Origin of the sequence: Plantactinospora sp. WMMB334, from assembly GCF_049179095.1 — a bacterium.
In the GTDB taxonomy this organism is placed as follows: domain Bacteria; phylum Actinomycetota; class Actinomycetes; order Mycobacteriales; family Micromonosporaceae; genus Plantactinospora.
In genome coordinates, this window is sequence record NZ_JBMHME010000002.1 from 4,827,934 (window position 1) to 4,942,419 (window position 114,486).

Annotated in this window: 102 protein-coding genes, 1 other RNA gene and 1 pseudogene (2 of these 104 cut by a window edge); 55 read left to right on the forward strand and 49 right to left on the reverse strand. The window is 73.0% G+C overall.

The features are described from left to right. The 3 genes in view from ACN27G_RS20540 to ACN27G_RS20550 are tightly spaced (at most 14 nt apart) and all read left to right on the forward strand, a layout consistent with a single transcriptional unit that may run on beyond the window. Positions 1-1,419: the 3' portion of an AMP-dependent synthetase/ligase gene (locus ACN27G_RS20540; protein ID WP_421494397.1), read on the forward strand. 396 nt of this gene lie to the left of the window's left edge; 1,419 of the gene's 1,815 nt are visible here — the last part of the coding sequence; the start codon falls outside the window, past its left edge; it ends in the stop codon at positions 1,417-1,419. Positions 1,420-1,433: 14 nt separating this feature from the next. Beyond that, a complete protein-coding gene (locus ACN27G_RS20545; protein ID WP_421494398.1) occupies positions 1,434-3,128 on the forward strand; it encodes a GAF domain-containing sensor histidine kinase in 1,695 nt (564 codons plus the stop codon). Positions 3,129-3,135: 7 nt separating this feature from the next. Beyond that, positions 3,136-3,804, forward strand: coding sequence for a response regulator transcription factor (locus tag ACN27G_RS20550; protein ID WP_130460771.1), 669 nt, complete (start codon positions 3,136-3,138; stop codon positions 3,802-3,804). Positions 3,805-4,046: 242 nt separating this feature from the next. Here the strand turns inward: ACN27G_RS20550 and ACN27G_RS20555 are convergent, their stop codons facing one another. From ACN27G_RS20555 to ACN27G_RS20570, 4 genes are all read right to left on the reverse strand, one after another. Further along, positions 4,047-5,171, reverse strand: coding sequence for a glycosyltransferase family 4 protein (locus ACN27G_RS20555; protein ID WP_421494399.1), 1,125 nt, complete (start codon positions 5,169-5,171; stop codon positions 4,047-4,049). Continuing rightward, the gene (locus ACN27G_RS20560) at positions 5,168-6,427 is read right to left on the reverse strand and encodes a M48 family metallopeptidase (protein ID WP_421494400.1); all 1,260 of its coding nucleotides are present in this window, start codon (positions 6,425-6,427) and stop codon (positions 5,168-5,170) included. Before ACN27G_RS20560 ends, ACN27G_RS20555 begins: the two co-directional genes overlap by 4 nt. A 164-nt stretch (positions 6,428-6,591) precedes the next feature. Then, positions 6,592-6,819: a hypothetical protein gene (locus tag ACN27G_RS20565; protein WP_421494401.1), complete on the reverse strand. Its 228-nt coding sequence runs from the start codon at positions 6,817-6,819 to the stop codon at positions 6,592-6,594. Positions 6,820-7,033: 214 nt separating this feature from the next. Further along, entirely contained in the window at positions 7,034-8,587 is a 1,554-nt protein-coding gene (locus ACN27G_RS20570; RefSeq protein WP_421494402.1) for an NYN domain-containing protein, read from the reverse strand. Positions 8,588-8,714: 127 nt separating this feature from the next. On the opposite strand from ACN27G_RS20570, the gene ACN27G_RS20575 reads away from it, so the two are divergent. From ACN27G_RS20575 to ACN27G_RS20595, 5 genes are all read left to right on the forward strand, one after another. Then, positions 8,715-10,481, forward strand: a complete 1,767-nt coding sequence (locus tag ACN27G_RS20575) for a DEDD exonuclease domain-containing protein (RefSeq protein ID WP_421494403.1) — start codon at positions 8,715-8,717, stop codon at positions 10,479-10,481. Positions 10,482-10,626: 145 nt separating this feature from the next. Next, the gene (locus tag ACN27G_RS20580) at positions 10,627-12,411 is read left to right on the forward strand and encodes a RelA/SpoT family protein (RefSeq protein ID WP_421494404.1); all 1,785 of its coding nucleotides are present in this window, start codon (positions 10,627-10,629) and stop codon (positions 12,409-12,411) included. Positions 12,412-12,464: 53 nt separating this feature from the next. After that, on the forward strand, positions 12,465-13,001 hold the full coding sequence (locus ACN27G_RS20585; RefSeq protein ID WP_421494405.1) for an NUDIX hydrolase: 537 nt from the start codon (positions 12,465-12,467) through the stop codon (positions 12,999-13,001). Next, entirely contained in the window at positions 12,998-13,903 is a 906-nt protein-coding gene (locus ACN27G_RS20590) for a nucleotidyltransferase family protein (protein ID WP_421494406.1), read from the forward strand. Before ACN27G_RS20585 ends, ACN27G_RS20590 begins: the two co-directional genes overlap by 4 nt. 97 nt (positions 13,904-14,000) lie before the next feature. Continuing rightward, entirely contained in the window at positions 14,001-14,288 is a 288-nt protein-coding gene (locus ACN27G_RS20595; RefSeq protein WP_421494407.1) for an Lrp/AsnC family transcriptional regulator, read from the forward strand. 116 nt (positions 14,289-14,404) lie between these two features. Here the strand turns inward: ACN27G_RS20595 and ACN27G_RS20600 are convergent, their stop codons facing one another. The 4 genes from ACN27G_RS20600 to ACN27G_RS20615 form a co-directional block, all read right to left on the reverse strand. After that, positions 14,405-15,070 (reverse strand): DUF4142 domain-containing protein, encoded by a 666-nt coding sequence (locus ACN27G_RS20600; protein WP_421494408.1) that lies wholly within the window; start codon positions 15,068-15,070, stop codon positions 14,405-14,407. A 209-nt stretch (positions 15,071-15,279) separates the two neighbouring features. Continuing rightward, complete coding sequence (trpD, locus tag ACN27G_RS20605) at positions 15,280-16,341, reverse strand: anthranilate phosphoribosyltransferase (protein ID WP_421494409.1); 1,062 nt, start codon at positions 16,339-16,341, stop codon at positions 15,280-15,282. 96 nt (positions 16,342-16,437) lie between these two features. Beyond that, positions 16,438-16,848: a hypothetical protein gene (locus ACN27G_RS20610; protein ID WP_421494410.1), complete on the reverse strand. Its 411-nt coding sequence runs from the start codon at positions 16,846-16,848 to the stop codon at positions 16,438-16,440. 143 nt (positions 16,849-16,991) lie between these two features. Beyond that, positions 16,992-17,945 carry a cytochrome c oxidase assembly protein gene (locus tag ACN27G_RS20615; protein ID WP_421494411.1) on the reverse strand — a complete coding sequence of 318 codons (954 nt, stop codon included), beginning with the start codon at positions 17,943-17,945 and terminating at the stop codon, positions 16,992-16,994. 109 nt (positions 17,946-18,054) lie between these two features. On the opposite strand from ACN27G_RS20615, the gene ACN27G_RS20620 reads away from it, so the two are divergent. The 7 genes from ACN27G_RS20620 to ACN27G_RS20650 all read left to right on the forward strand — a co-directional run bounded on the left by ACN27G_RS20620 (position 18,055) and on the right by ACN27G_RS20650 (position 23,679). Continuing rightward, positions 18,055-18,654, forward strand: a complete 600-nt coding sequence (locus ACN27G_RS20620) for a cytochrome c oxidase subunit 3 (RefSeq protein WP_421494412.1) — start codon at positions 18,055-18,057, stop codon at positions 18,652-18,654. Between the two features lie 76 nt (positions 18,655-18,730). Continuing rightward, positions 18,731-19,579: a cytochrome c gene (locus ACN27G_RS20625; RefSeq protein ID WP_421494413.1), complete on the forward strand. Its 849-nt coding sequence runs from the start codon at positions 18,731-18,733 to the stop codon at positions 19,577-19,579. Then, the gene (locus ACN27G_RS20630; RefSeq protein WP_421494414.1) at positions 19,576-20,664 is read left to right on the forward strand and encodes a ubiquinol-cytochrome c reductase iron-sulfur subunit; all 1,089 of its coding nucleotides are present in this window, start codon (positions 19,576-19,578) and stop codon (positions 20,662-20,664) included. The genes ACN27G_RS20625 and ACN27G_RS20630 overlap by 4 nt, the downstream gene beginning before the upstream one ends. Further along, positions 20,661-22,277 (forward strand): cytochrome b, encoded by a 1,617-nt coding sequence (locus ACN27G_RS20635; RefSeq protein ID WP_421494415.1) that lies wholly within the window; start codon positions 20,661-20,663, stop codon positions 22,275-22,277. Before ACN27G_RS20630 ends, ACN27G_RS20635 begins: the two co-directional genes overlap by 4 nt. Before the next feature lie 298 nt (positions 22,278-22,575). Beyond that, complete coding sequence (locus ACN27G_RS20640; RefSeq protein ID WP_421494416.1) at positions 22,576-22,986, forward strand: RidA family protein; 411 nt, start codon at positions 22,576-22,578, stop codon at positions 22,984-22,986. 160 nt (positions 22,987-23,146) lie between these two features. Then, positions 23,147-23,374: a hypothetical protein gene (locus tag ACN27G_RS20645; RefSeq protein ID WP_421494417.1), complete on the forward strand. Its 228-nt coding sequence runs from the start codon at positions 23,147-23,149 to the stop codon at positions 23,372-23,374. Beyond that, positions 23,371-23,679 (forward strand): hypothetical protein, encoded by a 309-nt coding sequence (locus ACN27G_RS20650; protein WP_421494418.1) that lies wholly within the window; start codon positions 23,371-23,373, stop codon positions 23,677-23,679. Before ACN27G_RS20645 ends, ACN27G_RS20650 begins: the two co-directional genes overlap by 4 nt. Before the next feature lie 103 nt (positions 23,680-23,782). On the opposite strand, the gene ACN27G_RS20655 is transcribed toward ACN27G_RS20650, so the two are convergent. Continuing rightward, positions 23,783-24,301 (reverse strand): helix-turn-helix domain-containing protein, encoded by a 519-nt coding sequence (locus ACN27G_RS20655; protein ID WP_421494419.1) that lies wholly within the window; start codon positions 24,299-24,301, stop codon positions 23,783-23,785. 153 nt (positions 24,302-24,454) lie between these two features. On the opposite strand from ACN27G_RS20655, the gene ACN27G_RS20660 reads away from it, so the two are divergent. Next, the gene (locus ACN27G_RS20660) at positions 24,455-25,312 is read left to right on the forward strand and encodes an alpha/beta fold hydrolase (RefSeq protein ID WP_421497403.1); all 858 of its coding nucleotides are present in this window, start codon (positions 24,455-24,457) and stop codon (positions 25,310-25,312) included. A 313-nt stretch (positions 25,313-25,625) separates the two neighbouring features. Here the strand turns inward: ACN27G_RS20660 and ACN27G_RS20665 are convergent, their stop codons facing one another. Further along, complete coding sequence (locus ACN27G_RS20665; RefSeq protein ID WP_421494420.1) at positions 25,626-26,006, reverse strand: PPOX class F420-dependent oxidoreductase; 381 nt, start codon at positions 26,004-26,006, stop codon at positions 25,626-25,628. A gap of 66 nt (positions 26,007-26,072) precedes the next feature. Between ACN27G_RS20665 and ACN27G_RS20670 the strand changes: the two genes are divergently transcribed. Genes ACN27G_RS20670 through ACN27G_RS20680 form a run of 3 tightly spaced genes read left to right on the forward strand, consistent with a single transcriptional unit; the run spans position 26,073 to position 27,309 of the window. Next, positions 26,073-26,420 (forward strand): ArsR/SmtB family transcription factor, encoded by a 348-nt coding sequence (locus ACN27G_RS20670; protein WP_421494421.1) that lies wholly within the window; start codon positions 26,073-26,075, stop codon positions 26,418-26,420. Beyond that, the gene (locus ACN27G_RS20675; protein WP_421494422.1) at positions 26,417-26,857 is read left to right on the forward strand and encodes an SRPBCC family protein; all 441 of its coding nucleotides are present in this window, start codon (positions 26,417-26,419) and stop codon (positions 26,855-26,857) included. Before ACN27G_RS20670 ends, ACN27G_RS20675 begins: the two co-directional genes overlap by 4 nt. Beyond that, positions 26,854-27,309: a hypothetical protein gene (locus ACN27G_RS20680; protein ID WP_421494423.1), complete on the forward strand. Its 456-nt coding sequence runs from the start codon at positions 26,854-26,856 to the stop codon at positions 27,307-27,309. Before ACN27G_RS20675 ends, ACN27G_RS20680 begins: the two co-directional genes overlap by 4 nt. A 185-nt stretch (positions 27,310-27,494) precedes the next feature. Here ACN27G_RS20680 and ACN27G_RS20685 read toward each other — a convergent pair whose 3' ends face one another. Both ACN27G_RS20685 and coxB read right to left on the reverse strand, forming a co-directional pair. Next, on the reverse strand, positions 27,495-27,920 hold the full coding sequence (locus tag ACN27G_RS20685; protein ID WP_421494424.1) for a cytochrome c oxidase subunit 4: 426 nt from the start codon (positions 27,918-27,920) through the stop codon (positions 27,495-27,497). A gap of 12 nt (positions 27,921-27,932) precedes the next feature. Next, positions 27,933-28,895 carry a cytochrome c oxidase subunit II gene (gene coxB / locus ACN27G_RS20690; protein ID WP_421494425.1) on the reverse strand — a complete coding sequence of 321 codons (963 nt, stop codon included), beginning with the start codon at positions 28,893-28,895 and terminating at the stop codon, positions 27,933-27,935. Between the two features lie 173 nt (positions 28,896-29,068). Between coxB and ACN27G_RS20695 the strand changes: the two genes are divergently transcribed. Then, positions 29,069-30,220 (forward strand): cysteine desulfurase family protein, encoded by a 1,152-nt coding sequence (locus ACN27G_RS20695; protein WP_421494426.1) that lies wholly within the window; start codon positions 29,069-29,071, stop codon positions 30,218-30,220. A 254-nt stretch (positions 30,221-30,474) separates the two neighbouring features. Next, positions 30,475-30,708: a sulfurtransferase TusA family protein gene (locus tag ACN27G_RS20700; protein WP_421494427.1), complete on the forward strand. Its 234-nt coding sequence runs from the start codon at positions 30,475-30,477 to the stop codon at positions 30,706-30,708. 37 nt (positions 30,709-30,745) lie between these two features. Here ACN27G_RS20700 and ACN27G_RS20705 read toward each other — a convergent pair whose 3' ends face one another. The 3 genes from ACN27G_RS20705 to ACN27G_RS20715 form a co-directional block, all read right to left on the reverse strand. After that, the gene (locus tag ACN27G_RS20705; RefSeq protein ID WP_421494428.1) at positions 30,746-31,720 is read right to left on the reverse strand and encodes a carbohydrate kinase family protein; all 975 of its coding nucleotides are present in this window, start codon (positions 31,718-31,720) and stop codon (positions 30,746-30,748) included. 308 nt (positions 31,721-32,028) lie between these two features. Beyond that, a complete protein-coding gene (gene erpA, locus ACN27G_RS20710; protein ID WP_346257933.1) occupies positions 32,029-32,397 on the reverse strand; it encodes an iron-sulfur cluster insertion protein ErpA in 369 nt (122 codons plus the stop codon). A 179-nt stretch (positions 32,398-32,576) separates the two neighbouring features. After that, a complete protein-coding gene (locus ACN27G_RS20715; RefSeq protein WP_421494429.1) occupies positions 32,577-33,716 on the reverse strand; it encodes a glycerate kinase in 1,140 nt (379 codons plus the stop codon). Positions 33,717-33,785: 69 nt separating this feature from the next. On the opposite strand from ACN27G_RS20715, the gene nadA reads away from it, so the two are divergent. From nadA to ACN27G_RS20730, 3 genes are all read left to right on the forward strand, one after another. Further along, positions 33,786-34,955, forward strand: coding sequence for a quinolinate synthase NadA (gene nadA, locus ACN27G_RS20720; protein ID WP_421494430.1), 1,170 nt, complete (start codon positions 33,786-33,788; stop codon positions 34,953-34,955). 262 nt (positions 34,956-35,217) lie between these two features. Next, positions 35,218-36,573: a UDP-N-acetylglucosamine 1-carboxyvinyltransferase gene (gene murA, locus ACN27G_RS20725; protein ID WP_421494431.1), complete on the forward strand. Its 1,356-nt coding sequence runs from the start codon at positions 35,218-35,220 to the stop codon at positions 36,571-36,573. 77 nt (positions 36,574-36,650) lie between these two features. After that, positions 36,651-37,259, forward strand: coding sequence for a DUF3043 domain-containing protein (locus ACN27G_RS20730; protein ID WP_421494432.1), 609 nt, complete (start codon positions 36,651-36,653; stop codon positions 37,257-37,259). Positions 37,260-37,327: 68 nt separating this feature from the next. On the opposite strand, the gene ACN27G_RS20735 is transcribed toward ACN27G_RS20730, so the two are convergent. Genes ACN27G_RS20735 through ACN27G_RS20745 form a run of 3 tightly spaced genes read right to left on the reverse strand, consistent with a single transcriptional unit; the run spans position 37,328 to position 40,045 of the window. Then, entirely contained in the window at positions 37,328-38,332 is a 1,005-nt protein-coding gene (locus tag ACN27G_RS20735) for an ABC transporter ATP-binding protein (protein ID WP_421494433.1), read from the reverse strand. Beyond that, entirely contained in the window at positions 38,329-39,150 is an 822-nt protein-coding gene (locus tag ACN27G_RS20740) for an ABC transporter permease (RefSeq protein ID WP_421494434.1), read from the reverse strand. Before ACN27G_RS20740 ends, ACN27G_RS20735 begins: the two co-directional genes overlap by 4 nt. A gap of 40 nt (positions 39,151-39,190) precedes the next feature. Further along, the gene (locus ACN27G_RS20745) at positions 39,191-40,045 is read right to left on the reverse strand and encodes an ABC transporter permease (protein WP_421494435.1); all 855 of its coding nucleotides are present in this window, start codon (positions 40,043-40,045) and stop codon (positions 39,191-39,193) included. A 211-nt stretch (positions 40,046-40,256) separates the two neighbouring features. Between ACN27G_RS20745 and ACN27G_RS20750 the strand changes: the two genes are divergently transcribed. After that, on the forward strand, positions 40,257-44,576 hold the full coding sequence (locus ACN27G_RS20750; RefSeq protein WP_421494436.1) for a WG repeat-containing protein: 4,320 nt from the start codon (positions 40,257-40,259) through the stop codon (positions 44,574-44,576). A 115-nt stretch (positions 44,577-44,691) separates the two neighbouring features. Next, positions 44,692-45,690: an aldo/keto reductase family protein gene (locus ACN27G_RS20755; RefSeq protein ID WP_421494437.1), complete on the forward strand. Its 999-nt coding sequence runs from the start codon at positions 44,692-44,694 to the stop codon at positions 45,688-45,690. Positions 45,691-45,752: 62 nt separating this feature from the next. On the opposite strand, the gene ACN27G_RS20760 is transcribed toward ACN27G_RS20755, so the two are convergent. Both ACN27G_RS20760 and ACN27G_RS20765 read right to left on the reverse strand, forming a co-directional pair. Further along, complete coding sequence (locus ACN27G_RS20760) at positions 45,753-46,550, reverse strand: site-2 protease family protein (RefSeq protein WP_421494438.1); 798 nt, start codon at positions 46,548-46,550, stop codon at positions 45,753-45,755. A gap of 5 nt (positions 46,551-46,555) precedes the next feature. After that, positions 46,556-46,756: a hypothetical protein gene (locus ACN27G_RS20765; protein WP_421494439.1), complete on the reverse strand. Its 201-nt coding sequence runs from the start codon at positions 46,754-46,756 to the stop codon at positions 46,556-46,558. 167 nt (positions 46,757-46,923) lie between these two features. Here ACN27G_RS20765 and ACN27G_RS20770 point away from each other — a divergent pair, with 167 nt between their 5' ends. From ACN27G_RS20770 to ACN27G_RS20780, 3 genes are all read left to right on the forward strand, one after another. After that, positions 46,924-49,215 carry a bifunctional adenosylcobinamide kinase/adenosylcobinamide-phosphate guanylyltransferase gene (locus tag ACN27G_RS20770; RefSeq protein WP_421494440.1) on the forward strand — a complete coding sequence of 764 codons (2,292 nt, stop codon included), beginning with the start codon at positions 46,924-46,926 and terminating at the stop codon, positions 49,213-49,215. Further along, complete coding sequence (locus ACN27G_RS20775; RefSeq protein ID WP_421494441.1) at positions 49,208-49,978, forward strand: adenosylcobinamide-GDP ribazoletransferase; 771 nt, start codon at positions 49,208-49,210, stop codon at positions 49,976-49,978. The genes ACN27G_RS20770 and ACN27G_RS20775 overlap by 8 nt, the downstream gene beginning before the upstream one ends. Positions 49,979-50,188: 210 nt before the next feature. Then, positions 50,189-51,481 (forward strand): DUF2314 domain-containing protein, encoded by a 1,293-nt coding sequence (locus ACN27G_RS20780; protein ID WP_421494442.1) that lies wholly within the window; start codon positions 50,189-50,191, stop codon positions 51,479-51,481. Positions 51,482-51,520: 39 nt separating this feature from the next. On the opposite strand, the gene gcvT is transcribed toward ACN27G_RS20780, so the two are convergent. Then, complete coding sequence (gene gcvT, locus ACN27G_RS20785; protein ID WP_421494443.1) at positions 51,521-52,777, reverse strand: glycine cleavage system aminomethyltransferase GcvT; 1,257 nt, start codon at positions 52,775-52,777, stop codon at positions 51,521-51,523. A gap of 124 nt (positions 52,778-52,901) precedes the next feature. On the opposite strand from gcvT, the gene ACN27G_RS20790 reads away from it, so the two are divergent. Beyond that, on the forward strand, positions 52,902-54,491 hold the full coding sequence (locus tag ACN27G_RS20790) for a leucyl aminopeptidase (RefSeq protein WP_421494444.1): 1,590 nt from the start codon (positions 52,902-52,904) through the stop codon (positions 54,489-54,491). 134 nt (positions 54,492-54,625) lie between these two features. Here the strand turns inward: ACN27G_RS20790 and ACN27G_RS20795 are convergent, their stop codons facing one another. Then, on the reverse strand, positions 54,626-54,949 hold the full coding sequence (locus ACN27G_RS20795) for a hypothetical protein (protein ID WP_421497404.1): 324 nt from the start codon (positions 54,947-54,949) through the stop codon (positions 54,626-54,628). 267 nt (positions 54,950-55,216) lie between these two features. Here ACN27G_RS20795 and lpdA point away from each other — a divergent pair, with 267 nt between their 5' ends. The 3 genes from lpdA to ACN27G_RS20810 all read left to right on the forward strand — a co-directional run bounded on the left by lpdA (position 55,217) and on the right by ACN27G_RS20810 (position 59,621). Next, the gene (lpdA, locus tag ACN27G_RS20800) at positions 55,217-56,605 is read left to right on the forward strand and encodes a dihydrolipoyl dehydrogenase (protein ID WP_421494445.1); all 1,389 of its coding nucleotides are present in this window, start codon (positions 55,217-55,219) and stop codon (positions 56,603-56,605) included. A 72-nt stretch (positions 56,606-56,677) separates the two neighbouring features. Further along, complete coding sequence (gene sucB, locus ACN27G_RS20805) at positions 56,678-58,567, forward strand: 2-oxoglutarate dehydrogenase, E2 component, dihydrolipoamide succinyltransferase (protein ID WP_421494446.1); 1,890 nt, start codon at positions 56,678-56,680, stop codon at positions 58,565-58,567. Between the two features lie 151 nt (positions 58,568-58,718). Next, positions 58,719-59,621 carry a TIGR01777 family oxidoreductase gene (locus ACN27G_RS20810; protein ID WP_421494447.1) on the forward strand — a complete coding sequence of 301 codons (903 nt, stop codon included), beginning with the start codon at positions 58,719-58,721 and terminating at the stop codon, positions 59,619-59,621. Between the two features lie 139 nt (positions 59,622-59,760). Here ACN27G_RS20810 and ACN27G_RS20815 read toward each other — a convergent pair whose 3' ends face one another. Then, entirely contained in the window at positions 59,761-60,153 is a 393-nt protein-coding gene (locus ACN27G_RS20815) for an SCO5389 family protein (protein ID WP_421494448.1), read from the reverse strand. Positions 60,154-60,371: 218 nt separating this feature from the next. Here ACN27G_RS20815 and ACN27G_RS20820 point away from each other — a divergent pair, with 218 nt between their 5' ends. Both ACN27G_RS20820 and lipB read left to right on the forward strand, forming a co-directional pair. After that, positions 60,372-62,204: a DUF2079 domain-containing protein gene (locus tag ACN27G_RS20820; RefSeq protein ID WP_421494449.1), complete on the forward strand. Its 1,833-nt coding sequence runs from the start codon at positions 60,372-60,374 to the stop codon at positions 62,202-62,204. A gap of 215 nt (positions 62,205-62,419) precedes the next feature. Beyond that, positions 62,420-63,073, forward strand: a complete 654-nt coding sequence (gene lipB / locus ACN27G_RS20825) for a lipoyl(octanoyl) transferase LipB (RefSeq protein ID WP_421497405.1) — start codon at positions 62,420-62,422, stop codon at positions 63,071-63,073. Positions 63,074-63,095: 22 nt separating this feature from the next. Here lipB and aspS read toward each other — a convergent pair whose 3' ends face one another. Beyond that, positions 63,096-64,409 (reverse strand): aspartate--tRNA(Asn) ligase, encoded by a 1,314-nt coding sequence (gene aspS / locus ACN27G_RS20830; protein WP_421494450.1) that lies wholly within the window; start codon positions 64,407-64,409, stop codon positions 63,096-63,098. Between the two features lie 454 nt (positions 64,410-64,863). Here aspS and ACN27G_RS20835 point away from each other — a divergent pair, with 454 nt between their 5' ends. Together ACN27G_RS20835 and ACN27G_RS20840 are read left to right on the forward strand one after the other, a co-directional pair. Then, complete coding sequence (locus tag ACN27G_RS20835) at positions 64,864-66,030, forward strand: lipoyl synthase (RefSeq protein WP_421494451.1); 1,167 nt, start codon at positions 64,864-64,866, stop codon at positions 66,028-66,030. Positions 66,031-66,233: 203 nt separating this feature from the next. Next, entirely contained in the window at positions 66,234-67,709 is a 1,476-nt protein-coding gene (locus ACN27G_RS20840; RefSeq protein WP_421494452.1) for an NAD(P)/FAD-dependent oxidoreductase, read from the forward strand. Positions 67,710-67,731: 22 nt separating this feature from the next. Here the strand turns inward: ACN27G_RS20840 and ACN27G_RS20845 are convergent, their stop codons facing one another. Together ACN27G_RS20845 and ACN27G_RS20850 are read right to left on the reverse strand one after the other, a co-directional pair. Further along, positions 67,732-70,908: a helix-turn-helix transcriptional regulator gene (locus ACN27G_RS20845; RefSeq protein ID WP_421494453.1), complete on the reverse strand. Its 3,177-nt coding sequence runs from the start codon at positions 70,906-70,908 to the stop codon at positions 67,732-67,734. Next, the gene (locus ACN27G_RS20850; RefSeq protein ID WP_421494454.1) at positions 70,905-71,087 is read right to left on the reverse strand and encodes a hypothetical protein; all 183 of its coding nucleotides are present in this window, start codon (positions 71,085-71,087) and stop codon (positions 70,905-70,907) included. Before ACN27G_RS20850 ends, ACN27G_RS20845 begins: the two co-directional genes overlap by 4 nt. A gap of 277 nt (positions 71,088-71,364) precedes the next feature. Between ACN27G_RS20850 and ACN27G_RS20855 the strand changes: the two genes are divergently transcribed. Beyond that, the gene (locus ACN27G_RS20855) at positions 71,365-72,057 is read left to right on the forward strand and encodes a DUF4191 domain-containing protein (protein ID WP_421494455.1); all 693 of its coding nucleotides are present in this window, start codon (positions 71,365-71,367) and stop codon (positions 72,055-72,057) included. A gap of 124 nt (positions 72,058-72,181) precedes the next feature. On the opposite strand, the gene ACN27G_RS20860 is transcribed toward ACN27G_RS20855, so the two are convergent. From ACN27G_RS20860 to ACN27G_RS20870, 3 genes are all read right to left on the reverse strand, one after another. Continuing rightward, positions 72,182-72,400 (reverse strand): hypothetical protein, encoded by a 219-nt coding sequence (locus tag ACN27G_RS20860; RefSeq protein WP_421494456.1) that lies wholly within the window; start codon positions 72,398-72,400, stop codon positions 72,182-72,184. 2 nt (positions 72,401-72,402) lie between these two features. Next, complete coding sequence (locus ACN27G_RS20865) at positions 72,403-73,470, reverse strand: LacI family DNA-binding transcriptional regulator (protein WP_421494457.1); 1,068 nt, start codon at positions 73,468-73,470, stop codon at positions 72,403-72,405. 87 nt (positions 73,471-73,557) lie between these two features. Beyond that, entirely contained in the window at positions 73,558-73,989 is a 432-nt protein-coding gene (locus ACN27G_RS20870) for an RDD family protein (protein ID WP_421494458.1), read from the reverse strand. 259 nt (positions 73,990-74,248) lie between these two features. On the opposite strand from ACN27G_RS20870, the gene glnA (ACN27G_RS20875) reads away from it, so the two are divergent. Further along, complete coding sequence (gene glnA / locus ACN27G_RS20875; protein WP_421494459.1) at positions 74,249-75,673, forward strand: type I glutamate--ammonia ligase; 1,425 nt, start codon at positions 74,249-74,251, stop codon at positions 75,671-75,673. A gap of 459 nt (positions 75,674-76,132) precedes the next feature. Here the strand turns inward: glnA (ACN27G_RS20875) and ACN27G_RS20880 are convergent, their stop codons facing one another. From ACN27G_RS20880 to ACN27G_RS20900, 5 genes are all read right to left on the reverse strand, one after another. Then, positions 76,133-77,614, reverse strand: a complete 1,482-nt coding sequence (locus ACN27G_RS20880; protein ID WP_421494460.1) for a pyridoxal phosphate-dependent decarboxylase family protein — start codon at positions 77,612-77,614, stop codon at positions 76,133-76,135. 1 nt (position 77,615) lies between these two features. After that, complete coding sequence (gene mptB, locus ACN27G_RS20885; protein ID WP_421494461.1) at positions 77,616-79,004, reverse strand: polyprenol phosphomannose-dependent alpha 1,6 mannosyltransferase MptB; 1,389 nt, start codon at positions 79,002-79,004, stop codon at positions 77,616-77,618. A gap of 84 nt (positions 79,005-79,088) precedes the next feature. Further along, positions 79,089-80,732 (reverse strand): hypothetical protein, encoded by a 1,644-nt coding sequence (locus ACN27G_RS20890; RefSeq protein ID WP_421494462.1) that lies wholly within the window; start codon positions 80,730-80,732, stop codon positions 79,089-79,091. After that, positions 80,725-83,865, reverse strand: a complete 3,141-nt coding sequence (locus ACN27G_RS20895) for a bifunctional [glutamine synthetase] adenylyltransferase/[glutamine synthetase]-adenylyl-L-tyrosine phosphorylase (protein WP_421494463.1) — start codon at positions 83,863-83,865, stop codon at positions 80,725-80,727. The genes ACN27G_RS20890 and ACN27G_RS20895 overlap by 8 nt, the downstream gene beginning before the upstream one ends. Positions 83,866-83,969: 104 nt before the next feature. After that, on the reverse strand, positions 83,970-84,722 hold the full coding sequence (locus ACN27G_RS20900) for a type 1 glutamine amidotransferase (protein WP_421497406.1): 753 nt from the start codon (positions 84,720-84,722) through the stop codon (positions 83,970-83,972). A gap of 239 nt (positions 84,723-84,961) precedes the next feature. Here ACN27G_RS20900 and ACN27G_RS20905 point away from each other — a divergent pair, with 239 nt between their 5' ends. Further along, positions 84,962-85,891, forward strand: a complete 930-nt coding sequence (locus ACN27G_RS20905; RefSeq protein ID WP_421497407.1) for a S66 peptidase family protein — start codon at positions 84,962-84,964, stop codon at positions 85,889-85,891. Between the two features lie 259 nt (positions 85,892-86,150). Here ACN27G_RS20905 and ACN27G_RS20910 read toward each other — a convergent pair. Next, a pseudogene (locus tag ACN27G_RS20910) lies at positions 86,151-87,053 on the reverse strand (N,N-dimethylformamidase beta subunit family domain-containing protein); the annotation flags it as partial. Between the two features lie 819 nt (positions 87,054-87,872). Here ACN27G_RS20910 and ACN27G_RS20915 point away from each other — a divergent pair. Continuing rightward, positions 87,873-88,379, forward strand: a complete 507-nt coding sequence (locus ACN27G_RS20915; protein ID WP_421494464.1) for a hypothetical protein — start codon at positions 87,873-87,875, stop codon at positions 88,377-88,379. A gap of 62 nt (positions 88,380-88,441) precedes the next feature. Here ACN27G_RS20915 and glnA (ACN27G_RS20920) read toward each other — a convergent pair whose 3' ends face one another. Next, positions 88,442-89,794 carry a type I glutamate--ammonia ligase gene (glnA, locus tag ACN27G_RS20920; RefSeq protein WP_421494465.1) on the reverse strand — a complete coding sequence of 451 codons (1,353 nt, stop codon included), beginning with the start codon at positions 89,792-89,794 and terminating at the stop codon, positions 88,442-88,444. A gap of 237 nt (positions 89,795-90,031) precedes the next feature. Here glnA (ACN27G_RS20920) and ACN27G_RS20925 point away from each other — a divergent pair, with 237 nt between their 5' ends. Both ACN27G_RS20925 and panB read left to right on the forward strand, forming a co-directional pair. After that, complete coding sequence (locus ACN27G_RS20925) at positions 90,032-91,816, forward strand: NAD+ synthase (protein WP_421494466.1); 1,785 nt, start codon at positions 90,032-90,034, stop codon at positions 91,814-91,816. A 152-nt stretch (positions 91,817-91,968) separates the two neighbouring features. Then, entirely contained in the window at positions 91,969-92,811 is an 843-nt protein-coding gene (gene panB, locus ACN27G_RS20930; protein WP_421497408.1) for a 3-methyl-2-oxobutanoate hydroxymethyltransferase, read from the forward strand. Positions 92,812-92,868: 57 nt separating this feature from the next. Here the strand turns inward: panB and npdG are convergent, their stop codons facing one another. The 3 genes from npdG to ACN27G_RS20945 all read right to left on the reverse strand — a co-directional run bounded on the left by npdG (position 92,869) and on the right by ACN27G_RS20945 (position 94,689). After that, positions 92,869-93,567 (reverse strand): NADPH-dependent F420 reductase, encoded by a 699-nt coding sequence (gene npdG / locus ACN27G_RS20935; protein ID WP_421494467.1) that lies wholly within the window; start codon positions 93,565-93,567, stop codon positions 92,869-92,871. A 152-nt stretch (positions 93,568-93,719) separates the two neighbouring features. Then, entirely contained in the window at positions 93,720-94,400 is a 681-nt protein-coding gene (locus ACN27G_RS20940; RefSeq protein ID WP_421494468.1) for a histone H1, read from the reverse strand. A gap of 85 nt (positions 94,401-94,485) precedes the next feature. Beyond that, a complete protein-coding gene (locus ACN27G_RS20945) occupies positions 94,486-94,689 on the reverse strand; it encodes a hypothetical protein (RefSeq protein ID WP_421494469.1) in 204 nt (67 codons plus the stop codon). Positions 94,690-94,998: 309 nt separating this feature from the next. On the opposite strand from ACN27G_RS20945, the gene ACN27G_RS20950 reads away from it, so the two are divergent. The 8 genes from ACN27G_RS20950 to ACN27G_RS20985 all read left to right on the forward strand — a co-directional run bounded on the left by ACN27G_RS20950 (position 94,999) and on the right by ACN27G_RS20985 (position 101,548). Further along, the gene (locus ACN27G_RS20950) at positions 94,999-95,547 is read left to right on the forward strand and encodes a hypothetical protein (RefSeq protein WP_421494470.1); all 549 of its coding nucleotides are present in this window, start codon (positions 94,999-95,001) and stop codon (positions 95,545-95,547) included. 91 nt (positions 95,548-95,638) lie between these two features. After that, positions 95,639-96,142, forward strand: a complete 504-nt coding sequence (locus tag ACN27G_RS20955) for an NUDIX hydrolase (protein ID WP_421494471.1) — start codon at positions 95,639-95,641, stop codon at positions 96,140-96,142. 432 nt (positions 96,143-96,574) lie between these two features. Further along, positions 96,575-97,378, forward strand: a complete 804-nt coding sequence (locus ACN27G_RS20960; protein ID WP_421494472.1) for an aminoglycoside phosphotransferase family protein — start codon at positions 96,575-96,577, stop codon at positions 97,376-97,378. Between the two features lie 1,169 nt (positions 97,379-98,547). Further along, the gene (locus tag ACN27G_RS20965; RefSeq protein ID WP_421494473.1) at positions 98,548-99,357 is read left to right on the forward strand and encodes a GntR family transcriptional regulator; all 810 of its coding nucleotides are present in this window, start codon (positions 98,548-98,550) and stop codon (positions 99,355-99,357) included. Next, a complete protein-coding gene (locus ACN27G_RS20970; protein WP_421494474.1) occupies positions 99,354-100,103 on the forward strand; it encodes a PP2C family protein-serine/threonine phosphatase in 750 nt (249 codons plus the stop codon). The genes ACN27G_RS20965 and ACN27G_RS20970 overlap by 4 nt, the downstream gene beginning before the upstream one ends. Before the next feature lie 215 nt (positions 100,104-100,318). After that, positions 100,319-100,663 carry a divalent-cation tolerance protein CutA gene (gene cutA / locus ACN27G_RS20975; RefSeq protein ID WP_421494475.1) on the forward strand — a complete coding sequence of 115 codons (345 nt, stop codon included), beginning with the start codon at positions 100,319-100,321 and terminating at the stop codon, positions 100,661-100,663. After that, on the forward strand, positions 100,660-100,941 hold the full coding sequence (locus ACN27G_RS20980; RefSeq protein ID WP_421494476.1) for a VOC family protein: 282 nt from the start codon (positions 100,660-100,662) through the stop codon (positions 100,939-100,941). Before cutA ends, ACN27G_RS20980 begins: the two co-directional genes overlap by 4 nt. Before the next feature lie 136 nt (positions 100,942-101,077). Beyond that, positions 101,078-101,548: an NUDIX domain-containing protein gene (locus tag ACN27G_RS20985; protein ID WP_421494477.1), complete on the forward strand. Its 471-nt coding sequence runs from the start codon at positions 101,078-101,080 to the stop codon at positions 101,546-101,548. 431 nt (positions 101,549-101,979) lie between these two features. Here the strand turns inward: ACN27G_RS20985 and rnpB are convergent. Next, positions 101,980-102,421, reverse strand: an RNA gene (gene rnpB / locus ACN27G_RS20990) — RNase P RNA component class A. 141 nt (positions 102,422-102,562) lie between these two features. Between rnpB and ACN27G_RS20995 the strand changes: the two genes are divergently transcribed. Further along, positions 102,563-103,399, forward strand: coding sequence for a sulfite exporter TauE/SafE family protein (locus ACN27G_RS20995; RefSeq protein ID WP_421494478.1), 837 nt, complete (start codon positions 102,563-102,565; stop codon positions 103,397-103,399). A gap of 139 nt (positions 103,400-103,538) precedes the next feature. Here ACN27G_RS20995 and mctP read toward each other — a convergent pair whose 3' ends face one another. Together mctP and ACN27G_RS21005 are read right to left on the reverse strand one after the other, a co-directional pair. After that, a complete protein-coding gene (gene mctP / locus ACN27G_RS21000) occupies positions 103,539-105,224 on the reverse strand; it encodes a monocarboxylate uptake permease MctP (RefSeq protein ID WP_421494479.1) in 1,686 nt (561 codons plus the stop codon). Positions 105,225-105,230: 6 nt separating this feature from the next. Beyond that, positions 105,231-105,476 (reverse strand): DUF3311 domain-containing protein, encoded by a 246-nt coding sequence (locus tag ACN27G_RS21005; RefSeq protein WP_421494480.1) that lies wholly within the window; start codon positions 105,474-105,476, stop codon positions 105,231-105,233. 297 nt (positions 105,477-105,773) lie between these two features. On the opposite strand from ACN27G_RS21005, the gene ACN27G_RS21010 reads away from it, so the two are divergent. Continuing rightward, positions 105,774-106,646, forward strand: a complete 873-nt coding sequence (locus ACN27G_RS21010) for an alpha/beta fold hydrolase (protein WP_421494481.1) — start codon at positions 105,774-105,776, stop codon at positions 106,644-106,646. A 45-nt stretch (positions 106,647-106,691) separates the two neighbouring features. Here the strand turns inward: ACN27G_RS21010 and ACN27G_RS21015 are convergent, their stop codons facing one another. The 5 genes from ACN27G_RS21015 to ACN27G_RS21035 form a co-directional block, all read right to left on the reverse strand. Beyond that, a complete protein-coding gene (locus tag ACN27G_RS21015) occupies positions 106,692-107,861 on the reverse strand; it encodes a bifunctional RNase H/acid phosphatase (protein ID WP_421494482.1) in 1,170 nt (389 codons plus the stop codon). Between the two features lie 123 nt (positions 107,862-107,984). Further along, the gene (locus ACN27G_RS21020) at positions 107,985-108,725 is read right to left on the reverse strand and encodes a zinc ribbon domain-containing protein (RefSeq protein WP_421494483.1); all 741 of its coding nucleotides are present in this window, start codon (positions 108,723-108,725) and stop codon (positions 107,985-107,987) included. Further along, positions 108,722-109,615, reverse strand: coding sequence for a Nif3-like dinuclear metal center hexameric protein (locus ACN27G_RS21025; RefSeq protein WP_421494484.1), 894 nt, complete (start codon positions 109,613-109,615; stop codon positions 108,722-108,724). The genes ACN27G_RS21020 and ACN27G_RS21025 overlap by 4 nt, the downstream gene beginning before the upstream one ends. Before the next feature lie 105 nt (positions 109,616-109,720). Then, positions 109,721-110,290, reverse strand: a complete 570-nt coding sequence (locus tag ACN27G_RS21030) for a flavoprotein (protein ID WP_421494485.1) — start codon at positions 110,288-110,290, stop codon at positions 109,721-109,723. Positions 110,291-110,345: 55 nt separating this feature from the next. Beyond that, positions 110,346-111,572: a helix-turn-helix domain-containing protein gene (locus tag ACN27G_RS21035; RefSeq protein ID WP_421494486.1), complete on the reverse strand. Its 1,227-nt coding sequence runs from the start codon at positions 111,570-111,572 to the stop codon at positions 110,346-110,348. A gap of 239 nt (positions 111,573-111,811) precedes the next feature. Here ACN27G_RS21035 and ACN27G_RS21040 point away from each other — a divergent pair, with 239 nt between their 5' ends. Together ACN27G_RS21040 and ACN27G_RS21045 are read left to right on the forward strand one after the other, a co-directional pair. Next, positions 111,812-112,498 carry a bifunctional DNA primase/polymerase gene (locus tag ACN27G_RS21040; RefSeq protein WP_421494487.1) on the forward strand — a complete coding sequence of 229 codons (687 nt, stop codon included), beginning with the start codon at positions 111,812-111,814 and terminating at the stop codon, positions 112,496-112,498. 238 nt (positions 112,499-112,736) lie between these two features. Beyond that, entirely contained in the window at positions 112,737-112,991 is a 255-nt protein-coding gene (locus tag ACN27G_RS21045; RefSeq protein ID WP_421494488.1) for a DUF3040 domain-containing protein, read from the forward strand. Between the two features lie 74 nt (positions 112,992-113,065). Here the strand turns inward: ACN27G_RS21045 and ACN27G_RS21050 are convergent, their stop codons facing one another. Continuing rightward, a complete protein-coding gene (locus tag ACN27G_RS21050) occupies positions 113,066-114,013 on the reverse strand; it encodes an SWIM zinc finger family protein (protein ID WP_421494489.1) in 948 nt (315 codons plus the stop codon). Beyond that, on the reverse strand, positions 114,010-114,486 hold the final stretch of the coding sequence (locus tag ACN27G_RS21055) for an SNF2-related protein (protein WP_421494490.1). Its footprint extends 3,096 nt past the window's final position; the window shows 477 of its 3,573 coding nt (coding positions 3,097-3,573); its start codon lies off the right edge, out of view — the gene reads right to left on this strand; the stop codon is at positions 114,010-114,012. Before ACN27G_RS21055 ends, ACN27G_RS21050 begins: the two co-directional genes overlap by 4 nt.

Sequence of the window (114,486 nt, forward strand, 5' to 3'; positions counted from 1 at the left end):
GGGCACGCGATGGCGCTGGCCGGGGTGCGGGACCGGCTGCCCGGCCTGGAGCACGTCTGGCAGATCGAGGTCGGCGGCCTCGACGAGCTGGTCTCGCTCGGCGAGCGGGTCGACCCGGCAGAGGTCGACCTGCGGCGCAAGGCGGTCAAGGCCGGCGACATCGCCACCATCATCTACACCAGCGGCACCACCGGCCGCCCCAAGGGCTGTGTGCTGACCCACCGGAACATGCTCTCCGACATCTGCAACGCCATCCCGGTGCTGCCGAACCTGTTCAACGAGGGCGCGTCGACGCTGCTCTTCCTGCCGCTGGCGCACTCGTTCGCCCGGCTGATCCAGATCGGCACGGTGCGGGCCCGGGCCACCGTGGCGCACAGCGTCGACGTGAAGAAGCTGGTCGACGAGTTGAAAGAGTTCCGGCCGACCTTCGTGCTCTCGGTCCCCCGGGTCTTCGAGAAGGTCTACACCGGGGCGGTGCAGAAGGCGAACGACGAGGGCAAGGGCAAGATCTTCGCCAGTGCGGAGCAGGTGGCGATCGCGTACAGCCAGGCCCTGGACACGCCGTCCGGGCCGAGCCTGGGGCTGCGGCTGCGGCACCGGGTCTTCGACCGGCTGGTCTACCGCAAGCTACGGGCCGCGCTCGGCGGACGCTGCCGCAACGCGATCTCCGGCGGAGCACCGCTCGGCGCCCGGCTCGGGCACTTCTTCCGGGGCGTCGGGGTGCTGGTCTACGAGGGGTACGGGCTGACCGAGACCTCCCCGGCGGTGGCGGTGAACCTGCCCGGCGCGACCCGGATCGGTACGGTCGGCCGCCCCCTGCCCGGCGTGACGATCCGGATCGCCGACGACGGTGAGATCCTGATCAAGGGGGACGTGGTCTTTCAGGGCTACTGGAACAACCCGGAGGCGACCGCCGAGGTGCTCACCCCGGACGGCTGGTTCCACAGCGGTGACCTCGGTGAGCTCGACAGCGACGGATACCTCTGCATCACCGGGCGGAAGAAGGAGATCATCGTCACGGCGAGCGGCAAGAACGTCGCCCCGACCGTGCTGGAGGACCGGATCCGGGCGCACCGGCTGGTCAGCCAGTGCATGGTGGTCGGCGACCGCCGCCCCTTCGTCGCCGCGCTGGTCACCATCGACGAGGAGGTCCTGCCGGGCTGGTTGCGCGAGCACGGCCGCCCGGAGAACACCCCGGTCGGAGAGCTCCGGGACGACCCGCAGCTACGCGCCGAGATCCAGACCGCCGTGGACGAGGCCAACCAGGCGGTGTCCCGGGCCGAGTCGATCAAGCAGTTCCGGATCCTGCCCCGCGACTTCGCCGAGGCCACCGGCGAGCTGACTCCGTCGATGAAGGTCAAGCGGAGCGTCGTGGAGAAGACATACTCGGCGGAAATCGCCGGGATATACGGCGACTGACTACCATCCGTCAGGTGCCCGCCTCGACCTCCGCCCTCCCCCGCCCCCACCCGCTCGCGGCGGCGGCCAGGGTCGTCATGCTCGCGCTCGTCGCGGTGCTGACCCTGATCGCCACCAGGGAACCGGGGCAGCTCCGCTGGGTCGCCCTGCTCGCCGTCGCCGGCGTCCCGGCGGTGGTCGCCCCCGGGCACCGGCTGCTGGCCCCGCTGGGCCGGTTCGCCGAGGTCGTGCTGGTGGGACTGGCCGCCGGCCAGGTCGCCGCGGCAGCGAACATCGGTACGCCGATGCCGGGTGTGGGAGCGTCGGCCATCCTGCCCTATCTGGCCGTACCGCTCACCGTGGCGGCGTTGCAGCGGCGTACCCGGGAGGGTGTCGGGCTGATCGTGGTCGCTGCCGCCACCCTGGTGTTCAGCGGCCTCTTCACCGGCGGCGGCGACGGGCCGCAGATCGGTCAGGTCGGATATCTGACGGTGGCGGCCCAGTGGGTGATCCTGGCCGCGCTGGGCCTCTTCGCGGCGGGCTCGCTGCAGCGGATCATCCATGCCCGGGGCGAGAACAAGCCGCCGCCGTACACCGAGGCGACCCGGCTACTGACCCAGTTGCGCAGCGTCGCGAGGCAGCTGCCGGGGGCCACCCTCGATCCGGGCAGCATCTCGGAGCACCTGATCGAGGAGCTGCGCGGCGTCGCCCGGGCGGACCGGGCGGCGGTCCTCTCCGCCAGCGGTGGCGGCCGGCTCGTCGTGCTCGCCCAGGCCGGGGTGGAGCGGGTCGACTGGGAGACGACGCTGGACGCCGACTCGGCGATCGCGGACGCCTGGGCCAGTCAGCAGCCGCAGACGGCACACCGGTCGCAGGCCCGGTCACATCCCGGTGGGGAGGTGTCGGCACTGGTCGTACCGCTGGTCGCCGGGGTCCGGACGGTCGGCCTGGTCACCCTGGAGGCCGATGTCGCCGCCGCCTACCCGCCGCCGGTGGTGGCCCAGGTCACCGCGATCACCGGCCCTGCGGCACTGCGTCTGGAGGCGGCGCTGCTCTTCGACGAGGTACGGTCGCTCGCCACCAACGAGGAGCGGCAGCGGCTCGCCCGGGAGATCCACGACGGGGTGGCCCAGGAACTGGTGATGGTCGGCTACGGCATCGACAACGCCCTGGCCAGTCTCCCGGAGGAGGCCAAGGAGACCGCCGAGGAGCTGCGTACGCTGCGCGGCGAGGTGACCCGGGTCATCACCGAGCTGCGACTGAGCCTCTTCGAGCTGCGCAGCGAGGTCGACCGGCACGGTGGGCTCGCCGCCGCCATCGCCGAGTACGCCCGCACCGTCGGCGCCTCCGCCGGGCTGCGGGTGCACTACACCCTCGACGAGTCGACCGCCCGACTGCCGGCCGCCACCGAGGCGGAGTTGCTGCGCATCGCGCAGGAGGCGATCACCAACGCCCGCAAGCACGCCGGCGCGTCGAACCTCTGGGTCACCTGTGCCGTGGATCCCCCATTCGCCCAGATTGAAGTGTCGGATGATGGTCAGGGCATCGCTGACCAGCGCCCCGATGGCAGGTATGGTCTTGCGATCATGGCGGAGAGGGCGGAACGTATCCGGGGCCGGCTAGAGATCAGTCCGCGACACCCCAGCGGCACGACGGTGGCAGTGGTGCTCGGAGGCTCGCCCCGGCGCGATAACGTGCGCGGTAGCGTCACCGCATCAGAAGGGGAGTAACCCGAGCATGACCACCAGCCCCACGCCGACCACTCGGACCAAGGTCCTGCTCGTCGACGATCACGACCTGATCCGCAAGGGCCTACGGCACGCGTTCGAGCGGGACCGGCAGTTCGAGGTCGTCGGCGAGGCCGCCACCGCTGCCGAGGGGGTACGGCAGGCCGGCGCCCTGCAACCCGATGTAGTGATCATGGATCTGCGCCTTCCCGACGGCAGCGGGTTGGAGGCGACCCGGGCGCTGCGCAAGTCCAGCGCCACCATGGGGATCGTCGTGCTCACCATGTACGCGGGCGACGACCAGCTCTTCGGCGCCCTGGAGGCGGGCGCGAGCGCGTTCGTCCCGAAGACCGCGCCCGCCGACGAGGTCGTCGCCGCCGCCCGGCACGCCGCTTCCTCCCCGAGCGCGTTCACCGCCGCCGACCTCGCCGAGGCGATGAAGCGCCGGCTCGCTCCGTCCGGCCCGCAGCTCTCCCCCCGGGAGGGTCAGGTGCTGCGCCTGCTGGCCGACGGGATGAGTGTTGCCGGCATCGCCAAGCAGCTCTTCGTCAGCGAGTCGACGGCGAAGACGCACATCTCCAAGCTCTACGAGAAGCTCGGCGCGGCCAACCGGGCCCAGGCCCTGATGACCGCCCTCCGGCTCGGCCTGCTCGAAGCGCCGGACGCCCCGAAGTTCTGACCGTCGACCGGCCTCCCGGCCGGCCGGGAGGCCAGCAGACGCCACCGCTGGCGCCCCGGTGCGCGCCCGGCGCCGCTCGACCGGCCGTATGACCGGCGCCAGGCGACCCGCCGCGCGACCGCGCCAGGCGACCCACCGCGCGACCGGCACCAGGCGACCCGCCGCGCGACCGGCACCAGGCGACCCGCCGTGCGACCGGTGTCGGTCGGCAGTTCCGGGGGGGACCGCCAGCCGGGCTTCGGTCAGCCCGTCAGGAGTTCCGTCATCCGCCCGGCCTGCCGCTCCCAGCGCCACTCCCGCTCCACCCACGCGCGTCCGGCGGCGCCCATCCGACGGGCCAGTTCCGGATCGGCGAGCAGGACGCTGAGCCGGTCGGCGAGCCGCCCGGCATCACGGCCGTCGACGACGTAGCCGGTCTCGCCCTCCCGGACCGCGTCCGGGGCACCGCCGGAGTCACCGGCCACCACCGGCAGCCCGGTCGCGGACGCCTCCAGATAGACGATGCCCAGGCCCTCGACGTCCAGACCGCCGTTGCGGGTCCGGCACGGCATCGCATAGACGTCGCCGGCCGCGTAGTACGCCGGCAGCGCGGCGGTCGGCACCGAGCCGGTGAAAACCACGTCGGCCGCGACGCCCACCCGCCGGGCCAGCTTCTCCAGCGCCCTGCGATACGGCCCGCCGCCCACCACCAGCAGCGCGGCTCCCGGCACCCGGCGACGGACTTCCGGCAGGACCCGGATCAGTGCGTCCTGCCCCTTCCGCGGCACCAGCCGGGAGACGCAGACCACCACCGGCCGGTCGGTCAGGCCGTGCCGGGCGCGGATCTCGGAGCCGTCCACGTCCGGGTGGTAGACGTCGACGTCCACCCCCGGGGCGAGCCGGCGCAGCTCGGTGCGGCCCCGCAGCACCCGGTCCAGCCGCACCCGGGTGTATTCCCCCAGGTAGGTGGTGACGTCGATGCCGTCGCCGATCCGGCGCAGCGCCGAGCGGGCGCCCGGCAGCGCCGCCCAGCCGACCTCGTGACCGTGGGTCTGGGCCACCGCCCGGTCAATCCCGGCCCGGCGGCGCAGCCCGGCGGCGAGCAGCCCCAGCGGGGCCGCCGCGCCGAACCAGACGGTGTCGCAGTCGTAGGCGCGGGCCAACTCCGCCGCCCGACGCGCCACCCGCCGGGTCGGCAGCAGCAGCTCGGTCGACTCCCGGATTACCTCGAACGGCTGGTCGGCGTCGAACTTGTCGGCGCCGGGCCAGGTGGAGGCGTACACGACTATCGACCCGGTCGGCTGCCGGACCGCGAGGGCGTGCACGAACGACTGGATGCCGCCAGGACGCGGTGGGAAGTCGTTGGTGACGAGCAGCGTCCTGGTCAACCGCCAGCTCCTCGGGCGTACGCGCGGGCAGCGGCCATGCGCTCGACGGTCGATGGGTGACTCGCCCGGTAGAGGTACTCCCACCGGGGCGGGTCGGGATCGGCGAGGTTGACCGCCGAGAGCCGGCGCTGCATCGCCTCGAAGGCCGCCGGGTCCCGGGTCAGTGCCAGCGCGTGTGCGTCCGCCCGCGCCTCCACCTGCCGGGAGACCCAGGCCTGGACCGGCGTCGCCAGCAGACCCGCCACGGTGACCAGCGCCAGCAGCAGCGCGAACGCGCGTGGCTCGGCTACCGAGCCGACCCCGGCGGCCCGCAGAAGTCCGCCCGACGAGCCGAGCAGATAGAGCGCGACGACGGCAGCGGCGGCGCCGAGGGCACCGGTCAGGGTGCCGGTCAGCACGTCCCGGTCCTTGGCGTGCCCCAGCTCGTGCGCGACCACCGCGGCCACCTCGGCGGATGGCGCCTCGCGCAGCAGGGTGTCGTAGACGACGATCCGGCGGGTGGGACCGAACCCGGAAACGTACGCGTTGACCGCCCGGGTCCGGCGCGAGGCGTCGGCGACCAGCACGTCCTTCACCGGTACGCCGTCGGCGTCGGCGAGCGCCAGCAACTCGGTGCGGAGCGGCCCTGGCTCCATCGGGGTGAACCGGTTGAAGATCGGCTCCACCAGCACGGGCAGTATGAACGAGAGGAGCGTGACCAACAGCGCGGCGCCGGCCGCACCGAAGGCCCACCACCACCTCGGTGCCAGCCGGGTCACGGTGTAGAAGCCGAGCAGGGCCACCGCGCCGATCACGGCGCTGACCGCGTACGACTTGAGCAGGTCGACCGTCCACCCGCCCCAGCCCTGGGTGGAGAGCCCGTAGCGGGCCACCACCGCGTGCCGCCAGGCCGCGAACGGCAGGGTGACCAGGTCGGCGACCAGCACCACCGCCAGACCACCGAGCACGGCCTGGGCGATCCAGTGATCTCCGAACGGGCGGCCGACCAGTCCGACGAGCTTCGCGCCGAGCGGTGTGAGGCCGAGCAGCAGCGCGACGGCCAGCCCGACGGCGAGCGCGGCGTAACCGCCCGGCCGCAGGGCGGCGGCGAAGGCCCGCCCCCTGGCCACCTGTGCCGGATCGAGGTCGTCGAGTGCGGCGAGCTGATCGGCGCGGGGCGCGGGCGGCCGGTGCCACGGCACCAGCAGCGCCGTCGCGGTGACGAGCAGCAGCACGAGGGCGACGAGGGTCAGCCCGGCCCAGGCACGTGGCGTCATGCGGTGGCCCGCACCCGCTCTGTCATCCGCTCCGCCCTCCGCACACCCGATCGCGCCGCCACCGACCCGATCGCGCCGCCAATCCTATGCCCGGGTCGTCCGTCGGGCAGTTGGGGCGGGCCCGGCAGCGTCCCGTCCCCGTGGCCCCGCCGGATGGTGATCCGTCAGGCGACCCGCCTGCGCCGACGGTTGCCCAGCCGGGTCGGTGCCGAAACCGGGGCGTCCAGGATCTCGACGTCGAAGCCGGCCCGGGTGAAGACCTCGATCGCGTGCATCTCGTCGGCCGCCAGGGCGGCCTGCCCGGGTGCCTGGTCCAGCAGTGCGCTGACCAGACACCCGGAACAGGCCGCCGTGCCCCGGCGGAGGGTGCAACTGTCGCAGTCGATGAGCACGTGCCCTCCTCGAGCAGCGGTGACGATGGCTGTCGTGACTCGACCACCGTCCGTTACATCGGACCCTAGAACAGGGGTACGACAAAACCACCGTTGCCCACCATTGCCGCGACAAATGATCAAGCCGGACGAAGCAGCCGGCGCCGGGTGCAGCCCGGTTAAGCGGGGGCCCTTCCTATGCAGAAAGCGATAAGCGGGGGCCCTTCCTTACAGGCTAGGAGCGGGCGAGGCGGCGGAGCAGGGAGTCCGCGCCGAGCGGGTAGGCGCCGTGCCGGCGTACGCCGTCGGCGACCTCGCGGTCGGAGGAGACCACCACGATCGGTCGGCCCGGCGGCTCGGCCCGGACCAGCCGGCGGATCAGGTCGTCGGCGGTCTCCCCCTTGCGGGAGAAGAGCACGCGTACGCCACGGGGTGACGGTGGTAGCCCGTGCATCCGTTCGGCACCGTCGAAGACGACCGTCACCTCGTCACCGGTCTGCGCCGCGATGCCGCCGAGACCGGTGATCAGCCGCTTCCGCTGCTGCTCCAGGGACATGTCGCCGAACCCGCGCTTGGTGACGTTGTAGCCGTCGACCATCAGGTGCGCCCGGGGCAGTGCCAGCAACTGGTCCAGCCGGGCCGGGTCGTCGGCGTCCAGGGCGCGGGCCGAGGTTGCCGCGGCCGGGTGCTCGGCGAACGCGTCCGCGACGTAGTCGGCCGGCAGCCGGTCGGCGGGGTCGAGGGCGAGTTCCCGGCGCAGCCCTACGGCGGCCCGACCGATCGTCTCCAGCAGCAGCCAGAGCCGGGCGTCGTCGACCGAGCGGGCCTCCTTCGCCGTCTGCCGGACCGCGCCCGCCGCCGCCTCGGCCTCGGCCAGCCGGGCCCGCACCCGGCGCAGCTCCGCCTCGTGGTCGGCCGCCGCCCGGGCGGCCCGCCCCTTCTCGGTGGCGAGCAACTCGGCCGCCCGCCGGTGTTGGGCCTGCGCCTCCCGGAGCGTGCGGCCCAGCACCCGGTTCTCCTCTCGGAGCTGGCCCAGCTCCTCCCGGAGCCGGGCCACCTCGTCGCGCAGCTTGTCGGCCTCCACCTTCGCCACCGCGCGGTCGTGCTCGGCCCGGGTGGCGCGCTGTTCGGCCTCGCGGACCAGTTCGGCGACGATCGCGCTGTCCACCTCGGCCCGGACCGCCGCACCCGCGTTCTCGACCAGGTCACGCCAGCCCGCCGGCCGGGTCAGGTAGGCGAGCGCGGCGACCTCGACCGGGTCGGCGGCGGCCGGGCTGCCGCCGGAGACCACCACGGAACCGAGTTCGCCGACCTCGGCGAGCACCCGGCTGGCCACCCGCTGCCGGAAGAGCGGGTCGGCGGCGAGCTGGGTGGCGATCGGCCCGCCGCCGAGCCGGGCCCGACGGTTCGGCGCGAACTTGGCGACCCGGCGCAGCGGCGGCGGCACCTCCTCGACGGGCAGCGTCGGCAGCGCCGTCGCGGCCAGGCTGACGATCCGGGTCCTGACCGGCTCCGGCAACGTCGGCTCCGGCTCCCGATCGGCCGGCTCCCGATCGGCCGGCTCCCGATCGGCCGGCTCCCGATCGGCCGGCTCCCGATCGGCCGGCTCCCGATCGGCCGGCTCCGGCACGTCGTCGGCGACGACGGCCGCGGCCGGGTCGACGGCGCCGCTGGCAGGCTCGGGGCCGCCGGGGTCGCCGGCGCGTCCGGGGTCGCCGGCACGCTCGGGACGTGCGGGCTGCGCCGCCTCTTCGCGGAGGCGGTCGTCGGACGGTTCGGCGCGGGCCATGTCGCCAGTCTCCCACCGACACCCTCCCGATTGCCGAACGGCTCAGATGATCTCGCCCCGACGGCCCCCGGTAACGACTGGTACGGATGATGCGGAAGTGTCGTACGTGCCGCCTAGCCTGCCCGCCGTGGTCCCACCTCAATATGTCCAGGGCACGCTGGACGGCCTGCCGGGCGGCGTTTCCGGCGCGGACGGCTGGCCCGACGAGGCGACGTCGCTGCGCCGGACGACCTTCGTGGTGCTCGACCTGGAGACCACCGGAGGAGCCCCGGACGGCGGCGGGATCACCGAGATCGGCGCGGTCAAGGTGTGCGGCGGCGAGGAGCTGGGCGTGCTCGGCACCCTGGTCAACCCGGGCGAGCCGATCCCGCCGTTCATCACGGTGCTGACCGGGATCACCCAGGCGATGCTGCTGCCGGCACCGCCGATCGAGGAGGTGCTGCCAAGCGTGCTGGAGTTCCTCCGGGGTGCGGTGCTGGTCGCGCACAACGCCCCCTACGACGTGGGCTTTCTCAAGGCGGCCTGCGCCCGGCACGGCTACACCTGGCCGAACCCCCGGGTGCTGGACACCGCGGCGCTGGCCCGCCGGGTGCTCACCCGCGACGAGGTGCCCAACCGCAAGCTCGGCACGCTGGCGGCCTACTTCCGCACCCCGCACCAGCCGACGCACCGGGCGCTCGCCGACGCGCGCGCCACGGTCGACGTGCTGCACGGGCTGATCGCCCGCCTCGGCGGGCACCGGGTGGAGACCCTCGGCGACGCGATCGAGTTCGCCAGGGCGGTCACCCCGACCCAGCGCCGCAAGCGGCACCTGGCCGACGGGCTGCCGAAGGTGCCGGGCGTCTACATCTTCCGGGCCGCCGACGACCGGCCGCTCTACGTCGGCACCTCCGGCGACATCGCCACCCGGGTCCGCAGCTACTTCACCGCCTCGGAGAAGCGGGCCAGGATCTCGGAGATGCTGGCCGCCGCCGAGCGGGTCGAGGCGGTCGAGTGCGCCCATCCGCTGGAGGCCGAGGTGCGCGAGCTGCGGCTGATCGCGGCGCACGCGCCGCCGTACAACCGCCGGTCGAAATATCCGGAGCGGGCGGTCTGGCTCAAGCTGACCTCGGAGCCGTACCCACGACTGTCGCTGGTCCGGTCGCTCGGGCCGGAGGACGAGACCTATCTGGGTCCGTTCAGCTCGCGCCGCTCGGCCGAACTCGCCGCGGCCGGGGTGCACGACGCGGTGCCGCTGCGCCAGTGCACGCCCCGGCTCTCGGTGCGGACGACCAGCCCGGCGTGCGCCCTGGCCGAGCTGGACCGCTGCCCGGCACCCTGCGAACACCGGATCTCCGTCGAGGAGTACGCGGCCCGCGCGGTCGGGCCGGTCCGGTCCGCCCTGGCCGACGACCCGCAGGTGCTGGTCGAGGCGCTGCTGTCCCGGATCGGCGTGCTGGCCGACGCGCGCCGCTACGAGGAGGCGGCGGTGGTGCGGAGCCGGCTGGCCGCGGTGCTCCGGGCCACCGTCCGGATGCAACGCCTGGTCGGGCTGACCCGGATCGGCGAGCTGGCCGCCGCCCGCCGGGCCGCGGACGGTGGTTGGGAGATCGCCGTGATCCGGCACGGCCGGCTGGCCGGGGCCGGCACCGCCGCACCGGGCACACCGCCCCGGAGGGTCCTCGAGCTGGTCCGGGCGACCGCCGAGACGGTGCCTCCCGGACACGGGCCGGTCCCCAGTGCCTCCGCCGAGGAGTCCGAACGCATCCTGTCCTGGTTGGAACGACCCGACACGCGGTTGGTGGAGACATCCACCGGTTGGGCCTCTCCGGCCAGGGGTGCGGCCCGGTTCCGTGACCTGCTGGCTCGGGCCGAGGCGGCGTCGACGCACCAAGTACCGACCGAACGCACATGAGCAAGTAACCGATCGGACGACCTTCACTCCTTTAGGCTGTTAGAGAAGTGCAGTCCTGCCCGATTTCGGGGCTTGCGTTCGCGTCGCCATGCCGGCGCGGGCCGCCGGCGCCGGCTCGCGGCGGTGAGTGAGGAGGTGGCTCCGCGTGGACCTCGACGCCGGCCACGGCGCCGCCCTCGGGAGCGCCCGCCCGACGGAGATCACGCTGAGCAGGCGGCTGCGCTCGTTGCTGTCCTGGCAGTCGGGTGAGGACGATCCGGTGACCGACCTGGTCCGGGCCCACCGCACCGTGCATCCCAATGCCGACGTCGCGGTGCTGCGCCGCAGCTACGCCATTGCCGAGAGCATGCACCGGGGGCAGTTCCGCAAGAGCGGCGACCCCTACATCACCCATCCGCTGGCGGTGGCGCAGATCTGCGCCGAGCTGGGCATGGACACCGTGACCCTGGTGGCCGCGCTGCTGCACGACACGGTCGAGGACACCCGCTACACCCTCCAGGCACTCACCGGTGACTTCGGACGCGAGGTGGCGCACCTGGTCGACGGGGTGACCAAGTTCGACAAGGCGTTCTACGGCAAGGCCGCCGAGGCCGAGACGATCCGCAAGATGATCGTCGCGGCCGGCAAGGACGTCCGGGTGCTGATCATCAAGCTCGCGGACCGGCTGCACAACATGCGTACCCTCGACGCCCGCTCGCTCGCCTCCCGGGCCCGGATCGCCCGGGCCACCCAGGAGGTGCTGGTCCCGCTCTGCGACCGGCTCGGCATCCAGGCGCTCAAGCGCGACCTGGACGACGTGGTGCTGCGCCACCTCGAACCGGAGGCGTACGCCCGGATAGACGAGTACGTCACGAACCGGCCGGCCTGGGCCGACTACCTCGAGAACGTGATGGGCCAGGCCAAGGTGGTGCTCCGGCGGGACAAGATCGTCTCTACCGTCCGGCGGCGGGACCGGCACTACTACTCGATCTGGAAGGACACCGTCGCCCGGGACCACGCCGTCCCGTTCGACCTGCCCCGGATCGTGATCGTGGTGGAGGGTCCGGACACCGACTGCTACGCCGCGCTCGGCACGATCCACGCGCTCTGGCGACCGGTCGCCGGGCGGTTCAAGGACTACATCGCCGCCCCGAAGAACAACCTCTACCGGTCGCTGCACACCACCGTGATCGGGCCGGGCGAGCGGACCGTCGAGGTGTTGATCCGGACCAAGGCGATGGACCGCTCCGCCGAGTACGGCATCGCCGCCGACTTCCGCTATCCCACGCCGGGCGCCGACGCCGGGCACAGCGCCGAACATCTCGACTGGTTGCAGCGGGTGCTCAACTGGGAGCGGGACACCGCCGACCCGGCGCAGTTTCTCCAGTCGCTCCGTTGCGACCTCGCCGAGACCCAGATCCAGGTCTTCGCCGAGGGCCGGCAGGTGGTCCTTCCCGCCGGTTCCACCCCGGTCGACCTCGCCTACGAGCTGGGTCCGCACCGGGGCGACCACTGCCTCGCCGCCAAAATCAACGGCCGGCTGGCGCCGCTCTCCTCCGAGTTGGAGGAGGGTGACGTGATCGAGATCTTCGGCGAGACCGACGCGCAGAGCGAGTTCGACCTGACGGTCGCGCAACCGGGGCCGCGCCGAGAGTGGCTCCGCTTCGTCAAGTCGCCGCACGCGCAGATGCAGATCAACCGCTATTTCGCCGAGCACCAGGAGCCGGCGATCTCGATCGCCGACAAGGTCCGGCTCGGCCGGGCCACGATCGGGCTGGCGCTGCGCAAGCACAACCGCGGGCTCGCCAACGACCTGCCGCTGCGCCGGCTCGCCGAGGCGCAGGGCTACCCCGACCTGGAAACCCTGCTGGTCGCCGTGGTCGACCGGACGGTCGAGCCGGACACGGTGGTCGAGCAGTTGATCGCGATGGTGGACCACCAGGAGGAGTGACCGGCCGTGCCCCGGGTCACCCGCCGGGTCGGTACGCCCTCTAGCCTGGCTCGGTGACTTCCCGCCGCTCGCCGGCCCGCGCCGTCGGCTACAAGATCTTCTATCGCCTGCCCATCGGGTTGCGCCGCCAGTTGGTCCGGCTGGCGGTGCCGAAGTACATCGTCGGCGCGGTCACCCTGGTCCACGACGCCGAGGCGGAGGCGCCGGGCCGGATCCTGCTGCTGCGCCAGCCCCCGGGTCGCGGCTGGACACTGCCGGCCGGGCTGCTCCAGCGCCGCGAGCCACCGCTGGTCGGCGCGGCCCGGGAACTGCACGAGGAGACCGGGATCGACCTGCCGCTGACGGAGTTCCGGCCGGCGGTGCCCAATGCCGTCGTACACCTGCGGGGTTGGGTCGACATGGTCTTCGAGGTGCGGATCCCGGCGTCCCGCACCGAGCTGGTGGTCGACGGCGCCGAGGTCTACGAGGCCGCCTGGCACCGGCTGGACGAACTGCCCCGGCTGACCACCGCCACCGCCCGGTTGCTCGGCAACTACCGGATCGGCCCCCTCGCCGAGACGGATCCGGCCGACGGCCCCCCGCCGTCGTGACCGGACCCACCACCGCCGCGACTCCGGACCGGGATCCGGGTGGGGTCGAGGTCTGTGCCGTGGTACTGGCCGCCGGGGAAGGGCGCCGGCTGCGCCCGCTCACCGGGCACCTGCCGAAGGCGCTCTGTCCGGTGGGGAACGTGCCGCTACTGGACCGGGCTCTGGCCCGGGTCTCGGCGCTCGGCTTCGCCACCCCGGCGACGGTGGCGGTGAACGCCTGCTACCTCGGCGACCAGGTGGTCCGGCACGTTGCCGGTCGGGCCCGGCTCTCGGTCGAGCCCGGCAGCCCACTCGGCACCTCCGGCGGGGTGGCCAAGCTGCGGGACTGGATCGACGGCCGGGGCGTACTCGTCGGAAACGCCGACGCCTATCTCGCCGCGCCCGGCACGCCGCCCGGCCCGGACGTCGCCGCGCTACTCGACGGCTGGGACGGCACGAGCGTACGGCTGCTCGGCCAGCCGGTCGCCGGGCCGGCCCGCCCCGGCGACTTCGGCCGGCACCGCTTCGCCGGCTTCTCGCTGCTGCCCTGGGCCCGGGTCCGTGACCTGCCGGCCGAACCGGCGGAGCTGGTCCGCACCGTGTGGCGCCCGGCCGAGGCGGCCGGTGCGCTGGAGGTGGTCGAGTTCTCCGGCCGGTACCTCGACACCGGCACCCCCGCCGACTACCTGGCGGCGAACCTGCACGCCGCGTGTGGCGGCAGTCTGGTCGACCCGACCGCCGAGGTGACCGGCGCGCACCGGATGGCGGTGGTCGGTGCCGGCGCCGTGGTCCGGGGCACCCTGGACCGCTGCGTGGTCTGGCCCGGCGGCCGGGTACGCCCCGACGAGCACCTGACCGACGCGATCCGGGTCGGCGAGGCCCTGACCGTCTCCGCGCGACCGCCCTCCGCACCGGTCCGGTAGCCGCCACCTCTAGCATGAGCGGGCAGCCGCAACGCGGCATCCGACCTTCGTCCGGCGCGGGGTGCGCCAGCGAGCACGTCGACGAGAGGAGTCTTCGGTGATCACCGCGATCGTCCTGATCGACTGCGCCACCGACTCGATCCCCGAGGTTGCCGAGACGCTGGCCGCGCTGCCCGGCGTCAGCGAGGTCTACTCGGTCGCCGGCCACGTCGACCTGATCGCCGTGGTCCGGGTCCGCGAGTTCGACCAGATCGCCGAGGTGATCGCCGGCGGCATCTCGAAGGTGGAGGGCGTGCTCGGCACCGAGTCGCACATCGCCTTCCGGGCGTACTCCCAGCACGACCTGGAGGAGGCGTTCGCGATCGGCCTCGCCGACGCCGACTGAGGCGCCCCGTCGACCACCTGCGCCCCGCCGTCACCCGGTGACTCCGGCTCGGGGACGCCGACGGGTCCCCCGGCGCGGTGGCCGGAGGACCCGTCATGCCGCCTGGCGGCGACCGGTCAACTGATGGTCGGGCTCGGCGTGCCCGTGCCGCCCGGCGACGGAGCACCGGAGCTGACCCCCGGACTCGGCGCCACCGTGGTGCCGCCCGGGATCGGTACGCCCATGCTCTGCGCGAGCGCCACCAGCGCGTTGTGGTGCGCCTGGAGCACCGGCGCCGCCTGCTGCGCCACCTGCTTGGCCGACGGGTCCGAGCCCTGCGTCAGCTCGGCCTGCACCACCTGCATCGCCTGGGTGTGCGCGGTCAACTGCGACGTGATCCACTGAGTGTCGAAGTCCGCACCCGAGACGTTCTGCAACTGGTTGATGACCGCCTGCTGCTCGTTGGTCATCTTGTTCGGCAGCTGGAACGATGCCGCCGACGCGACGTTCTGCACCTTCTGGTCGAGCTGCGTGTGATCCGTCACGAACCGGCCGCCGAGGTTCTTGACCTCCTGGTTCGCCCCCTTCTGCTTGGCCAGGTTGCCCGCCGCGATCTCGAAGAGATTCACCTGGTGTATCGCCTGCAGGAACTGTCTGTCCTGCGCCGAGAGCGAAGCGGACGGCGTGGCCGAGGGTGTCCCCGACGGCTGCGCCGCCGCCGCGGCGGTGTACGCGGCGCCGGCCGGTACGAGGCCGAGCAGCGCCATCGAGACGATCACACCCAACCTTTTGACGACCAACATGTTTGTTCCCCCCTCCGGTCGTTGAACTTCGGGGGTACCCGGTTGTCCGGTGGACACGCGGCCTGACGGCAGCCGAGATCGGTCGACTGCCGTAGGCTCCCGCCACCCGGACGTCCGGCTCCGCCCGCCGGGGCGTTAGGCGATCGATTTTCCGGGTACCCCGGAGCCGGCGGCCGTGTCGGCCGCCGGAAGGCGCCGGAGGGTGAGGGCTACGACTCGTCGGCCCTGGCGGTCTTGGCGACATCGACCCAGGCGTCGAGGGTGCGGGAGGCGGCGCCCGAGTCGATCGACTCGGCCGCCCTGGCCAGACCGTCCCGCATCGCCGGCAGCAGCCCACCGGGGAACCCGGCCTGCGCGGCGAGGGCCGCGGCGGCGTTGACCAGCACCGCGTCCCGGACCGGCCCCGGCTCGCCGGCGAGCAGTCGCCGGGTCACCTCGGCGTTGTAGGCGGCGTCGCCACCACGCAGATCGCCCGGGGCCGAACGGGACACGCCGAGGTCGGTCGCGTCGGCGACGCTCTCGGTGACCTGGCCCTGGTGTGCGATCCAGAGCCGGGTCGGCGCGGCGGTGCTGAACTCGTCGAGGCCGTCCTCACCCCGCATCACCAGCACCGCGTCGCCACGCCGGGCGAAGACCTCGGCCACCACCGGAGCCATCCGGGGGTCGAAGCAGCCGACGGCGCCGGAGCGGGGCCGGGCCGGGTTGGTCAGCGGGCCGAGGAAGTTGAAGACCGTCGGCACCCCCATCTCCCGCCGGGGTACCGCGGTGTGCCGCATCCCGGCGTGGAACCGGGCGGCGAAGCAGAAGCCGATCCCGACCTCGGTCACGCACCGGGCCACCCCGACCGGCCCCAGGTCGAGCGGGAGGCCGAGGAATTCGAGCAGGTCCGCCGCGCCGCACGAGGAGGAGGAGGCCCGGTTGCCGTGCTTGACGACGCGTACGCCGGCCCCGGCCACCACCATCGCGGTCATGGTGGAGATGTTGACGGTGTGCGCCCGGTCGCCACCGGTGCCGACCACGTCGACGGCCTCGGCCCGCAGCGGCTCCGAGAGCTCCACCAGGGTGGCCCGGCTCAGCATCGTCTCGACCAGGCCGGCCAGCTCGGCCGCTGTCTCGCCCTTGGCGCGCAGCGCCGTGGCGAACCCGGCGATCTGGACCGGGGTCGCGGACCCCGACATGATCTCGCCCATCGCCCAGGCGGTGTCGGCGGTGGAGAGTTCCTCGGCACGCAGCAGCGCGGCGAGGAGGTTGGGCCAGGTCCGTTCCCCCATGCGGGCCTCCCGGGCGGGGCGGGTGGTTGGCGGTGTGCGGTGGTGTGTGGGAACCCCGGAGCCCGGAGCGGAGCCGGGCCCCCAGGAGCCGGGGCCCTAGGAGGGCGCGTTCGCCCCCCGGGCGCGGCCGTGCAGCAGCCCGGCCACGGTCTGGCCGGCGGCCACCGGGTCGAGCGGATGCACCAGGGTGGCCTCGACCTGGGCGTAGGCCGCGAGCCAGCGGTCGGCGGCCCGGGCGATCACCAGGCAGGCCGGCGGGGCGTCGTCCCGCTCGTCCTTGATCTGCCGGGCGATGGCGAGGCCGCCGGTCGGGGTCGCCTCGCCGTCGAGGAGCAGCAGGTCGATCTCGTACTCGTCGAGCAGCCGGATGCACTCGTCGAAGTCGGCGGCCTCGACGAACTCCACGGAGAGGTCGGCCGCCGGGCGGGTACCGACGGCAAGCCGCATCCGGTCCCGGACCTGCGGGTCGTCGCTGTAGAGCAGGACGGTGTATTGACGATCGCTCATCGCTCGCTGGGCTCCCACCTCGTAGCTGCCCGCCGATCGTACCGGTCGGCTCCGGCGCCCGATCGGCCCGCCCGTCCCCGGGGACGGCCGCGCCCAGATCCCGGGACATCGGGTACGCCGGTCGGCGCCGCCCGGTCCGGCCGTCACACCGCGCTGCCGGCGGCGCGCTGCCGGGCCTCCTCGCGGTCCAGTTCCCGGTCGACCCGGCGGGCCTCCCGCTCCGACTGCCGGACCCACTGCACCAGCAGCACGGCGATCATGGTGACGCTGACGAACTCGCCGCCGGCCCAGAGGATGCCGCCGGCGACCCTCTGGTCGTCCCACGGGTCGGACCAGGGCAGGGCCAGCGACGGGTACCAGTCGCCACCGAAGAGCGTGCTGCTCTGCATGACGGTGAGCCCGAGCACGGTGTGGAACGGCACCGAGAGCACCATCAGCAGGCCCCGGGCCGGATAGGGCCAGCGGCCCGGCAGCGGGTCGAGCCCGACCAGTGGCCAGAAGAAGAGGCAGCCGGTGAGGATGAAGTGCGCGTGCACCAGCTCGTGACCGAACGGGTTCTCCAGGGTCCACCGGTAGAGCCCGGAGAAGTAGAGCACGAACGGGTTCACCACGAAGATCGCGTAGGCGTAGAGCGGGAAGGTGACCACCTTCGCCACCCGGCTGTGCAGCACCGCGAGCAGCCGGCGCCGGGGTGCCCCGCGGAGGGTGCGCAGCGCCAGCGTCACCGGGGCGCCCAGGGCGAGGAAGATCGGCGCCACCATCGAGAGCACCATGTGCTGGACCATGTGCACCGAGAGCAGGGTGGTGTCGTACGCGCCCAGCCCGGAGAGCGTCACCGCGGCGATGCCGCCCAGCCCCGGCCCGAGGAAGAGCACCGTGCGCAGCACCGGCCAGGCGTCGCCACGCACCCGCAGCCGGTGTACGCCGTAGAGGTAGCAGCCGGCGGCGAGCACCAGGACGACGGCGAGCCAGCTGTTCAGCGTGCTCTCGGTGAAGATCGCGGAGACGGTGAACGGCGTCGTCTCGGTGCCCCCCGCGGCCAGGACGGCCGGGGTGGCGGACACACCGGTGACGGCGCCGGATTCGAGGTACGGCACGTTTTCAGGCTAGGCCAGTCGCACCGGGCGGGGCGCCGCGACCCCGTCCGACGAGGCAGTTGGGCCACCCCGACGATGGCCGATGCCGCTCAGGGGCAATAATGACCGCGTGACTGCGGCCTCAGCCATTGACAAGAGCCGGATCCACTCGCTGACCCGACCCAACATGGTCAGCGTCGGGACGATCGTGTGGCTCTCGAGTGAACTCATGTTCTTCGCGGCGTTGTTCGCGATGTACTTCTCCATCCGGGCGGCGGCGCCCGAGCTGTGGGAGAAGCACACCGAGGTGCTCAACATCCCGTACGCGACCACGTTCACGGTGATCCTGGTGCTCTCCTCGATCACCTGCCAGATCGGGGTCTTCGCCGCCGAGCGGGGCGACGTGCACGCGCTGCGCCGCTGGTTCACGATCACGTTCCTGATGGGTCTGGTCTTCGTCCTGGGCCAGCTCAACGAGTACCGCACGCTGGTACACGAGGGCGTGAAGATCAACGGAGACGGGTACGGGTCGGTCTTCTACCTGACCACCGGCTTCCACGCACTGCACGTGACCGGCGGCCTGGTCGCCTTCATCATCTTCATGATCCGGACCACCATGGGCCGGTTCACCCCGGCGCAGGCCACCTCGGCGATCGTCGTCTCCTACTACTGGCACTTCGTCGACGTGGTCTGGATCGCGCTCTACGGCATGATCTACTGGCTCCGATGATCTTGGAGTTGTCACACTCCGCCCCGATGCCCCGTCCCTGAGACAAGGTCGAGAAAACCCGTTAAGGACACAGGCCATGACTTCTGACACCCCCGGCGGCGACCGCTCCCGCGGGCTGCTCTCGCGGCTGCGCCGCGCGCGGTCGAGGCCGCGCGGCAAGGCCCGCCGTCGACTGGGCGCCACGGTCCGGCTGCTGGCCGCGCTCACCCTGGCCGGCGGCGCCTACACCGTCTTCGCGCCGGGCCTCGCGGCGCAGGACACCCCGCAGTTCAGCTCGGCGGCGCAGGAGGGCAAGGCGCTCTTCGACACGAGCTGCCTGACCTGCCACGGCCGCAACGCGCAGGGCGTCGAGGGGCGCGGGCCCAGCCTGGTCGGCGTCGGCGCCGCCTCGGTGGAGTTCCAGGTGGGGACCGGCCGGATGCCGCTGGCCCGCCAGGAGGCCCAGGCCGAGCAGAAGCCGCAGGTCTTCACCGACGACCAGATCACCCAGATGGCCCAGTACATCCAGGAACTCGGCGGCGGGCCGCAGCTGCCCGAGGGTGACGACCTGCACCGCGACGGGGATCCGGCCGAGGGCGGCCGGCTGTTCCGGATCAACTGCTCCGCCTGCCACACCTTCGGCGGCGGTGGCGGCGCGCTCTCCTCCGGCAAGTTCGCCCCCAACCTCACGGCCGCGACCGACCGGCAGATCTACGCCGCGATGCTGACCGGTCCGCAGAACATGCCGGTCTTCGGTGACAACCAGCTGCGGCCGGAGCAGAAGGCCGACATCATCGCGTACGTCCAGGAGACACTGGCCGAGGACCGCGATCCCGGTGGCCTGAACCTGGGCCGGCTCGGTCCGTCCACCGAGGGGTTGGCGATCTTCCTGGTCGGCATGGTCGCGCTGGTCTTCGCTGCGCTCTGGATTGCGGGGAAGTCATGAGCACTCGTACCGACGGAGACACGCACACCACCGCCGGCGAGCCGATCGACGTGAACGACCCGCAGGTCTCGCGCTTCGACATCGTCCGGGAGGGCGCCCGACGCGACGACATCGAGATCGTCCACTACGAGCCGCAGTTCCCGGTCCCGGGCACCAGGGCCGAGCGCCGGCTCTCCCGGGTCATCACGATGATGTTCCTGCTGGTCGGACTCTTCTCGACCGCGTTCGTGGTGGCGTACATCTGGTGGCCCTGGGAATACGAGCCGGGCACCGGCGCCGGCAAGCTCTACACCCCGATCCTCGGCCTGACCCTCGGGCTGGCGCTGCTGCTGATCGGCGTCGGCATCCTGGCCTGGGGCAAGAAGCTGCTGCCCAAGGAGGTGTCGATCCAGGATCGGCACGTCGAGCCGGACAGCGACGAGGAACGCAGGATCACCGGTAACACGCTGCTCTACATGGCCGACGAGATAGGCGTACGCCGCCGCCCGCTGCTCGGCGTCTCGCTGCTGGCCGGTCTGGCCCCGGTCGGCGCGGTCGCCGCGGCACCGCTGATCGGCGGGCTCATCGAGCAGCCGCACAAGAACAACCAGTACTTCACCACCGGCTGGCATCCGCAGGACGGTCGGCGGATCCACCTGACCCACCACGACGGCGTCCCGGTACGCCCCGAGGACATCAGCCCCGGTGGGCAGATCACCGCCTTCCCCGGCATCCCGGGCGGCGCCACCAACGAGCACGCCGACTCCCCCATCCTGCTGATCCACCTCCGCGAGAGCGACGCGCAGGAGGCGAGGTCGGCGAACCTGCGGGACGGCAGGCAGGACTTCATGTGGGGCAACTACATCGCCTACTCGAAGATCTGCACGCACGCCGGCTGCCCGGCCAGCCTCTACGAGCAGCAGACGAACCGGCTGCTCTGCCCCTGCCACCAGTCCCAGTTCCTGATCACCGACAACGCCCGCCCGATCTTCGGACCCGCGAGCCGGCGGCTTCCTCAGCTTCCCCTGGCCGTTGAGGAAGGCTTCTTCGTCGCGCAGTCCGACTTCACCGAGACCGTCGGGCCCGACTTCTGGGAGCGGCCATGAAGCGTCGTAGGTTCGACCTGGCAGCGGCGCCGGGCAAGGCGGCCCGGGAGGTCGACGACCGGCTCCAGGTGAACACCCCGCTGCGGTCCCTGCTCAACAAGGTCTTCCCGGACCACTGGTCCTTCCTGCTCGGCGAGATCGCGCTCTTCTCCTTCATCGTGCTGCTGCTGACCGGTGTCTACCTGACGCTCTTCTTCGAGCCGTCGATGCGGGAGGTCAGCTACGACGGCAGCTACCGGCCGTTGCAGGGCGTGCACATGTCCGCCGCGTACGCCTCCTCCCTGGACATCTCGTTCGACATCCGCGGCGGCCTGATCATGCGGCAGATGCACCACTGGGCGGCGCTGCTCTTCATGGCGTCGATCATCGTGCACATGATGCGGATCTTCTTCACCGGAGCGTTCCGCAAGCCGCGCGAGCTGAACTGGATGATCGGCTATCTGCTCTTCTGGGTCGGCTTCCTGGCCGGGTTCACCGGATACTCGCTGCCGGACGACGGCCTCTCCGGCACCGGCCTGCGGATCGCCTCGGCGATCATGCTCTCGATCCCGGTGATCGGCACCTGGGTCACCACGGCGATCTTCTCCGGTGAGTTCCCGGGCGAGATCATCATCAGCCGGTTCTTCATCGCGCACGTGCTGCTGATCCCGGCCCTGCTGGTCGGCCTGATCAGCGCGCACCTCGGGCTGGTCTTCAAGCAGAAGCACACCCAGTGGCCCGGCCCCGGCCGGACCAACACGAACGTGGTCGGCGAACGGATGTTCCCGCGTTACGCTCTCAAGCAGGGCGGCTTCTTCATGGTCGTCTTCGCGGTGATCGCGCTGCTCGGCGGGCTCGCCCAGATCAACCCGATCTGGCTCTTCGGCCCCTACGAGGCGGCCGTGGTCTCCGCGGCCAGCCAGCCCGACTGGTACGTCATGTTCCTGGACGGGTCGACCCGGCTGATGCCACCGTGGGAGATCAACATCCCGATCGGCGACGGTTACGTCATCCCGCCGCTCTTCTGGCCCACCGTGGTGCTGCCCGGCCTGATGACCGTGATCCCGATCTTCTATCCCTTCATCGAGGCCCGGCTGAACCGGGACCGGGCGATCCACAACCTGCTCCAGCGCCCGCGTGACGTGCCCGGCCGGACCGCCCTCGGCGCGATGGCGGTGTCGTTCTGGCTCGTGCTGACGCTCTCCGGCGCCAACGACGTGATCGCGGAGAAGTTCTACATCAGCCTCAACGCGATGACCTGGGCCGGCCGGATCGGCCTGATCGTCGTCCCGCCGCTGGCCTACTACCTCACCTACCGGCTCTGCCTGGGCTTCCAGCAGCACGACCGGGAAGTGCTGGCGCACGGCGTCGAGACCGGCATCATCCGGCGGCTCCCGAACGGGCAGTTCGTCGAGATCCACCAGCCGCTCGCTCCGACCGACGAGCACGGCCACAGCGAACTGGAGTACGTCGGCTGGGTGGTGCCGAAGAAGATGAACCGGCTCGGCGCGCTCGGCCCGGCGATCCGGGGCTTCTTCTACCCGATCGAGAAGCCGGCCGAGGCGCCGGTCTCACCCGGCCACCCCCCGGTGGAGCCCCACCCCGACCGCAAGGAAATCAGCACCAACCGCTGAACGTGCAAGGAAGGGCCCCCTCTTATCGCATTTTGCATAGGAAGGGGCCCTTCTTAACACTCGGGATCCGCCAGCGAACGTGTCGCGTCGCGGCTGAGACGGAACGAGGCGCGCTCGCACCGGTCGCGGCAGAAGATGCCCGCCGTTCGACCGCGCGCCGGCCGCCAGACGGAGTCTTCACAGGCTGCGACTTGGGACAACCTGACCCTCCGCCCGCTCCGCGGCAGATCGGGGTACCCGAGATCGTGGGAAACGTAATGCGGTCGTCACTGCCGAGATCGTCTGCGAACATGCGCCCATGACCGCATCCGACTCCGTTGAGCTGATCCGAGTTCCACAGCTAACCGATCAGGCTCCGTACGCCTATGCCGCAGTAGCCTCTGACGTGCGGAAGCTCGTGTTCACTGCCGGCGCCTGCCCGCTCGACGAGGACGGCGCCACCGTCGCGGTCGGAGACGTGGCCGGGCAGGCCGAGCAGGTCATGGCGAACCTACGCACCGCACTGGCGGCGGCCGGTGCCGACCTCACCGACGTGGTCAAGACGACCGTCTACGTCGCCAGCAACCGCCGGGACGACCTTGTCACGGCGTGGGACGTGGTCAGCCGACACTTCGGCCCGCACGATGTGCCCAGCACCTTGCTGGGAGTCGCCGTCCTCGGTTACCGCGACCAACTCGTCGAGGTAGAAGCCGTCGCCGCCCTATGCTGATCACTCAGTAAGCGCGCGCAGCGCGGCAGATCCGGATGCCGGAAGCAGTGCGTGGCCCTATGGAAGACCGCACATCCGTGGGGTTCCTCGGGCGTGACGGTGGTTCGGACAGCAGTTTCGGCCCACGCTGGACAGGTGGGACGACTGGTAGGATGAACGTATGGCGAAAGAGAAGATTTCCGCGACGGTCGATACGTTGGTCCTGACCCTGGCCGACGCTGACGCCTCTGAACTGGGGTTGAATCGCTCGGAGTTGATCGAGCGGGCGTTGCGCAACGAACATCTCCGGCTCGCTCTGGCCGGCTACACCGCCCGGACGGTGCCGGCGCTCAACATCGATGCCTACGCCGCGCAGGTGTACGCGGCCAACCAGGAGTCCGGCCTGTGATCCGACCGGGAGACGTCGCTCCGCGCCTGGACACCCGCACCGAGTTGATGGTGGTCGTGCTTTCGAACTCGATGCATCTGCAGGCTCAGACCGGGCGGGTGATCTGTTGCCCATATGTGCCCGGCGCTCCTGCCGAGGACGCGATGCCCCTGGTCGTCGCGGTCACCGAGCCGTCCGGCACGCTCCTGCCGGAGCTGGTCCAGTGGCTGCCTGTGTCGGCTCTGGGCGAGCCGTTGGGCAACGTCGGCCCGGTGGCGCTCGACCAGACCACCGCCATCGTCACCGCTCTGATCAGGGGCCAGTAGGGTGTCGCAATGTCTGAACGTGATCCAACTGGCCGTTTCAGGGAAGGCAGATCGACAGCTTGGGTCCAGGCGAACCGCGCATCGCGGCATGAGCGGGCGCCTGCTACGTGGCTGGGTCGGGGTGCAGGACCATGGCGAACGTCGTCCGGCGTCGCCGCTGGCGACCCTTTCGCGTCCGCAGGGGGTGTAGCAGGTCGGTGATCGCGGCGGTGAGCTGGCGCGACTCGGCAGGGGTGACCCAGACCGGGATCTGCTGGTACACGACGCCGTCGCGGGTGGGGGCGGCGCCGGTGGTTCGCAGGTACTGCTCGAATCCGGCGATCAGCGCGCCGATGAAGGCCGCGAAGTAGCGTTGATGGTCGGCGAAGGAGGCGTCGTCGAAGTCTTGGGGGCCGAGGATGACTGCGGACTCCACCACCGTGTACGTACGTTGCGTGCCGCCGCGAACCCGCTCCTCGCGTGTCACCCGCAGCACCCCCGCGTCCACCAGGCGCCCGACGTGTCGGTAGAGCGACGCCTGCGGGATGTCGCTGAGTACGGCCCTGAGCTGGCGCGCGGTCAGCTCGCGGTCCATGAGCACGTGCACGATGCGCAACCGGACCGGGTGTAGCACTGTCTCCACGATTCCAGGGCCGGGTCGCACCGGCTCGGCGTTGATTATCACAAGCAAGAATGTTAGCTTCAGCGCCGATGATTCTCAGATATGAGAACGAAGGGTGGATCATTGCGGGAGCAACTCCTCGAGATCCCGGCCACGGGAGCGCTGTTGACCGGCGTGGTGACCCGACCCGACGGGGACGGCCGCCAGGCGGCGGCATTGCTCATCAACGGCTCCGGACCAATCGATCGGGACTCTGCTATGAGCGGTATGGCACTGGGTCTGGGCCGGGCGCTCGCGGTGACACTGGCTGACCACGACTGCGTCTTGCTGCGCTACGACAAGCGAGGCGTGGGCGCCTCGGGCGGTGACTACCTGAGCACCGGCTTCCACGACGAGTGCGGCGATGCCGCAGCCGCTCTCGCCGCGCTGCGTGCCCACCCTGCGGTGGACCCGGACCGGGTCTTTGTGGTCGGGCACTCGACTGGAGCTATCGTGGCGGCCAACCTCGTAAGGGCCGCTCCACCTCCCGCCGGGTATGTCCTGCTCGCAGGTGCCGCGCAGCCTGGCGAGCGAGTGATGGCCTGGCAGAGCGACCGGATCGCGACCACGCTGCCACATCCGCTGCGGCCGTTGGGTCCCATACTGACGCGCCGTCAGGCCCGCGCCCGCGACCGGATCCGCAGGTCCGCCACCGACCAGCATGACCGGATGCCACGGTCACGCCTCAGCGACCGGTGGCTGCGCGAGTACATGGCCCACGACCCCGGCCCGGACCTGGCCAGCATCGACCAGCCGGTGCTGGCGATCACCGGCAGCAAGGACATCCAGGTCGATCCAGCCGACGTGGCCCGCATCAGCCGGCTCGTGACCGGCCCGTTCGACGGCGAAGTGCCGACCGACCTAACCCACCTGCTCCGCCGCGACCCCGGGCCGCCAGGACTGTGGCGGTACAGGCGTCAGCTCACAAACCCGATAGACGCCTGGGTCCTCGAACGTATCGCGGCCTGGGCCCGGGTCCATCTCGCGAGCTGACTTCCTGCGAGTACGCCACGCCGACGCCCGTCCCGTGATACCAGACGGCCGGCAGCACAAGGATCAGACCCGACCAGGGCAGGATCGTCCGACCTCGGACCGACACCGTTGGAGGCATCCGGTCAACGACGATTACCTGCATATCAAGCAGATCCGGGTCTCCGGCCGCGGTCGCGGCCACGACGCCCACAGCTTGGCCCACCGGCCACGTCGTCCCGCCCGGCAAGCCGGCGGCCCCGTGGCGCATCGGTCTCCCCTTGCTCTGGCCGACGAGGGCGATCTGAGTGTCTCTCCAGTCGGAAGGCCGGGTCGACTAGAACGAGACGATGATGCCGACCATCGGGGGGCGGCGTAGCCGCAGCAGGCGAGCGAGCCGGTTCCCTGCCCGTGACATGACGTATCGACGGGCCAGCAGCTCGCGGGCCCGCGTCGTTCCGTCGCCGTCCAGCAACCGGGCCGTTCCCGTCACGCCCGGCGCATCCGGCGCCACCCTCCCGCGTACGGAGCATGGCTGCACACGCACCTGCGGGTTGTTCCGGATGCGCTTGACCTTGCCCGAACCCGCTTCGGTCACGATCCAGAGTTCAGCACCCTGCGGTACGTGCCAGACCGGCGTGCTCACCGCGGTGCCGTCCTTGCGGTAGGTGGTCAGACTGACGTACCGGCTACGGACGATCTCGTCGGCCGCGGTCATCGTTCCAGCGTAGCGAGCCGCACTCTCCAGTTGCCACTTGATAAAGCGCATGCTTGAGTAGTACGCATGAAATCCGCAGTCGAGGATGAGCGGCTCGATGCCCTGTTCACGGCGCTCGCCGACCGCACCAGGCGCGACATCGTGGCCCGGCTGAGCGTGGGTGAGGCGACGGTCAAGGAGTTGGCAGAGCCGTATGCCATGAGTATGCAGGCCGTGTCGCAGCACCTCGGGGTGCTCGAGCGGTCCGGCCTGATCAGCCGGGGGCGGCATCGGCAGACCCGGCCGTGCCGGCTCGAACCGGCGGCGCTCGAGGCTGCGGTGTCGTGGATCGACGAGAGCCGGCGCAGGTGGTCAGAGCGGATGGACCGGCTGGAGACACACCTCGCCCGCTTGCAGCAGCGGGAGAATCAGTGAACGACGACGAATTCGTCTACCGCCGGGTCTTCCGCGCGCCGCGCGATCTGGTGTGGCGGTGCCTCACCGAGCCCGCTGAGCTCGCGCACTACTGGGGCCCGCGCGGCATGGCCGCCCCGCTCGACGGAATTGTCGTCGAACCCCACCCTGGCGGCCGCTTCGAGACCCTGATGCTCGGCGAGTACGGCAGCCACCGGATGGTCGCCACCTTCACCGAGGTCGTCCCGCCCGAGCGGCTCGCCTGGGTCGAGCCGGCGAGCGGGTTGCACACCACCAGCACGCTCAACGACCTCGGTGACGGCAGCACCGAGGTCGTCATCCATCAGCGGCACGTGCCTGAGGCGATGCGCGGGCCCGAGGCCCGCGTCGGCTTTCTCACCTCCCTCGACAAGCTCCAGGAGCGCCTCAGCCATCTCATGCATGGAGACCGATCGTGACCGACCTGCAGTCCTGGGTTCCGCACGACCTACGACCGGCCGGCGGTGACTTCACCGCGCTCTCCGACACCGTGGCCGCGCGGGACGCCTCGCTGCCGGTCGCCGACCTCCTCGACCAGCTCCGATCGCCGGGACTACACGCGTGGCAACCGCCGGGCGGCGGTGCCGTCGGTGCACTGAGCCATGCCGTCATCCACTCGCTGGACGTGACGATCGCGCTCGGCCATCCCGCGGTCGCACCGGGAGAAGCGGTGACCGTCATCCTCGACCAGCTCACCGCCGCCAATGGCACCTGGTTCGGCGTCGATCTGGCCGATGTCCGGCTCGAGGCCGCCGACACCGACTGGAACTGGGGAAACGGCCGGCTCGTTCGCGCCGACAGCGGCTCGCTCGTGGCCCTCCTGAGCGGCCGCGCGCTGCCCGACGCCCGCACACTGCCCCGCAGCAGCTGATACGCCGGGGCCGACGCGCCTTTCAGATGAAGACCCCGGAACAGCACATCGGCCGACCGAACGATCACCACGGCACACAGGGCAGATGACGAGGGCGCGCAACCAGCGTCAACGGCGACGGACCCCAGTCGGATGTACGGCGCAACGGCTCTGCCGCGATCGCGGGTACCGCAGGAGACGGTGCCTCAGTGCTCGGCGGTGCGCCGGGTGCCGGTGTAGTACTCGAAGAGCAGGCCGCAGGCGGCGAAGACCACCGCGATCAGGCCGGCGGCGATCAGCCACCACTGCCAGTAGACCAGGCCGAGCCCGGCGATGGTGGCGGCCACGGCCAGCCCGAACGGCCAGTAGCTGCCCGGGCTGAAGAAGCCGACCTCACCGGCCCCGTCGGCGATCTCGGCGTCCGGGCGGTCCTCCGGACGGGGGTCGATCCGGCGCGACACGAACCAGAAGAAGCCGCCGCACATCGCGGTGAGCAGGAAGGAGAGGCCCAGCGCGACCGTACCGATCCACTCGACCCGGCCGTCCACGCCATAGGTCCAGAACCCGTAGACGACCCCTGCGACCGCCAGGAAGAGCGAGACGACGCTGAACAGCTTCCACTCGGTCCTCATCTGCGCTGCCCCTCAGCTTCCCGCGCTCGCGTTACCGAAGTTGTTGACGTCCCGCCGGGTGTCGAACGGCCGGGTGGTCTGTGCCAGCGGCTCCTCGCCGATGGCGACCAGCGCGTCCTGGGTCGACTGGCCGGCCCGCTTGGCCTCGATGAACCGGTCGTACGCCTCGGGCGAGACGGCCCGCAGCTCGAAGTTCATCATCGAGTGGTAGGTGCCGCAGAGCTCGGCGCAGCGGCCGACGAAGGCGCCCTCCGTGGTGAGGCTGCTCACCTGGAAGACGTTGCGGACGTTGCCGGGGAAGACGTCCCGCTTGAAGAGCAGGTCCGGCACCCAGAAGGAGTGGATGACGTCCCGGCTGGTCTCCTCGAACCGGATGCTCCGGCCGGTCGGCAGCACCAGGATCGGAATCACGTCGGAGGTGCCCAGCGTCGAGGCGACCGTCTCGGCGTCCTCGCCCGGCCCGTCCAGGTAGTTGAACTGCCAGTTCCACTTGAAGGCGACGACCTCGACCGTCACGTCCGGGTTGGTGGTGACCTTGTTGACCCCGGTCTGCACGATCGCCGTGTAGTAGAAGAGCACGGAGACGACCAGGATCGGCGTGATCGTGTAGAGGAACTCCATCGGCATGTTGAACCGGGTCTGCACCGGCAGCGCCTCGCCCCGCTTGCGGTAGCGGACGATGCACCAGAAGATCAGGCCCCAGACGAAGACGCCGACCGCCAGGGCCGCGATGACCGAACCGATCCAGAGGTCGTACATCCGGTTCGCCTCGGGGCTGATGCCCTCCTGCGGCCAGCCGAAACCGGCGAAGGCGCGGCCGACGTCGCAGCCGGTGAGCAGGAAGAGCAGGGCGGCGCCGCCGGCTCCGAGCCCGGCCAGCCGGCCCACGGACGGGCGCGGGCCGCGCCTCCGGGCGTCCCGGGGACTGCTCTGCCGTACGGCCGACGGCCGTGCCTCCGAACCCCTTGCGACCACCTGGTCCTGCCTCCCTAGCGCGCCGCGGCGTCGGTGTTCGTCGACGCCGGCGGCAAAGGCGTCACCGACGGTCGCAGATTACTCGACCTGGGTCGGCTCACCGGCCTTGGGGTCGGTGTCCCCACCCGGCCGGGGAATCCTGCCCCGATCCCGCCGCGCGCTACGGTTTGCTGGTGAGCGAGGCGCCGGCCTACTTCGACGCGGCCTCCGCGGCACCGTTACACCCGGTAGCCCGGCAGGCGATGCTCGCCGCGCTCGCCGACGGCTGGGCCGACCCGGCCCGCCTCTACGCGCCCGCCCGCCGGGCCCGCCAGCTTCTCGACGCGGCGCGGGCGGCCACCGCCGAGGTTCTCCGGGTACGCCCCGACGAGCTCTCCTTCACCCCCAGCGGTACGGCCGCCGCGCACGCCGCGGTCCTCGGCGGCCTGGCCGGGCGGCGCCGGGCGGGTGGCACCCTGGTGCACTCGGCGATCGAGCACTCCGCCGTGCTGCACGCCGCGCGGCAACACGTGGCCGGCGGCGGCACCGCCACCGGCGTACCGGTGGACCGGGCCGGGCGGCTCGACCTCGACGCCTGGTCGGCCGCGGTGGCCGGCCCCGGGGTGGCACTGGCCAGCCTGATCAGCGCCAGCCACGAGGTCGGTACGGTGCAGCCGGTCGCCGAGGCGGCGCAGGCGTGTGCGGCGGCCGGGGTCCCGCTGCACGTCGACGCCGCCCAGTCGGTGGGCCGGCTGCCGGTGCCGGAGGGCTGGTCGGTGCTGACGGCCAGCGCGCACAAGTGGGGCGGCCCGGCCGGCGTGGGGCTGCTGGTGGTCCGCAAGGGCACCCGCTGGGAGTCGCCCTATCCGGCGGACGAGCGGGAGGCCGGGCGGGTACCCGGGGTCGGTAACCTGCCGGCGGTGGTGGCGGCGGCGGCCGCGCTGCGGGCGGTGGCGGCGGAGGCGGCCACCGAGGCGGCCCGGCTCGGCCCGCTTGTCGACCGGATCCGGGCCACGGTGGCGGCGACCGTGCCGGACGTGGAGGTGGTCGGCGACCCGGTGCGCCGGTTGCCGCACCTGGTCACCTTCTCCTGCCTCTACGTCGACGGCGAGGCGCTGCTGCACGCCCTGGACCGGCGGGGCTTCGCCGTCTCGTCCGGCTCGTCCTGCACCTCCTCGACGCTGCGCCCGTCGCACGTGCTGGAGGCGATGGGGGTGCTCTCGCACGGCAACGTCCGGATCTCGCTGCACCGGGAGAGCACCGAGGCCGAGGTGGACCGGTTCCTCGCCGAACTTCCGGGGATCGTGGCCGGGCTGCGCGCCGAGGCCGGCGTGGTCGGGCTCTAGGCCCCCTCCCGACCGGCGCCCGACCGGCCGCCCTCCCGACCGGCGCCCGACCGGCCGCCCTCCCGACCGGCGCCCGACCGGCCGCCCTCCTGACAGGCGCCCGGCGGGCCGGGTTGGCCACCGGTCGGCGGAACCCGGACAATCGCCGTAGGCGACAGCCGCAGCCGTGGCTGACAGCCGTAGGTGGACGACGGCCGGAAGGACGTGCGCGAGGTGTTGGGGGCAGCCGGGGCGGTTCGGCGGGTAGGCCGCGGGTGAGCGCGCCGGACGAGATCGTGGACTGTCTCGGTCAGCGCTGCCCGCTGCCGGTCATCGCCGCGGCCCGGCGGCTGCCCCGGCTGCCGGTCGGCGGGGTGCTGCGGGTGCTCGCCGACGATCCGGCGGCGGCGATCGACATTCCGGCCTGGTGCCGGATGCGTGGCCAGGAGCTGGTCGGCACCTCGACCGTGGACGGCTCTCCCGCGTACGACATCCGGCGCGCCCACTGAGCCCTCCGCCGGCACCCCGCCCGGCGGCACCGTTCACTCAGGGCAGGTGCGGCTGGACCTCCTCGGCGGCCACGTCGCCGTACGACTCGGCGAGGCGCTTGACGAAGAGGTCGGAGCGGACCTCGTACTCCTGGGTGCCGACCGTCTCCAGCACCAGCGTCGCGAGCAGGGAACCGATCTGGGCCGACCGCTCCAGGCCGAGTCCCCAGGAGAGGCCCCCGAAGAAGCCGGCCCGGAAGCCGTCGCCCACCCCGGTCGGGTCGGCGGCCTGGGTCTCCCGGGCGATCGGCACGTGAATCGGGTCGATGTCCCGGCCGGCGATCTCCACGCCGTCCTTGCCGAGGGTGGTGACCCGGACCTTGACCCGGTCGAGCAGTTGGGCATCGGTCAGCCCGGCCTTGCTCTGCAGCAGCGACTTCTCGTAGTCGTTCGTCATCAGATAGTCGGCACCGTCGATCAGACCGATCACGTCGGAGCCGTCCATCCGGGCGAGCTGCTGCGACGGGTCGGCGGCGAACGCGTACCCGCGCTGGCGGCACTCGTCGGAGTGCCGCAGCATCGCGTCCGGGTCGTTGGCGCTGACCAGTACGAGGTCGAGCCCGCCGACCCGGTCGGCCACCGGGGCGAGTTCGATGTTGCGGGCCTCGCTCATCGCACCGGCGTAGAAGGAGGCGATCTGGCACATCTCGGTGTCGGTGGTGCAGACGAAGCGCGCGGTGTGCGCGACCTCGCTGACGTGCACCGAGGTGCAGTCCACGCCGTGCCGCTCCAGCCAGGAGCGGTAGTCGTCGAAGTCGGCGCCGACCGCGCCGAGCAGCACCGGCCGCAGCCCGAGCTGTGCCATCCCGAAGGCGATGTTGGCGGCCACCCCGCCGCGCCGGAGCACCAGCTCGTCGACGAGGAAGGAGAGCGAGACCTTGTGCAGCTGGTCGGCGATGAATTGATCGGCGAACCGGCCCGGGAAGCTCATCAGGTGGTCGGTGGCGATCGAGCCGGTGACGGCGATCTTCATGTCGGCCCTCGGAGTCGAGACGGGAAATATGGCCGGGTCAGCCTACCGGTACGTCGTCCGATCCGTCCCCGATCGATCGGGTACCGGCCACCTGAAAGTCACCCGCACCTCGCCGCCCGTCCACCGGCCCTCGGCAACCTCCACTGGCCCCGTGGACACACCTGAACGCCGAACGGGCCGCGCCCGGCGCGGTGGCGTGACGGACTCTCCGGGAAACGTCACGCCACCCGCGCGGGTACGGCCCGCTCAGGCACTCAGTATGCAACAAGAATCGGGGCGCACCGGCCGAAACCGGGACAGACCACCGATCAGTGGAACGAATCGCCACACGCGCACGAGTTCTGCGCGTTCGGGTTGTCGATGGTGAAGCCCTGGGCGTCGATCCGGTCGGCGAAGTCGATGGTGGCGCCGGTCAGGTACGGCGCGCTCATCCGGTCGACGACGACCTCGACCCCGCCGAAGTCGCTGACCACGTCACCGTCGAGCGAGCGCTCGTCGAAGAAGAGCTGGTAGCGCAGGCCGGAGCAGCCGCCCGGCTGCACCGCCACCCGCAGCCGCAGGTCGTCGCGGCCCTCCTGCTCGATCAGAGCCTTCACCTTCTGCGCCGCGACGTCGGTCAGGACGACGGTGCTCGGAGCGGTTGCCGCGGTCGACTCGGTCTGCGCTGGCGTTGTCACGATGAAAGTCTCCCCTGCGCCGGTGCGATGTTTATCCGTACTGGCCAACGCTAGCCGGCTGGCCGCTGATTCCCAATGCGGGTGCAGAATCGATTCTAGGCCGGTGCGACGCTGGTCACCCGGGCTCGGGTGGATTCGCCCCCGCCGCGCCCTCCGTCCCGCACACACGGCCAGCCGGGTCACCTGCTCCACTGGCGGGCCAGCCGGGCCGCCAGCGCCCGCAGCCCGTCCGCCGGCCGGCCCATCGCCCGCTCGACGCCGCCGTGCTGCTCCCCGCCGAAGTGGTCGACCAGGCTGTGCGCCTCGGTCACCCCGGCCATCGCCGCCTCGCGCCGCCCCGCGCTGACCCGGCCGGCCAGCACCACGCAGGGCACGCCCCGGTCCCGGGCGGCCCCGGCCACCCCGGCCACCACCTTGCCGTGCAGCGACTGGTGGTCGAAGGAGCCCTCCCCGGTGATCACCAGATCGGCCTCCTCGTACGCGGCGTCCAGCCCGGTCAGCCGGATGACCAGCCCGATACCGGACTCGCAGCGGCCGCCGAGTGCCAGCACCGCCGCGCCGAGGCCGCCGGCCGCACCGGCACCGGGAAGCTCGGCCAGCCCGGCCGGGCAGCCGGGCAGATCCCGCTCCAGCACCTCGGCGAAGCGGCGCAGCGCGTCGTCGAGCAGCAGCACGTCCTCCCGGGAGGCGCCCTTCTGCGGCCCGAAGACGTTCGACGCCCCGGTCAGCCCGGTCAGCGGGTTGTCGACGTCGGTCGCGGCCACCAGCTCCATGCCACGCAGTTGCGGGCGCCCGGCGAGCCCGGCGACCGCGAGCAGCGCGGCCCCGCCGTACGGGAGGGCCGCGCCGGAGGCGTCCACCGGCACGGCGTTCAGCGCGGCCAGCAGCCCGGCCCCGCCGTCGTTGACCGCCGAACCGCCCAGTCCGATCACCGCCCGCCGGGCCCCGGCCTCGGCAGCGGTGGCGAGCAGCGCACCGAGGCCGAACGAGGTGGTACGCCTCGGGTCCCGCTCCGCCGGGTCGAGCAGGTGCAGACCGCAGGCCTGGGCGCTCTCCACGTACGCGGTGCCGTCCTCCGGGCTCAACAGGATCTCGCCCCGGACCGGCCGGCCCAGCGGGTCGACGGTCGGCACCGGCACCCGGCGGCCGGGCAGGGCCGTGGCCAGCACCTCCACGAAGCCCGGCCCGCCGTCGGCGAGCGGTCGCAGCACCAGGTCGTCGCCGGGGGCGACCTCCCGCCACCCGTCCCGGACCGCCTGGGCGGCCTCGGGCGCGGAGAGGGTACCGGCGAACTTGTCCGGACAGATCAGGATCCGCATGGTCGGCAAGTGTGGCAGCCCACATCCGGACGGCCGGAAAGCGGTCCTCGCTGTGGAAGCATGGAACACGTGACTTCGACCTGGGTAGAGCCGTCCAGCACCGCAACCGCCCTGCTGCTGCTCGGCCGGGGTGCCGACCCGGCCAGCGAGCGCGGTGTCGACTGCCCCGGCGAGCTGCCGGCGCCGAGCGACCCCGACCTGGTCGCCCGGGCCACGGCGGCGAAGGCGGCGCTCGGCGACCGGGTCTTCGTGCTCGGCCACCACTACCAGCGGGACGAGGTCATCCAGTTCGCCGACGTGACCGGCGACTCCTTCAAGCTCGCCCGCGAGGCCGCCGCCCGGCCGGAGGCGGAATACATCGTCTTCTGCGGTGTGCACTTCATGGCCGAGAGCGCCGACATCCTCACCGGCGACGCCCAGCGGGTGGTGCTGCCCGACCTCGCCGCCGGTTGTTCGATGGCGGACATGGCGGCGCTGCCCCAGGTCGAGGCGGCCTGGGAGACGCTGGAGGACCTCGGCGTGGCCGGGTCGACGGTGCCGGTGACGTACATGAACTCCTCGGCGGACATCAAGGGGTTCGTCGGTCGCAACAGTGGCGTGGTCTGCACCTCGTCGAACGCGGAGCGGGCGCTCGCCTGGGCCTTCGAGCGGGGCCAGCGGGTGCTCTTCCTCCCCGACCAGCACCTCGGCCGGAACACGGCGGTGCTGAAGATGGGGCTGGACGCCGACGACTGTGTCCTCTACGACCCGCACAAGCCGGGCGGCGGGCTGACCGCCAGGCAGCTCCGCGAGGCGAAGATGATCCTCTGGCGGGGGCACTGCTCGGTGCACGGCCGGTTCACCAGGAGCAGCGTGGACGAGGTCCGGATGCGGGTGCCCGGGGTGAACGTGCTGGTCCACCCGGAGTGCCGCTACGACGTGGTGACCTCGGCCGACCAGGTCGGCTCGACGGAATACATCATCAGGACCATCGAGGCGGCGCCGGCCGGCTCGGCCTGGGCGGTCGGCACCGAGCTCAATCTGGTACGCCGGCTCGCGAACGCCCACCCGGACAAGCAGGTCATGTTCCTGGACCGGACCGTCTGCTACTGCTCGACGATGAACCGGATCGACCTGCCGCATCTGGTCTGGTCGCTGGAGGAGCTCGTCGCCGGCCGGGTGCCGAACCAGATCACCGTGGATTCGGAGACGGCGCACCACGCCCGGGTGGCCCTGGACCAGATGCTGGCCCTGCCGTAGCGGAGACGGAACGTCACAGAAAGTAATTGACGAGGTACGGATTCCTGCCTCTGTCCCCGTTTCGTGCCATCCGCCGCCCGGTGCCCGTTCCTTTTTCGTAACCGAGCGCTATGCTGCCCGGGGCCGTGCAGAGAGTCCGGGCCGGACGGCGTGACCGCGCCGCCCCGACCGGGGCCACGGGGCGACGGCAGCGTGGACCGAGGGTCCACCCTCGCGGAGAGCATCGACGGATGAGCACAGCACCGACCCGCTGGAGGTTGCGTTGACCGACGACGTCCTGGTCGTACACGGGGGTACGCCCCTTTCCGGGCAGATCCGGGTGCGCGGCGCGAAGAATCTCGTCTCCAAGGCGATGGTCGCCGCCCTGCTCGGCGACGAGCCGAGCCGACTCTTCGACGTGCCGCGCATCCGCGACGTCGAGGTGGTGCGCGGCCTGCTCGAACTGCACGGCGTCAAGGTCACCGACGGCGTCGAGGACGGCGAACTGGTCTTCGACCCGGCCAACGTCGAGAGCGCCAGCACCGACGAGATCAACGTGCACGCCGGCTCCAGCCGGATCCCGATCCTCTTCTGCGGCCCGCTGCTGCACCGGCTCGGCCACGCGTTCATCCCCGACCTGGGCGGCTGCCACATCGGCCCCCGGCCGATCGACTTCCACATCCAGGCGCTGCGGCAGTTCGGCGCGCTCGTCGACAAGACGCCCGAGGGGATGCACCTGACCGCGCCGAGCGGGCTGCACGGCACCAAGTTCGAGCTGCCGTACCCGAGCGTGGGCGCCACCGAGCAGGTGCTGCTGACGGCGGTACTCGCCGAGGGCGTCACCGAGCTGCGCAACGCGGCCGTCGAGCCGGAGATCGTCGACCTGATCTGCGTCCTGCAGAAGATGGGCGCGATCATCAAGGTGCACACCGACCGGGTGATCGAGGTGCAGGGCGTCGCCCGGCTGGGCGGCTACACCCACCGGCCGATCCCGGACCGGATCGAGGCGGCGAGCTGGGCCGCCGCCGCGCTGGCCACCGGTGGCCGGGTCGAGGTGCTCGGCGCCGAGCAGGCCGACATGATGACCTTCCTCAACGTGTTCCGCTCGGTCGGCGGGGCCTACGAGGTCACCGACACCCGCCCGCCCCGGCAGGGCAGCCCGGGCCAGGAGGGCGGGATCCGGTTCTGGCACCCCGGCGGCGAGCTGCGCGCGGTGGCGCTGGAGACCGACGTGCACCCGGGGTTCATGACCGACTGGCAGCAGCCGTTGGTGGTGGCGCTGACCCAGGCCCGGGGCCTGTCGATCGTGCACGAGACCGTCTACGAGCAGCGGCTCGGCTACACCGAGGCGCTGAACAAGATGGGCGCCACCATCCAGGTCTACCGGGACTGCCTCGGCGGTACGCCCTGCCGGTTCGGCCGCCGCAACTTCAAGCACTCGGCGGTGATCGCCGGGCCGTCGAAGCTGCACGCCGCCGATCTGGTCATCCCCGACCTGCGGGCCGGGTTCAGCCACCTGATCGCGGCGCTGGCCGCCGAGGGGACCTCCCGGGTCTACGGGGTGGATCTGATCAACCGTGGCTACGAGGACTTCGAGGCCAAGCTCGCCGCGCTCGGCGCCCACGTCGAGCGCCCCTGACCCGCCAGAAACGCACGGGGCCACCGCCGGCAGACCGCGAGGTGCGGGTCGGGCCGGCGGTTGGCTACCCTTTCTGCGTGCCGTCGCTGTTTCGCCGCAAACCAGCCGACCTCGTCGACGAGGCCACCGCCGAGGTGACCCCGGACGAGGAGTCCACGTCCGCCCGCCCCCGTGGCCACACGCCGAGCAAGAAGGAGCTGGGCCGGGAGACCCCGAAGCGGCCGAGCGCCGGGCGGCGGGTGGTCGGCGACACCAGGCCGCTCACCAAGCAGGAAACCAGGGAGCGGCGCCGGCAGGCGCGGGCCGACGCGGCCGCCGAGTTCCGCCGGGAGGGTGGCCCCCGGGACCGTGCCCCGGAGCGCGGGCTCGCCCGCGACGTGGTGGACTCCCGGCGTACCGTCGGCACCTGGTTCTTCGGCGGCGCCCTGGTGGTGCTGATCGGCTCGGCGAGCACCATGCCCCCGGTGGTGCGGTTCGCCTCCAACCTGCTGTGGGGGCTGCTGGCCATCGCCCTGGTGATCGACTCGGTGTTGATCTCCCGGCGGATCAGGAAGCTGGTCCGGCAGCGGTTCCCCGACACCGACCAGCGGATGGGCTCGCTCTACCTCTACGCGATCATGCGCTCGATCACCTTCCGCCGCATGCGCGCCCCGGTCCCCCGGGTCAAGCTCGGCGACCCCGTCTGACCGAGCGCACTGCTCCTCGCCCCCGGCACGGCAGCCGCCGTCCCGGCCGGGCAGGGTGGCGCATGCGGTCAGTCCGGCACCGGGGTGTCGACCGGCGCGGGCGCACGGTAGAGCCGGGCGACGACGTCCTCGATGGCCGGCTCCACGATGGCGATGTCGCGCAGCGCCACCAGCCGGGCCAGCCCCGCCACCACCTCGGAGGCGGTCGCCGACTCGCAGGCGAAGACCAACCGCCGCCCCTCCGCCTCGGCGCGTAGCAGCGGCGCGCCGGGCAGCACCGGCGGCTCGGACAGCGGCTCGTCCAGGTCCGCCACGACCAGCCTGCGCGAGCCGTACCGCGCGTGCAGCGCCTCGATCGACCCGTCGTGCACCACCCGGCCGTGGTCGATCACCACCAGGCGCCGGCAGAGCCGCTCGATGTCGGCCAGGTCGTGCGTGGTCAGCACCAGCGTGGTGTCACCGGCGGCGCCGAGCTCGGCCAGGAAGGCCCGGACCGCCTGCCGGCTCACCAGGTCGAGCCCGATCGTCGGCTCGTCCAGGAAGAGCACCTCCGGGCCGTGCAGCAGCGCGGCCGTCAACTCGCCGCGCATCCGCTGGCCGAGCGAGAGCTGCCGGACCGGGATGTCGAGGAAGTCGTCCAGGTCGAGCTGCGCCCGGCAGCGCCGCAGCCGCGCCGCGTGCTCGGCCGCCGGCACCCGGTAGACGTGCCGCAGCAGGTCGAAGGAATCCCGCAGCGGGAGATCCCACCAGAGCTGCGAGCGCTGCCCGAAGACCACCCCGATGCGCAGCGCCAGCCGGGTGCGCTGGGCCACCGGCACCAGCCCGCAGACGCGTACCTGGCCGGCGGAGGGAGTCAGCACCCCGGTCATCATCTTGAGCGTGGTGGACTTGCCGGCGCCGTTCGGCCCGATGTATCCGACCATCTCGCCGCGCCGGATCGCCAGGTCGATCCCGTCGACCGCGCTCACCACCCGCCTGGTCCGGCGGAACCGGCCGGCCCGGACGCGTATCGTGAACTCCTTGCGCAATCCGCGTGCCTCGATGACCGGGGACTCCGGCCCGGTCGCGGTCACGAGCCGGTGCTCCGGTAGTGCCGCACGCCGAGCCGCCAGACGGCGGCGGCCAACACACCGGCCGGCAGCGCCACGGCCGGTGCGGCCCAACCCGCCCAGCCCGGCAGGCCGAGCGGGTCGGCCCGGCCGAGCAGCGCCAGTGCCGGGTAGTAGGCCACGAAACCGAACCCCAGCCCGTACGCGAAAACGCCTCGGAACCAGCCACTGTAGACGGTCATCGGATAGGTCGTGAAGTCCCGCCCGCCGTAGGTGAACGCCGAGCCCACCTCGCCGGAGTCGATCCACCAGAACGAGAGCGTCGCCGTGGCCACGAAGATCGCGCCGAAGAAGACCACGCCGGCCAGGGGCGCCAGCACGGCCAGCGCCACCCGCCCCGGAGTCCAGTGCAGGTCCGCGGTGGCCAGCGCCACGGCCAGCACCCCCGCCCCGAAGAGGGCGCGGGACGCCTTGCGCAGCGGCAGGTCCATCAGCAGCAGTTGGGGCAGCGCGCCGAGCGGACGGACCAGGACCGCGTCGAGCAGCCCGGTCCGGACGTACTGGCGGAGCCCCTCGACGTTGCCGACCGCCAGGTCGGCGGTGGCGAAGGCCGCCGCCGAGAGCCCCACCATCACCATCGCCTCGCTCCGGTCGAAGCCGCCCAGCTCCCGGGTGACCCGGAACAGCACCAGCACCGTGAGCACGTCGAGTGCGGTGGCGCCGACGTTGCTGACCAGGTCGACCACGAACGAGGTCCGGTACGACGCCTGCGACCGGGCCTGCCCGCGCAGCAGCGCCAGGTAGGCCGGCACCCGCCGCAGCCGGTACGGCGGCTCAGCCACCCCGCACCTCAGCCACCCCGCACCTCAGCCACCCCGCACCTCAGCCACCCTGCACCACCAGTCTGCGCTCGGCCCGGCGCTGCACCGCGTGACACGCCAGCAGCACCAGCCCGGCCCAGAGCACCTGCACGACGACCATGCCGGCCTGCACCAGCCGTCCGTCCCGCTCGACGAGGACGTCCAGCGGCGTCTGCAACAGGCTCGGAAACGGCGTGGCCAGCCAGAGTGTCACGGCGATCCGGTCCGGCAGGAACCGCAGCGGAAAGTAGAGCCCGGCGAGCACACCGGAGCCGAGGGTCCAGAGGATCAGCGCGCCCCGGGCGTCGTGCAGCCAGTAGGCGGTCGCGTTCACCAGGTAGCGGCAGCCGAAGCAGATCACCACGGCCAGGGCGGTGGAGAGGGCGAAGAGCGGCACCGTCTGCCACCGGGTCGGCAGCGCGAGGTCGAAGAAGAGCAGCCCGGTGAGGACCGGCGGCAGGAACCGGGTCAACAGCGCGTACCCGGCCCGGCCGAGGTCGGTCGCCAGGTAGCTGGCCACCGGATGCACCGGTCGCAGCAGGTCGCTCGCGACCTCACCGGTGCGGATCCGGTCGGCCAGCTCGGTCCACCGCCAGAGCAGTATCACGGCGAGGAGTCCCTGTCCTACCCAGACGAAGGTGGCGAGCTGTTCCGGGGTGTAGCCACCCGCCACGCCACCGGCACCGGACGCGACGGCGAGCAGGACGTAGCAACGGAGGAAGCCGAAGACGGTGTTGGTGAAGGCGCCGGCAAGGGTAGCTTGCCGATATGTAGAGTACCGACGAAACCCCGATCTGGTTATAGCAGCAAATGTCCGGAACCACGGGATGATGTTTCGGCGGATGGGTGGTGGCACAGTGGCGGTGACCGAGCCCACGCCGTTACCCTCCTTCCGCGACCACGCTGCACCAAGCCGGGCGACTTTACCCGGAACGCCCGGCTGTCCAGCGAGAATTTTCGACGAGGTGACACCCCGTGATTGAGCGACGCGAGCCGGCTTCCCCGGCCGCGCCGCGCGCGGTCAGCCGCCCCGCCGGCGACCTCGGGCCCGGTCCTGCGGCCGCCGGAGTACGACCGGGAGCGCCGGTATGAGTGGGCGATACTCCGGCGGCTGGGGTGAGGCACCCGAACCCTCCTGGGCGACCGAACCGACCTCGGAGTGGGAGCCGCAGTTCCCCGGCCAGCGGTATGCCGGAGACATCGGCCACCAGCGGCGCCGTGCGGCCCGGCCCGCCGGCCGCGCAGCCGTGCCGACCGGCCGGGCCAAGGTGCCGCCACCGGGCAGTCGCCCCGGCGAGCCGGAGCCCTTCGGCCGCCCGGACGGCGCTCCGCACGCACCCGAGCCGATCCACCAGGGTCGGCCCGACGCTGCCCCCAACGGGCACCCCGAGGCGATCCCGAACGGGCGCCCCGGGCAGCCTGCCGGGCCCCGCCCGGTGGCCGCCCGGGCGGACGGACCGCCGCGCGACGCGCGTACCGGACGCCTCGACCGCTGGAGCGGCGGCCGGTCCACGAGTTGGGAGCCGGCGTCCGATTCCCGGGACGCCGCCCCGGAACCGTGGGACGAACCGTCGAACGGGCGCGCCCGGCCGCCGGCGGAGTACCGCACCGGCGGCTCGGTGCCGGTCGCCCGGGACGACCGCCGCTCGCCCCGGGCGGCGGAGCCCGGACCGCGTGGCGGCCGCGGTGACGGTGGGTTCGCGGGCGGCAGGGCGGCGTCGCCGCACGACCCGCGCCGCTCCGGAGACGACCGGCCGGGCCGTTCTGCCGCCCCGCCGGAGCGGCGGGGACGGTGGCTCACCGGTCCCGCCTCGGACGAGACCCCACCGCCGCAGGACCGCCGCCCGATGCCGTCCGACGGCCGCCCCGGACCACGGGACGGCCGGGGCCGGATCGCACCGGGTGGACGTCCCGGCCAGATGCCGGCGGCGTTCGACGGCGCTCCCGGAGCGGACCGTGCCGACGGCTGGGCGGGGCGATCCGGCGGTCCACCGCACCCGGCAGGCCGTGAGGTGCCGCCCGGTCGCACCCCGCCCCGGGCCCGGCCCGACCGTCCCGGCGCCGAGCCGCCGCCGGTCCGGCGACCCGCCGCCGGCCCCGCCGGGGCCTGGCCGGCGCAGCGTGGCCCGGGTCAGGAGCCGCCGCGTGAGGGCCGGCGCTTCCCCGACCTGGGTTCCGGGCGACCGCCGGCACGCGATCCGCGTGGCACCGATCCGGCCGGCCGGCCGGCACCGGCGCACCGTGGCGACCGGGTCGGTCCGCCCCCGCCCGGCATCGAACGGCCGGCCGCCGAACTGGCACCGGGATACGGCCGGCCCGACCGTCCGCCGGTCCCGGGAGCCGACCGTCCACCAGTCCCCGGAACCGACCGCCCGGCGGTCCCCGGAACCGACCGCCCCGCAGTACCCGGAGCCGACCGGGTGCCGCCGCGCGGCGGCCAGCAGGACGGGGCGCCGACCCGCCCGGAGCGGGTCGCGGGATACCCGCCCGCGGCGGCCGCTCCGGCGGGACCGACCGAGCGGGTCGGGCCGAGCCTGCCGCCCCGGGCCGGGGAACCGGCCCGCGCCGCCGAGCAGCCGCGCCCGGTCGAGCCCGCCCGCCGGATCGAACCCACGCGCCCCGTCGAGCCGGTACGCCGGGTCGAGCAGTCCCGCCCGATCGAGCCGCGCCCGGTCGACGCCGGGCGCCCGGTGGATGCGCCTCGCCCTGTGACCCCGCCCCGCCCCGCCGAAGCAGCCCGCCCCACCGAACCACCTCGCCCGGTCGAACCGCCCCGCCACGCAGAGTCCGTCCGCCACGCAGAGTCCGTGCGCCACGCAGAGTCCGTGCGCCACGCAGAGCCGGCACGCCCCACCGAACCGGCACGCCCGGTCGAGGCGACCCGCCACACCCAACCGGCACGCCCCGTCGAGCCGGCACGCCCCGCCGAGCCGGCACGCCCCGCCGAGCCGGCACGCCCCGCCGAACCGGCACGCCCCACCGAACCGGCACGCCCCACCGAACCGGCACGCCCCACCGAACCGGCACGCCCCGCCGAACCGGCACGCCCGGTCGAGGCGACCCGCCACACCCAACCGGCACGCTCCGGCGAGGCGACGCAGCCGGTGGAGCCGCCGCGCGAGCAGGCGGCGGGCTGGCTGACCCCGAGCACGGTGCCGGACCCGGTTCCCCCGCCGCCCCGGCAGCCCTCCGCCGACGAGACCGGTCCGCGTCCGCCGGCCACCCCTCCCCCGTCCGCGGGCCTACGCCTGGAGTTCCTGTCCGCGCCGGCGCCCGCCGCCACACCCCCGACGCCGGCCACCGGGCCCGCACCGGCCGCACCCCCGCCCGCCAGCACGCCGCCGGCCGGCTCCACCCCGCCCGCCAGCCCGTTGCCGGACGAGGTGGCCGGGCCGGAGAGTGGCTGGCCGGTCGAACCAGCCGCCGCCCCGGCGGCGGATATCCTCATCGAACCCGCCTCCCCCGTCCCCTCGTCCGGCCCTCCGATCGAACCGGCCGGCCCGGGAGCCGTCCCGGACACCGGACGGGCCGCCGACCTGAGTGGAACTTCCGTACCCTCCATGCCAAAGACCGGACCTGTCACGGACCACGCCCCCCTCGGGCCGCTTGACGATGCTGCCGCGACGGCCGCCTCCCCCGCCGAGCCGGGCACCGACACCACCGCCGCGAGCGCCGGAGCGGACGCCGCCGCCGTACCCCGGCAACGGGGCGACGGCGGCGCGGAGCCGGCGGCCGACGCGACCGCAGCGCCACCCCCGGCCACCGGCGGGGACGGAGCGGCCGATCGTGGATCGGCGGAGACCGCCCCAGCGGTCGACGCCAGCGCCGGCGGCCCGGCGGCCACGTCCGCCACCTCCGGCCCGCCGGCCGACGCGCCCACCTCCGGGTCACCGGCCACCGCGCCCACCTCCGGCCCGCCGCTGGCCACCTCACCGCCCGGGTCGCCCGTCGCCGAGGCCAGCCCCGACACGGTGCTGCCGACCGGGCCGGCCGCCGGTGCGGCCACCGCGCTGAGCGCGCCCACCATGCTCACCCCGATCGTCCGGCCCGGGGGCCGGGCCGCCGAGCCGAAGCCCGAGGACGTTCCGGCGGAGCCGGCGGCGACCGACCCGGAACACGTGCTGGCGTCGTACGAGTGGCGGTTCCACCACGAGACCCTGCGGGAGCTGGTCGAGGACCCGGAGGAGTTGCGGGCCATCCGGGACCGGCTGACGGAGAAGCTCGAACCGGCCAAGGACAACGCGACCCGGGCGCGGCTGCTGAGCCTGCGGGCCGTGGTCTCCCGGATCCTCGGCGACCTCGGCAAGGCACTCTCCGACGGCAAGCTGGCGCTGGCCCACGCGGAGGCGACCGGCCAGTTGCGGCGGATCGCGATCGCGCAGGCCCGGCTGGCCCACGTACTCCAGTGGCGCGGGGACTTCGCCGAGGCGGACCGGCTCTTCGCGGAGGCGAACTCCTCCGAGCTGCCGGACCGGCTGCGGGCCACCATGCACGAGCACGCCGGGCGATCCTGCTATGACCAGGGCCGCTACATGGAGGCGTGCAACCACTTCGAGAAGGCCCTTGAACTGCGCAAGGTCGAGGACCCGGATCTGATCTCCCGGACCGAACTCGCGCTCGACGCGGTCTTCAACAAGGTCGCCAAGGACGGTTGGGGTCCCTACCCGCGGGACCGGGACGAGATCCTCCAGGTGCACAAGCCACCGGTGCCGACCTTCAGCGAGAAGGTGCAGCGCTGGGGCTACGCCGATCCCGACGGCCAGCTGGCGATCGCGCCGAGCTACGCCGACGTGCAGCCGTTCCGGGACGGTGCCGCCTGGGTACGCCGGCCCGAGACCCGGACCTGGGAGCTGATCGACGAGACCGGTGAGCTGCTCGTCGAGGCCTCGGCCGGCTACCTCGGCGTGGGATCCTTCTCCGACGGGCTGGCCTGGGTCTCCCGGGACGGCACCGGCGGCTGGATCGCGATCGACAAGTCCAACAAGGTGGTCATCCCGGCCGGCTTCGAGGACGTGCGCCCGTTCCGGCGCGGTATCGCCGCCGTCCGCCGGGGCGGCTGGGGCGCGGTCGACAAGACCGGCAAGGTGGTGCTGGCGACCCGCTACACCGGCTTCAGCACCGCGCTCACCGACGGCCGCTACGTCGACGGCTTCACCGACGAAGGGCTGGCGATCGTCGACGTGAACGGGCGCAAGGGCGTGGTGGACCGCTCCGGGCAGGTCCTGGTCCCACCGGCCCATCCCGCGCTGGTCATCCATCCGGTCGCCTTCCTGGTCGGCAACGGCACCGGGCAGTGGGGCGCGCTCGACCGCCGGGGTGAGCCGCTTATCGACGCGGTCCACCCGAGCCGGAACGACGTGATGGAGGAGATCGACCGGCTGCTCGCCGACACCAAGCCCGTGCTGTGATCCGCGTTCGCCAATCCGTGCAGTGATCCGCGTTCGCCACCCCGTGCTGTGATCCGCGTTCCCCACGCCCTCGCCCGACGTGATCCACTCCGGCGCGGGGACTAGGGTCGAAGGTATGGAATTCCGACACCTTGGCCGCTCCGGCCTGCTGATCAGCGAGATCTCGTACGGCAACTGGATCACCCACGGCTCCCAGGTCGAGGAGGAGGCCGCGCTCGCCTGCGTACGCGCGGCGCTGGAGGCCGGCATCACCACCTTCGACACCGCCGACGTGTACGCCGGCACCAAGGCGGAGTCGGTGCTGGGCCGTGCCCTGAAGGGCGAGCGCCGGGAGGGCCTGGAGATCCTCACCAAGGTCTTCTGGCCGACCGGCCCGGGCCGGAACGACCGGGGCCTGTCCCGCAAGCACATCATGGAGTCGATCAACGGCTCGCTGCGCCGGCTCCAGACCGACTACGTCGACGTCTACCAGGCACACCGGTACGACTACGCCACGCCGCTGGAGGAGACGATGGAGGCCTTCGCCGACGTCGTGCACTCCGGCAAGGCGCACTACGTCGGCGTCTCGGAATGGAAGGCGTCGGAGATCCGGGCCGCCCACGCGCTGGCCCGCGAGCTCAAGATCCACCTCGTCTCCAACCAGCCGCAGTACTCGATGCTCTGGCGGGTGATCGAGGGCGAGGTCGTGCCGGCCAGCCAGGATCTCGGGGTCAGCCAGATCGTCTTCTCGCCGATCGCCCAGGGCGTGCTGACCGGCAAGTACCAGCCAGGTCAGGAGCCGCCGGCCGGCTCCCGGGCCACCGACAGCTCCGGCGGCGCCGGCTTCATCGCCCGGTTCATGTCCGACGAGGTGCTGACCCGGGTGCAGCGGCTCAGGCCGCTCGCCGAGCAGGCCGGGCTCAGCATGGCCCAGCTCGCGGTCGCCTGGGTGCTGCAGAACCCGAACGTGGCCTCTGCGATCATCGGCGCCTCCCGCCCGGAGCAGGTGCACGACAACGTGAAGGCGTCCGGGGTGAAGCTCGACGCCGACCTGCTCAAGGCGATCGACGAGATCGTCGACCCGATCACCGAGCGGGACCCGGCCAGGACCCAGAGCCCGGCCAAGCGCCCGTAGCGGGTGTTAGGAAGGGCCCCCGCTACCACAGAAAACGATAAGCGGGGGCCCTTCCTTACACCTCAGTTCTGCCAGAGGCGGATCATGCGCAGGCCCTCGGCGTAGAGGTAGTCGGGCAGGCCGATCAGGTCGCCGGTCGCGAAGACACCGCCGAAGAACCAGCCGCCCACGCGCGGGTTCCAGAGCAGGGCGAAGAGCAGGATGAAGCCGTACGGGGCCATCAGGTCGTAGCCGCGCCGCCACTGCGGGTTCAGCCACGGCTGGATGACGTTGCCGCCGTCCAGCCCGGGCACCGGCAGCAGGTTGAGGATGCTCGCGGTCAGCTGGAGGAAGGCGAGCAGCGCGACACCGGACCAGAACTCCGGGCGGGCGAAGACATCCACCCCGATCGCGAACGGCACGACCAGCAGCAGCGCGAAGAGCACGTTGGTGGCCGGACCGGCCAGGCTGACCAGCGAGTGCCGGAGCCGGCCGGGAATCTCGTGCCGGTCCACCCAGACGGCACCGCCGGGCAGGCCGATGCCGCCGAGCAGCACCACCGCCACCGGCAGGATGATCGAGAGCAGCGGGTGGCTGTACTTGAGCGGGTTGAGGGTCAGGTAGCCGCGGTGGGCCACTCCCCGGTCGCCGGCCCGGAACGCCACCACGGCGTGCGCGTACTCATGCAGGCAGAGCGAGACCAGCCAGCCCGACACGACGAAGAGGAAGACGTCGAGCCGCAGATTTCCGAACCCGTTCCACGTCATGACCCCGCTGGTGACGAAGAGCGCGACCAGGGCCAGGAAGATCGGGCTGGGCCGGAAGGCCTCCCGGGGCACGCCGAGGACGAGCCGGTCCCGGCCCCGTTGGTCGAAGTTCATCCCGGTCACTCGGCCGCCGGTTGCAGGCTCATCGTGTATTCCACCCGGTCGTCCTCGACCAGCAGCACCGAGGCGACGCCGGCGGCGGCGAGCTCACGCCAGGTCTGGCCGATCCAGGACTCGGCGTCGGCCTGGCTGCTGAACGCCTCGGCCGGTCCGGTGACCGGACCGCCGTCCGCGCCCTCGTACCGCCAGCTCCACGGCATGTCGCGTCTCCCCTCGCCGATCTTCCGCGCCGACAAACCCCCGCCAGCCTAGTCGGCCGTACGGTACGAGCCGGCCCGGAGCGCTCGGCGCGGTCCCGGCACGGCATCCGTACCCCCGCGACATACCTCACCGCGAGATGCCGGGCCGGGCGCTCTAAGGTACGGGCATGTCCGTTGACGGGTGGCACAGGCTCCTGGTGCTGGGCGGAATCCGCTCCGGCAAGTCCGAGTTCGCCGAAGCACTGGTGCGGGACGTACCGGATGTCCGATACGTCGCGACGGCCCCGACCGGCGTCGACGACCCCGAGTGGGCGGCCCGGATCGACGCCCACCGGCTCCGCCGGCCGCCGAGCTGGACGACCGAAGAGGCCAATGCCGACCCGTCCCGGCTCGCCGAACTGCTCGCCGGGGCCGGGCCCGGGGAGACCCTGCTCGTCGACGACCTCGGCGGCTGGGTGACCGTGCTGCTCGATCCGGCACACCAGCCCGCCGACGACGTCGCCACCATCGGGGAACTCGGCGCCGCGATCCGGGCCTGCCCGGCCCGGCTGGTGCTGGTCAGTCCGGAGGTGGGATTGTCGACGGTGCCGACGACTCCGCTCGGTCGGGCCTTCGCCGACGCGGTCGGCACCACCAACCGGACGGTCGCCGACGCCTGCGACGCCGTGGTGCTGATGGTCGCCGGGCAGCCGGCCTGGCTCAAGGTCGGTGCCGACCGGCCGGCTCCGGCGGCGGTCCCGGCCGGCGGCCCGAGCCCGGACCCCGGCCGGCCGGGCGTGCCGGCCCAACCCGACCGGTCCGCCCAACCCGATTCCGGTACACCCGTCGACCAGGACACGCCCGCCGACCAGGACACGCCCGCCGGGCGTGGCGGCACCGCACCGGCCGCGTCGGCCTGGACCGACGTGCTGGGCGCGGTGCCCCAGGTACTCCGGCCCACCGTCGTCCCGGCGCCGCCGGCCGAGCCCCCGCCGTCGGACGGGACCGGCTGGACCGCACCGACCATGGCGCTGCCGATGGTCGCCACCGGCCTGGTCATCCAGGCCGGGATGGACCTGCCGATGCCGGACGAGTACGCCGGACCCGCCGCCGTCGACCGGCTCGGCACCCTCGACCTGCCCGGCGCCGGCCTCGGCCGGCTGGACCGGGTGGTCGCGTTCGCCGCCGCCACGCAGGGCAGCGCCACGCCGCAGCCCTGGCGCTCCGTCCGGGTGCTCCTGCTGCACGGCGACCACTCCGGCGGGGCCGCCGCCGGCACGGTGCCCGGCGAGTCCGCCCGCCGGGCCGAGCAGGCGCGGCAGGAAACGGGCCCGATCGCCCGGCTGGCGGCCGGGGCCGGGGCCACCCTCCAGGTCGTGACGGCACCGCAGGCCCGGCCGATGGAGGAGGGTCCGGCGCTGACCGGTGACGAGGTCGAGGCGGCCCTGCGCTACGGCTGGCGGCTCGCCGAGGAGGCGGTGGACGCGGGCGCGGATCTGCTGGTGCTCGCCGCCTGCGGCGCCGGTACGGAGGCCGCCGCCGCGGCGGTACTCGCCGCCACCTCCGGCGCCGAACCCGCCGCGGTGCTCGGCCGGGTCGTGGCGCACGGCGGTCAGGTCGACGACGCGGCCTGGATGCTGCGCTGCGCCGCCGTCCGGGACGCCATGCACCGCACCCGGCGCAATCCCCGGGACGCCAAGGACGTGCTCGCCGAGCTCGGTGGCGGCGACGTCGCGATCGCCACCGGCGTCCTGCTCGGCGCGACGGCCCGGCGTACCCCGGTGCTGCTCGACGGGCCGGTCGGGGTGGCGGCCGGTCTGGTCAGCCGGGACCTCGCCGGCCAGGCCCGGCACTGGTGCCTGCTGCCCGACCACGGCGACCATCCGGGGGTCCGGCTCGGCGCGGACGTGCTCGACCTGGAACCGCTGCTGGACCTGCGGCTCGGCCTCGGTGAAGGGGCCGGGGCGCTGGCCGCGCTGCCGGTGCTGCGCTCCGCGCTGACCCTCGCCGCCACCCTGCCGCCGCACCCGGCCGAGGAGACCGCCGCGACCTCAGCTCCGGCAGCCGGCACCGTCGGCGCCGACTCCGCTCCGCCGCCCGGTCCCGGCGGGACCGGTCCCGACGGCACCGGTCCCGCCGATCCGGCACCCCGGTCCGGGAAGCCACATCCGGAGAGCCCGCCGGTGCCGGACCCGGCCGAACCGTGGGCCCCCGAACCGGCAGCCCTCGAACCGGCAGCCCCCGAACCGGCAGCCCCCGAACCGGCAGCGCCGGCACCGGAGCGGCCTGGGCGGGACGGCGACGACGGCCCCGACGACGACCGGGAGTTCGTCGAGCCGCCGCCGGCCGGCCCCGGCCCGACCAGCGTCCCGGCGGATCCGGACCCGACCGGGACGGGTCCGGCGGCGGACGCGCCGGACCCGGCGGGCGGCCGGGAGGGCGGGCGCCGCGACGGCGCCACCGTGCCACCGGGTGTCTGAGGGCCGCTTCGCGGCCGGCGGCCGGCTGGCGGTGACCATCTTCACCGTCGCGCCGCTGCGGGCCGACCGGGTCGACCGCGCCTCCGCCGGTACGGCGATGGCCCTGGCGCCGCTCGTCGGCGCGCTGCTCGGCGTACTCCTCGCCGGGATGCTGGGTGGGCTGGGCACGATCGCCCCACCGCTGGTCGCCGCAGTGCTGACCGTGGCGGCGGCGGCGCTGCTCACCCGGGGACTGCACCTGGACGGGCTGGCCGACACCGTCGACGCGCTCGGCTCCTACCGGTCGCCGGAGGCGGCTCTGCGGATCATGCGGCAGCCGGACGTCGGCCCGTTCGGGGTGGTCGCGCTCCTCCTCGTACTCCTGCTCCAGGCCGCGTCGTTCGCGGCGCTGGCCGGCCGGCCGTGGCCCGCGCTGGTCGCGACCCTGGTGTCCGGGGCGGCGACCGGACGGCTCGCGGTGAGCTGGGCCTGCCGGCACGGCGTTCCGGCGGCCCGCCCGGACGGGCTCGGTGCGCTGGTCGCCGGCACCGTCGGCCCGGCGACGCTGGTCGGGCTCTCGGCCGCGGTCGCGCTGCTCGCCGTGCCGGCGGTGCCGGGCCGGCCGTGGCAGGGCCCGCTCGCGGTCGCCGCAGCGCTGGCCGGCACGCTGCTGCTGCTCCGGCACGTGGTGCGCCGGCTCGGCGGCATCACCGGCGACGTGCTCGGCGCCGCCGTCGAAGTGGCCAGCACGCTCTGCTACCTGGGGCTGGTGCTGGCCGGGTGAGGACGGGCCCGCGGTGCCGCTGCCGGCCGACGGAGAGAGTCCCGACCGGCGGTGAGCAGCGGTGGGCACCGACAGGGCCGCGCCGACAGGGCCGCGCCGACGACCGGCCGGTGCCGACCGGCTGACCGGGCTGCCGTTCGCGGGTAGCGTTCGCGAAAAGGACATCAGATACGAGGACGAGGCCGGCACGCGGCCGAGCGGGGGGACGCAATGCTCATCACGGACGATTTCCTGCCCGTGCCTGTCCCGGAGTCGCTGACCGCGACCTACCTGGTGCCCACCTCCGGCCCGGCCGACCCGGCACCGGCCGACGCGGTGGCGGCGCTGGGCGGCCGGCTCTCCGGACCGGTGCACGACCTCGCCCGGCAGATGCTGGACAGCCCGCTCATGACGGTCGACACCCGGCCGATCGCGGAGTTCCCACACCTGCCGCCGGACCTGCTCACCGCGTTCGGGGCCACCGACACCCAGTTGGCCCGGCTGGACGCCGCCACCGACCTGGTGGTGGTGCAGGCCAGTTACCGGCCCGGCTGGCCGCCGGCGCACGAGTGGGCGGCCCGCACGGTGGCCTCCGCCGTCGCCGAGTCGCTCGGCGCCGACGTGGTCGACGTCTTCGCCCTGCAGTTCCTCGACCCGGCCGCGGCGCTGCGCTCGCTGCCGGACGCCGAGGGGCGGGTACGCCTGATCGACTGGGTCCTGGTGCCCTACTCCTCCGACGACGGCGGGCTCTGGTTCACCACCAAGGGACTGCGCCGGTTCGGGCTGCTGGAGTTGCAGGCGCAGGGGGTGCCGAGCCACCTGACCCGGGCCTGGGGCGCGGTGATGACCGGGGTGGCCCGGCGGCTGCTCCGGGCCTGGACGGACGGGCTCGCCGACAGCGAGGTGCCGGCCTTCGTGCAACTTCCGGTCGTCACCTCGGTCACCGGGCACGACATCGCTGTCGCGTACGGCAATCCGCAGCAGCACGACACCACCGGCCCGGCGGCGCTGCGGCTGGAACTCGACCCCGCCACAGACCCGGACGCCGACTCGTTCCTGACCCTGCTGCCGCCCGCCGGCCATCCCGGGCCGGCCGGACGGTACTTCGCGGCGGTCTGCGCCGCCCTCTTCGGCGCCACCGCCCAGTCCGACGTCCGGTACGCCCGTCCCGACGACGCGATGGCCCGGGCGATCACGACGGCCCGGGACGGGTTGCCCGGCATCCGGGAGCGGTTCCTCGCCGGCACCCTGCCGGAGGGGGTGCAGCTGCTTGTCAAGTACGGCCTGCCGACCGACGAGGGTCCGGAGTTCGTCTGGGCCGGGGTCACCTCCTGGACGACCCCGGAGCGGATCGTCGGCGCCAGCGCCAGCGACGCCACGGCGGACCCGGCCGTCCGGGTCGGCCAGCCCGTCGTGGTGGACGCCGTCGACGTGGTCGACTGGGCCCTGCTGGACGGCAGCGGCGTGATCGAGGGCGGCTGGACCCAGGCCGTCCTCGACGCCGGGGACCGTTCCCAACGCTGACCCGGCGGACGCCCTCCGGCAGCCGCCCCGGTGGGGTGGTTACTTCACGGAGGGCTGGACGAAGGGCGGCCGGGTCACCCGCATCGCCGCGCGCCGGCCGCGCACGTCGATCTCGACCTCGTCGTCCTGTGCCGGTCCCGCGTCGCGGTCGAGCAGGGCGAGGGCGATCCCGACCTTCCGGGTCGGCGAGAAGGTGCCGCTGGTGACCGTCCCGGCGGGCGTACCGCCGGTGGTGAACACCGTCATGCCGGGCCGGGGGATGCCCCGGTCGACCGCGACCAGCCCCCAGAGGGTGCGCCGGGCCCCGGCCGCCTTCTCGGCGAGCAGCGCCGACCGCCCCCAGAACGCCGGCTTGTCCCAGCCCACCGCCCAGCCCAGCCGGGCCTGCACCGGGCTGATCTCCGGGGTGAGGTCCTGGCCGTGCAGCGGGTAGCCCATCTCGGTGCGCAGGGTGTCCCGGGCGCCCAGCCCGCAGGCGCGGATCCCGTACGGCTCGCCGGCCGCGAGCAGCGCGTCCCAGACCGCGGTCGCCGCCCCCGCCGGCACCACCAGCTCGTAGCCGTGCTCGCCGGTGTAGCCGGTCCGGCAGACCACCAGCGGGACCGGCCCGCCCAACCCGGTGGCGGCCCCGGCGGTGGAGAAGCTCAGCTCGGCGGTGGAGAAGCTCATGTAGTCGTGCCCGGCCGGCAGTCCGAGGGTGCCGAGCAGCTCCGCCGAGCGTGGCCCCTGCACCGCCAGGACGGCGTGCGCCTCGTGCTCGTCGGTGACGGTGATCCCGGCCGGGGCGGCGGCGCGCAGCCGGCGTACCACCTCGGCGGTGTTGGCGGCGTTCGGGACCAGGAAGACGTGCTCGGGGTCGTGGAGGTAGGCGATGATGTCGTCCACCACCCCGCCGGTGGCGTCGTCGCAGCAGAGCGTGTACTGCGCCCGTCCCGGCCCGATCCGGCCCAGGTCGTTGCTGAGGCAGGCGTTGACGAAGTCCGCCGCCCCGGGGCCGGTGATCCGGGCCTTGCCCAGGTGGGAGACGTCGAAGACGCCCACCGCGGTACGCACCGCCGCGTGCTCCCGGAGCACGCCGCCGCCGGCGTACTCCAGTGGCATGGACCAGCCGCCGAAGGCGGCGAACTTGGCGCCGAGCGCGGCGTGCCGCTCGTGCAGCGGCGAGTGGCGGAGCCGGCCGGCGGCGCTTTCCGGGAGCCGGCCGGCGGGGCGCTCCGGGGTCTGGCCGGTCGTCTGGGTCGGGTCGGTCATGGGTCGCAACCTACCTGCTACCTGCGATCCGCCCATGGTTAGCATCGGCGGGACCCGTCCGGCGGACCGTCGGCGGGACAGCCCGTTCGTCCGGCCTGTAAGTTGCGCCGGAGACCCACTTCGCCGGGCCGCACCCACGCGGCCGGCCACGCCCGTCCGGAGCCGCGTAGTGACATCGCCCAGCACAACCCTCAGCCTGGTCGACACCGACCCCGCCGAACTCGCCGTCGACGCCATCGTCATCGGGTTGCACAGCCAGACGGTGGACGCGACGGATCCCGCGCGGAGCAGCGACTTCGCCGGGACCCTGCTCCTCGCCACCGGTGCGGAGAGCATCGCCGCGGCGTTCGACGGCCGGCTCACCGAGACCCTGGCGCTGCTGGGCGCCACCGGCGGTCCCGGTGAAGTGATCAAGCTCGCCACCCTGGGCACGATCACCGCGCCGCTGGTCGTCGCCGTCGGGCTCGGCCCCGAGCCGACCGGCGCGGCGCCGGCACCGGAGATTCTCCGCCGGGGCGCCGCCTCGGCCGTCCGGGCGCTGGCCGGCGCCGGGCGGATCGCGCTCACCCTGCCGGTGCCGGACGACGAGGACGCCCCGGCCGCGCTGCGCGCCATCGCCGAGGGCGGCCTGCTCGGGGCGTACCGGTTCGCCGGTTACAAGACCCGGCCGCAGCCGACCCGGCGGCCACCGGTGGCCGCGATCGCGGTACACGTTCCGGACGCCGCTGACGACCGGGCCCGCGCGGAGATCGGCCGGGCCGGCGTGGTGGCCCGGGCGGTCTCCCGGAGCCGGGACTGGGTCAACACCGCCCCCAACGAGCTGCGCCCGCCCTCCTTCGCCGACTCGGTGGCCACCGCCGCCCGGGAGGCCGGGCTCGGCGTGGAGGTCCTCGACGAGCAGGCCCTGGTCGCCGGCGGCTACGGCGGCATCCTCGCCGTCGGGCTCGGTTCGGAGGCGCCGCCCCGGCTGGTGAAGCTCAGCTACGACCCGGCCACCGCCGGGGCCGGCGGATCGGTGAAGCGGCTCGCGCTGGTCGGCAAGGGCATCACCTTCGACACCGGCGGCGTGTCGATCAAGCCGTCCCAGGGCATGTGGGAGATGAAGTCCGACATGGCCGGCGCGGCGGCGGTCGCCGCCACCATGCTCGCCGTCGCCGAGCTGAAGCCGGCCGTCGCGGTGACCGCGTACCTGCCGATGGCCGAGAACATGCCGTCGGGGACGGCGTACCGGCCGGGCGACGTGGTGACGATGTACAACGGCAAGCGGGTCGAGGTGCTCAACACCGACGCCGAGGGCCGGATGGTCCTCGGCGACGCCATGGCCCGGGCCTGCGAGGACGGCTGTGACTACCTGGTCGAGACCTCGACGCTGACCGGCGGCCAGGTGGTGGCACTGGGCAAGCGGGTGGCCGGGGTGATGGGCAGCACCGAGCTCTGCCTGCGCGTCCAGCAGGCCGGCGACACGGCCGGCGAGCCGACCTGGCCGATGCCGCTGCCGGACGACGTCCGGAAGGGAATGGACTCGGAGGTCGCGGACATCTCCCAGGTGAACGCGACGATGGACCGCGCCGGCCACATGCTGCAGGGTGGCGTCTTCCTGCGCGAGTTCGTCGCCGACGAGGTGCCGTGGGCGCACATCGACATCGCCGGGCCGAGCTACCACTCGGGCGAGCCGACCGGCTACTGGACGAAGGGTGGCACCGGGGTGCCGGTGCGTACCCTGCTGGAGCTGGTCGACGACATCGCCGCCAACGACTGACGGAATCGCCGCCAACCACTGACGGACCGGCCGCCGGTCCCGCCGGATGCCGGCGGGACCGGCCCCCTGCGGGGCGCCGGCTCCCGGCGGGTCAGCCGCTCGCGCGCTTGCGTCGGCCGGCTCGCCCGCTCGCGTCAGCCGCTCGCCCGCTTGCGACGCTCGTTGAAGTCGCGCATCCGCTGCGGGTAGCCGACCAGCCGGACGTCGTAGACCGGGATGGCCAGCCGGTGGGCGAACCGGCGGGCCCCGTCCGGGCCGTCGATCCGGCGCCGGGTCCACTCTCCGTCGTGCGCGATCAACATCACGGTGGTCTCGGTCACGGTCGTGCGAGGCTCGATGAACGCCTCGACGCCGCGCTTCGACCGGACAAACTGTTCAAGATGGTCAAGATCCGCACGGCTGGCGGGGCGATCGCCCGCCGTGACAACCGCCTTCTTACGTCGGCGAAACCAGGCCACCCGATCCTCTCCTCCCCGGCACGGCCGCCGCACGGCGAAACTGGCGACTTCCGGCAAGCGTACGTCCCGACGACGTGTCCTTGGGCACCTCGGTACGCGGTCCGCTTCCACTAGTGACAAGATGACCGAGGTGGGCACTCCCCGGCTCTGCTCGGCTGTCCGGGAAAAGTCCACGCCGCACCGGCCGGAAGACCCCGGTCGCGGGCGGCGGTATGCCCGGTTGACCGGCATCACCCTCGTAGCAGCGACGCGACCTGGGAGTTAACTGTGAGCGAGCCGAACGGCGGAACCTTCGATGTCGTCATCCTCGGAGGTGGCAGCGGCGGGTACGCGGCGGCACTGCGTGCCGCCCAACTGGACCTCTCGGTCGCGATGATCGAGAAGGGCAAGGTCGGCGGCACCTGCCTGCACAACGGCTGCATCCCGACCAAGGCGCTGCTGCACGCGGCGGAGATCGCCGACCAGACCCGCGAGTCGGAGCAGTTCGGCATCAAGGCCGAGCTGGTCGGCGTCGACATGTCCGGCGTGAACGCCTACAAGGACGGCGTGATCTCCCGGCTCTACAAGGGCCTGCAGGGGCTGATCAAGGGCGCCAGGATCACCCTGGTGGAGGGCGAGGGCCGGCTGGTCTCCCCGGACACCGTCGAGGTGAACGGCGCCCGCTACACGGGCCGCAACGTCGTGCTCGCCTCCGGCTCGTACGCCCGGACCCTTCCCGGCCTGGAGATCGACGGCGAGCGGGTGATCACCAGCGACCACGCGCTGACCCTGGACCGGGTGCCGACCTCGGCGATCGTGCTCGGCGGCGGCGTGATCGGCGTCGAGTTCGCCAGCGTCTGGAAGTCCTTCGGCGTCGACGTCACGATCATCGAGGCCCTGCCCCGGCTGGTGGCGGCCGAGGACGAGGAGTCCTCCAAGGCGCTGGAGCGGGCGTTCCGCAAGCGCGGCATCGCGTTCAAGACCGGCAAGCGGTTCGAGAAGGTCGAGCACACCGAGAAGGGTGTCAGGGTCACCATCGAGGGCGGTGACAGCTTCGAGGCCGAGGTGCTGCTCGTCGCGGTCGGCCGCGGGCCGAACACCGCCGACCTCGGTTACGAGGAGCAGGGCGTCAAGCTCGACCGGGGCTTCGTGCTGACCGACGAGCGGCTGCGCACCGGCGTGCCGAACGTCTACGCGGTCGGCGACATCGTGCCCGGCCTCCAACTCGCGCACCGCGGCTTCCAGCAGGGGATCTTCGTGGCCGAGGAGATCGCCGGCCGCAACCCGGCCGTGATCGACGAGAACGGCATCCCCCGGGTCACGTACTCCGACCCCGAGCTCGCCTCGGTCGGCCTCACCGAGGCCCGGGCCAGGGAGCAGTACGGCGCCGACAAGGTCAAGACCTACAACTACAACCTCGGTGGCAACGGCAAGAGCCAGATCCTGCGGACCGCCGGCTTCGTCAAGCTGGTCAGGGTCGACGACGGCCCCGTGGTCGGCGTGCACATGGTCGGCGCCCGGGTCGGTGAACTGGTCGGCGAGGCGCAGCTCATCTTCAACTGGGAGGCGTACCCGGCCGAGGTGGCGCAACTCGTCCACGCCCACCCCACCCAGAGCGAGGCGCTCGGCGAGGCCCACCTCGCCCTGGCCGGCAAGCCGCTGCACGCACACGCCTGACCACAGAAACCTCCGCGCCGGCCCGGCGACCACCGGGCCAGGACCGCACAGGCCACGAAGGAGTCTTGAAACATGCCGGTATCGGTCACCATGCCCCGGCTGGGCGAGAGCGTCACCGAGGGCACCGTAACCCGGTGGCTCAAGCAGGAGGGCGACCGGGTCGAGGTCGACGAGCCCCTGCTCGAGGTCTCCACCGACAAGGTCGACACCGAGATCCCCTCCCCGGCGGCCGGTGTGCTGGCCCGGATCGTGGTGAGCGAGGACGAGACCGCCGAGGTCGGCAGCGAGCTCGCGGTGATCGACGGTGACGGCGAGTCGGCCGGCGAGACCGCGCCGGCACAGCCGGAACAGGCCGAGGCCGAGCCCGCGCAGCCGGAACAGGCCGAGCAGGCCGCCCCGGCGGCACAGCAGGCGGAACCGGCGGGCGCGGAGGAGCAGGCCGGCGAGGAGGAGCAGGCCGAGCCGGAGACGGTGTCGGCCCAGACCGCACCGGCCGGCGACTCGGGCACCGTCCTCACGATGCCGGCGCTCGGCGAGAGCGTCACCGAGGGCACGGTGACCCGCTGGCTGAAGGAGGTCGGCGACACCGTCGAGGCCGACGAGCCGCTGGTCGAGGTCTCCACCGACAAGGTCGACACCGAGATCCCCTCCCCGGCGGCCGGCACGCTGCTGGAGATCCGGGTCGGCCAGGACGAGACCGCCCCGGTCGGCGCCGACCTGGCGGTGATCGGCACGCCCGGTGGCGCGGCCCCCGCCGAGCCGGAGCGGCCGACGGCCGAGCCCGCGAGGCCCGCCCCGGAGCCGGAGCAGGCGGCCACCGAGGCCCCGAAGCCCGCACCCGCGCCGAAGCAGCCGGCCGCCGAACCGGCCCCGGCGGAACAGCCGGCCGGCACGGCGCAGCCCGGTGCGTCGTACCAGACCCCGGCGCCGGAGACCGAGCGCTCCGCGCAGCCGGCCCGGACCGAGCGGTCGGCCCAGCCGGCGGCACCGCGTACCCCGGCCCCCGCGCCGGCCGGTGGCCCGTCGACCGAGAACGGCGCCGGGTACGTGACCCCGCTGGTCCGCAAGCTCGCCAACGACCAGGGCGTCGACCTCGCCACGCTGACCGGGACCGGTGTCGGTGGCCGGATCCGCAAGCAGGACGTACTCGCGGCGGCGGAAGCGGCCCGCGCGGCCAAGCAGGCGCAGCCCGCCGCACCCGCCGCCGCGCCCGCCCCGAAGGCCGCACCGAGCCCGCTGCGCGGCAGCACCCAGAAGCTGCCCCGGATCCGCGCGGTCATCGCCAGGCGGATGCAGGAGTCGCTGCACGAGATGGCGCAGCTCACCACCGTCGTCGAGGTGGACGTCACCAGGGTGGCCCGGCTGCGGGCCCGGGCCAGGGACAGCTTCCTGGAGCGGCACGGCGTCAAGCTGTCGTTCCTGCCGTTCTTCGCGCTCGCCGCCGTCGAGGCGTTGCAGACCTACCCGGTGGTCAACGCCCGGATGGACCTCGAGGCGGGGACGATCACCTACCCGGAGGCGGAGCACCTGGGCATCGCCGTGGACACCGAGCGCGGGCTGATGGTGCCGGTGATCCACAACTCCGGCGACCTGAACCTGGCCGGGATCGCCCGGCGGGTCGCCGACCTCGCCGAGCGGACCCGGACCAACAAGATCAGCCCCGACGAGATCGCCGGCGCCACCTTCACGCTGACCAACACCGGCAGCCGGGGTGCGCTCTTCGACACGCCGATCATCCCGGCGCCGCAGTCCGCGATGCTCGGCACCGGCGCGGTGGTCAAGCGCCCGATGGTGATCACCGACCCGCAGCTCGGCGAGGTGATCGCGCCGCGTTCGATGGTCTATCTGGCACTCTCCTACGACCACCGGCTGGTCGACGGCGCGGACGCCGCCCGGTTCCTGACCGCGATCAAGGAGCGGCTGGAGGCGGGCCAGTTCGAGGCCGAACTCGGCCTGGCCTGACCAGCAGCAGCACCAGCTCGCACGGGGCGTCCGGCCGTCGGCCGGGCGCCCCGCCGCCGGTACGCCGGGCAGCCGGCGCCGTCGACCGGCCGCGCCGGACGGTTTCGCCCGGCCTGCGTGGCCGACGATCCGGCGTGCGCGAAGATGAGGCATGCGGATCGTGATTGCCGGCGCGTCCGGCTGGCTCGGCTCCCGTCTGACCGACCGACTCCGGACGGCGGGCCACGACATCGTCCGGCTGGTCCGGCGCCCGGCGCGCGGCCCGGACGAGGTCCGGTGGGATCCGGCGGCCGGGCAGTTGGAGCCGGCAGCGCTCGCCGAGGTCTCCGCCGTGGTCAACCTGGCGGGCGCCAACATCGGCGACCAGCGCTGGACGCCCCGCTTCAAGGAGGTGCTCCGGGCCAGCCGGGTCGACACCACCGCGACGCTGGCCCGGGCGATCGCCGCGCTGCCGGCCGAGCGCCGGCCCGGTGCGCTGCTCAACGGCTCGGCGATCGGCTGGTACGGCGACACCGGCGACCGGCCGGTCGAAGAGGACGCTCCCGCCGGTGACGGCTTCATGGCCGATCTCTGCCGGGTCTGGGAGGCCGCGACCGCCCCGGCCGAGCAGGCCGGGGTACGGGTGGTACGGCTGCGTACCGGCCTGCCGCTTGAGCACACCGGTGGCCTGCTCAAGCCGCAACTGCTGCCGTACCGGCTCGGCATCGGGGGCAGGTTCGGCAGCGGTCGGCAGTGGATTCCGTGGATCTCGATGGCCGACTGGCTGGCCGCGATGACCTTTCTGCTCGATCGTGGGGAGATCGCCGGCCCGGTGAACGTCGTCGGTCCCGCCCCGGTGACGAATGCCGAGTTCACCAGGGCGCTGGGCCGGGCACTGCACCGGCCGGCCGTGCTGCCGGTGCCGGCGATCGCCCTGCGGATCCTGCTCGGCGAGATGTCGACCGAGCCGCTGCGCAGTCTCCGGGTGCTGCCCGGCGTGCTCGACCGGGCCGGCTTCCGGTACGAGCATCCCGACCTGGCCGGCGCGCTGGCGGCGGCGCTACCCGAGCGCTGAACGCACGGCGCCACCGGCTCTGCTCCCTCCGTTACGGGAACGAGCCAGCTGAAGCGAGGAGGCGTGCGGCGCGGGGCCGCCCGGATAACCGGCCGGCCCCGCGCCACTCCGGTCAGCGGCGACCCCGGGACGACCGCGGTCAGCAGTCGCGCAGCTCCGGTGACTGGTTGCGGAGCTGGGCGACCGGCGAGACGAACCACCGGTACGTCGTGCCGCCGACCGCCCCCGGCCGGAACGCGGCCACCCGGTGGCAGTTCTGGAACGCGAGCCGCACCCCGAAGTGGCGCTCCAGCCCGCCCCGGATGGCGTCGCTGGCGAGTGCGCGGAGCAGTTGGCCCCGTTCCGCCTCACTCGGCGGCGGTACGGCGTGGTCGGCGTAGTCGGCCGTGGTCGAGTGGACCCGGGCCGAGACCTCGGACACCACCGCCCAGGCGTACGGCAGGGACTGCCGGACGCAGTCGACGAACTCCTCGTCGTCGACCTGGCCGGCCTCGGCCCGCTCCAGCAGTGCGGCGGGTACGTCCAGGGACATCTTTCTCTCCTCCTGTCGGGGATCACCGGACCGGCTTCATCGACCCCGGCCACCTCGGTGGCCGGGTCGTCTCCGCCTCCGTCGCACGGAACGCCATCCCGAGATGGTGGCCGGCGCGCCATCTGCGACGTTAATCCAATTGGAAATCATTTCCATGAGATTCGTCAAGGATGGCCGCTTGATCGGCGTGTCGACCGGGGGTTGGTAACCTCCGGCCCGTGCCGCTCACCCCGCCCGCGCTCGCCGGGCCGACGCCACGACCGTCGCACCCGCCCGCCGGCGGGCACTCGACCCGTCGCCGCACCGACCTGCTCGTCGCGCTTGTCGCGATCGCCGGAGCGAGCTGGGTCACCAGTGGACTCTGGCCCGACCCGGCCGGGCGGGCGATCACCGTCAACTCCAGCGACCAGGCGCTCTTCGAGTGGCTGCTCGCGTACGGCGCGCACGCCCTCACCCACGGGCAGGACCCGTTCTTCACCGACCTGATGAACGTTCCCGACGGGGTGAACCTGGCGGTCAACACCTCGATCACGGTCTACGCCGTCGTCTTCGCTCCGCTCACCTACCTGATCGGGGCCCCGGCGACCTTCCTGGTGATCCTCACCGGCAATCTCGCCGCCACGGCGTTCGGCTGGTACTGGCTGCTCTCCCGGCACCTCGCCCGGAGCACTCCGGCCGCGGTCCTCGGCGGGCTCTTCATCGGCTTCTCCCCCGGCATCGTGGCGCACGCGAACGCGCACCTGAACTGGAGCGCCGGCTGGATCGTCCCGATGCTGCTCTGGGGCGTACTCCGGCTGCGCCGGCCCGGCCGCTGGCGCTCGGGCGGGCTCCTACTCGGGGTACTGGTCGCGGTCGCCTTCTCCATCGCCGCCGAGGGGCTCTTCTTCACCGCCCTGGCCTGCGGAGTCTTCTTCGGCACCTGGGCGCTGGACCCGGCCCGCCGCGCCGAGGCCCGAGCCGTGCTGCCGGACTTCCTGCGCGGGCTCGGGGTCACCGCGCTGGTGGCGTTCGCGCTGCTGGCGTACCCGCTGTGGCTGCACTTCCTCGGCCCGCAGCGGTTCCACGGCACCGGCTTCGACCCGGTCATCCACGCCGAGGACATCGCCGCGTACGGGGCGTACCCGCAGCGGACGCTGGCCGGGGAGGCGGGACTGGGCACCACGCTGGCCCCGAACCCGACCGAGGAGAACTCCTTCCTCGGGCTGCCGCTGCTGGTGCTGGCCGTCTGCTGCCTCGTCGTGCTCTGGCGGCGTGCCGCACCGGAGCACCGGGCCACCCTGCGGGCGCTCGGCGTCTCCATCGCGGTCTTCACGGTGCTCTCCTGGGGACCCCGGGTGAAGATCTTCGGGATGCACACCGACGTCCCGCTGCCGTACGCCCTCCTCGGGCACCTGCCGGTCTTCAACGCCGCCCTGCCGTCCCGGCTGGCCCTGGTGGTGACGCCGCTGGTCGGGATCGTCCTCGCGCACACCGTGGACCTGCTGCGGGCCGCTCCGCCGCCCCGACGGGCCCGGATCGGCTGGCTCGCCGGGTCCGCCGTGGCACTCCTGCCGCTGCTGCCGGTGCCGCTGCTGACCTCGGAACGGGCGCCGGTACCCGACTTCATCACCTCCGGCACCTGGCGGCAGTACGTCTCCCCGGGCGGGGTGCTGACCCCGCTGCCGCTCACCCTGGACCTGACCCCGGACGGGCAGCGCTGGCAGGCGTACGCCCTGAGCCACCGGCAGGGCGAGTTCCGCATCCCCTCCGGCTTCTTCCTCGGTCCCGGCGGGCCGGACGACCGGGGGCGGATCGGGCCGGTACCCCGGGCCACCGACGCGCTGCTGTTGCGGGTGGCCGAGACCGGCGAGCGGCCGCCGATCACCGACGCCGACCGGGAGACCGCCCGGGCCGACCTGGCCTACTGGCGGGTCGACGCGGTGGTGCTGGCCGACCGCGTGCACGGGTCGAAGTTCCCGATCCACGTCGACGCGCTGCGCGACGTCACCACCGACCTCCTCGGCCCGCCGCAACGAGTCGCCGACGTCTGGCTCTGGCACCTCACCCGCTGACCGCTCGTGATCAGCGCTCGTGATCGGGTAGCGTCCGGCCTGTGTGGGCGAGCCGGACGCTACCCGATCACGGCGTTCCGGGCCGGCTGGTGACTCCGGCCACGTGTGGGGGCGGCCGGTCGGTGGCGGACTACGCTGGAGGCGTGGGCAGCACTGGCACGGTGGGCGGCATCGGCACGGTGGGCAGCACGGGAGCCGCGGGCAGCACGGGAGCTGTGGCCGGGGGCGCCGGGTTGACAAGTGTCCGGCTCGGCACGATCGACTATCTGGCGGCCTGGGACGAGCAGCGCCGGGTGCACGAGGCCGTGGTCGCCGGGGAGCGGCCGGACAGCGTCCTGCTGCTCGAACATCCGAGCGTCTACACCGCCGGCAAGCGCACCGAGCCCTGGGACCGGCCGATGGACGGCACGCCCGTGATCGACGTTGACCGGGGCGGCAAGATCACCTGGCACGGGCCCGGGCAGCTCGTCGGCTATCCGATCCTCACGCTCCCCGGCGCGGAGAGCGGCCTGCCGGTGGATGTCGTGGCCTTCGTCCGGCGTACCGAGCGGTTGCTGCTCGACGTCTGCGCCGAGGTGGGGCTCGACACCGTCATGCTGGTCGAGGGGCGCAGCGGGGTCTGGGTGCCGGCCGACGAGCGCGGCCCGGAGCGCAAGGTCGCCGCGATCGGCATCCGGGTGGCCCGGGGCGTGACCCAGCACGGCTTCTCGATCAACTGCGACTGCGACCTCTCCGCGTACGACCGGATCGTCGCCTGCGGGCTGCGTGACGTCGGCGTCACCTCGCTCAGCGCGGAGCTGGGCCGCCCCGTCACGGTCGCCGAGGTGCTGCCGGTGGTCGAACGCCACCTGCCGACCCTGCTCCCCTGAACCCGCGGCCGGGCGGTCCCGGTCACGGGGTGAGACGGTGCAGGTCACGGGGAAAGGCCGTGACCTCGCGGACGTTCGCCACCCCGAGCAGCCGGGCCACCATCCGTTCCAGCCCGATCGCGAACCCGCCGTGCGGTGGCATGCCGTGCCGGAACGCGTCGAGATAGCCGGCGTACGGCTCGACCGGCTCGCCCCGCTGGGCGAGCGCGGCCAGGTAGTCGCCGTAGCGGTGCAGGCGCTGCCCGCCGGTGACCAGCTCGACGCCCCGGAACAGCAGGTCGAAGCCGTTGGAGTACCGCCGTCCCGGGCTGCCCGACGGCGCCGGGGCGGTGGCGGGATGGGTGTAGAACGGGCGTTTGGCCAGCGGATAGCCGGTGACGAAGAGGAAGTCGGAGCCGTGCTCGGCCCGGGCCCAGTCGCCGAGGGCGCGCTCGTGCGCCGGGGCGAGGTCGGGCTCGTCCGGCGGCGCTCCGGCGATCGCCAGCGCCTCGCTGAAGTGCACCGCCGGAACCTCCGCCGGCACCGCCGGGACCTGCGCGTGCAGCATCGGGACCTGCGCATACAGCATCGGTACGTCGGCGAGTCGGTCGAGCATGCCGGCCAGCACCTCGCGGAGCAGCCGCATCACCTCCCGGTGGTCGGTCACGAAGCCGAACTCGACGTCCAGCGACGTGTACTGGGCCAGGTGCCGGGTGGTGTCGTGCGGTTCGGCCCGGAACACCGGACCCACCTCGTAGACCCGCTCCAGCACACCGACCAGCATCTGCTTGTAGAACTGGGGCGACTGGGCCAGGTAACCGGGACGGCCGAAGTAGTCGAGGGCGAAGACGTCGGCACCGCTCTCGGTCGCGGAGGCGACGATCTTCGGGGTGTGCACCTCGACGAAGCCGAGCCGGTCGAGGGTGGCCCGGAAGCCGGCCACCAGGGCGGCGGAGACCCGCAGCGCGGCCGCGCGGCGTGGATGCCGCAGCGCCACCGCCGCGTGGTCGAGCTGGGTGGGGAGCGCGGCGGTCAGCTCAGGGCGGTAGACGTCGAACGGCGGTGGCTCGGCAGGGTCGCCCAGTGTGCGTACCGCCGGGTCGACCAGCTCGACCCCGGCGGGTGCGGCCGGGTTGTCGACCACCCGGCCGGTCACCTCGACGACCGACTCCTCGGGCAACGCGGCCAGCCGCGCCCGGAGGTCGTCGGCGGTCACCACCACCTGGGCCAGCCCGGCGGCGTCGCGGAGGATCAGGAACGTCACCGACTTGAGCTGCCTGCGCCGGTGCACCCAGCCGGCGGCCGTCACGGTCGCGCCGACGTGCGCGGGCAGGGAGGTGGAAAGGACGCGTGGCACTCGCGTTGCTCCTGGCGTGGTCGTGACACGCCCGGCCGGTCGGGCGGACGCGCCGAAGGGTCCCGCGGGGTGTGGGCGAGCGGGGACTCGCGGTGCCACCACACCTTCACCACCGACGGTACGGCCGGCGGCCTTTTGCACAGCCCGTGACGCCGGGCCGGGCGGCGGGCTCTACTGGGCGCCGGTGCGCCGTTCTTCCCGCAGCTCGGGAGGGTCTTCCCAGCCCCGACCGGAGATCACCTTCCAGCGACGGTGACTCTCTGGACTCCGGTCTGCGGGGTGGTACTCGGCTCCGTCAACGCTCTGCCGGCGAGGGTAGCCGGGGCCGCCGCCCGCCCGACACCGAATATCCGCGACACATCCGCCATCCGCGTGAGTGGTATCACCTGGTCCGGCACGTGAGTCCCGTCGCCTACGGTCGATCGGTACGGCGGTGCCGCGTAGGCTCGATTTCGTGACCATCGAGCACTCCGCGCCCTCCTCCGCCACCGGAGCCGGAGGAGTGAGCGTCGTGACCGCAGAGCAGATCCGCCCCGGCCATCCCGTCGCGCCGGAGGGGCGCCGGCTGCTGCGGGTCGAGGCCCGCAACGCGGCGACCCCGATCGAGCGCAAGCCGCCGTGGATCAAGGTCAAGGCGAAGATGGGTCCCGAATACAGCCAGCTCCGTGGCCTGGTCGCCCGGGAGGGGCTGCACACCGTCTGCCAGGAGGCCGGCTGTCCCAACATCTACGAGTGCTGGGAGGACCGGGAGGCGACGTTCCTGATCGGCGGTGACCAGTGCACCCGCCGATGCGACTTCTGCCAGATCGACACCGGCAAGCCGGCAGACTTCGACGCCGACGAGCCGCGTCGGGTCGCCGAGTCGGTGGTCTCGATGGGCCTGCGCTACGCCACGGTCACCGGGGTGGCCCGGGACGACCTGCCGGACGGCGGCGCCTGGCTCTACGCCGAGACGGTCCGGCAGATCCACGCCCTGACCCGGCGCGAGCAGCCGGCCGGTGGCGAGGGGACCCGGGCCGCCGATGCGGCCGGTGCGACGCAGACCGCCGGTGCGACGCAGACCGCCGGTGCGACGCAGACCGCCGGTGCGGCGGAGGGCGCCCTGGAAGGGCTGCCGCACTGCGGGGTGGAGCTGTTGATTCCGGACTTCAACGGTGACCCGGGGCAGCTCGCCGAGGTCTTCGGCGCCCGCCCGGAGGTGCTGGCACACAACGTCGAGACGGTGCCCCGGATCTTCAAGCGGATCCGGCCGGGGTTCCGCTACGAGCGTTCGCTCGACGTGCTCACCCAGGCCCGGGCCGCCGGGCTGGTGACCAAGTCCAACCTGATCCTCGGGCTCGGCGAGGAGCGCGCCGAGATCTCCCAGGCCCTGCGCGACCTGCATGCGGCCGGCTGCGAGCTGGTCACCGTCACGCAGTACCTGCGCCCGACGCCCCGGCACCACCCGGTCGAGCGGTGGGTGCGCCCGGAGGAGTTCGTGGAGCTGCGCGAGGAGGCCGAGGAGATCGGCTTCGCCGGGGTGATGAGCGGGCCGCTGGTGCGGTCGTCGTACCGGGCCGGCCGGCTCTACCAGCAGGCCGTCGAGGCCCGGCAGGCACCGGCCACCGCCGCCGCCCGGTAACTCCACGGCCCGGTAACTCCACGGCCCGGCAGCTCCGCCGCCCGGTAGCTTCGCGGCCCGGGTAACTCCGCCGCCCGGCAGCTCCGCATCCGGCTCGTGCATCTGCAACGGTGGGCCGGGCTCGACGCGTCATACATTTCGGGATTCCGGCCGTCAGCCGGGAGCCGCTTGCCGACAACGCGTCGAAGGTGATGAATAGAAGCATGACAGCACCCCACACCGTGATCATCGGAGCCGGCCCGGCGGGACTGACCGCGGCGTACGAGCTGACCAGGCGCAACGCCACCGTCGACGTCTTCGAGGCCGACGACGTGGTGGGCGGGATCAGCCGTACCGTCGAGCGGGACGGCTGGCGCTTCGACATCGGCGGCCACCGCTTCTTCACCAAGGTCGGCCAGGTCGAGGCGCTCTGGCACGAGATCCTGCCCGCCGAGGACTTCCTGCTCCGGCCCCGGATGAGCCGGATCTACTACCGGGGAAAGCTGTACGACTATCCGCTCAAGGCCGGCAACGCGCTGCGCAACCTCGGCGTCGTGGAGGCGCTGCGCTGTGTCGGCTCGTACCTCTGGGCCAAGGTGGCGCCGCCGAAGGACCAGTCACACCTGGCGGGCTGGGTGACGGCGCGGTTCGGCCGGCGGCTCTTCGAGCACTTCTTCAAGACGTACAACGAGAAGCTCTGGGGCGTACCGGCGACCGAGCTCTCCGCCGACTGGGCGGCACAGCGGATCAAGAACCTCTCGCTCTCCAACGCGGTACGCGGGGCGCTGCTGCCGACACGCAACCAGAAGGAGATCACCAGCCTGATCGAGGAGTTCCACTACCCGAAGCACGGGCCCGGGATGATGTGGGAGCGCTGCGCCGAACACGTCGAGAAGCGCGGCGGCCGGATCAGCATGGAGAGCCCGGTCGTCGCCGTGCACCGGGCGGACGGCCGGGCGGTCGCGGTCACCGTCGAGGAGGGAGCCGGAGAGCGCCGGGTCGGGGCCGACCACGTGGTGTCGTCGATGCCGATCTCGCACCTGGTGCTGGCGATGGATCCGCCGGCCCCGCCGGACGTGCAGGCCGCCGCGAGGGAGTTGCACTACCGCGACTTCCTGACCGTCGCGCTGGTGGTCCCCGCCGAGTTCAGCTTCCCGGACAACTGGATCTACATCCACGCCCCGGAGGTGCAGGTCGGCCGGATCCAGAACTTCGGCTCCTGGTCGCCGTACCTGGTCAAGGACGGGCGTACCTGCCTCGGCCTGGAATACTTTCTGAACGTCGGCGACGAGTTGTGGAACAGTCCGGACGCCGACCTGGTCGCGCTGGGCACCGCCGAGCTGGAGCGTCTCGGGCTGGTCCGCCCCGGCTCGGTCGAGGCCGGCTACGTCGTACGCATGCCCCGCGCCTACCCCTTCTACGACTTCGCCTACCGGGAGAACGTCGACACCATCCGCGCCTGGCTCGCCGCCGAGGTGCCGAACGTGCACCCGGTGGGGCGTAACGGGATGCACCGCTACAACAACGCGGACCACTCGATGATGACCGCGCTGCTGTCGGTGTCGAACATCCTGGACGGCACCGACCACGACGTCTGGACGGTCAACGTGGAAGAGGAATACCACGAGGAGAAGGGGCCGGGCGAGCACGGCACCGGCCGGGCCGCCCCGGTACTGCCCCGGCAACCGGTGTCGCGCTGACTCCGGCTCTCCGTCAGCACCCTCAGGAGGAAGGGGTCGAGGCGCGGGCGTCCTGCGGGTCGAGCAGGCCCAGCCGGTGTGCGACCGCCGCCGCCTCGATCCGGTTCGCCACCTCGAGTTTGGCGATGATCCGGGAGACGTGCACACTCGCGGTCTTCGGCGAGATGAAGAGCCGCTGCGCGATCCGGCTGTTGCTGTGCCCCTCGGCGACCAGCAGCAGCACCTCGCGCTCCCGGGCGGTGAGCAGGTCGGTGCCGGCCGCCGCGCCGGGTGCGGCGCGCAACCCGAGCCGCCGGGCCAGCGTCGCCGCCGACTCCCCCAGCGGTACGGCCGCCAGCTCGCCGGCGATCGCCACCACCTCCTCGAGGGCGGCTGCCGCCTGCGCCCGGTCCCCCGCCGCGGCCGCCGCCTCGGCCAGCGAGTAGAGCGCCCGGCCGAGCGGATACCGCTGACCGTCCACCCGCCAGGCCGCCACCGCCGCCTGCCAGCCCGGCACCGCCGCCCCGACGGTGGCGAACGTCGCCGGGACCTGGGCCGCGTACGCCAGCTCGGCCGGGTAGCGGGCGGTGATGCCGGCGGCCGCCGAGCGTACCCGCTCGGCGAGATCCTGGTCCCCGGCTGCCACGGCGGCGCGGGCGGCGGCGGCCAGCGCCGGCCAGCCGTACCGGGGGTTGGTGTCGAGCCGCCGGCCGAGCAGGGCACCGGCGGCCTCCACCGCCGCCGCGACGTCCCCGGCCATCAGCGCCGCCTCGACCCGCAGCTCGTACAGCGGCAACTCCAGCGGCAGGTACGGCCGGCGCAGGAACCCCAGCGCCCGGGCGACCAGCTCGTCGGCACCGGCCTGGCCCCGGGCCAGCCGCAGCCCGGCCCGCAGCTGCAACCAGTGGTAGCCGGTGATGCCGGGCAGGTCGAGCCGGGCCGCCTGACCGCACAGCTCGTCGGCCTCGTCCCAACGCCCGAGCGCGATAAGCGCCTCGGCCTGGTTGGAGAGGAGGAAGGCGCCGGTGGAGCGGCTGATCCCGACCCGCCGGGCCTCGGCGTACCCGGCCGCCGCCGCCTCGGCGGACTCGGCGTACCGGCCGACCTCGCAGAGCACGTCGGAGGTGACCACCAGCGCGGTGACCAGCGTCTCCGAGTCACCGGCCGCCCTGGCCAGCTCGGCGGCGCGGCGCAGGTCGGCCAGGCCGGCGTCGGCGGAGACCTGCCGGCTGCAGACCCAGCCGGCGGCGAGTGTCGCGCTCAGCAGTTCCTCGCCACCGAGGGCGGTCGCGGCGGCCACCGCCTCGGCGGCGATCCGGCCGCCCTCGGCCCGGTCCACCCGGGCCAGCTGGAAGGCGATGTCGGCCAGCAACCGGACCCGACGCGGATCGCCGTCGACGCCGGCCCCCGGCTCACCGCCGATCCCGGCCCCCGGCTGCTCACCGTGGATCCCGGCCCCCGGCTCACCGTCGACGCCGGTCACCAGGTGGTACGCCTCGTGCAGCTCGTCGACGCCGTCGGACTTGCCGAGGATCCGCAGCAGCCGGCCGCGCAGCAGCCGCACCCGGGCGGTACGCACCGGTTCGGTCGCGCCGTCCAGCTCGGCCAGCATGGCCCGGGTCAGCGCCAGCGCCCGGCCGTAGTCACCGGCGGTCGAGGTCGCCGAGAGGGTCGCCTCCAGCACGGCCGGATAGTCGCAGCCGAGCCGCTGCTCCGCGTCCGGCACCTGCTGCCAGAGTTCGAGCACCCGCTCCAGCAGCCGCCCCTGCTCCGCGTACGCGAAACGGGAGCCGGCCGCCTCGGCTGCGGCCCAGGCCGCGGTCAGGGCCCGGGGGTAGTCGTGCGCCGCGTACCAGTGGTGGGCCAGCTCCGCCGGGGCGCGGCCGTCGGCGACGAGCTGCGGCTGCGCCTCGATGGCGGCCGCGTACCGGGCGTGCAGCCGGGCGTGCTCGCCGGGGAGCAGGTCCTCGTGCACGGCCTCCCGGACCAGCGCGTGCCGGAACTCGTAGCCGCCGTCGGGATCGGCGACCACGAGCTGGGCGGCCACGGCGGCCCGGAGCGCCTCCTCCAGCTCGGTCTCCGGCACCCCGGCCACCTCGGCGAGCAGCTCGTGCGCGATCCGGGTGCCGCCGGCACCGGCGATCCGGAGCACCCGCTGCGCCGGCTCCGGCAGCCGGTCGACCCGGGCCAGCAGCAGGTCGCGCAGTGTCTCCGGCAGGTCGGCGCAGCCGCTCGGATCGCTGGCGGCGGCGAGTTCCTCGACGAAGAACGGATTGCCCTGGGTCCGGCCGTGGATGGTGTCGATGGCCCGGTCACTGGGCTCGAAGCCGAAGAGGTCGGCCAGGATCAGGCCGGTGCCCTCCCGGTCGAGCCGGTCCAGCTCGATCCGCTCGACGTCCCGACTCCGGTCGAGTTCGGCCAGGAACGGGCGGAGCGGATGGCCCCGGTGCAGCTCGTCGGAGCGGTAGGTGCAGATCAGCAGTACCCGGGCCGGCCGGACCGCGCGGACCAGGAAGGCGATCAGGTCCCGGGTCGACCGGTCGGCCCAGTGCAGATCCTCGATGACCAGCACCAGCGGGCACTGCGCGGCGAGCCGGGTGAAGAGCCCGGCGACCAGCTCGAAGAGGTAGCCCCGGTGCGGGTCGGGCGAGAGCCCGGCGTTGCCCGGACCCTCCGGCGCGGTCCGGCTCTCCGGGCCGGGCGGGGCGGCACCGAACCGGTCCAGCTCCGGCAGGAGACGGGCGAACTCCCGCTCGTAGCCGTCGAAGGCGGCCGGCCCGTCCCGGCGCAGCAGTTGGCGGAGTGCGGCGGCGAAGGGCGCGAACGGCAGCCCCTGCTCGCCGAGCTCCAGGCACTGGCCGACCAGGAGCTGGTTCCCGCCGGCAACCGCGTACCGGCCGAACTCCTCGATCAGCCGGCTCTTGCCGACCCCGGCCTCGCCGCCGACGAGCAGCGCCACCGGCTCGTCGGCCCGGACCCGCTTGAGCGCGTCGCGCAGGGCGGCGAGTTCGGGCTGGCGGCCGACGAGAACACTGCTGGCGGCGCGAGTGGTCACGGAATCGAGGATGCCACGCCGGGTCGGATCCCCGAAGATCCGGACGCCGGTGCCGGTCGCCGGGGCGGGACCGGCCCGGGTCGGAGCCGGAGGGGCCGGCGGCGCCGCCACCGGCCCGGTGACCCGGTCCCGCGCGGCGGTGGCGGGCGCCGCGTCCGGGCTCACCGGGCCGCCGGGGACCGGGACGCGGCGTCCCGGTGATGCCGCCGCGCGGCCTGGGCCGGGTTCCGGCGGGAGCGGCGGGTGGCCACGCGTGCCAGCCGTGCGGAGTCGGCTTCGGCCCGGAGTTCGTCGGCATGGGTGTGGTGCAGGGTGAGCAGGAAGTGCGCGTCGGTGGTGAGCATGGCTGGTCTCCGTTTCGATCGGTCCTCGTCGCCGATCTCCACTCTTCGCCGGAAGGCACCCCGGGGACATTGGCGCGCCGCCCCATCTCCGCCGGGGCGGCCTCCTCAGTCCCGGCCTGCGCGGCGCCCTGCACGCCGTAAGGTCCTTACCCGCCCCGCCCCGGCCTGCCCGCCCCGCCCCGGCTTGGCCCGGCTACGGTCGCGTGGCCCGGCTGCGGCCGGTCGCCGGGCCGGCCGGGGATCGGCCGGCGCGGCGCCGCACACTAGACTCCGTGGCATGGCAAAGGCGCAGGAGAAGGTGTCGTTCGGCCAGCGGTTGAAGCAGATCGGCATGGTGTTCTCGTTCACCGCCAAACGCGACAGGTGGTTCGTGCCGCTCGCCGTGGTCGCGGCGCTGGTGCCGATCGCGCTCACCGTGGTCGCGGTCCTGAGCTGGGGCTGGCTCTGGCTGCCGATCGGCATCCTGGTCGCCCTGCTCGGCGTGCTGATCGTGCTGAACCTGCGCTCGAACCGGGCGATGATGAACGCCGCCGAGGGGCAGCCGGGGGCCGCCGCCTCGATCCTGGAGAGCATGCGCGGCGACTGGCGGGTCACCCCCGCCGTCAGCTCGACCACCCAGATGGACATGGTGCACCTGGTGGTCGGCAAGCCCGGGGTGATCCTGCTCGGCGAGGGCAACCCACAGCGGACCCGCAGCCTGCTCGGCCAGGAAAAGCGCCGGCTCGCCAAGGTCATCGGTACCGCGCCGCTCTACGACTACATGATCGGCCAGGGCGAGCACGAGCTGTCGATCCGCAAGCTGCGGACTACCCTGCTGCGGCTGCCCCCGAACCTCAAGGGCAAGGACGTGAACGCCCTGGACAGGCGGCTCAAGGCGCTCTCCGCGGCCCGGCCCCAGCTGCCGAAGGGCGCGATCCCGAAGAACATGCGCCCGCCCAAGGGTGCCTTCCGGCAGATGCGCGGCCGGTAGCCCACGTTCCGCAGACGCGCGGCCGGTCGGCACACGTCCCGGCAGATGCGCGGCCGGTCGGCCCGGTCACCCCGTGCCGCGCGGCGCCGCTCCGTCGGAGGGTCACGGCCGGCCGGGCCGGCGGTCACGAGGTGCAGGCGCGGGTGGTCGAGGGTGCGTGGGCCGGCGGGGCCGGGGCGAGCCGGTCCGCGACGAGGCGGAGCATCGCGGCGGTGCTCCGGCGCAGCCGACCGGGGTCGCGCCGCGACGGCTCGGGGTCCGGCCGGACGGGCGCGCCCGGGCGGGCCGAGGTGACGTGCCGCTCGGTGGCACCCAGCGCGAGGTGGTAGCCGACGGGGTCCATGGTCAGTTCCTTTCGGCGGGACCGGTCGAGGCGCGGACGACCAGTTCGGTGGGGAGGAGCACCTGACGGTCGGCGGGATCGTCGGGCGGTTCGAGCAGCAGCCCGGCGGCGATCGCGCCCTTGCGTACCGCCGGTTGCCGGATCGTGGTGAGCCCGGCGGCGGTGGCCTCCGGGATGTCGTCGAAGCCGGTCACCGAGACGTCCCGGCCCGGTCGCAGGCCGCGGGCGGCGAGCGCGTCGAGCACGCCGAGCGCCAACAGGTCGGTCACGGCCAGCACCGCCGTGGGCCGGTCCGCGCGGTCCAGGGCGTACGCGGCGGCGCCCGCCCCCTCGGTCCGGCTGTTTCCGGCGGCGTTGCAGAGCAGCAGGTCGCCCCAGCCGACACCGCCCTCGGCCAGCCCGTCGGCGAAGCCGCGCAGCCGTTCCCGGGTGACGTCGTAGCGGATGTCGGCCGGGTCGGCGACGGAGACCGGGCCGGTCCGGCGCTGTGCGATGAGGAAGTCGGAGACCACCGCGATCCGGCGGTGTCCCAGCCGGGCGAGGTGGCTGCCGACCGATCGGGCGGCGGACACCTCGTCGATGCCCACGTACATGCTCTCCGGCCCCGCCTCGGCGGGGCGCTCGGCGGCGACCAGCGGCAGCCCACGGGAGCGGGTCACCTCCAGTGCCCGGTGCCAGGCGGGTACGCAGTAGACGCAGAACCCGTCCACGGCGGCGTTCCGGACCGCCTCGATGCCGGCCTCCTCGTCCTCCTCGGCGAGCGGGACCAGCAGCAGGCCGCTGCCGTGCCGCTCGGCGGTCTCGGCCATGCCGCGGAGAAACTGCACCGCGTAGGGGTCGGTGAAGGCGTAGGAGAGCGCCGAGGTGAAGAGGACGCCGATGGCACCGACCCGGCCCCGGCGCAGCGATCGGGCGGTCGGGTCCGGCCCCGGGTAGCCGAGCCGGCGGGCCGCCTCGTGGATCTTCTCCCGCAGCGCCGGTGACAACTGGTCCGGCCGGCTGTACGCGTTGGAGACCGTGCTGCGGGAGACGCCCACCGCGTCGGCCACGGTCTGTAGTGTCGGCTTCACCGATCCGCCTTCTGTATCGATCCAGGAGCTTCTGAATCGATACAGTACCCCGGCGCAGGCATCCACGCCAGCCGAAATATCGGTGGATCAGCGACCCGGGGCGGAGGCGCCCCCGGCCGGAGGTGCGGCGACCACGATCGAACCGGCCGCGCGGTCGTGCAGCCCACGGCGGCGGTCGTCCATGATCAGCGCCGGGACCACCAGGCCGAGCAGGGCACCCCGGAGCAGTGCACGGAGGATGCCGATCCGCCCGCCGTCGGCGTACGCCACGCACCTGAGCCGACACACCCACATCCCGGGGGTCTGTGTGAAGAGGCCGAGGAAGAAGCCGTACACCAGGACCAGGGTGAGCACCGGCGCCCAGCTGTCGGCGACCGGGTCGGCGTAGAGGTTGGTGGCGAGCAGGCAGAGCACCCAGTCGATGCTGAGCGCGGCGAACCGGCGCGCCAGGCTCGGCGGCGGCGCGGCCGGATCGGCGACCGGGGCGAGCGGGGCGGGGTCGTCGTGCTCTGCTGTCACGGTCGACCAGGATATTCGGCAGCCCGAGGCCGGCCCCGGGGCGGTCCCACGCCGGATCAACAGGAAAGGGTGAACGTGGCAAACTCGGTCAACCGGTCAAACCAGAGTATGGTGCGGAGCGGAGTCGGGTTTACCATCGGCGGCGATCACGCTCCGCAGATGACGTAACACGGCAGAAACATCAGAGACATGCTCGGGCAATCGCGTGGCCATAGCGTCGCCAGCAGCCTAGCCATAAGTGGACGTGCCAGGAGGACGTGTGTTCGCCAACCCCGAGGAACTCCTGCGATACCTCAAAGACGAGGGCGTAAGGTTCGTCGACGTACGTTTCTGTGACCTGCCCGGCGTGATGCAGCACTTCAACCTGCCGGTCGAGTCGTTCGACGAATCGGTCTTCACCAGCGGTCTCGCCTTCGACGGATCGTCGATCCGTGGTTTCCAGGCGATCCACGAGTCGGACATGCTGCTGCTCCCCGACGTCGCCACCGCCTTCATCGACCCGTTCCGGGCGCAGAAGACGCTGGCGCTCAACTTCTTCATCCACGACCCGTTCACCCGCGAGGCCTACTCGCGCGACCCGCGGAACGTGGCGAAGAAGGCCGAGGCGTACCTCGCCGCCAGCGGCATCGCCGACACCGCCTACTTCGGCCCCGAGGCCGAGTTCTACATCTTCGACTCCATCCGCCACGAGACCTCGGCGAACCAGTCCTACTACTACATCGACTCCGTCGAGGGCTGGTGGAACACCGGGCGCGAGGAGGAGGGCGGCAACCGCGGTTACAAGACCGCGTACAAGGGCGGCTACTTCCCGGTGCCGCCGGTCGACCACTACGCCGACCTGCGCGACCAGATCGTCCAGCGGCTGCTCGGCGCCGGCTTCACCGTCGAGCGCTCGCACCACGAGGTGGGCACCGCCGGTCAGGCCGAGATCAACTACAAGTTCTCCACCCTGCTGCACGCCGGCGACCAGCTCCAGCTCTTCAAGTACATCGTGAAGAACACCGCCTGGGCCAACGGCAAGACCGCGACCTTCATGCCCAAGCCGCTCTTCGGCGACAACGGCTCCGGCATGCACACCCACCAGAGCCTCTGGCTGAACGGCGAGCCGCTCTTCTACGACGAGACCGGCTACGCCGGCCTCTCCGACACCGCCCGCTGGTACATCGGCGGCCTGCTGCACCACGCGCCGTCGCTGCTGGCCTTCACCAACCCGACGGTCAACTCCTACCGCCGCCTCGTCCCGGGCTTCGAGGCCCCGGTCAACCTGGTCTACTCGCAGCGGAACCGCTCCGCCTGCACCCGCATCCCGGTCACCGGCAGCAACGCCAAGGCCAAGCGGGTCGAGTTCCGGGTGCCGGACCCGTCGGCCAACGTCTACCTGGCCTTCTCGGCGATGATGATGGCCGGCCTGGACGGCATCAAGAGCAAGATCGAGCCGCCGGAGCCGATCGACAAGGACCTCTACGACCTCCCGCCGGAGGAGTGGGGCTCGGTCAAGCAGGTCCCCGGCTCGCTGCCCGAGGTGCTCGACTCGCTCGAGGCCGACCACGACTTCCTGCTGGAAGGCGGCGTCTTCACCCCCGACCTGATCTCCACCTGGGTCGAGTGGAAGCGCGCCAACGAGGTGGACCCGGTCCGGCTGCGGCCCACCCCGCACGAGTTCGCGATGTACTTCGACGTCTAGGAACACCGCCGCCGACCCGGGACGACAATCGGTCCGGGGTCGGCGGCACAGACACGACGGCCGCGCCGCCGACCCCGCCCGCGAGGGCGCCGGCCGGCGGCGCGCCTGCGTCTCACCAGCTGCAACTCCACGGTCGAGCTCCTGGGCACAGCGGTGCTGGCCGGTCGGAAGCCGGCCGGCGTCGGAGCGAAGTCAGTCGAGGTCGTGCTCGGTGGGGCTGGTGTCGAGCACCCAGGCGAGCCGGGCGAGATGATCTCGACCACGAGCAGTACGTCGGCGACCGGCAGCCACACGCCCTCCGCCTGCGCCTTGCTCCACACGACCAGGTCCGGGATGCGACCGCCGACGCCGCCGGCTCTGCCGGGGACGCGCAGGCCGACCGCCTGCGCGATGCGCTCCGCCGGCATGCCGGCGGTGAGCAGCCAACCCATGAGCCGGGTGGCGATGATCGCGTGCGTGTCAACTCGTCGCGGCCGGCCCGTCGGCGAGCGTGGCGGTCAGCTCGCGTACCACCTCGACCAGCAGGTCGACGTCCGCCTCCGTGGTCTGCCAGTTGACGATCGCCGGGCGGAGCGCGACCCGGCCGTCGTAGACGGTGGTGCCGACGAAGACCCGGCCGTCGTCGAGCAGGGCCGAGCCGAGCCGCCGGTTGAGGTCGTCGAGTTCGTCCGGCGGCACGTGCCGGGGAGCGGCCCGGAAGCAGACGACGCAGAGGCGCACCTCGGCCAGCCGCTCCAGTTCCGGCGTCTCGTCCACCAACCGGGCGAGGCGCCGGGCCAGGTCGAGCTGCCGCTCCACCATCGCCCGGTGCCCCTCCCGCCCGTACGCGGCCAGGGTCGCCCAGATCGGCATCGACCGCGCCCGGCGGGACGACTCCGGCCCGTGCAGGGCGTAGTCCACCGACCCGGACCGGCCCGACCAGAGTGGACTGTCCGGCCCCGGTAGGTACGCCGTACCGGGCATCCCGAAGGCGACCGGCAGCCTGGCCGGGTCGCGCAGGAAGGCGAAGCCGCTCTCGTACGGCACGTTGAGCCACTTGTGGGCGTCGCAGGCGATCGAGTCGGCCCGCTCGATGCCGCGTAGCAGCCCGGCGGTCCGGGGCGAGAGCGCGGCGAACAACCCGAAGGCGGCGTCCACGTGCAGCCAGGCGCCGTACCGCTCGGCGAGGTCGGCGACGACGTCGATCGGGTCGAAGTCGCCGGCGTTCACCTCCCCGGCGTTGGCGACCAGCACCGCCGGGGCGTCCAGCTCGGCGAGGCGCCGCTCGACCGCCGGCACGTCGATCCGGCCGACCCGGTCCCGGGCGTACACCTCGACGGTGTCCCGGCCGTGACCGAGCATCTGCAACGCCTTGCGGGAGCTGGCATGGACGTATCCACCGGAGAGCACCGGCATCCGGGGCAGCACGACCAGGCCGTCCGCCGCCACGTCCACGCCGTGCTGTTCGGCCCACCAGTGGGTCGCCACCGCCAGCGAGGTGAAGTTCGCGAAGGTGGCGCTGGCGACCAGCGCCCCACCGAAGCGGTCGGGCAGCCCGAACAGCTCACGGAGCCAGCGCAGCGCGATCGTCTCCAACTCGGCCGCGAGCGCGGAGGAGGCCCGGAAGGCGGCGTTCTGGTCGAGCAGCGCGGCGGTCCAGTCCCCGGCGAGCGCGGCCGGGGTGGCGCCGCCGACGACGAAGTGGAAGAAGCGCGGGCCGGCGGAGTGGGTCGCGGCGGCGGTGCCGACCCGGAGCAGCCGCTCCAGCGCGGCGGCCGACCCGACGCCCCGCTCCGGCAACCCTCCGTCAGCGCCGCCCACCTCGGCGAGTTCCCGCAACAGCCGCTCGGCCGCCGGATCGTGGACCGGGCGGTCGGCCAACGAGTCCAGGTACGGTCCGGCGGCGGCCCAGACCTGCTCCAACGCCGCCGCCGTGTCCCGTTCGTGCAGTGGATCAGCCATCTCAACCTCCGACGCGGGCGGCCATCCTCCGGACCGCCACGATCACGACAACGACCAGTCCGGCCGACATCGCCAGCGTTCCGGGAAACTTCGTGAATCTCGCAAGGTTGGTGCCGTCCGGCAGGGCAAGAAGGGAAGCCACCGCGGCAGGTGCGGTCAGCCACCGGGCCGGCAGCCCGGCCGCGGCCAGCACCGCCAGGGGCCAGATCGCGTACCACGGGTGGAAGACCGGCGAGAGGACGACTGTTGCGGCGAGCGCGAGTCCGGCACCGCGCAGCGGGCTGCCGCGCAGGGCCCGCCACCAGATCGCGACCAGCAGCAGCGCCAGCACGCCCAACCCCACTGTCCGGGCGACCGCCACCGCCTCCCAGTGCGCACCGAAGGGCCGCCCCAGGTAGCCCAGGGCGAGTCCGACCGCCGTGGGCAGCGACGTCCACTGCACCGAGTCCCCGCTGCGGGCGAGACCGTGCACCCAGCCCGCACCGAGACCGGACAGCCCGGTCACCGCCAGCACCGCGGCGACCGCCCCGGCAGGCACTGCCGCACCGTACCGGGCCAGCGCCCACCACCGGTATGCCCCAGGCACCGCAGCCAGCATCGCGAACGGCACGACCACGACGGCGGTGACCTTCACGCTGACCGCGAGCCCGAGCAGCGCCCCACCGGCGAGCAGCCACGGCACCCGGCCGGGCCGGTCCAACACCACCCGCAGTCCGGCGACCATCAGGCCGACCATCAGGGCGTCGTTGTGTGCGCCGGAGACCAGGTGGATCGCCACCACCGGGCAGGCCAGCACCAGCCAGAGCGCGCGGTCCCGATCCACACCGGCGTGCCGGGCCAGGGCCGGCAGGCAGAACGCGGTCAGTACCACGCCGAGCAGGGCCGCCAGCCGTAGCAGCGCGACCGTGCCGAGCAACGAGCCGCCGGCTGCCGCCGCGACACCGGCGACGAGAATGAAGAGCGGTCCGTACGGGGCGGGCGTGTCACGCCACGCGGGCGAGACGGCCTCCAGCCACGGGCAACCCGCATCGGCCACACCGCCGGCGTACGGATCCGCTCCGGCGGCGTAGGCCGCGCCCTGGCAGGCGTACGAGTAGACGTCCCGGCTGCCCAGCGGTGGCGCGACGAGGAGCGGCAGCAACCAGAGCCCGACGGTGACCGCCACCCAGCGGGCCGATGGCACTCTGTCCCGCCCAGCCCACCAGGCGGCCACCAACAGCGCGGTACCGACCAGCCAGCCGAGCAGGACGACCGGTCCGTGCGGGCCTTGCCAGATGGTCGCCGGGGTGACCCCGGGCTGCCAGACCGGCGACACCCCGCCCAGGTAGGCGGTTCCGGACAGCAGCACCGCCCCGGCAAGTCCGCCGTACCGTATCAACGACCACGGCACCGCTCCCCGTGCTGCCTGCACGGGACGCGGCGGGCGCATCCGCCGCACCGAACCCGCCGGATCCCACGAGCGCATTCGTCCGCCTCAGCACGCCGGGCCGGGTTGCCATCCGCTGGTGAGCCGGTACTCACCAGCGGCGGCGACCCGAACCTCGGTCCAACCGTCGGTCGTGGGGCGCAGGCAGCCGGTCGGACCGTCCAGCACCAGCCACCGCGACCAGCTCACCCGGATCAGCAGCTCGCCGGCCGCCTCCGTGCGGAACCGTACCTCTGCCGGCGTGGACCCGATCAGCCGTCCCGGTGCCTCGACCAGCGGGGTGGGGTCGGTGACCGCGTACAACCGCCAGGTCGGGTCCCGCCACACCTCGGTCAGATAGGGCAGCCCGGCAGCGACCAGGGCGGTCTCCTCGCGGGCGTACCGGTCGGGAGGGCTCTCCGGAGCCACCGCCACGAAACTCACGGCGTTGTGGTGCAACCAGTCGCGGTAGGACTCCGTCGTCAGATCCGAGTCGTAGAACAACGGGTTCCGGGCTACGTCCACCTGCCGTTCCCAGCCCCGGGCGAGCGGGAACCGGCGGGCCAGGTGCGCTGATTCCCAGTGGTCCCGCAGCGGCGCCACCTCGATGCGGCCGATCGGCCCGTCCGCACGGGCACGCCGGTCGAGTTCGTCGGCGAGTGGTCGGTAGAAGTCGGCCCGGGTCGGCCCGGAGCCGGCCCGGCCGAGGTCACCGGTCATCACCGGGGGTTGCCACCAGACAACAGCGGCAAGCAGCGCGGCGAGCCGTCGGCGGTCCAGTTCGGCATAGGCGGCCAGCACCGGAACGGTGAAGAGCATGGTCAGCCGCAGCGCGTTCGATCCCACCGGACTGGGCAGGTGGTAGGCGAGCAGCAACAGCAGCACGGTCAGCCCGGCGGCGTAGCGGAGCACCCGGTGACCGGCCGGGACGATCACCACGGTCAGCACGGCGAGCGCGACGTTGATGCGCATCGACTCGGCCGTGAACGGCTGCACTCCGCCGTTGCCGAAGAGCAACGCCATCGGGGCGAGTGCGGCGGCCGGAGCGGCCGCGAGCACCACTCCTTCCGCCCGGTACCGCCGGGTCCGGTGTGCTCGGCCGAGCCCGTCACCAGGACCGTCCGGAGCGGGGACCAGGTGGGCCAGCAGCAGGGCCGCACCTGCCAGCCCGGTGAAGAGCCCCGCCACCGGGCTGGCCCAGGTGGCGAGCGCGGCGAGCAGGCCGGCGCCGCCGAGCCGAGCCGCCGGGCGAAGCCGCCCGGCCGCGGCCGTGGAGAGCGCCGCCAGCGCCAGCGCCAGGCCGAGCGCGAAGGTGATCCGCCCGCTGACCAGGTTGCCCAGCAGGACCAGCGCACCGAGTACCGCGCCGAGCAGCGGGCGCCGGGCGTTTCCGCGCACCAGCAGCCATGCGAAGGTCACCGCCGCGCCGACGGCGGCAACGGCGCCAACGGTGCGGACCCCGACCGCCGCGCCGAGCGCGGCGCTGAACAGGCTGTAGCCGAACTGATGTACGCCGCCGTACCAGCCGAGGTCGACCGGCATCATGCCGTACCGGTCGACGAACCCGGCCCGCGCCACCTGCGCCGCCAGGTCGGTGCCCATCGGCGCGGCGAGCAGGAACGCCACCGCTCCGGCGCCGGCCACGACGGCCGCACCGAGCAGCGCCGGCCGGCCGTGTCCGAGCAGCAGCCGCTCCCTCGGCCGGTCAGGCATTCAGCACCCGCTCCGCCGCTGCTCTGGACCGCCGGGCCGTCCGGAGGTAGTGGTCCAGGAACTCGCCCGGGTCGTCCCCGCCGAGCAGGCGTACCACCCCGGCCAGTTCCACCCCGTGCCGGGGCAACTGGTCGCCGGTCCGGCCCCGGACCAGCATCAGCGCGTTGCGTACCTGGGCGGCGAGGCTCCACCCGGCGGCCATCGCGGTGGCGTCGGCGCCGCCCACCATCCCGGCCTCCCGGGCGGCGGCCAGCGCGTCGAGGGTACGCGTGCGGCGCAGCTCCGGCAGCCGTCCGGCGTGCCGGAGCTGGGTGAGCTGCACCGCCCACTCCACGTCGGCCAGCCCGCCCCGACCCAGTTTGGTGTGCGTGGCCGGGTCGGCGTTGCGGGGCAGCCGTTCGGTCTCCACCCTGGCCTTGATCCGCCGGATCTCCACGACCTGTTCCCGGGTCAGGCCCTGCTCGGGATAGCGCACCGGGTCGGCGACGGCCTCGAAGTCGCGGCCGAGGTCGGCGTCGCCGCAGACGTAGCGGGCCCGCAGCAGCGCCTGTGCCTCCCAGACCTTCGACCAGCGGGCGTAGTACTGCGCGTACGCGCCGAGGCTACGGACCAGCGGCCCCTGCCGCCCCTCCGGGCGCAGGTCGGCGTCGACCCCGAGCGCCGGGTCGGCGGCGGGCCGGCCGAGCAGCCGCCGCAGCTCCTCGGCGATGGCGTGTGCCGCCGCGCTGGCCGCGTCCTCGGCGACGCCCGGCGGCGGGTCGTAGACGAAGAGCACGTCGGCGTCGGAGAGGTAGTTCATCTCGTATCCGCCGAGCCGGCCCATCCCGATCACGGCGAAGCGCAGCCCCGGCACCGCCGGCTGGCTCGCCCGGGCCACCCGCAGCGCCGCGCCGAGCGTGGCGTCGGTGACGGCGGAGAGTGCCGCACCGACGGTGAGCACGTCGGAGTCGCCGAGTATCCCGGCCGCGCCCCCGGGTGGCGGTGGCCCGACGGGAGCGGCGACGCCGGTCGGGCCGACCGGGGCCAGCGGGCCGGGCCGGTGCAGTACGTCGGCGCAGGCGATCCGGACGAGTTCCCGGCCGCGCAGCGCCCGGACCGCGCGGATCGCCTCGGTCGGGTCGGCCGGCCGCGGCCCCCGGCCGACGAGGTAGCGGTCGGCGGCGGCCACCAGGCCGTCGCGGAGCACCTCGGCGTCCCGGGGGGTCAGCTCGGCGTCGTCGGCGAGCAGCCGCAGCGCCTCCGGGTCCCGGGCCAGCAGGTCGGCGACGTAGCGGGAGACCGCCAGGGTCCGGGCGAGCCGGCGGGCCACCGGCCCCTCGTCGCGGAGCAGCCGCAGATACCACGGGGTGCCGCCGAGCTTGTCGGAGACCTGGCGGTAGTTGAGCAGCCCCCGGTCCGGCTCGGGCGCGTCGGCGAACTCCTGGAGCAGCACCGGCAGCAGGGTGCGCTGGATCGCCGCCGTCCGGGTCACCCCGCCGATCAGCGCCTCCAGGTGCCGCAGCGCCCGGCTCGGGTCGGCGAAGCCGAGGATCTCCAGCCGGTTGCGGGCCGCCTCCGGGGTCAGCCGCAGCCCGTCGGCCGGTACCCGGGCGACCGCCTCCAGCAGCGGGCGGTAGAGCAGCTTGGCGTGCAGCCGGCGTACCTCGGTGGCGTGGCCGACCCAGTCGGCCCGGAACGCCTCGACGGCGTCCCGGCCGGGCAGCGCGGTGTAGCCGAGCGCGTGGGCGAGCCAGCGCAGCGCCGCCGGGTCGGCCGGCACGGTGTGGGTGCGCCGGAGTGCCTGCAACTGGAGCCGGTGCTCGACGGCGCGGAGGAAGCGGTAGCCACGCAGCAGCGCCTCGCCGTCGGCCCGCCCGACGTAGCCGCCGGCGACCAGGGCCCGCAGCGCCGGGATGGTGCCCCGGGCCCGCAGCGACTCGTCGATCCGGCCGTGCACGAGCTGGAGGAGCTGCACGGCGAACTCGATGTCGCGCAGCCCGCCCGGGCCGCGCTTGATCTCCCGCTCCAGCTCGCGCGGCGGAACGTTGTCGATGATCTTGCGACGCATCGCCCGGACGTCCTCGACCGCCTCGGGCCGTTCGGCCGCCCGCCAGACCAGCGGGGCGAGCGCGTCGATCCACTCCCGGGCGAGCGCGGCGTCCCCGGCCGCCGGGCGGGCCTTCAGCAGCGCCTGGAACTCCCAGGTCCGGGCCCAGCGACGGTAGTAGGCGAGGTGGCTGGCGAGGGTACGCACCAGCGGCCCCCGGTTGCCCTCCGGGCGCAGCGCGGCATCCACCGGCCAGGCCACCAGCCCGCAGATCTCGATCAGCCGGGTCGCCACCCGGGTCGCGGCCGGCAGGTCCTCGTCGGTGGCGGCGACGAAGATGACGTCGACGTCGGAGACGTAGTTCAGTTCGCCGCCGCCGCACTTGCCCATCGCCACCACCGCCAGCCGGGGCTCCGGAGACCCCTCCGGCAGTTCGCCGACCGCGATGGCGTAGGCGTCGGAGAGGGTGGCGTCGGCGAGCGCGGAGAGCGCCGCCATGGTCTGCTCCAGGCCGCGCCCGCCGGTCAGGTCGGCCGCCGCGATCCGCAGCAGGGCCAGCCGGTACGCCTGACGCAGTGCCGCCACCACCGGCATCTCGCCGGGTCCCTCCGCCGGCCCGGTGGCGTCCGGGTGCAGCAGCCCCTCGGCGTTCGGCGGCAGCCCGTCCGCCCCGGTTCGCAGCGCCCGCCACTGCTCCGGATTGGCCACCAGGTGGTCACCGAGTGCCGACGAGGCGCCGAGGACGGCGACGGCCCGCCGGCGCAGCCCCGGATCGGCGTGCAGGGCGGCGAGCAGGGTCTCCCCGCCGTCGCCGCCGGTCTTCCCGCCGTCGCCGGTGACCGGGCCGGCGGTGCGGCGTTCCGCCTCGACGATCCGGTGCAGTTGGCGCAGTGCGAGGTCCGGGTCGGCGGCACGGGAGAGCGCGGTGAGCAGTTCGCCGGCCGGGGCGTCGACCGGCTCCTGGGCGCCGACGTCCCAGAGTCCGAGCCCGTCCGGGCCGAGCAGTTCGGCGGCCAGGCCCACGCCGTTGCCGCCGGTCCGCTCCCCGTCGCCCAGGCCGAAGCCGTACCGGGCGAGCCGGCCCGGGGCGCTGGTCGGCCTGCTCATCGGCGACCCGCACATCTCATCGGCGTCGACTCCCTACCGTCCGAGTCCTGCTCTCCGGGTCCTTGCTCTCCGGTCCCTGCTGTCCGGGTCCCGCTGTCGGCGTTCTAGTGTCCGAGCAGCGGCAGGGTGGGCCGGGGGGTGCCGCCGTCGAGCCGGCCCTGGGCGAGCGCCGCGAACCGGGCCGCGAACGGCTGCCACACCTCCTCCACGTCGGCCAGCGCGTCGGCACAGGCCGCCACCACCAGCTCGGGGTCGTAGTCCAGCTCGGCCAGGGTCGCCGAGTCGGTGGCCCAGTCGGCGATCATCGCGGCGTCGCACTCGATGTGGAACTGGAGCCCCCAGGCCCGGTCGCCGAGCCGGAACGCCTGGTGCGGATAGCGGGTCGAGGCGGCCAGCAGGGTCGCGCCGTGCGGCAGCTCGGTGATCTCGTCGACGTGCCACTGGAGCACGTCCGGGATCATCGGCACGTAGCGGAAGAGCGGGTCGTGCTCGGCCGCGTCCCGCTTGCCGACGACGGTCGGCCCGACCTCCGGCCCGGCCGCGCTCCGCTGCACCGTGCCGCCGTGCGCGGTGGCCAGCAGCTGGGCGCCGAGGCAGATCGCCAGGGTCGGCACCCGGTGCCGGACGGCCTTGCGGAGCAGCCCCTCCAGCGCCGCGAACCAGGGTGCGCCGGAGGTGCCGTCGGGAGTCGGGTACGGGTGCTGGTAGCCGCCGAGGACGACGAGGGCGGCGTACCCGGTCAGGTCGTCGGGGAGCGCGTCCCCGGCGTACGGCCGGAGCACCGCCAGGTCGAGGCCGGCCTCGGCGAGCCACTCGCCCAGCCGGCGGAGGTCGTCGGTCGGGTCGTTCTCGATCACCAGCGCCGTCGCGGTCGCGGCTCCGTCCGCGCCGCCGGTGTCGCGCTCGACTCCGTCCCCGCGCTCGGTTCCGGGGGCGTGCTCGGGTCCGGTCTCCGTTGTCACGGTGTCGAGGCTATCCGGTGGCCCCGACCGGCACCGATAGGCTCTGGGCCGGAACGCGATGGAGCCGAGCGGACGCGGGAGGCGGGGTGCCCGACGACCAGGCGGTACGGCCGCACACACTGCCGGCGGTACCGCTGCCCGCACGGCCGGCGGTACGGCCGCCCGCGCTGCGCCCCGGCGACACGGTGCTGCTCGTGTCGCCCTCCGGGCCGACCCGGCCGGACCGGGTCGCCCGGGGGGTGGAACTGCTCACCGGCTGGGGCCTTCGTCCCGTCCTCGCCCCGAACGTGTACGCCCGGCGCGGCTATCTGGCCGGCGACGACGGGCTGCGCGCCGCCGACCTGAACGCCGCCTTCGCCGACCCGACGGTGCGGGGCGTGCTCTGCACCAGGGGCGGCTACGGCGCCCAACGGGTCGTCGACGCGATCGACATGTCGGCGGTCCGCCGCGACCCGAAGGTGGTGGCCGGGTTCTCCGACATCACCGCCCTGCAACTCGCGCTCTGGCGGGGTGCCCGGCTCGCCACCGTGCACGGCCCGGGAGCCGCCTGGCTGGACGAGCGCACCCCGCCGGCCTCGGCCGAGTCGCTGCGCACCGCGCTGATGCACCCCGAGCCGGTGGTGCTGCACCGGCTGCCGACCGAGGAGACCGCACCGGTGCTGGTCCCCGGTACGGCCACCGGCCCGCTGATCGGCGGCAACCTCTGCCTGCTCACGCACTCGCTGGGCACCCCGGACATGCCGGACCTGGCCGGCGCGATCCTGCTGGTGGAGGATGTCGCGGAGCCGCCCTACAAGGTCGACCGGATGCTCACCCACCTGCGCCGGGCGGGCGCGCTGGCCGGGCTGGCCGGGGTGGCGGTGGGGCAGTTCACCGACTGCGCGGACGGCTGGGCGATCGGGGTGGCCGAGGTGCTCGCCGAGCGCCTCGGCGACCTGGGGGTGCCGGTGCTCGGCGGGCTGCCGATCGGGCACGGCGTCGGCCAGCTCACCGTGCCGGTCGGCGTGCCGGCGACGCTGGACGTCGCCGCCGGTACCCTGACCGTCTCCCCCGCCGTCTCCTGAGGGCCGTCTCCTGAGGGCCGTCTCCTGAGGGCCGTCTCCTGAGGGCCGTCTCCTGAGGGCCGTCTCCTGAGGGCCGTCTCCTGAGGGCCGTCTCCTGAGGGCCGTCTCCTGAGGGCCGTCTCCTGAGGGCCGTCTCCTGAGGGCCGTCTCCTGAGGGCCGTCTCCTGAGGGCCGTCTCCTGAGGGCCGTCTCCTGAGGGCCGTCTCCTGAGGGCCGTCCCCGCCGGCCCGCGACGGTTCGGCCCGCCGCCTCCGGAGCGTCACCCGGGCGTCCGGAGCACCCGGTCGAGCAGGTTGCGGGTGGCCCGCCGCAGCCGGGCGTCGACGAAACCGTCCGCGTGGAGCGCCCGGGTCCAGCCCATCGTGCCGGCCGCGAAGACCCACGCCCCGGACGGCGCCCGGTAGAGGCTGCTCTGCTGCCGCTGCGCCACGCCGAGCCGGCGGTACGGCGAGTCGGCGAGCACCCGACGGTCGGTCGACTGCGGTAGGTCGACGCCCGGCATCACCTGGTCGGCCTCCTGCCGGACGGCGTGCGGGATCTCGTCGCCGTCCCGCACCCCGGTGCCGGCCCAGAACCAGTGACCGCTCTCCCGCACCACCAGCGGCGCGTCGTCGTCGACCACGCTGACGTACTGCGCGCCGATCAGCTGCTGCTCCGGGCTGCCGGCCCGGCGCCACTGGCTGGTCACCCGGGCCGGCCGCTGGCCGGGTCCGGGGTTCACCTTGGCGCAGTCCACGATCCGCTCGTCGGGACGGGCGTCGGATCCGCCGTACCGGACGCGCCAGTAGCAGTTGTTCGAACTGAGGAAGACCAGGCTGGTACCCGAGTCCCGGGCCGTCGCCACCGCCCGGCGCATCGGCACCGACCAGTACTCGTCGTGGCCGCTGAAGACCACCGCCCGGTAGCGGGCCGGATCCACCCGGCCGGTGTGCAGGTCCTCGCTGGTGGCGTAGCTGACGTCGTCGCCGTGCCGCTCGGACCAGCGGACGAATCCGATCTCGTCCCTGATGTGGTGCGGCAACCCGTTGCCGGCGTACGGCCGGTCGTGGCTGACCGCCAGCGAACGCGTCCCGGTCGCCCACCTGCCCGAGTCGTCGAACCCGTAGTAGAGGCTGGCGCCGGTGTGCCCGACGGCCGGCCACCGGTTGTACGCCTGGTAGGTGCTGGTCGGTACCGCTGGGCCGGCGCCACGGAGACGTGGAAGTCCAGGCTGCCGCCGGTCTCGACGCTGGTCGCCGAGGCATAGCCGGCGATCTGGCCCTGGCGGTCCTCGGCGAAACGGCGGTCCAGCAGGGTGAAGCCGCCGGCTCCGGCCCGGGTGTTCTCCCGGGAGACCTCGGAGGTGCCGACCGGTGACCGCCGGACGGTCGCGCGTCGCCCCGGCGTCGCGTCGCCCGGGTAGTAGGGGTCGATTCCCGGCGCGGTGGGATCGCCGGTGCCGGACCGCGCGGCGATGCCGACCGCCGTGACCGCGCCGCTCACCCCGATGATCCCCAACGCCGTACGCCGGGAGTACCGGCCCGCCTTCTCCATCATGCTTCCCCCGTGATGACTCGTCTGTCCACTTTGGACATATGTGGTAGGTGGGTTGGGGCGCACCGGGCCGGCGGCCGGGGCGACACCCTTTCCACACACACGCCCGGCGGGTCACTCCAGTTGCGGTCGGGAACCCAACAGATCAGCGGCGGACGCGTCGAGCGCCCCAGCACCCCCGGACCGCGACGGCAGTCCCGACGGCATTCGCAATCCCGACGACGGGGACGCCGGGTACGAGATCCGCCCTACCGGACAACCGGGCGCAGCGACGCCGGAACCCCCCGGTGACCGCGGAGTCTCAGCGTCCTGCCAGGCGGTCGCGCAATTCCCAGCGGTCTGCCAGCCAGATCCGGGGCACCACCCAGGCTGGTGCCGCAGTGTGGGCGGGTTGAGGAAAACAGGCGCCACCCGGCGTCCGTACGCATCTGAAGGGGGAGAACGCAGGATGAGCAGGCGACTTTCACGGAAGAAGGTCATCGGCGGCCTGGTGGCCGGCGGCGTACTCACGGTGGGTCTCGCGGCCCCGGCCGTGGCGTTCGCCGAGGACGGCGCCACGCCCGCCCCGACCCCGTCGAGTTCGGCGGAGAGCGGCGCGACCGCCCCGGACCCGGGCAAGCGCTGGGCGGAGCAGCGCGGCAAGCTGGCCGAGCAGCTCGCCGAGGAGTTGGGCGTGCCGCAGGAGAAGGTCGAGGCGGCACTGGCGAAGATCGGGGAGCAGCACCGGGCCGAGTGGAAGGACCGGATCGGGCAGCGGGGCGAGGGCAGGCCCGGCCCGCAGTCGAAGGCCGACCGCGAGGCCGTGCTGAAGGAGCGGCTCGACAAGGCGGTCGCGGACGGCAAGCTGACCCAGGAGCAGGCCGACGCCATCCGCGCGGCGGTCGAGGCGGGCGTCTTCCCGGCCTGGGGCGGCGGTTGGGGCGGCCCGCGTCACGGCGGCCCGGCCATGAGGTAACCCCGGCCAGGGCACCTGCCCGGGTCGCACCCCTACTCAGGTGCGGCCCGGGCGCGCGTGGCTCAGAGCAGGCCCAGGTAACGCTGGCGCTCGTAGGGGGTGACCTCGCGGCGGTACTGCTCCCACTCGGCGCGCTTGTTGCGCAGGAAGAAGTCGAAGACGTGCTCGCCGAGCACCTCGGCGACCAGCTCCGAGCCGGCCATCACGTCGATCGCCTCGGCGAGGTTCTCCGGAAGGGACTCGTAGCCCATGGCCTTGCGCTCGGCGTTGGAGAGCGACCAGACGTCGTCCTCGGCGCCCGGCGGCAGCTCGTAGCCCTCCTCGATGCCCTTGAGCCCGGCGCCGAGCAGCACCGCGAACGCCAGGTAGGGGTTGGTGGCGGCGTCCGGGGAGCGGACCTCGACCCGGGCCGAGTTCGGCTTCCCGTACGCCGGCACCCGGACCAGCGCCGAGCGGTTCAGGTGACCCCAGCAGACGTACGCCGGGGACTCGGTGATCCGGTCCGGCAGCGCCTGCGGGAAGAGCCGCTTGTAGGAGTTGACCCACTGGTTGGTGACCGCGGTGTATTCCCGGGCGTGGGTGAGGAGCCCGGCGATGAAGGCGCGGCCGACCTTGGAGAGCTTCATCGGGTCGCTGGCGTCGTGGAAGGCGTTGCGCTCGCCCTCGAAGAGGGAGAGGTGGGTGTGCATGCCGCTGCCCGGCTGGTCGGTGAAGGGCTTCGGCATGAAGGTGGCCCGCACCCCCGTGGAGAGCGCGACCTCCTTGACCATGTGCCGGAACGTCATGATGTTGTCGGCGGTGGTGAGCGCGTCGGCGTAGCGGAGGTCGATCTCCTGCTGGCCGGGGGCGACCTCGTGGTGGCTGAACTCCACCGAGATGCCGATCCGCTCCAGCGCCAGCACCGCCTGGCGACGGAAGTCCCGGGCCACCGCGTGGGTGGTGTGCTCGAAGTAGCCGCCCATGTCGACCGGGACCGGCACCGAGCCGTCGTTGGGGCCGTTCTCCAGCAGGAAGAACTCGATCTCCGGGTGGGTGTAGAAGGTGAAGCCCTTTTCCGCGGCCCGGGAGAGCGCCCGGCGCAGCACGTGCCGGGGGTCGGCCCAGGAGGGGCTGCCGTCCGGGAGCAGGATGTCGCAGAACATCCGGGCACTCTCGCCGCTGACCCCGCCCTCGAAGGGGAAGACCTGGAAGGTCGTCGGGTCGGGCATGGCCACCATGTCCGACTCGAAGACCCGGGCGAAACCCTCGATGGCGGAGCCGTCGAAGCCGATGCCCTCGTCGAAGGCGGCCTCCAGCTCCGCGGGGGCCACCGAGACGCTCTTCAGCGTGCCGAGCACATCGGTGAACCACAGCCGGACGAAACGGATGTCACGCTCTTCCAGCGTGCGGAGCACGAACTCCTGCTGACGGTCCACCTCAACCCCTCGCACACTCTTCTCGGACCGGCCCAGCCGGCGCACGGCTTAGCGGTCCAGTCTTCACCGAACCCGTTACACAGACGTTACGGGAACTGGTCCGGACCCGATGGGCGGGGCAGCACGGCCTGCGCGGTTGTGGGCGTTCGTCCCCAAGATAGCCCGGATACCGACTTCGCCGCACGGCGCTGCACCGCGCGACGGGCCGGACGGGAGCGGCTGCGGCAAGATGGAGACATGCCGAGCTTGCGCATCGCCCTGGCCCAGGTCAACCCCACCGTCGGCGACATAGCCGGCAACGCGGCGCTGATCCGGGAGCGGTCCCGGGAGGCGGCCGGGGCCGGCGCGCACCTGGTGGCCTTCCCCGAGATGGTGCTGACCGGATATCCGGTCGAGGACCTGGTCTTCCGGGACTCGTTCGTCGCCGCCTCCCGGGCCGGGCTCGACCGGCTCGCCGCCGACCTCGCCGCGGACGGGTTGGGCGGGCTGCCGGTGCTGGTCGGCTATCTCGACGCCGACGGCCCGGCCAGCGCCAACGCCGAGTCGACGCCGACCCGGGGCCCGCGCAACGCGCTCGCCGTGCTGCACGGCGGGCGGGTGGTCGCCCGCTACTTCAAGCACCACCTGCCGAACTACGGGGTGTTCGACGAGGACCGCTACTTCGTGCCGGGCGACACCCTGACGGTGGTCCGGATCGGCGGGGTCGACGTCGCGCTGACCGTCTGCGAGGACCTGTGGCAGGCCGGCGGCCCGTTCACGGTCGCCCGCCGCGCCGGGGTCGGGCTGGTCGTCAACATCAACGGCTCGCCGTACGAGCTGAACAAGGACGACGTACGCCTGCCGCTGGTCCGCCGCCGGGCCGCCGAGGCGGAGGCGACGGTGGCGTACGTCAACACGGTCGGCGGCCAGGACGAGCTGGTCTTCGACGGCGACTCGATGATCGTGGCGCCCGACGGCACCCTGCTGGCCCGCGCCCCGCAGTTCGTCGAGCACCTGCTGCTGCACGACCTCGACCTGCCCGCCGGTCCCGCGGACGCGCCGACCGGCACCGAAGACGCCCGGCCGGAGGCGGCCGGCAGGCCGGAGGAGATGGCCGTCACCCGGGTCCGGGTCAGCGACGCCGTCCCCGCCCCGACCGGGCCCCGGGCCACCGGCGGCGTCACCGAGCCGGTCGTCGACGAGGGCGAGGTGTGGCAGGCGCTGGTGCTGGGGCTGCGCGACTACGTGGGAAAGAACGGCTTCCGGTCGGTGGTGCTCGGCCTCTCCGGCGGCATCGACTCGTCGCTGGTCGCCGCGATCGCGGTCGACGCGCTCGGCCCGGAGCGGGTGACCGGGGTCTCGATGCCGAGCCAGCACTCCTCGGAGCACTCCCGCGACGACGCCGCCGACCTGGCCAAGCGGACCGGCCTGGACTACCGGGTCGAGCCGATCCAGCCGATGGTCGACAGCTTCCTGGCCAACCTGTCGCTCTCCGGGATGTCGGTGGAGAACCTCCAGGCCCGGGTCCGCGGCGTGCTGCTGATGGCGCTGTCGAACCAGGACGGGCACCTCGTCCTCACCACCGGCAACAAGAGTGAACTGGCGGTCGGCTACTCCACGCTCTACGGCGACTCGGTCGGCGGCTTCAACCCGCTCAAGGACGTCTGGAAGAGCCTGGTCTGGAAGCTGGCGACCTGGCGCAACGCCGAGGCGGTCCGGCGGGGCGAGACCCCGCCGATCCCGGAGAACTCGATCCGCAAGCCGCCGAGCGCGGAGCTGAGCCCCGGCCAGCTCGACAGTGACACCCTGCCGGACTACGCCGTGCTCGACGCGATCCTGGTCGGCTACGTCGACGGCGACCAGGGCCGGGACGACCTGGTCGCCGCCGGGCACGACCCGGCGGTGGTGGACCGGGTGCTCCGGATGGTGGACGTCGCCGAATACAAGCGGCGGCAGTCGGCCCCCGGCCCGAAAATCTCGATCAAGGCGTTCGGCCGGGACCGCCGGCTGCCGATCACCAACCGCTGGCGCGAGCGGGGCTGACCGGTCCGGCCGGCCCGGAACCAGCGGCGCGGGTGTGACAACCTGCACTCTTCCCTGCCACCACCGCCGGGGACGGTGGGACGATCGGCAGTGACCCGGGGACCGCGGACGCGGCCTCGAGGCGAAGGGAGACAGCGATGTCCGAGCAGCAGATGGCGCCCGCCCCGAGCGAGGTGGCGACGCTCTACGGCGGTCCGGCGACCCGGCGGGTACGCGCCCGCGACCTGGTCGCCGCCAAGGAACGCGGCGAGCGGTGGCCGATGCTCACCTCGTACGACCAGTACACCGCGGCGATCTTCGACCAGGCCGGTATCCCGGTGCTGCTGGTCGGCGACTCGGCCGCGAACAACGTCTTCGGCTACGAGACGACGGTGCCGGTCACCGTCGACGACCTCCTCCCGCTGGTCCGCGCCGTGGTACGCGCCACCAGCTATCCGCTGGTCGTCGGTGACCTGCCGTTCGGCTCCTACGAGGAGGGGCCGGCGCAGGCGCTGCGCACCGCCGTGCGGTTCATGAAGGAGGGCGGCTGCCACGCGGTGAAGCTGGAGGGCGGCCGGCAGGTGGCGGAGCAGATCCGGGCGATCACCGCGGCCGGCATCCCGGTGATGGCGCACGTGGGGTTCACCCCGCAGCGCGAGCACGCCATCGGCGGCTACCGGGTGCAGGGGCGGGGCGACGACGCCGACGAGGTGGTCGCGGACGCCCTGGCGGTCGCCGAGGCCGGGGCGTTCTCGGTCGTCCTGGAGATGGTGCCGGGCGAGGTGGCCAAGCGGATCACGCACGAGCTGCCGATACCCACCATCGGGATCGGGGCCGGGCCGGACACCGACGCCCAGGTGCTGGTCTGGCAGGACATGGCCGGGCTGCGGTCCGGCCGGATGCCGCGGTTCGTGAAGCGCTACGCCGACCTCGCCGGCACGCTCGGCGACGCGACCCGGCGGTTCGCCGCCGAGGTCCGGGACGGCGAGTTCCCCACCGCCGAACACACCTTCTGAGCCGCCGGCAGGACGGGCGCGCCCGCCCCGGGTGGTGTTCCCGGGGCGGGCGGGGCATCAGAGGTCGGTGACGCGGACCCCGGCGTGCGCCTTGTAGCGCTTGTTGATCGCGATCAGGTTGGCGGTGAACGCCTCGATCTGGTGCGCGTTGCGCAGCCGGCCGGCGTAGATGCCGCGCATGCCGGGGATCCGCGCGGCGAGCGCGGCGACCAGCCCGACGAGGTCGCGGTCCTCGGTGCAGATCAGGACGTCCAGCTCGATGCGGTCGACCTCCGGGTCGGCCAGCAGCGGCGCGCTGACGTGGTTGAAGGCGGCGCAGACCCGGGACTCCGGCAGCAGCGCCGCCGCCTGCTGCACGGCGCTGCCCTCCTCGACCCGCAGCGGGTACGGCCCCTGCCTGTCGAAGCCGAGCGGGTTGACGCAGTCGACGACCACCTTGCCGGCCAGCGGCTCGCGCAGCGCGGCGACGGTGTCCCGGTGCCCGTCCCAGGGGACCGCGATGACGACGACGTCGGACCGGCCGGCCACCTCGACGTTGTCGCCGCCGGAGACGGTCACCCCGGCCGGCATCCCCGGCAGGGCGCGGAGCTCCTCCGCCGCCTGCGCGGCCCGGTCCGCCGACCGGGAGCCGATCAGCACCGGCTGCCCGGCCCGGGCGAACCGGTAGGCCAGGCCCCGTCCCTGGTCTCCGGTGCCGCCGATGATGCCGACGGTGAGTCCGGTGATGTCCGGCAGCCCGCTCGCGTCGTATCCCATGCCGGAATCCTCGCAGACGGTGGCGGGCACCGGCGGTCGCGGGCCGGGTCGGTCCGGGACGCGGTGGGCGTACCCGTGACCGTCACCGCACCGGAACGCCCCCGCTCCGGGGCGTTCCGGTGGGACCTCGACCGATCAGTTCCGGTGGGAACTCAACTCATCGTCTTCCGCGCGGTCGCCCTGGTGGCCTTCCGCGCCGGTGCCTTGGCCGGCGTCTTGCGCGCCGCGGCCTGCTTGCCGGGTGCCTTCCGGCCGGTGACCTTCTTCGCCACCCCCGGAGTCCGTTTCGTCACCGCGGTCGTCCGCTTCGCCGGCGCCTTCTTCGCCGTGGTCCGCTTCGCCGGGGTCCGCTTGACGGTCGCCCGCTTCGCCGGCGCCTTCTTCGCCGTCGTGCGCTTCGCCGGTGCCTTCTTCGCGGTCGCCTTCTTCGTCGGCGCCTTCTTGGCGGTCGCCTTCTTCGTCGGCGCCTTACGGCCGGTGACCTTCTTCGCCGCCGCCGACGTGGTCCGCTTCGCCGCCGCGGTCGTCTTCCGCGCCGCGGTGGTGGTCTTCCGGCCGGCCGTCGCGGTGGTCCGCTTCGCCGTGGTCCGCTTCGCCGGCGCCTTCTTCGCGGTCGCCTTCCTGGCCGGGGCCTTCTTCGCCGGGGCCTTCTTGGCAGCCGTCGCGCGCTTGGCCGGGGCCTTCTTCGCCGGTGCCTGCTTCGCCACCGACCTGCTCGCGGCCTTACGGGCCGGGGTGCCCTTGCTGGCACCCACGGTCCGGCTGCGCGCCGCAGTCTTCTTGCCGGCAGCGCTTCTCGCTACCGTGCGGGTGGCCCTGGTTGCTTCGGCCATCTGTGTTCCTCCTTGCGGGACATGCTCTCGGGGGTCTCCTCGCGGAGCACCACGGAGTTTCGACGCGGGCTGTTGCCGCGCCGGCCTAGCTCTCCTCCCCGGCCCAGCGGGCGTCCTCGGCTTCCCACGCTTCGTTGCGCTGCTGCACCCGCTGCAGCGCCCCTTCCGCGTCGGCGGCCGAGGCGTACGGACCGAGCACGTACCTCGCGGGGCAGACGTCGGCACCGGTCTCGACCCGGTGATGACGGATGCACCAGAAGTACTGCACACCACTCCCGCTGTCGCTCATGGGGTAACTGTGCATGGGAAACCGACCAGGCGCTACCGTTTCGCGCAAAATGACGGAGGGTCTTCCACAGTAGAGCCGATCCGATAACCGTCACCGGGTAATCGGTAAAGTATCGCCGTACGAGGTAAAAGCATTCTGCGGCAAGGGATTCATCGCTGTCAGCGGCCGGCGGAAGCGGCCCCGACCGGCCGCGACGGCCGGCGGAAAAATTTCCCCCGGCAACACGCCAGTCCCCCACCTCATTGCCCTGACCTGCCACTTCGCGGCGGGGAATGGAGCACAATTCGCCGTGTGGGTAGCCTGCGGCAGGTGGGTGCGACGGGACGGCTCGGCCGGGTCCTGTCAATCGTCGCGCTGGCCATTCTGCTGCTGCTCGTCGGCAGCGCCGGGCACACCATTATGAGTATGGTGACCGAGCCCTCGATCGAGGAACGGGCCCGGCAGGAAGCGGTACGCCAGGCCGCCGCGATCGGTGACGCGCTGGTGTACGGCGCCGGCGACAGCGCTGCCGAACTCCGGGAGACCGCCGCGCGGAGCGACCGGGTCGAGGTGCTGCGGGTCGACGGCACCGACCGGCGGCACTCCCCCGGCGTGCGGCTGGTGTTCCGGGTGCACGTGACGATGTCCCGGGCCGCGATGGCCGGACGGAGGCAGGTCGAGGTACGCGTCTGCTTCCGGCAGGTGGTCGACCAGGAGCGGGCCGACTTCTCCCGGATCGAGCTGCCCTGCCCCGACACCCTGCTCCCCGGCACGACCCCGACGGCGGTGCCGGCCCCGCCGGAGGGCGACCCGGCACCGGCACCCGGCACCTCCCCGGTCGACGTGCCCGAGCAGCCGCCTGCCGAGCCGGGTCGCTGAGCGGAGCAGGTCAGCGGAACGCGGCGCCGCCGACCGTCGAAGCGACGACCGGGCCGGGGCGGCCCGCCAAGCGGTGGTTAGGGTCCTCGCTATGGCCGTTCCGGAATACGTCAAGCGGATCCGCACGTTCGTCGGGCATGACCTGCTCTGGCTGCCCAGCGTGAGCGCGGTGGTGTGCAACGAGGCCGGGGAGCTGCTCCTCGGCAAGCGCGCCGACGACGGCCGGTGGTCGGTGATCAGCGGCTTCGTCGAGCCCGACGAGCAGCCCGCCGAGGCGCTGGTCCGGGAGGTCTTCGAGGAGACCGGCGTACGCGTGGCGCCGGAACGGGTGTCGAGCGTGCTGGCCCATCCGCACACCTACCCCAACGGGGACCGGTGCCAGTTCCTCAACATCGGTTTCCGCTGCCGGCTGATCGAGGGCGTCGCCCGGGTCAACGACGACGAGTCGGTCGCCGTCGGCTGGTTCGCCCAGGACGAGCTTCCACCGCTCGACGCGCACGCCCGGACGACGATCGCGCACGCGCTCGCCCCGGCGACGGTCGGTGCCTGGTACGCACCGGACTCCTCCGACCTCTCCCGGGACACCCCGGAGTGATTCTCGCCCCTCCGTCCGCTCCACTGCGGATCGTGGTCTCCGGCCGCCGGGGAGCCCGTCCCGTGGCGGTGCGGCGGAGCAGCGGGCCGGCGGGCCGGTGAAATTCGGTGGCGGGGTTTGAGGGCGGTGTCGTAGCCTCGCGACGCCCGACTCTTCCAGGAGGTCGATGACATGGCAGGCACGGTCTTCGGTGCAGTGGTCCCCGCCGCCACGACGCGCGACCGCACCACGAGCTGACCTCCGGGCACTCGCTCCCGCGGCACCGGCCGGCCTCCGGCCCGGCTGAGTCGCCCACTCCTCGCGCGTCGTAGCGGTCCGCCGGCTGCGTACGCGGAATCTCTCCGCGCCGCCAGCCGCTGGCACCGGTGATCCGGTGCTCCTGTCTCACCGCATATGCGGCACTGCTTCACGCGCTGACATCGAGGAGAATCCGTGGACTCCGCTACATCCTTCGAGCCGTTGACGGCGGCCGAGGGCGGACCAAGTGCTGTCATCCGTACCGGCCAGATCGTGCGGCGCCCCGCACGGCCCTGGACCAATACGGTGCACGCCCTGCTGCACCACCTGGAAGAGGTCGGTTTTCCCGGCTCGCCGTGGGTGGTCGGCACCGGCATCGACGGCGCCGGCAACGAGATGCTGACGTACGTCGAGGGCGAGATCATCCACCCCCGGGCCTGGACGGACGAGGGGGTCTGGCAGGTCGGCAGGCTGCTGCGCGACCTGCACACCGCGACCGCCAGCTTCCGGCCTCCGCCGGACGCGGTGTGGCAGCCGTGGTGGATGCGCCGGGAGGGACCCGACTCGGTGTTCGGGCACGGCGACGCCGGACCGTGGCACACCGTCGCCCGGGCCGGCCGACCGGTGGCGTTCGTCGACTGGACCCTGGCCGGGCCGGTCGACCGGCTCGACGAGGTGGTCGGCGCCGCCTGGTGGCACGCCCAGTTGCACGACGACGACGTCGCCGTCCGCAACGACCTGCCGGACCCGGCGAGCCGCGCCCGGCAGCTACGGCTCTTCCTGGACGGCTACGAGCTGCCGGCGGCGGATCGGGCCGGCCTGGTCGACCGGATGGTCGAGTTTGCGATCCGGGACTGCGCCGCCGAGGCGACCCGGGCCCGGATCACGCCGGAGTCGACCGACCCGGCGCCGCTCTGGGCCCTCGCCTGGCGCGCCCGGGCCGCCGGCTGGATGATCCGGCACCGTACCCTGCTCGACCGCGCCGTTTCCGGCGGCTGAGCAACCCGGAGGCCGTCGGCGGGGTTCCACCTGCCGGCGGCCTCCGGGTGGGCGCACGGGCCCGGACGGCGGTACCGCAGATCAGCGGGCCGCCGCCTCCAGCCACGAGTCCGATCAGGGCGGTGAGTCCTCACTGGTAGGTGCCCTACTCGTCGCGCAACAGCGGGTCCTGTTGAAGTTGCCAGGCGCCGACCGGATGCGGGAGGTGGATGATCTCTCCAAGGACTCGCGCCAACTGTGCAAAGGTAAGCAACACGGCGGTGGTGGCACCGTCACGCGTCGCGTCGAGCCGCAGTAGCGGCGCGTGCGCGCTCCCACGGTCGGCGATCAGTTGGACGTTGAGCCAACCGCTGCCTTCCCGACCAATGACTGCCGATCGGCTATGGTGCCGCGGAGTCGTCGGCCAGCAGCCGTGACACCACACCGGGCACTGATCCGGCTGAACGACTGGGACTGGCGGCCGCCCACCACCGGCCCGATCACGTCCGATCATCGCTACCTCGCTGCGGTCGTGTGAATCCCGCCTCGGTCAGGAGACCGTCCAGGTGCCGGGCAAGCCGACACACGTCAACCAACCGAAGGACGGCCCCGCCGGATCCGAGGAACCGAGCAGCAGAATGAATCCCAAGCATCGGCGGACCCGCCCGCCCGGCGAACAGGTACGTGACAACCATGCCGCCGTCCCGCCGGTCCCCGATCGTCCGGAGCGACCCCTTGTGACGAGGAAGCGTCCGTCCCACCTGCGCGCCAGGCAGCATTAGCTCGCATCGCTGCGGCAGACACCACGGTGGATGCGCTACCTCGGACGGCCGCCGCGACGCCCCGGTCACCAGGGCCACCAGAAGATGTCTCGCACGAGCGTACGGACAGGAACCATCACGACCTCCCTATGGGATGAGACGAAGACCCGGGTGCCCAGCCTGGGGGACGTGGCACCGGTTGCCGGCCCGAACGACGGCCCGACGAGTCAGCTGGTGACGTTCGCGGGCGTCGTCAATGGCCAGCTCTACACCTGCCTGACGTACCTTCGAGCGCCTCGGCGGGTCAGCAACCCCAGCGACCCTTCGACTTCAGCTTGTCTTGGGACAATGACTTGTCGATTGTCTGGGGACAATCCAGTCGTCGCGTCAAGGATTATCCCAAGATAATCTAGGAAGCAGAGGTACCACGTGCCCGTTCACTCGCGTTACCTGGACATCGCAGCCAAGATCCGCGAGCGGATCGAGGCCGGCGAGTGGGCACCTGGCAGCCGGCTGCCACGGCTGGACGATTTCGCTGCGGAGTACGCCGCCAACCGCGACACCATCGGCCGGGCTGTCGCCGCCCTGGAGGCCGAAGGCTACCTGTGGGCGGTCCAGGGCCGAGGAATCTCCGTCCGCTACGGCACGATGCGCCCCCGTCGACCAAGAGGCGACCTCGTCAAGCGCAACGAGCAGGTCACGGGTTACTCGTTTCCCTCTGCGAGCAGCCAGGAGGTATGGGTCCGACACGGACCGGTGATCAACGCAGCAGCGCGGCTGGAGGACCCCCGCATCGCCAAGCTGCTCGGCGTCGAGCCTGGGACCGAGGTGCTGCGCCGGTTCCGGGTGACCGGGCCAGCCTCGGAAGCACCCTTTCAGATCAACATCTCATGGATCCACCCGCGCGTCGCCGAGATCGTCGCGGACGTCGACGCGAATCCCGCAGCCGGCGAGTGGTTGTACCAGATCGAGAGGGCCGGTCACTGGCCGCTCAGTTGGATGGAGATCCATCGAGCGCGGATGCCCAGCAGGGAGGAAGCCAGCCTCCTGGAGATTCCCACCAACCTGCCCGTGCTGGAGATCGTGCGCGTGGGTCGATCGGGTGCGGACCACCAACCTGTCGAAGTCACCGAGTACGTGGTGGCGAGTGATCGCGTCGAAACCGTCCACGTCCTGCACCGCGACGAGAACGCCCGAGAGCCCTGGCCCGACGGTTCGACGCCGACAGGTGACCGATGACGTCGCCGTTCAGGCTCGAAGCCGCGAGTCGCACGCACGTCGGCTACGTCCGCAGGCGCAACGAAGACTGCTACCTCCAGGGCCGTCATCTGTTCGCGGTGGCCGACGGGCTCGGCGGTCACGTTGCCGGAGATGTCGCCAGCTCCGCAGCAATCGATGCGCTGCGAGCGCACGACCGCGCCGTCGGAACCGAGGATCTTGCGGAAACCCTGGGCAGGGCTGTCAGCGAGGTCAACGAGACGTTGCGACGAAGAATCCGGGAGCGACCCGAGCTGACCGGCATGGGAACCACGCTCGTTGCCCTGCTGTGGTCCCGCACGGACGCAGCGCTGGCGAACATCGGTGACTCCCGTGCCTACCTGATGCGTAACCGCGGTTCGGGCGAGAGCACCTTCAGGCAAGTGAGCGAGGACCACACCTATCAACACCTGGTGGCCGGCTCCGGTGCGGTACCACACCTGTCGGGGATGCTGGCCCGCTTCCTGGATGGCCGGCACGACGGCCGATCCCCGGATCTCAGCGTTCTGCCACTCCAACCGGGCGACCGGATTCTGCTCTGTTCGGATGGCCTGAGTTCGTACGTACCGGAGGAACTGATCCACAACACCCTGGGGTCCGGCCGGAATCCTCGGAGCACGGCCGATCAACTCGTCACACTGGCCCTCGACCATGGCGGACATGACAACATAACAGCGATCATTGTCGATGTTCACAACCCGCATCTCCAGCCCTACGCCAACGGGTAGCAGGTAACCCGCCCGCCGCAGCGGTGTCACGACCGGCCCACCTGCGACGTGGGTCGGGCAAACCGCAAGCTGCACAAAGGCGAGCTACATGAAGAAGGTCGCCGAACTACGGCGCTACGACGGGCCGATCACCACCGGCTGGGCGCGGTGGCCAGGACCGAAGAGGAACCATCGCCCCTGGTCGAGGGACAGAAGGGGAAGGAGTCACCAGCGACATGAGCACCGAGGACATCTGCGAGGTCATCGTCACGGCGGCCGACGCCGAGTGGCTGGCCACCTTCACCAGGCGACTCGTGGCCGCACGCCTGGCGGCGTGCGGCCAGAACATCAGCCGGATCCGCTCGATCTACCGATGGGAAGGCGCCGTCGAGGACGAGCCGGAAGCCCGCGTTGCGCTGCACACCCGGACGAGCCTCGTGCCACAGATCGCCGCACTGGCCGACGCGGAACACCCGTACGACGTACCGTGCGTCATCGCGCTTCCCGTGATCGCGGGAAACCCGGCGTACCTGCGGTGGGTTCTCGACTCCACCGCCGAGGCTCACGGAACCACGGGATGAACCACCGCAGCCGCCTGTGTCACGTCGTCATCGACTGTGACCATCTTGACCAGGCCGCACACTTCTGGTCCGCCGCACTCGGCGCCACCGAGGAAAAAATCTCCGAGGGAAGCCGGCACGTCTACCGCCGGCTACGACTGCCAGACTCCGACGTTCGCGTACTCCTGCAACGGACCGCGGATGACAAGCGCGGCAAGGAGCGAATGCACCTCGATCTCGAAACCGATGATGTCGAAGCCGAGGTTCAACGCCTCGAAGCCCTGGGCGCCACCAGGTGAGACCACCAACAGGGGCGCGGCTACGAGCTGGCCGACTTGACCAGCCAGGATGTGGATCAAAAGCAGAACGTGGGCCGCCGGCCCGGAACCAAGCTGACGCACCCGCTCGCGACGGCGGCGCGGAGCCCGCTGGAACATGAAGCAACTGCGGCGTCAGCTCGGCATCATCCCGGAGGAGGACGACCACATGGCGGAGCAAGCTACGAAGCCCGAGCGTCAACCTGTGGTCGCTGCGATCGTCACCAGTAGCCAGGGAGTACTTGTCGGAAGACGCAACGACGGCAAGCCACCATGGACGTTCATTTCAGGCGAGATCGATCCGGGCGAGTCTGCCGCCCACGCGGTAATCCGTGAAGTCAAGGAGGAAACCGGTTTACTCGTTCGAACTGCCGAACGGGAGATCGGGCGGCGGGTGCACCCCAAGACCGGTCGGACAATGATCTATCTCGCCTGCACGCCGGTGAACAAAACGGACCTGTACGTGGGTGACAAAGACGAGTTGGCCGAGGTTCGATGGGTCAGCCTTCAGGAAGCCGAAGAGCTGTTGCCTGGAATGTACGAGCCCGTCCTACTCCATCTCGTTCGTGAGCTGGGCGACGGACGGTAGCGGTGGCCGCCCGGTGACGAGCCGCCCCGGCTCGCTGCCACTCGCGCCCTGAGGCTGTGACGTGCTCCTACAGCCCGAACGGAGGCCGACGGGGCTGGCTGCCGTCGTGGTCGAGGCTTCCGGCTGCCGCGCCGTCCATACCCGGACTGGCTTGCCACCGAGTCACCGAGCCGGCCACCAGATCCGCCGTCGCCTGGACGTGCCCCGACCCCCGCCTGCGCGTCGCCCACCGCTCCGCGAACGGGCCGTCACGGGCCGCAACCCGAGCAAGTCTAAACGGAGATTCAAGAATCATTCCCGGGGTCGTCGCTGGGGCCAGCTCGGCTGTCGCCGGCCGTCAGGCGCCGCCCAACGGTGACCAAGGCCAGCCAACAGCACCAGACAAAGACGCAGGTCACGGACCTCGATCAGGACCGCGACCTGGGGTACGACGGACGAGTCGACCTGTACGCCGGATTCTGTCCCGGCGTGCACCCGTTGCCGGGTGAGCGCCAGCGGCGGTCATCCATCTCGGCCTACCGTTGCCGGCAGGCTCCAGCGGCCTACCCGCAGGCATCGGGCGGGCAGCCCTCGAACGCCTGCGCGGGCCGTCGCCTTTCGGTGATGGCCCTGTCTTGGCCTTGCTCCGGGTGGGGTTTACCGAGCCATCCCGGTCACCCGGGATGCTGGTGGGCTCTTACTCCACCGTTTCACCCTTACCGGATCGGTCGATCGGCGCGTTCCCGCGCAAACCATCCGCCCGGCGGTCTGTTTTCTGTGGCACTTTCCCGCGGGTCACCCCGGGTTGCCGTTAGCAACCACCCTGCCCTGTGGAGTCCGGACGTTCCTCGGCGGCGGGCTCGCGCTCGCCGACGCGACCGCCCGGTCGACTCGTCCGTCGCGTACCCGAGTTTAGCCATGATCCGGAAGAGCGATCCACCGGCCCGCGATACCGGGCGTGCCCGGCGTCATCGTGCGGGACGGCCGGCAGGGCGTCGATCGCCGTCCGGCGGGGCCGATTAGCCTCGACTGGCTATGGATTTTCCCGAGGCGCTGCTGCTGCTCGCTGCCGGGCTCGCCGCGGGCATGGTCAACGCGGTGGCCGGCGGCGGCTCGCTGATCACCTTTCCCGCCATGATCGCGGTCGGCCTGCCGCCGATCCCGGCCAACGTCAGCAACTCGATGGCGGTCTGTCCCGGCTATCTGGCCAGCGTCTACGGGAGCCGGGCGGACCTGCCGGACCGCCGCTGGCTGCTCCGGCTGATTCCCGGCACGGTGCTCGGCACCGCCGCCGGCTGCGCGCTGCTGCTCTCCACCCCCGCCCGCGCGTTCGAGGTGGTCGTGCCGTTCCTGGTGCTGGGCGCGACCGCCCTGCTGGCGTTCCAGGACCAGCTTCGCCGCCTGGTCCGGCAGGGTCGCGGCGGCGCCGGCCCGGTGCCGCCCACACCCGCACCCGTGCCAGCCCTCGCACCGGCACCAGCCCGCACGGCGACGGTGCGCGGCGCCTCCCGGCAGACGGTCGGGTTGCACGTGATGGTCGTGGTCGGCGCGGTCTACGGCGGATACTTCGGTGCCGCCCTCGGAGTCATGCTGGTGGCCGGGCTGGCGCTGGTGCTGACGGAGACGCTGACCCGGATCACCGCGATCAAGAATCTGCTCTCCGCCGTGGTCGGGCTGACCACGGTCATCGCCTTCGCCGCGTTCGGCCCGGTGAACTGGACCGCCGTCGCGGTGGTCGCCCCCGCGACCATCGTCGGGGGGTACGCGGGCGCCCGGCTCGTCCGCCGGCTCCCGCCCGAGGTGCTCAAGACCGTGATCGTGGTCTTCGGTACGGCGATCGGCCTGCTGCTGCTCTACCGCGCCTGGACGTGACCCGCCCGGTCGCCCCGCCGCTCGGCACGGACACGAGATCCCCGTGACCAGGTCGGCGTACCCGAATCTCGGGGTTGCCTGCCCTGGCCACGGGGATCAGCCCGGGGCGGGGTGGTGAGGTTCCGTGTGTGCCGGTCGGTCAGACCTTCGGCGCGGATTCGGTGGATTCGGGACTGGTTTCCTCGGCCAGCTCGGCCGGCGGGCGGGGCGTGGGTACGAGGCGCGGGTCGCCCTCGTCGGCGAAGTAGTCGTCCTGCTCGGTCCCGTCGACCCCGTCGGCCACCTTCGCCGCCCGCAGGACCAGCGTGATGATCACCGCGACCAGCAGGTTGACCGCGACCGCGACCAGACCGACGTAGATGGTCTTGGCCGAGCCGTCGAAGCCGAACTTCTCCAGCGGAAAGGCGGACCCGCCGAAGTGTGCCCGCCCGGTCGCCGCGTTCGGAATCTGGTAGAGCATCCACATGCCCAGGCCCATCCCGGCGGCCCAGCCGGCGACCAGGGCGCCCCGGTGGAACCAGCGGGTGTAGAGGCCGAGCGCGACCGCCGGCAGCGTCTGCAGGATGATGACGCCGCCGATGAGCTGGAGGTCGATCGAGAACTGCGGGTCGAGGAAGACGATGCAGGCGACCGCACCGACCTTCACCACCAGCGACGTGATCTTGGAGACGTTCGCCTCCTGCGCGGCGGTGGCGTCCCGGCGCAGGTACTCCTTGTAGATGTTGCGGGTGAAGAGGTTCGCCGCCGCGATCGACATGATGGCGGCCGGCACCAGCGCGCCGATCCCGATCGCGGCGAACGCGACCCCGGCGAACCAGCTCGGGAACTGCTGCTCGAACAGCAGCGGCACCACCGTGTTGTTGTCCACGCTGCCCTCGGTCGCGCCGGGCAGCGGGGTCACCTCGGCCGCGATGGCGGCGTACCCGAGCAGGGCGATCAACCCCAGCAGCAGGCTGTACGCCGGCAGCGCCGACATGTTCCGCTTGATCACGTCCCGGCTCCGGCTGGCCAGTACGCCGGTGAGGCTGTGCGGGTAGAGGAAGAGCGCCAGCGCCGAGCCGAGGGCCAGGGTGATGTACTGCACCTGGTTGTTGGCGTTGAGCGTGATGCCGTCGTTCGGTGACGGGCTGGCGTCGAACTTGGCGTCCGCCGCGTCGAAGATGCTCCCCCAGCCGCCCAGCTTGTAGGGCAGGTAGACGATCGCCACCAGGATCACGACGTAGATCAGCGTGTCCTTGACGAAGGCGATCAGCGCGGGTGCCCGCAGCCCGGACTGGTAGGTGTAGGCGGCCAGGATGGCGAAGGCGACGATGATCGGCAGGTGCCGGGCGATGGTGCTCTCCCCGGTGACCCCCATCGTCTTGAGCACCGCCTCGATGCCGACGAGCTGGAGCGCGATGTACGGCATCGTCGCGACGATCCCGGTGATCGCGATGATCAGCGCCAGGGTCGGCGAGTCGAACCGCTTCCGGACGAAGTCGGCCGGGGTGACGAAGCCGTGCCGGTGCGAGACCGACCAGAGCCGGACCAGCACCAGGAAGACCAGCGGATAGATGATGATCGTGTACGGCACGGCGAAGAACCCGGCCGCACCGGCTCCGAAGAGCAGCGCCGGCACGGCCACGAAGGTGTACGCGGTGTAGAGGTCGCCGCCGACCAGGAACCAGGTGATCCAGCCGCCGAAGCTGCGCCCGCCCAGGCCCCACTCGTCGAGGTGCGCCATGTTGCTCGGCGCCCGCCACCGGGCGGCCACGAAGCCCATCCCGCTGACCAGCAGGAAGAGCAGCGCGAAGATGATGATCTCAGTGAGGTGGTCCTGCCACATCGCCGGTCACCTCCGCTTCTTCGTCATCTGGTAGACGAGCGTGGTGGTCCCGACCCCGAGCAGGATGAAGACCAGCTGGAGCCAGTAGAAGAGCGGGAAGCCGAAGATCCGGGGCGAGTCCGCGTTGAACAGCGGCGTGATCAGCGGCACCACGATCGGGACGAAGAGCAGCCAGTTCCACGGGCTGTGGTCCCTCGCCCGCGACTTCGACACCACCTCGGCGGCGGCCGCCCCCGTATCAGGTTCGCTCATGCCATCTCCTCGCTCTGCTCGGCCTCGTGACCCACCTGTCGGATCCGGCCGTCGGTCGAGTCGTCCGTCGATCCGGGACATGTCGTCGTTGACCAATGTGTGCCGCCGGAGGTTAGGGCAGAGTGACGCCGGTCACGTCGCGGAAACCGGTCCGGTGCGCCCAACGGCGAGCATGGTGCGCCGAATGGTGATCGATCACGCATACCGCCGTACAAAAAAGTCTTTCACGTATAAAGAAGACATCGAAGTGCGGCGATACCTCTTGATCGGGGGTCGGCCGGTTGGAATGCTGGCCGGGTGCCGCGATTCTCCTCGTACGACAGCACGGAACTCGCGTACCACGTCCAGGGCTCCGGGCCGCCGCTGGTCTGCCTGCCGGGCGGGCCGGCCCGGGCGTCCAGCTATCTCGGCGACCTCGGCGGGCTGAGCCGGGAACGCACCCTGCTCATGCTCGACCTCCGGGGCAGCGGCGAGTCGGCGGTCCCGGAGGATCCGACGAGCTACCGGTGCGAACGACTCCTCGACGACGTCGAGGCGTTCCGGCTCCACCTCGGACTCGACCGGATGGAGCTGCTCGCCCACTCGGCCGCCGGCAACCTGGCGGCACTCTACGCCGCCCGGCATCCGGACCGGCTGGACCGGCTGGTGCTGGTCACCCCCGGGCTGCGCGCGGTCGGGCTGGAGACGCTCGGCTTCACCGAGGCGGTCGCGGCCCGCTCCACCCAGTGGTGGTACGCGGAGGCGAAGGCGGCGATGGACGCCTGGCAGGAGGCGGCGGCCCGGGGAGCCGGGCCGGCGGAGGTGGAGCCGCTGCGCACGGGGGCCGCGCCCTTCGCGTACGGCCGGTGGGACGAGCGGGCCCGCGCGCACGCCGAGGCGGAGGAGTGGGAGCGGCCGGACGCGGCGGCCGCCGGCTTCTACGACGCCTTCGCCCCGCAGACCTCGGCGGTCCGCGCGGCCCTGGCCGGGCTCGACGCCCCGGTGCTGGTCGTGGCCGGCGCGCTGGACCCGGCCCCGACCCCGGAGGCGGCCCACGCGCTCGCCGCGCTCCTCCCGCGCGCCGAGGTCGTGGTGCAGGACGCGACCAGCCACTTCCCCTGGCTCGACGACCCGTCCCGGTTCGTCAAGACCGTGCTCACCTTCCTCGGCGAGGAACGCCCGAGGTGTTAGGAAGGGCCCCCGCATATACAAAAAGCGATATGCGGGGGCCCTTCCTTACAGGTGGGCGGTGTCGTTGACGGTGCGGACCGCCATGCCGCCGTCGGGCCAGATGTCCATGATCGACAGACCGGCCGGGTCGAGGTAGAGCCGGTGCAGGAAGGCGTCGGTCGCGGCGAGCGCGTCGCGGAGCGCGATCTTCACCGGCGAGACGTGCGAGACCACCACCACGGTCTCCCCCGGATAGCCGGCCAGCAGCTTCGCCACCGCCCGGCCCACCCGGGCGCCGACCGCCACGAAGGACTCCCCGCCCGGCGGGGCCACCTCGGGCGAGGCCAGCCAGGCGTCGAGCTCGGTCGGCCAGCGCTCGCGCACCTCGGCGAAGGTGTGCCCCTCCCACTCGCCGAAGTCGCACTCGATAAGGTCCGGCTCGACCACCACCGGCGGGTCGCCGAGCCCGCCGGCCACGATCCGGGCCATCGTCGTGCACCGGGACAGCGGTGAGCTGACCACGGCCGCGACCGAGTCGACCAGCCCGGCCACCCGCCGGGCCGTCGCACCGGACTGGGCCAGCCCTCGGTCCGACAGCGGCACGTCGCCGCGGCCGGAATAGCGTCCCTGCGCGGTGTACTCCGTCTCGCCGTGCCGGAGCAGCAGCAGCCGAGTGGCGGTCCGGGCCGGCCGAGGCTCCCAGGAGCTCTTCGCGGTCGAGCCCTGGGCTGCCGTCTCGTGCGCCTCGGCCCGCCCGGTCGGGTCGGCCGGCGGCGCCGCCCGCGCCTCGGCCGCGCTGTCCCGGGCCACCTCCGGCGCCACCCCGGCGGCCAGGTCCATCGCCGCGTTGGCGAGCGCGTCGGCGTGCCGGTTGCGCTCCCGGGGAATCCAGGTGTACGTCACCGTGTCGAACCTGCGGACCAGGCCGGCCGCCTGCGCGGCGAGCGGGCGCAGCCCCGGATTCTTGATCTGCCAGCGGCCCGCCATCTGCTCGACGACCAGCTTGGAGTCCATCCGCACCTCGACGCCGCTGGCGCCCGCCTCGCGGGCGGCCTCCAGACCGGCGATCAGGCCACGGTATTCGGCGACGTTGTTGGTGGCCACGCCGATCGACTCGGAGCGCTCGGCCAGCACCTCGCCGGTGGCGGCGTCCCGGACCACCGCACCGAAGCCGGCCGGGCCGGGATTGCCCCGGGCGCCGCCGTCGGCCTCCACCACGACCCTACGACCGGGCACGGGCCCACCCCCCGGTCCCGCCACCCGCGCCGACGCCGCCGCTGGTACCAGCAGTGCCGCCACCGCCACCGCCACCGATACTGGCACCGGCACCGGCACCGGCAGCGGTCGCGTTCACCGCGGTCACAGGCCGGACTCGGCGGTGCGCACCATGATGCGGCGGCACTCCTCGCAGCGCACCACCTCGTCCGGGTCGGCGGCCTTGATCCGGGCCCGGTCCGCGCCGTACAGCTCCAGCCGGCAGCCGCCGCAGCGCCCGCCCGCCACCAGGGCAGCGCCGAGCCCGCCCGACGCCTCCCGGATCTTGTCGTAGAGCGCCACCAGGTCGCCCGGAAGGTCGGCCACGAGCGGCTGCCGCGAACCGGCCCTGAACTCCTCGTCCCTGGCGATCTCGGCCAGCGACCGGTCCCGCCGCTGCTCGGTCTCCGCGCGCCGCTCCCGCACCGCGACCAGCCGCTGCTCGATCCCGTCCAGTACGCCCTGCGCGGTCTCCCGCTGCTCCATCAGCTCCAGCTCGGCGTCCTCCAGCTCGGACTGCCGCCGGTTGAGCGAGGCCAGCTCGTGCTGGAGCGCCTCCAGCTCGCGGGCCGGCCCCGAACCGCCGGTCAGCCGGGCCTGGTCGCGGTCCTTGCGGACCCGGACCTGCTCGACGTCGCGCTCCAGCCGGGCGATGTCCCGGTCCAGGTCGTCGACGGCCACCTGGGCGCGGACCCGCTCGTCCTCCAGCGCGGAGAGCTCCCGGGCCAGCGCCTCCAACTCGGCGTGCTCGGGCAGCGTGCGGCGCCGGTGGGCGAGCTGGGCGAGCGCCGTGTCGATCGCCTGCACGTCGAGCAGGCGGCGCTGGTCCTTCGGGTCGGCCTTCATCGGCGGGTCTCCTTGTCCACGGGGGAAGCGGGGGTTACCACGGGCGGTACGGGAGACGCCGCGTGCACCGTCCACGGATCCGTGTCCAGGTCGGACACGACGGTGTCGACGGGAAGGCGTTCGCCCAGGTGCGCGGCGACGTCGTCGAGCCAGGGCCGCTCGGTCGCCCAGTGCGCGGCGTCGAGCAGCGCCGGCCCTTCCTCGGCCAGATACTCGCTGACCGGGTGGTGCCGCAGGTCGGCGGTGAGGAAGGCGTCGACGCCGGCCCGGAGGGCGTCACCGAGGAAGGAGTCGCCGGCCCCGCCGCTGACCGCGACGGTCGAGATCGTCCGCGCCGGGTCGCCGGCGGCGCGTACGCCCCAGGCGGTCGGCGGGAGTGCCCGGGCCGCGTACCCGGTGAACTCGGCCAGGCTCATCGGCTCCGGCAGCCGCCCGACGCGCCCGAACCCCCGCCCCTGGCCGGCGGCCGGGCCGGACGGGTCGGCCGGGCGCAGCGGGCGCAGCCCGGTCAGGCCGAGCCGGGCGGCGAGCGCGCCGGAGACACCGGGGTCGGCCACGTCGGCGTTGGTGTGCGCGACGTGGAGCGCCACGTCATTCTTGATCAACTGGTGCACGATCCGGCCCTTGTAGGTGGTCGCGGCCACCGACGAGACACCCCGCAGCAGCAGCGGGTGGTGCGCGACGATCAGGTCCGCGCCGTGCCCGAGCGCCTCGGCGACGGTCTCCGGCACCACGTCCACCACGAAGCAGATCCGGCGTACCGGCGCGGACGGCTCGCCGACCACCAGCCCCACCCGATCCCAGCCTTCGGCCCAGGCCGGCGGATAGCGCTCGTCCAGCGCCGCCACGACGTCGGCCAGACTGACCGTGCCAGATCCCGATGCACCCACGGCGGCCCAGCTTACCGGCGCCGGCCGGGCGGCGGCGCCGACCGCCGCCCGACACCGCCACCGGGTGCGGCCGCACCCGCCGGCCAGCCGGGGCCGGCGGCACGGTCAGCCGAGCTGGCCGCTGACCGAGAGCCTGGCCCGCAGCGCGCTCACCGCCATCTCCCAGGGAAAACCCTCCAGGTGGCGCTCGCCGGTGCCCGGTGCGTGCAGCGGCATGACCTGGTCGCCGAAGAGCACCGTGACGTCCCAGTCCCGCAGCCGGGCGAGGCTGGTCCGGAAGGCCGGATGCGCCGCCATGGCGGAGTTGGTGAACGGCATCGCCACGATCGGCAACCCCATGCCGAGCCCTTCGACCAGCAGGCCGAGGGCGAGGGTGTCGGCTATCCCGGCGGCCCACTTGTTGATCGTGTTCACCGTCGCCGGTGCCACGATCATCGCGTCCGCGGCCGGCAGCACGTCGGGGTCGCCCGGGTTCTTGTACGTCGACCGCACCGGGTGCCCGGTCTGCCGGCCCAGTGCCGGCGCGTCGACGAACTTCGTCCCGTCCGGGGTCAGCACCACACAGACGTCCCAGCCCTCGCGCTGCGCGCAGGTCACCAGCCGCCCGACGTGCCGGGCCAGCGGCGAACCGCAGGCCAACACGTACAGCACCCGCGACCCGGTCGCCTCCGTCATCGGACGATCATCCACGGCACGGCCTCCAGCTCCAGCTAGCTCCGGTGGGGAGGCGTCAGATGCCGACCCCCATCTGCTCAGCTAACTCCGCTATCGGCGCCGGCGGCGCACCCCGTGTGCGACGCAGCACGTTCGACATCACCTCGTGCGCGATGGGCCGGCAGCGGATCTCGGACGGGGCCAGCCGGTCGCCGTCGACCAGCGCCTCTCCCGCCCGGTCCAGGTCGCCGATCTGGGCGAACCCCCGGGCGAGATCCAGCATGTGGTGCGCCCGCCGCTCCGGCAGCAGCGTGTGGAACCCGTCCCGCCCCACGATCGACCGCTCGTGGGTGATGACCGCGTTGCCGCCCTCGCCCAGCTCCACCGCCGCCGCCGCCCGGTGCAGCTCCACGTTGGTCGGGCCGAAGCAGGTCCAGTAGTGGTTCTCGTCGCCGCCCAGCCGGTCGGCGGCCTCCTTGGCCTCGTTGACCAGATCCTTGACCGTGTTGTTGTCGCCCATCCGGGCCGCCGCCATCGCCCCCTGCAACAGCAGCATGCCGTAGACGGAGAGTCGTTCCGGCTCGCGGCCGCTGCCCGGCGCGAGGCGGTTGGCGATGCTCACGTTGACCTCGAGCGCCGGCCGGGCCCGGCCGAGCGCGAGCAGGGCGTTGCCGACCCGGAAGGTGGCGACCCCGGCCAGCAGGTCGTCGTCGGCCCGCTGGGAGACCGCCATCGAGCGGTCGGCGGCGAGCCAGGCCAGCTCGTACTCGCCGAGCTTGCGCAGCGCCGAGGAGGCGATCTGGTAGACCTGCCCGAGCAGGTGTGCGGCCCTGGCGGAGTCGTCGCCGCCCGCCACGCTGTCCAGCGCCTGGGCGTCCCGGAGCAGCTTCGGCAGCGCCCGGGAGAGCACGCCGTACCGGGCGTACTGGTAGGTCAGCCAGGCGTGGTTGACCGACTTGGTCATCTCGGCCAGCGAGGGCGGCTGCGGAAGGGCGGTCAGCAGCGTACTCATCGAGTCGTAGCGCTCCAGGGCGGAGCGGATCTCCTCCACCTCGACCTCGTCGATGCAGGTGAGCCCGTCGGCCCGGCGTTCCGGCTCCTTGCCGAGCAGCAGTTGGGCGTCGAGCTGGAGTACGTCCGCGATCTCGTACAGCACCGAGAACTTGTCCAGCCGGCGCACTCCCCGCTCGACCTTGTCCACCCAGCTCTTCGACTTTCCGAGCCGGTCGGCGAATACCTGCTGCGACATTTTTCGGCGACCGCGCCAGTAGGCGACACGACGTCCGATCGGAAGCTCGTCCACGTCCGGCCCCTCCTTTCTGCGTCGGCGGTCCGGTCGGGGGGAACCGCGCCGGTGAGAAACCGGGTGCCACTCACGTCTGCGCTGGTCGCACAGCATGTACGTCACTCCGCAGCCGACTGCTCTTAGCTTTCGATGAGGCTTGCGGCTGTCTGCCCGGACAAACGACCGCGTCCGGCGCCAGTGACGGGCTTCGACCTGCATACCTGGCGTTGATCGACAAAAATAGGGGGTTCGCAGAGATGTGGCAGAAAGTCCGTCCGCCTTCGGTCCGTTTTGCTCAACTCGACCGGGTCCGTCTGCGCCGTATCGCGGTGCGTTACGCCGGACACGGCTGGGACGTCACCCCCGGCGCGTGCCTCGCCCGGCACCGGTTCGTGTGTGGCCGGGCCGGCTGCCCGACAACCGGCTGCCATCCCGCGCTGGAGCAGTGGGAACGCAGCGCCACCGCCGATCCGGCCCGGGTCGCGACCTGGTGGCGGCTCCGCCCGCACTCCATCCTGCTGGCCACCGGACGCGCCTTCGACGTCCTGGAGGTCCCCGCCTACCTCGGCCGGTACGCGCTGGAGCGGGCCCGCCCCCGGCTGCACGGCGCCGCCTCCGGGCAGGCTCGCGGGCCGGTGGCGGTCACCCCGGCCGGGCGGTGGATGTTCCTGGTACGCCCCGGCGAACCGCTCCGTCCCGAACTGGAGCAGAGCCTCTACGTGGTCCGGCACGGCTCCGGTTCCTGGATACCGGCCCCGCCGACCAGGCTGCCGGAGGGGACGGTGCGCTGGGTGGTGTCGCCGGAGGAGACCCGCTGGCGCCTCGCCGAACCGTACGGGGTCCAGGAGTTGATCGTCGAGGCGGTGGACGCCGTCGCGCCGACCCTGCCCGAGCCGCTCTTTCCGGCACACCTGCCGGCCCAGCGCCGCGGCGGTGGATGGTAGGCGGTTGCTACCGGGCCGTCCCCGGTTGTCCGCGTGTGGTCGCCGAGGAGGTGTTTCGCCGCTCCGTCGCCGGTCGGGAACTACCGGCCGGGATGGCGTCCCGAACGCCGGGCGGCCGCATCGTGGCAGGTAGCTGACGCATCGTGGCCGGTAGCAGGGGCAGCAGGAGCGTGAGAGCCGCCCCGGACCGGGTAATCCGGCGCCGGACTGGTTGACGCCTGAGGAGAGGGCCTACGCCATGCTCAGCAAAGAGGATCAGCGCCGGTTTGACGAGATCACGCACCAGCTCCGGGTTACCGATCCCGAGTTCGTCGCCCGGCTGGGCGACCGGGGAAAATTCCGCCGCGCCCGGCTGATACTCGTGTTGACCTTCGTACTCTGGGCCACCGTGCCCGCCCTGGTGGTGCTCGGCGGTTGGCTCGCCGTCGCGGTCGCCCCGGCGGTCCTGGTCGCGGCCACGCTGATGATGTGGCAGGCCCGGCGAGTGCGGTGACCGATGATCGCGGCCGCCGGGCGCCTCCGGCGGTCGGATAACCGTCGGTCGGGTGGCCGCACGGCCGGATGCGCTCAGGTCTCGTCTGTGCCGAACCGCAGGTAGGCGCGGCGGAGCCGCTCGGCCAGCCCCGGCCCGCCGATCGCCGCGCCGGGCGGGCCGAGCTGGCGCAGCACGAGTTCCGGCTCGGTGGCCAGGGTGGGGGCGCGGGACGGCAGCGGCACCGGGGAGACCCAGAACCGGTCGAGTGTCCCGGCCAGCGCCTCGGCGGGCAGGTCGGCGAGGGCCAACCCGGCACCGACCGGCGGTGGGGCGCTCGGCACAGGAGTGCCCGGATCCGGCCTCCCGGCCGGCAGCCCCGCACCCGCCGCGCGCCGCGTACCGCCGTCCGCGCGCCGGGTACCGCCGTCCGCGCCCCGGGTACCGGGTGCGGCGGTGCCACGCAACTCCCGTAGCCGGGCCAGCAACTGCTCGCGGTCCCGTCCCCGCCAGCGCAGTAGCTGGAACGGGTCCGCGTCGAATGCCTCGGCGAGCAGGTAGAAGGTCGCGGCCAGGTGCTTGCACGGCACCGCGAAGTCGGGGCAGTCGCAGCGCTGCGCCAGCTCGTCCACGCCGGCCGGAAAGAGGGGCGCACCCGCCTCGACGAAAAGCTCCTCCAGCTCGGGCGGTACCTCCCCGGCGAGCAGTCGGGCGCTGAACAGCGCCTGCGCGGCGAGCTGCGTCTCGATCCGGGTCCAGAGCCGCTCGGCGAAGGGCCGGAACCGGATCGACACCTGGTACGGCTTCGGCCGGGAGCCCTGCACCACGGCGGTCACCTCGCCCGGCGCCACCTCCAGCGACAGCACCTGCCCGGCGCGGGCGTAGGAGCGGCCCCGGGTCAGCCGGGTGCCGAGCGCGAAGGACTCCAGCACGTCCAGAAAGCGCCGGGACCACCAGGACCGGCCGATCGCCCCCCGGGTGCTGCGGGCCCGCAGTCCCCCGTCGACCCGGCGCGGCCGGCCGTACTCACGGAAGTCGGTCACTCCACCACCGCCCCGCTCTCCAGGGCGAAGAGGTGGCGCAGCTCCGAGGTGGAGAGTTCGGTCAGCCACTGTTCACCGCTGCCGACGATCCGGGCGGCCAGCCCCCGCTTCTCGGCGATCATCGCCGCGACCTTCTCCTCCACGGTGCCGGCGCAGACGAACTTGCGTACCTGCACGGCGCGGCGCTGGCCGATCCGGAACGCCCGGTCGGTGGCCTGGTCCTCGACCGCCGGATTCCACCACCGGTCGACGTGGATGACGTGGTTGGCGGCGGTCAGGGTCAGGCCGGTGCCGCCGGCCTTCAGGGAGAGGATGAAGAGGGCCGGACCGCCGGCCCCGTCCCCGTCCCCGTCCTGGAAGCGGGCCACCATCGCGTCCCGCTCCGCCTTGCCGGCGCCGCCGTGCAGGAAGAGCACCTCCCGGCCGAACCGGGCGGCGAGGTGGGCGCGGAGCATCCCGCCGAACTCGGCGTA

Excerpts from the sequence above, each read along its gene's own strand:
- ACN27G_RS20600 (WP_421494408.1), bottom strand. The coding sequence starts at position 15,070 with ATGTTGGTCGTCAAAAGGTTGGGTGTGATCGTCTCGATGGCGCTGCTC.
- ACN27G_RS20925 (WP_421494466.1), top strand. The coding sequence starts at position 90,032 with ATGCCGAGCTTGCGCATCGCCCTGGCCCAGGTCAACCCCACCGTCGGC.
- npdG (WP_421494467.1), bottom strand. The coding sequence starts at position 93,567 with ATGGGATACGACGCGAGCGGGCTGCCGGACATCACCGGACTCACCGTC.
- ACN27G_RS20895 (WP_421494463.1), bottom strand. The coding sequence starts at position 83,865 with ATGAGCAGGCCGACCAGCGCCCCGGGCCGGCTCGCCCGGTACGGCTTC.
- ACN27G_RS20955 (WP_421494471.1), top strand. The coding sequence starts at position 95,639 with ATGGCCGTTCCGGAATACGTCAAGCGGATCCGCACGTTCGTCGGGCAT.
- trpD (WP_421494409.1), bottom strand. The coding sequence starts at position 16,341 with ATGGGGGAACGGACCTGGCCCAACCTCCTCGCCGCGCTGCTGCGTGCC.
- ACN27G_RS21005 (WP_421494480.1), bottom strand. The coding sequence starts at position 105,476 with ATGAGCGAACCTGATACGGGGGCGGCCGCCGCCGAGGTGGTGTCGAAG.
- ACN27G_RS20610 (WP_421494410.1), bottom strand. The coding sequence starts at position 16,848 with ATGAGCGATCGTCAATACACCGTCCTGCTCTACAGCGACGACCCGCAG.
- ACN27G_RS20810 (WP_421494447.1), top strand. The coding sequence starts at position 58,719 with ATGCGGATCGTGATTGCCGGCGCGTCCGGCTGGCTCGGCTCCCGTCTG.
- ACN27G_RS20625 (WP_421494413.1), top strand. The coding sequence starts at position 18,731 with ATGACTTCTGACACCCCCGGCGGCGACCGCTCCCGCGGGCTGCTCTCG.
- ACN27G_RS20815 (WP_421494448.1), bottom strand. The coding sequence starts at position 60,153 with ATGTCCCTGGACGTACCCGCCGCACTGCTGGAGCGGGCCGAGGCCGGC.
- ACN27G_RS20570 (WP_421494402.1), bottom strand. The coding sequence starts at position 8,587 with ATGGCCCGCGCCGAACCGTCCGACGACCGCCTCCGCGAAGAGGCGGCG.
- ACN27G_RS20915 (WP_421494464.1), top strand. The coding sequence starts at position 87,873 with ATGAGCAGGCGACTTTCACGGAAGAAGGTCATCGGCGGCCTGGTGGCC.
- ACN27G_RS21020 (WP_421494483.1), bottom strand. The coding sequence starts at position 108,725 with ATGAAGGCCGACCCGAAGGACCAGCGCCGCCTGCTCGACGTGCAGGCG.
- sucB (WP_421494446.1), top strand. The coding sequence starts at position 56,678 with ATGCCGGTATCGGTCACCATGCCCCGGCTGGGCGAGAGCGTCACCGAG.
- ACN27G_RS20715 (WP_421494429.1), bottom strand. The coding sequence starts at position 33,716 with ATGCGGATCCTGATCTGTCCGGACAAGTTCGCCGGTACCCTCTCCGCG.
- ACN27G_RS20980 (WP_421494476.1), top strand. The coding sequence starts at position 100,660 with ATGAACCACCGCAGCCGCCTGTGTCACGTCGTCATCGACTGTGACCAT.
- ACN27G_RS20770 (WP_421494440.1), top strand. The coding sequence starts at position 46,924 with ATGTCCGTTGACGGGTGGCACAGGCTCCTGGTGCTGGGCGGAATCCGC.
- ACN27G_RS21045 (WP_421494488.1), top strand. The coding sequence starts at position 112,737 with ATGCTCAGCAAAGAGGATCAGCGCCGGTTTGACGAGATCACGCACCAG.
- ACN27G_RS20860 (WP_421494456.1), bottom strand. The coding sequence starts at position 72,400 with ATGGACCCCGTCGGCTACCACCTCGCGCTGGGTGCCACCGAGCGGCAC.
- ACN27G_RS20645 (WP_421494417.1), top strand. The coding sequence starts at position 23,147 with ATGGCGAAAGAGAAGATTTCCGCGACGGTCGATACGTTGGTCCTGACC.
- ACN27G_RS20985 (WP_421494477.1), top strand. The coding sequence starts at position 101,078 with ATGAAGCAACTGCGGCGTCAGCTCGGCATCATCCCGGAGGAGGACGAC.
- mctP (WP_421494479.1), bottom strand. The coding sequence starts at position 105,224 with ATGTGGCAGGACCACCTCACTGAGATCATCATCTTCGCGCTGCTCTTC.
- ACN27G_RS20640 (WP_421494416.1), top strand. The coding sequence starts at position 22,576 with ATGACCGCATCCGACTCCGTTGAGCTGATCCGAGTTCCACAGCTAACC.
- ACN27G_RS20970 (WP_421494474.1), top strand. The coding sequence starts at position 99,354 with ATGACGTCGCCGTTCAGGCTCGAAGCCGCGAGTCGCACGCACGTCGGC.
- ACN27G_RS20850 (WP_421494454.1), bottom strand. The coding sequence starts at position 71,087 with ATGCTCACCACCGACGCGCACTTCCTGCTCACCCTGCACCACACCCAT.
- ACN27G_RS20630 (WP_421494414.1), top strand. The coding sequence starts at position 19,576 with ATGAGCACTCGTACCGACGGAGACACGCACACCACCGCCGGCGAGCCG.
- ACN27G_RS20765 (WP_421494439.1), bottom strand. The coding sequence starts at position 46,756 with ATGCCGTGGAGCTGGCGGTACGAGGGCGCGGACGGCGGTCCGGTCACC.
- ACN27G_RS20550 (WP_130460771.1), top strand. The coding sequence starts at position 3,136 with ATGACCACCAGCCCCACGCCGACCACTCGGACCAAGGTCCTGCTCGTC.
- ACN27G_RS20755 (WP_421494437.1), top strand. The coding sequence starts at position 44,692 with ATGGAATTCCGACACCTTGGCCGCTCCGGCCTGCTGATCAGCGAGATC.
- ACN27G_RS20665 (WP_421494420.1), bottom strand. The coding sequence starts at position 26,006 with ATGACCGCGGCCGACGAGATCGTCCGTAGCCGGTACGTCAGTCTGACC.
- ACN27G_RS20940 (WP_421494468.1), bottom strand. The coding sequence starts at position 94,400 with ATGGCCGAAGCAACCAGGGCCACCCGCACGGTAGCGAGAAGCGCTGCC.
- ACN27G_RS20560 (WP_421494400.1), bottom strand. The coding sequence starts at position 6,427 with ATGACGCCACGTGCCTGGGCCGGGCTGACCCTCGTCGCCCTCGTGCTG.
- ACN27G_RS20855 (WP_421494455.1), top strand. The coding sequence starts at position 71,365 with ATGGCAAAGGCGCAGGAGAAGGTGTCGTTCGGCCAGCGGTTGAAGCAG.
- gcvT (WP_421494443.1), bottom strand. The coding sequence starts at position 52,777 with ATGCTAACCATGGGCGGATCGCAGGTAGCAGGTAGGTTGCGACCCATG.
- ACN27G_RS20880 (WP_421494460.1), bottom strand. The coding sequence starts at position 77,614 with ATGGCTGATCCACTGCACGAACGGGACACGGCGGCGGCGTTGGAGCAG.
- ACN27G_RS20890 (WP_421494462.1), bottom strand. The coding sequence starts at position 80,732 with ATGCCTGACCGGCCGAGGGAGCGGCTGCTGCTCGGACACGGCCGGCCG.
- ACN27G_RS20995 (WP_421494478.1), top strand. The coding sequence starts at position 102,563 with ATGGATTTTCCCGAGGCGCTGCTGCTGCTCGCTGCCGGGCTCGCCGCG.
- ACN27G_RS20945 (WP_421494469.1), bottom strand. The coding sequence starts at position 94,689 with ATGAGCGACAGCGGGAGTGGTGTGCAGTACTTCTGGTGCATCCGTCAT.
- ACN27G_RS21040 (WP_421494487.1), top strand. The coding sequence starts at position 111,812 with ATGTGGCAGAAAGTCCGTCCGCCTTCGGTCCGTTTTGCTCAACTCGAC.
- cutA (WP_421494475.1), top strand. The coding sequence starts at position 100,319 with ATGAGCACCGAGGACATCTGCGAGGTCATCGTCACGGCGGCCGACGCC.
- ACN27G_RS21030 (WP_421494485.1), bottom strand. The coding sequence starts at position 110,290 with ATGACGGAGGCGACCGGGTCGCGGGTGCTGTACGTGTTGGCCTGCGGT.
- ACN27G_RS20705 (WP_421494428.1), bottom strand. The coding sequence starts at position 31,720 with ATGAAGATCGCCGTCACCGGCTCGATCGCCACCGACCACCTGATGAGC.
- ACN27G_RS20840 (WP_421494452.1), top strand. The coding sequence starts at position 66,234 with ATGACAGCACCCCACACCGTGATCATCGGAGCCGGCCCGGCGGGACTG.
- ACN27G_RS20750 (WP_421494436.1), top strand. The coding sequence starts at position 40,257 with ATGAGTGGGCGATACTCCGGCGGCTGGGGTGAGGCACCCGAACCCTCC.
- ACN27G_RS20670 (WP_421494421.1), top strand. The coding sequence starts at position 26,073 with ATGAAATCCGCAGTCGAGGATGAGCGGCTCGATGCCCTGTTCACGGCG.
- ACN27G_RS20760 (WP_421494438.1), bottom strand. The coding sequence starts at position 46,550 with ATGAACTTCGACCAACGGGGCCGGGACCGGCTCGTCCTCGGCGTGCCC.
- panB (WP_421497408.1), top strand. The coding sequence starts at position 91,969 with ATGGCGCCCGCCCCGAGCGAGGTGGCGACGCTCTACGGCGGTCCGGCG.
- ACN27G_RS20780 (WP_421494442.1), top strand. The coding sequence starts at position 50,189 with ATGCTCATCACGGACGATTTCCTGCCCGTGCCTGTCCCGGAGTCGCTG.
- ACN27G_RS20685 (WP_421494424.1), bottom strand. The coding sequence starts at position 27,920 with ATGAGGACCGAGTGGAAGCTGTTCAGCGTCGTCTCGCTCTTCCTGGCG.
- ACN27G_RS20635 (WP_421494415.1), top strand. The coding sequence starts at position 20,661 with ATGAAGCGTCGTAGGTTCGACCTGGCAGCGGCGCCGGGCAAGGCGGCC.